The organism is Thauera sp. SWB20, from assembly GCF_000831325.1.
Lineage (GTDB): Bacteria > Pseudomonadota > Gammaproteobacteria > Burkholderiales > Rhodocyclaceae > Thauera > Thauera aminoaromatica.
Genome location: NZ_JTDM01000014.1, coordinates 1 through 112624 on the forward strand (window position 1 = coordinate 1; position 112624 = coordinate 112624).

Below are 112624 nucleotides of genomic sequence, written 5' to 3' on the forward strand. Positions count from 1 at the left end.
CTCATGCCAGCCGCTCGATGATGGTGGTATTGGCTGTGCCCGAAGCCTCGCAGATGGTCTGCAGGCCATAGCGGCCGCCTCGGCGCTCCAGTTCGCACAGCAGGTCTGTAAGGATGCGCGCACCGGTGGAGCCCAGCGGATGGCCGATGGCCACCGAGCCGCCGTTGACGTTGAGGCGATCATCCGGAATGCCGAATTCCTGCTGGAACATCAACGGCACGCCGCTAAAGGCCTCGTTGACTTCAAACAGGTCAATGTCGGCCAGGGTTAGGCCCGATTCCTTCAGCGCCTTGCGGGTGGCGTCGAGCACGGCAGTGAACTGGATCACCGGGTCGGCGGCAGCCACGGCAGTGCTGACGAAACGCGCACGCGGCTTCAGGCCATGCTGCTTAGCGTAGGCGCGGCTGGCGATCAGCAGCGCGGCGGCGCCGTCGCTGATCTGCGACGAGTTGGCAGCGGTGGTGGCACCGTCGGCAGCAAACACGGGCTTGAGCGTGGCCATCTTCTCGGGATTAGGGTCGGCACGCATGCCCTCGTCGGCAGTGACGAGCGGGCTGTCCGGGTCGGCCGGGTCCTCGTTCAGCCGCACCAGTTGGTCTTGGACTCTACCAGCCTGCGATGCCGCGATGGCGCGCTGATGGCTGCGCACGGCGAACGCGTCCAGGGCCTCGCGCGTGAGGCCGAAGCGCTTGTTCATCAACTCCGACGAAGTGCCTTGCGGTATCAGCGGGTTGTCCTGGTAGCGCGCCAGCTCACGCGGGCTGTATTGCGAGCCCAGCGGCGCGCCGGGCTTGAACGACGGCGGCATTGGGGCCTGCGACATCGACTCAACCCCGGCACCAATGACCAGTTGGTAAGCGCCCGCCTGGATGCCATGCACGGCAAAGCTCACCGCCTGCTGGCCGGAGCCGCATTGCCGGTCAACCGTCACCGCCGGGACGGATTCGGGCAGCCCCGCCGCCAATACGGCATGACGACCCAGGTTACCGTGCTGTTGCTCCCATTGCAGCACGCAGCCGACGATCACATCGTCCAGATCGGCGGGGTTGATGCCGGAGCGCTCGACCAACTGGCGCAGCGTCTCGCCCAACAGATCGACGGGGTGCCATTTCTGCAGGCGCCCCCCGCGCTTGCCCACGGGTGTACGCAACGCACCGACTATGACGGGTTCATGGTTATTCATGTTCTTCTCCTGGTGCAAAAAGGTTGGCTCACTCAGCGTAGCGGCCCGCATGCTCGATGCGGATGCGCTTCTTGTCGAGCTTGCCAACGCTGGTCTTGGGGATGGCTTCGACAAACAGAATCTGGTCTGGCAACTGCCACTTGGCGAAGGCGCTGGTTAGGTGTTCCTGCAATTGCTCCTGGGTCGCCTGCTGGCCCGGCCTCAGCACCACCAGGGCCAGCGGCCGTTCCTGCCACTTCGCATGGGGAATGCCGACCACCGCGGCGTCGCGTACGGCCGGGTGGCTCATGAGCAGGTTTTCCATGTCGATGGAAGAAATCCATTCGCCACCGCTCTTGATCACGTCCTTGATGCGGTCGGTGACTTTGAGGTAGCCGTTCTCGTCCACCGTGCCAACATCGCCCGAGCGCCACCATCCGCCCTCAAGGAAGCGGTCTCCGGAATCGGGCATGTCGTGGTAGCTGACCGTTATCCAGGGGCCGCGCAGACAGATCTCGCCTGCCGACTGTCCGTCGTGTGGCAAGTCCTTGTCGTCGGCATCGAGGATGCGGATGTCCACCCCGGTCAGAACCAGGCCTTGCTTGCGCTTGAGGTTCCACCGCTCGTCCTTGGTCAGGCGCTTCTTGAGCGTGGACTTGAGGCGGTTCATCGTCACCAGCGTTGTGGCTTCTGTGGCGCCGTAGGCATGCACCACCTCGGCACCCGTGAGGTCGTAGAAACCGATCATCATCGACAGCGGCGGCTCTGTGGCGCCGGACAGCATGCGCATGCGACTGAAGTCCGGCTTGACCGGCAGCGTCTCGATGTAATGCAGCATGGGCTGGAAGATGGCCGGTGCGCCGTTGGTGACCGTCACGTCCTCGGCGATCATGGCATCGACCAGCGGCTTCGTGTCTTCGGCAACGTAGCGGCCCGGCAGCACGATCTTGTCGGCGAGCAGCGTGGCGGCCTGCGGCAGGCCCCAGCATTGCCCGTGGAACATGGGCGTGATGAGCATGACGCAGTCGTTCAGCGTCATTCCCAGATTGGTGGCCATGGCCGTGGAGTGCAGGTAGATGCCGCGGTGCGAGTAGTACACACCCTTGGGCTTGCCCGTGGTGCCGGTGGTGTAGCAGGCGCTGTAGGCCGACGTTTCGTCGATTTCGGGCCAGTCGATCTTCGTGTCGGCGGCGGCCAGCAGGTCTTCGTAGTGCAGCAGCGGTTTCAGCGTGGTCTTGATCTGGTCCAGTGGCTTGTCAGTCATGACGATCCAGCCCTTGATCTGGGGCGAATTCGCCGCGACGGATTCGGCAATGGGCAGTAATGTTTCGTCCACGCAAACGTAGGACACCTCGCTGTGGTCGACCACGTAGCCCAGATCCTCGGCGCCCAGGCGCAAGTTCATCTGCAGCATGACCGCGCCCAGGCCGGGGATGGACCAGTACAACTCGAAGTGGCGCCGACTGTTCCAATCCAGGATACCGACCCGATCGCCCGGTGCAACGCCGAGCGCGCGCAGCGCATTGGCGCTTCGGCAGACGCGCGCGTAGCAATCGGCATAGGTGTAGCGATCCCAGCCGCCATCGGGTGTGCGGTAGACGATCTCCTGGTCCCCGTGGGTGCGCGCAGCGTGCCGGATGAGCGTGGTGGTGTTGAGCTGGCGCTCGTTGCCCGTGGTGGACGGGCAGCCGCGAATGGGCTTTGTGGACTGGACGGTGCTGGTCATTTGCTTGTCTCCTAGGTGGTTGCATCGAGTGCTTGGAACCGCGGGGCCGGGCCTGCGTCGATAGCGCCCGAGGGGCTCAATTGGTAGATGCCCCTTGCAGCGTTGTGCGGATGCCGCACCGCCTCGGCCAGACTGAGCACGGGCGCAAAGCAGGCGTCGCTGCCTTCAAGCAGCGCGCACCAGTGCGCCTGGGGCTGGGTGCGGATGAGGGCCGCGATGCGCTCCTTCAGCGCTGGCCACGCCGCCGTGTCGTACTGGTCTGCAGGGTTCACGTCCGCCAGGCCCAACTTGGACAGCAGCAATGCGTAGAACGGCGGCTCGATCGCGCCGAGGCTGATGAAGCCGCCGTCGGCGCAGACGTACACGTCATAGAACGGCGAATCGTGGAACGGGCTCGGCTGTGCGCCGTCGATCTGCCCGTTGGCGCGAATCCAGTGCACCAGCGTGCCTAGCATGGCCACGATGTCGACGATGGCTGCGTCCACAACCCGGCCACGGCCGGTGGCCCGTGCATCGACCAGCGCGCAGGCGATGCCAAAAGCCATGCCCAGCGCCCCGGCACCGTCCCCGAGTACCGAGGGCGGCACGATGGGCGCCTGCCCCCTGTGCGCCGACAGCGACAGCAGGCCCGTCAGGGCGACGTAGTTCAGGTCGTGGCCCGCGGTCTGGGCGAGCGGGCCGTCCTGGCCCCAGCCCGTCATCCGGCCGTAAACCAGGCGGGGGTTGCGCGCCGCGCATGCGGCGGGGCCGAAGCCCAGTCGTTCCATCACACCGGGGCGAAAGCCTTCGATCAGGGCGTCGGCCTGGGCAATCAGTTCCAGTGCGCGCGCCTTGCCACCGGGCGACTTCAGGTCGATGACCTCGACCGTCTTGCCGCGGTGCAGCGGGTTCTCCACCGCCCCGCCCAGCCGCTGCGCTCCAGCAGCCTGCTCGGCCCGTGCCAGCGCGATCACCTCGGCGCCCATGTCGACCAGCATCCTGGCGGCCAGAGGGCCTGGACCGATGCCCTCGAACTCCACCACACGGACGCCGTGCAGCGGCAACTGCAGCGTGTGCGACGTGTGCGGCGTGTTCACAGCTTCCTCGAAACCAGGTCTTTCAGGACCTCGTTGGCGCCGCCGTAGATCTTCTGCACTCGCGAAGCGGCATACATCCGCGCGATCGGGTACTCGGCCATGTAGCCGTAGCCGCCGAACAATTGGAGACACTCGTCCACCACGCGGCACTGCTGTTCGGTGCACCACCACTTGGCCATGTAGGCGGCCTCGTTGTCGAGTGTGCCGTCCAGCAGGCGCTGGGTGCAGTCATTGACGAAGCTGCGCACCACGTGGGCGATGGTGGCCACCTCGGCTAGCTTCTGACGCGTGAGCTGCATGTCGAACAGTGGGGCGCCGAAGGCCTTGCGCTGCTTGGTGTAGTCCAAAGTGACGGCCAGTGCCTGCTCGATGGTGGCCGCCGCCGGCACCGCAATGAGCATGCGCTCGTAAGGCAATGCACCCATCAGTTGCCCGAAACCCAGGCCTTCGACGCCGCCGAGCAACTGGTCGGCCGGCACGCGCACGCTGTCGAAGAAAAGCTCCGCCGTGTCCGAGGCCTGCATGCCGATCTTTTCAAGCAGGCGGCCCACACTAAAGCCTGGCAGGTTCTCGGTCTCCAGTACGAACAGCGACACCCCTTTGCTGCCCGCGCCACTGGTGCGCGCCGCGACGATCAGCAGGTTTCCGGTGAAGCCGTTGGTGATGAAGGTCTTGGCGCCGTCGATCACGTAGTGGTCGCCGTCGCGCCGGGCCCGGGTGGAGATGGCCTTCAGATCCGAGCCGCAGCCCGGCTCGGTCATCGCGATTGCGGCCAGCATCTCGCCGTTCGTCACCTTGGGCAGCCAGCGCTGCTTTTGCGCTTCGGTGCCGAAGTCCAGGATGTAATGCGAAGCGATGGTGTGCACCGCGATATTGACCGGCATCTCGGCCTTGGCCAGTTCGTCCTGCACCACCAGCTGGTAGGCGAGGCTGGCGCCGGCACCACCATAGGTCTCGGGCATCTCGGGCAGCAGAAAGCTCATCTCGCCGAACGGACGCCAGACTTCGCGCGGGATGTAGCCCTGGCGGCGCCATTCGTCGAGCCGGGGAGTAAATTCGGCGGCAACGTAGCGGCGCACCTGCTCGCGAAAGGCGTCGATCTCGCCGTCCATCCAGGCGTGGCGATACAGCTGTGGCAGCATGAGCGTGTCTCCTTGTATGTTGGCTTCTGACCCCGCACCGGGCGTTCCGCACAGCGCCATTGCCGAAGTGTTTTGGGGGATGCGAAAATGGTAATAATTGGCCCCTGCAAGGGCGATGGCGGATTGCCTCAATCAACTGACAAATAACTTCTTTCGGCCCGTGCGACCGGCGTTGGCCCCTTCGATCACACGCCATGCTGCAACCCGTCTTCACCGCTCCTATCTTTGCCGTGCATGGCCTACTGGACGGTGCGCGCGGCAAGGGGCTTGCCACGCCAGAATGGCTGGCGGGCGTGCTGGGGCGCGCGGGCATCAGCGAATCGCTGCTGGAGCTGGAGGAGTCGCGCGTGACCGTGGAGCAGTTCAACGCGCTGTTCATCGCCGTCAAGGACAGCCTGAACGATGAGTGCCTGGGCTACCTGCACGGGCGACCGATGCGCCCGGGCAGCTTCGCACTGATGGTGCGCAGTGCGTTCAGCGCCCACTCATTGGCGTTCGCCCTGCGACGCCTGGGCGAATCTTTTGCCCTGCTGCAGGACGACGTGGCGCTGGTGCCCGTGAATGAGGGCGCGCTGGCGGGTTTCGCGCTCGATATGCGTGGCGGTTCGGGCGCGCATGCCGACTTCTTGCACTCACATCTGCTGCGCGTGTTCTGGCGACTGCTGGTATGGCTGCACGGCGGCCGACTGGTGCCGCAGCGCTTCGACTTCAACTTTCCGCTGCCGCCTCATGCGCTGAATTACCAGCGCATCTTTTCTGGTACGCTGTGTTTCGGACAGCCGCGCACGGCCGCCTGGTTCGACGCCGATGTCTTCAATCAGCCGGTGCGGCGCGATCGGGACGCGCTGGAGTCCTTCCTGCGCGCTACGCCGGGCAACGTGGTGGGGCCGTACCTAAACGAGCGTAGCGCCAGCGCGCGGGTCCGCATGGTGCTGCAGCGGGCCTGCCCAGAATGGCCCGACCTGGCCTTAACTGCGCAGCGCCTGCATATGTCGGTGAGCGCGTTGCAGCGGCACTTGGCCTCAGAGAGCACTTCCTTCCAGGCGCTAAAGGACCAGTTGCGGCGCGACATGGCGATCGTGCGCCTGACCAGCAGCGAAGCCTCACTCGTCGCCATCGCCGCTGACCTGGGCTTCACCGACAGCACCGCATTCCAACGCGCCTTCAAGGTATGGACCGGCAGCGCGCCGGGAGCCTACCGTGCCCGCTCGCGCAGCAGGCAGCACCCTACATAGAGGCATTCGACCAATTTCGGCTCGGCCACGTGGCTGTAGTCGGCCACCGAGGAGATCGGCGCCTTCATACCTGCCGGGCGCTGGCCTACATCGAGCGAGGCTCTCCTGTGCTCAAGAGGCCGTGTGCCGCCGTTGGGGGCAGTTGCGCAGACGGCAGGCTGCGCCAGGAAGCAGCCGTTTTCCATCAGCTTATCGAGGTCATTCGTCATTGCCACCTATCGAGGCTGACTCTAAGCTAAAACTGAACTCGCACAGCATAAGCATAAGAGTGATGACCGTGCGCCCTTTGAAGCAGCATTGCCAGAATGTAAGCCAAGCATCATGACCGACGCAGCCCCGGAACTCTCGTATCCGTTCTCGGATCTCCCGCTCCCTGGCCAGGCCACGGAAATCAAGCCAGGTGTGCTGTGGCTGCGCATGCCGCTGCCGTTTTCCATGGATCACATCAACCTCTGGGCATTGAGCGACGGTCCTGGTTGGGCGGTCGTGGACACGGGAATTCGTAGCGTGGACGTAATGAACGCGTGGCTCGCCCTCCTCGCTCCGCGGGGGGCGCTAGCCGGCCGTCCTGTCTCCCGTGTGATGGCGACGCACATGCACCCGGATCATGTGGGCATGGCGGGATGGTTGACACGTCGCTTTGAATGCGCGCTGTGGATGACACGAGACGAGTATTTGAGCTGTCGGGTGATGCTTGCCGATACGGGAGGGGAAGCGCCAGTCGATGGCATTCGCTTCTATCGGAAGGCCGGATGGAGCGACACTGAGGTGCATGAGTACCGCACCCTGCTCGGTGACTTCGGCAATATGACCCATCCTTTGCCTGATAGCTTTGTGCGGCTCACGGATGGCCAGATGTTGCGGATCGGGGACCAGGAATGGGAAGTCATCGTCGGCACAGGACATTCCCCCGAGCACGCGTGCTTCTACTCGCGCGAACTGGATCTGCTGATATCAGGGGATCAGGTTCTTCCCAGGATCAGTTCCAATACCTCCGTGTAGGCCACCGAGCCGCATGCGAATCCTCTGCAGGGCTGGCTCGATTCCATCGACCGGTTGATGCAACGCGTACCTGGGAGCGCCCTGATTCTGCCTGCCCACAACGAACCTTTCCATGGCCTGCACCAACGGTTGGAGCAACTGCGTGCGAGCACCGTCAGAGGCACCGACCGCGTCAGGCAACAACTTGCGCAGCCTCTGAGGGTCATCGACCTGGTTCGCGCCCTGTACCGTTCGTCCATTGTTGCGGAGCAAATGCACCTCAACCTCGCGACCGGAGAGACGCTCGCCCACCTGAACTATCTCGACCAGCGTGGGGAAATCGTGTCTGCAGAGGACGAAGACGGTGCAATGCGCTATCGGCTCGCCTGATGCACTAATTTGCCCTCAAGGATATAGAAGTAACCCAATCAAGCCTGTCATTGACTGGGTTCTTTGCTGATGTGTTTCGAGAGCAATGAGTCCTTGCACCAGCGCGTCGTGTACGGCCTCCAGTTCTTTGAACACCTTGTTGGCAAACCAGTCTTGGCACGGCACCTTCCACAGATGCTCGACCGGGTTCAGCTCAAGGCTGTAGGGTGGCGGAAATTCTAGGCGCATATTCTGTGGCATATCCAAGTGAGCCGCGATGTGCCAACCCGCCTGATCCATGACCATCATGATGAACTCGACGGCATGGCGTCGCGCCATCTCGGCCAGAAACACCGGCATCGTCTCAGCGTTAGCCCAGGGCAGCACCAGAGAGTCCATCACGCCATCGTGCGTGCTGACGGCGGCGAAGGCGAACAGGTACTGGCGTTGCAGGCGTGCGCCGACGATGGTGCGTGAGTCCCTGGGCGCCCAACACTGCCGGGGTGTTCCCAGCAGGCAGAAGCGCCCTTCGTGCTGGAACATCAGCCGCACGCGGCGACCATATTCAGCTTGACGCTTGACCTCTTGGCGCACTTGAACAGTGCTCTCAGAAAGGGGCCGTTTGTCATTCGATCGGGGCGCTTCGTCATCGCGGCTCGCAGCACCGGCACCTACGATTCCTTGTGTGCGCTGGACGACATGTAGCGGAGCGGCGATGACCGCCACCCGACGATCCAGAGCCTAACTCAAAGGAGACAAACACGTGTGCCAAATCGACATGCAGAAGCTCGCCGACGACGCTCGCTTCAACCGCTTTCATGCCAAGGTGCTTCTGTGGTGCCTGTTGATTCTCATCATCGACGGCTATGACATCGCCGTGGCGGGCATCGCCCTGCCGTCCATCATGCAGCAGATGGGCGTAAACGCATCGACTGCCGGTTTCATGGCCAGTTCGGCCCTGTTCGGCATGATGTTCGGCGCCATGGTTCTGGGCACGCTGTCCGACCTGATTGGTCGGCGCTGGGCCCTCTCCATTGGCGTCATGCTGTTCAGCGTGTTCACCGCGGCCGCCGGATTCACCAAGGACCCCATCAGCTTCAGCGTGGTGCGCTTCATCGCGGGCCTGGGGATTGGCGGTGTGCTGCCGATCATCGTGGCACAGATGGTCGAGTACTCGCCCAAGAAGATCCGCAGCCTGATGACGGCGCTGATGACTTCGGGCTACGCACTGGGCGGCATCCTGGCCGCGGTGCTCGGCAAGCAGCTGATCGGCGAGTACGGCTGGCAGGTCGTTTTCATCGCAGCGGGTGTGCCGGTCCTGCTGATTCCGTTCATCCTGAAGCTGGTGCCGGAATCAATGACCTACCTGATCTCGCGCCGCCGCAACGGCGAACTGGCCGAAGTGGCCCGTAATCTCCAGCCGGGAGTCAAGCACCCGGCGGACGCCCAGTTCGTCGTGCCCACCGCCGACCGCGTGGCGGGTGCGCCGGTCTCCCGGCTGTTCCAGGACGGGCGAGGCCCGAGCACGGTGCTGTTCTGGATCGCCTTCTTCTCGGGCCTGTTCATGGTCTATGCGCTCAGCAGCTGGCTGACCAAGCTGATGGCTATGGCTGGCTACAGCCTGGGGTCTGCCCTCAGCTTCGTGATCGCGCTGAACGTTGGCGCCATCATCGGTGCCGTGGGCGGCGGGTGGCTCGCCGACAAGTTCAACATCAAGTGGGTGCTGGTGGGGATGTATGCGCTGGGCGGCGTGCTGCTGTACCTGATGACGTTCCAGACCTCGACCGAGCTGCGTTATCTGATCATCGGCGCGGTCGGCGCCTGCACCACCGGCGCGCAACTGGTGGCCTATGCCTACTGCGGGCAGTTCTACCCGATGTCCATCCGCTCGACCGGCATCGGCATGGCCTCCGGCGTGGGGCGCCTGGGCGCGATCGCGGCGCCGCTGCTGATCGGCCAGATCATTGCGCTTGAGCTGCCGCTGGAGCAGAACTTCCTGGTGATCGGGGCTTTCGGAATCATCGGCTCGATCGCCCTGGCGTTCATCAAGCATGGCGGCCCGGCGTCGGTGGGCCAGCAAGAGGCTGCACGCGAGCTGCGCCCGTCGCAACAGACGCCGCAAAACGCCTGATCGTCACCATCAAGGAAATTCGCCATGTCTGTCTACATACCCCCCCTGCGCGAAATGCTGTTCGCCATGAAGGAGGTCGGCGGCCTGTGTCACCGACCGGCTGTTGCTGCGCGTTGCAGATTACCCAGGCTGCGCGAATACCCTTACCCATCTTTTCCTGACCCAGCTGCTTGGTAGCTACATGAATGAAGGCGAAAATCAGGTGGGTAGTCGGGCGCGCGCAGGCTGGGTAAATCCAGCTGCGCAACGACACACGGGGGCCTTCTGTGAGTTTCGCTGCCACGAAGCTGCCGTTCGTGACCTCACAACTCCGGCCACAAGCCGTCACTGGCCACCCAATCCGGATAGCGGTCATCCGGGTGGGGCGGTATGCTAGCGGCGTGTATGTCAGATCGGTTGCATCAACCTGCAAAGCTGTCGGCTGCCGCTTTTCCTGCCTTGTTATTCTGTGTTTCGCGTAATTTCTTCTTCTAAACAGTAACTTGCAGAACACGTTATCAGGCATTCCGATGTTACGCGGCAGAACTCTCGCCAGAAAACAAAGTTGGGCCTAGCAAACCATGGGGATCGAACTTGTTTGGGAGGAAGAAAACGGCACTGAGCTGGCACGCCTCAGTGATTCACAGTCCCTTCTGCAGGGTTTTCTGCCATCCGAATCCGCACTAGAGTTTTCCTGTCTGCGTTTCGTTGACCCTTACGGAGACACCATCTTCAACACTCTCCAAATACCCGTTCTCCTGCACGAGCTAAATAGCCTTGCTTCAAATCCGCTGGAGCCCCGTGTCGCGGAGCATCTGCACAAAGCCATCTCCTTGGTGGCGAATGCCCAGGGCCACATTCATACGTACATAAGGTTTGTCGGTGACTAATCACGGCCTAGGCCCAACCCATCATTCCACCGGACCTGCGCAAAAAGCCGCGCAGTCCGGTGAATTCAGACGTTGGGCCGCATGAAGGACATGCACAAATTTCAGGTGTTTGCGGATTATCACCAGTTCTATCTGATGGATGCGAGCATCAAGCCGAATATCCCGGAAGAGGTGACTGAGCAAGACATGTTGAGGCGTCTGCGAGCTGCACCGCACATCGTCGTTTTTCATACGGAGTCCGCTGCGCATGTGCCCGTAGAGGTGGTTTTCGTTTCCGAGCCAACCGAGGCCGAAGGTGCGTGGGAGCACCAAGCAGCGTTCAGTCTTTCGCTCCCGTCGGGAACGGCGGCTCTCTGCGGTTGTACGGATTTCGTTCCCGATTGCCCCCGCATAACCACGGCGCCCGGAAGCTACAGCGGGCACGCCTACTTCGCTGGCTCAACAAGCGGTGACGAGCGTTACTGCCTCGTGCTTTGGCCTGCTACTACCCAACAAGTCATTCCATCGGGCCTGTCGCGGGAAGCCGCGCCAGTTCGGTGACTTCAAACGTTATGGCTCAGATTGACACCGAGTTTTTCGTGCGAGCGCTGAAGTCTGAGTGCCGCGACGCTGCCGTGACTGACTGCATTGCAAGCTTTCGTTCTCCGCCAGGAAGAACACCGCGGCCGGAACTTGTGCAGATTGCAAAATGGTTCATCGGTCTCAGTGACTCTGAAAGAACAATGGTCGAGTCAGCGATGGCTGAAGCGGCAGATGCAACGCTGTTCGGCGTTCTGTGCGTCCTTGATGGCGTCCGTGCCATAGAGGCTGAAGAGGAGAAAGCCGAGTATGTTATTTCTGCTGTACGAGCGGGCGAAACAACTCAAATCTCGCCCACCGAGACGTTCCTGCATGACATCTACCGATCAGAGCGATAACAGGCTGCTGCAGCCTACCGCCTTGAGGCCGGCTGAGCGGCAGCATTGAATGACAGCTTCCCTGAGAGCTCAACGGCGGCAACGGGTCGACTACGGAAATTCGCAAGTCCTGTAAGCCGTCATCCTTCTCGGATAAATTCGTCGAGTCTTGGATGACCGGAGTGGCCGAGCTGCTGCCAGACGTTTGGCTTGACGTAAACGTCCTCGAAGTCGATCAGGACGTGCTTGGTGCGCAAGGCCGGCCTCCGGAGTGGCGGTCAGACGGCTGATCCGCGCATCTGCAGCGTTCCGCGGCATTTCGGGAAATGGACACAGCCCCAGAAGCGGCCACGCTTGCTGTCGCGCGCGGCCATCTTCACGCCGCAGGACGGGCAGGTGGGCGTCGTCCAGTCGCCTGCGGTCGCAAAGTCGAGCAGTTGCTGACGCAAGACCTCGGGCAAGCGCTCGAGCATGGCGAGGAACAGCTTGCCGTCGAGCAGGGTGATCCGGTTCTCGGCGGCGAAGGCGCGGGCTTCGTCGGTGAAACCGTTCGGTGCCATGAAGAAGGCCTTCTCGACGCGCTCGTGGGCCATCACGCCCCGCAGTTCCCGGACCGGCTTGATGCCGACGGCCTGGTTCCAGGCCTTGCATTGGACGACTGCGGTGCAGCGTTGGGGGGCGGCATCGTCCTGGAACAGGCGGATGTCCACGCCGCCGTCCGCGCCGAGCCGAGTGGTTTCGGCGCGGATGCCTTTGACGCGATAGAACTCGCAGCACAGATCTTCGAAGCGCTTCCACTCGATGCGGTCGATGAGTTCGCGCGACCACGCGGTCGGGCGGGCCTCGGGCGCAGCGGCGCTGGTCGGGCTGGCGAATGACTCCGCAAGCGGCGCCTTGTCGAGCTCCGACGACGAGGTTTCGGTTGCGCGAACCGCCGGTTGTATTGGGCGGGGGGCAGGCGAACGCTGCGGGGTTGGAGAGGCTTGCGGGCGCTGCCGCAAGAAGCGGATCAGTGAAATGCTGCCGAAGACGACGGCCATCAGCCAGGTCAGCGGCACGAATACCATCACCAGACCGCCGAGCATGCGACTGCTGCCGAGCAGGGCAGGGATGATTACGGTGGCGGCCAGGACACACACGGCCGCCATGGCGGCAGAGACCTTCCAGTCGGACGTGGTGGCGATCTCGATCAGGCCCGGATCGCGGCGGGACTTGCGGTAAGGGCGGGACATGCCCGGATTATGCATGCCGCGCATCGCCGCGGCATGGACGGAGCCATGACGCCCGCGCACTACGTCGCGGATTCTGCCAAAGCGTCCGGTGGATCTTTGCAGGAGGCGATGACCGCGGCTGCCGCCTCACTCGACGATCGGCGTCCCCTTCTGCGACGACACGAAGATGATCGCATCCGTCAGCGCCAGCACGTCGTGCTCCTCGCCCGCCTCGGTGAACAGGTAATCCCCCGCCAGCAGATCCTGCTCCGCGATCCTCACGCTGCCGACGAGCACCAGCACTTCCTCGGTGCCCTGGTGGTTGTGGCGCGGGAAGCGGCTGCCGGCCGCGAGGCGGACCACCGACGAGCGTCCGCCGGTTTCGTTGTTGCGGAACAGGCTGCGGTCGATGCCCGGGAAACCGGACGGCGTCCATTCGCGTTCGCTGCCTTTCTTGACCAGCATGGCGGCCTCCTCGCGCTTGAAGTGCTGACTCGGCACCTGCCACAGGGGCAGTGCCGAGCCATCACACCTTAGCAGTTCGGCGATCCTGCCGCCGCCGGCAGCCCCTCAGCGCATCTCGAACGCCTCGCGCCGGAAGCTCAGCCGCCGTCCCCACAGCCTTCCGAGTCCGGCCTTGAGCTGGTCGCCGAAGCCACGCGGGCCGCAGAACCAGACTTCCGCGCGCTGGCCGTCGGTGGCCGTGGTGGCGAGGCGCTCGGGTGTGAGGTCGTCGCCGGCGGCGCGGTCGTGGATGTGCAGCGTCACACTCGGCAGCCCGGCGCACAGGCTGCGCAGGCGCTCGACGAAGGGATCCTGCGCCGCACCGCGGGTGCTGTAGTGCAACTCGACTGCCGGGGCCGCGGCGGGGTCGGCGCGCAGGGCGTCGAGCCAGGCCAGGAAGGGGGTGACGCCGATGCCGCCGGCGACCCAGATCTGGCGCGCCTTGTGGTCCTGGCGGCCGAGCACGAAGCGGCCGTAAGGGCCTTCGACGGTGACCGCCTGGCCGACTGCGACGCGGCTGGCGAGCTGGCGGGTGTAGTCGCCCAGGGCCTTGATCTGGAAGCTGAGGCTGCGGTCGCCGTGGTCGGCGCTGGCGATGGTGAAGGGGTGCGAGCCCTCGAAGCGCTCGAGGCCGACGAAGGCGAACTGCCCGGCCTGGTGGCCGCGCCAGGCGCCGTCGAGCCTGCACACGATCTCGGTGACGTCGGGGGCGGGCGAGGACACGGCGGTGACCACGCCCTGCACCTTGCGATCATGGCCGATGCGGCCCGTCAGCGCCATGACCGAGGCGACCGTGCCCGCAGCGAGCAGCAGCGCGAGCAGCACGCCGACCGGCTGCGTCCAGTAGTCGGGCGGCGCCAGCACGGCGGCGTGGAAGGCAAGCAGCAGGTAGAACACCGGCATCGCGCGGTGGAGGTGGCGCCAGAACTTGTAGGGGAAGCGCTTCCACAGGCTGAGCACGACCATCGCCAGCACCAGGTAGATGGCGAACTCGCCGAGCTCCTCGCCGGCGTCGCGCAGCATCTCGTAGAGGCCGCCGAACTCGTCGTGCGCTGGCTTCCCGGCCTTGCCGTAGAGCGACTTGATGACGTCGTCGGACATCTCGATCAGCCAGTGCAGCGCGGCGAACACCGCGGCCAGGATGCCGGCCCACTTGTGCAGGCGGAAGATGCGATCCATGCCGCCGAGCGGGCGCTCGAGCACGGTGGGGCGAGTGGCGAGCACCATCGCCAGCGACATCAGGCCGATGGCGAGCAGGCCGCTGAGGTACAGGCCCTGTTCGCGGATCAGCCAGGGCAGGGAGGCGGTGCCGCCGTCGAGGGCGGCGACGTTGAGGCCCCAGGCCGCGGCGACAAGGGCGACGAAGGCGGCGAGGGCGGGGAGGGTTGAAAGCGTGGGGATCATGGCGCGAGCTCCCGGCGGTAGGTCGGACAGCGTGGGGTCGGACAGCGTGGGGTCGGACAGCGTGGGGTTGGGCGCGGCGTGCGCGAGTGGCGGGCGCGCGGTGCACGCGCGTGGCTGCGACGCGGCGATCGCGCACCGAAAGGGGGCGCCGGTCGAGCCGGCCCCCCCTGGGGTGGCGCTTACTTGCTGCGCTTGACCTCGGTCTTGAGGACGTCGCCGGTGACCGGATCGACGTCCAGCTCCACGCGCTGGCCCTGCGGGTCGGTGGCCTTGACCTCGTACTTGTTCTTGTCGCGCTCGATCTCGCGGAAATCGGTGTAGCCGGCGGCTTCGAGCTTGGTCTGCACGTCCTTCAGGCTCATCCAGCTGGACTGGGCGGCGGGCGTCGTAGCCGCGGCCGGGCTGGCAGCCGGGGTAACGCTTTGGGCGAACGCGGGGGCGATGGCGGCGCCGGCGCCGATGAGTCCGCCGGTGAGGGCCAGGGTGGCGATGAGAGTGGTGGCACGCATGATGGCATCTCCTGTGTCGGTTGGGCGGTCCTGTTGCGACCGTGATGCCATGCTGCGCCGCGCTGGCTGAATCGATGCTGAAGATGCCGTTCATCCGCCGTTCATGTCGAGCGGGCGCTGCAGGTGCGGATTGTCTTGCCCGGTTCGGCTTCAGCCGGGCTGGCGGCGGTAGCGCGCCAGGCGCACGTCCACCGTCATCGTCAGCGTGACGAGCGCCGCCGCGCGGGCGCGGCCTTCGGCGCTGGCGCGGTAGAGGTGGGGCGTCATCGCCAGCAGGTCGGCGATGGGTGCGGCGCCGTCGACGTGGATCTGGAAGCGCAGGGTGTCGCTGGCGAGGTGCTCGAAGCCCGGGGGCGCCGCGCGGCTGGCCGGGCGCTCGGGCTTGAGTGCGGGGTAGATGACTTCGCGCAGCTCGCGCAGGTGGTCCGGGCCGGCGTCGACCTGCAGCAGTTCGCCGCCGGGGCGCAGCACGCGCGCGAACTCGGGGTAGACCGGGAATCCGAACATGCACAGCACGCGGTCGAGCGTGGCCGGCAGCACCGGCAGGCCGGCGTTGCTGCCGACGATCCAGGCGGTGGACGGATCGGCGCCGGCCCGGCTGCGGGCGTCCTGCAGATCGCGCTTCGCCGCCGCCTGCACCGCCCACTTCGAGATGTCCAGACCGGCGAGCGCGAGCGTGCGTGCTTCCACCACCGCCGCGGCGGAGAGCTGGCGCAGGTAGTAGCCCTCGCCGCAGCCGGCGTCGAGGCAGGCGAGCGTCTGGCCGGGGGCCGCGCCCTCGAACACGGTGCGCGCCACCGCGGCGGCGATCGGCGCGTAATGCCCGGCCTCGAGGAAGCGCCGGCGCGCGGCGACCATCTCCTTGCTGTCGCCGGGGTCGCGCGAGCGCTTGTTCTGCACCGGCAGCAGGTTCGCGTAGCCTTGAGCGGCGAGGTCGAAGCAGTGCCCGTCCGGGCAGCGCAGGCTGCCGCCCCGGCGTTGCAGCGGCGCGCCGTCGAGCGGGCAGGCGAGGGCGGTGAAGGGCGTGGCGGGCATGGTCGGCGGTCGTCGATGGAGGCGGACGCGATGATAGGGGAGACCGTGGAGCGGCGGCGAGCGGCCCGGCTGCGCGCGTCCCGGGCTACCATCGGGCGGATGACCGAGGAGGCCTCCCGATGCATGCATCCGAAACCCTGCTGAACACGCTGCGCCGGCCCGGCGTGCTGCCCGGCTCGGAGGGCGGAGTCGAGCTGATCGAGACCCACATCTCCTGGGTGCTGCTCGCCGGCGAGCACGCCTGGAAGTTGAAGAAGCCGCTCGACCTCGGCTTCCTGGACTTTTCCACGCCGGCGCGCCGGCGCGAGGCCTGCGAGGCGGAGCTGCGGCTCAACCGCCGCACGGTGCCGGAGATCTACGAGGCGGTGGTGGCGGTGCGCGGCAGCCCCGAGGCGCCCCGCTTCGACGGTGGCGGCGAGCCCTTCGACTGGCTGCTGCGCATGCGCCGCTTCGACCAGTCCGGGCTGTTCTCGCGCCTGCTCGACGATGGCAGGCTGGCGCCCGCGCTCTTCGATCGCCTCGCCCGCCATGTCGCCGCGTTCCACGCCGCCGCCGCGGTGGCGTTGCCGGGCGGGGCGTTCGGCGATGCGGCCGCGGTGCATGCGCCGGTGCGGCAGAACTTCGCGCAGATGCGCGAGCGCCTCGATCCCGCTGTCCATGCCGACCTGCTCGCGACGCTGGCCCGGGTGGAGGCCTGGGCCGAGGGGCAATACGCCGCGCTCGCGCCGGTGTTCGCGGCGCGCCTCGCCGAGGGGCGGGTGCGCGAATGCCATGGCGACCTGCACCTGGGCAACCTGGTCGTGCTCGACGGCGAGCCGCGCCTCTTCGATGCGATCGAGTTCAGCGCCGAGCTGCGCTGGACCGATGTCGTCGCCGACGTCGCCTTCCTGGTCATGGACCTGCAGGCGCGCGGGCGGGCCGCGCTGGGCTGGCGCTTCCTCAATGCCTGGCTGGAGCGCTGCGGCGACTACGCCGGCCTGCGCGTGCTGCCTTACTACCTCAGCTATCGCGCGATGGTGCGCGCCAAGATCGCCGCGATCCGCGCCAGCCAGCTCGACGGCGCCGCACGCAGCGAGAGCGTGGATGAATGCCGGCGCTATCTCGCGCTCGCCGAGGCGCAGAGGGTGCCGGGCGCGCCGGCCTTGCTGGTGGCCTGCGGCGTCGCGGGCGCGGGCAAGACCAGCCAGTCGCAGGCCCTGGTGGAGGCGGGCGGGGTGATCCGCGTGCGCGCCGACGTCGAGCGCAAGCGCCTCGCCGGCCTGGCGGCGGAGGCGACGAGCGGCTCGGGCCTCGGCGGTGGGCTATATACCCCGGAGGCCACCGCGCGCACCTATGCGCGCCTGGCCGTGCTGGCGCGCGCGGTGCTCGAGGCCGGGCGCCCGGTGCTGGTCGACGCCACCTTCCTGAAACGCGCCCGGCGCGCGGCCTTCGCCGGGCTCGCGCAGGAGCTCGGCGTGCCCTTCGCGATCCTCGCCTTCGATGCGCCGGAGGACGTCCTGCGCGCGCGCGTGCGCGCCCGCCTGGCCGCCGGCGGCGACGCCTCGGAGGCCGACGAGGCGGTGCTCGAGGCGCAACTGCGCAGCCGCGAGGGCTTCGCTGCCGAGGAACTCGCGCGCGTCCTGCCGATCGATACCCGGTCAGTGCCGGATTGGCGCAGCCTGCTGCCGGCGCTGTCGAGGCTGTGGCCGGGCGCGCCCCGGATGGACAGCCGGCCCTCCACCCACTGAACGCGCCCCAGCCGCGCGACCGGCCCGCCTTGGCACGGCAGCCGGACAAGGCAACCCAGAGAACCTCTGTACCCGATGGATACCCTTACCCACGCCCTCTCCGGTGCCCTCGTCGGCCGCATGCTGGCCTCGCGTCGGCCTGCTGCCGGCACCCGGGCGGCGAACGCAGCGCCGGTGCCGGTCTGGCAGATGGTGGTCGCCGGCACCGCGGCGGCGATCTTCCCCGATCTGGACTTCGTGCTCGGCTGGATCTCCGAGCTCACCTACCTGCGCGGCCACCGCGGCGTCACCCACTCGCTCATCCTGCTGCCGCTGTGGGGCGTGCTGATCGCCTGGCTGCTGGCGCGCTTCTGGCAGCGCGGCGGACGGGTGGCGGCGGGCTGGCGAAGCTTCTACCCGGTGGTGTGCGCGGCGATCTTCGTGCACATCCTCGGCGACCTCATCACCCAGTTCGGCACCATGATCCTGGCGCCCTTCTCCGACCACCGCTTCGGCTGGGGTACGAGCTTCATCATCGACCTGCCCTTCACCGGCATCCTCCTCGCCGGCCTGCTCGCGAGCGCGCTATGGCGCAGCAGCCGCGTGCCGGCGACGGCGGCGCTGGTGCTGCTCGCCGGCTGGGTGGGCGTGCAGGCGATGGGGCGCGCCGAGGCGATCGACGCCGCGCGCGCCTACGCCGCGGCCAAGGGCATCGCCGCGGTCGAGGTGGACGCCGCGCCGCGCCCGGCCTCGCCCTTCAACTGGACCGCGATCGTGTTCGACGGCGAGCGCTACCACTACGCCCACCTCAACACCCGGCGCAGCGAACCGCTCCTCGCCACCGCGGAAGACAACTTCATCCGCCGCTTCTCCGCGCCCTACCTGCCGGTGGCGATGGCGCAGTGGGAGGTGCGCGAGCGCTTCGGCACCGGCAGCACGCGCGCGCTCGCCGAGCAGGTATGGAACGCGGAGGACTTCGCCTTCTACCGCTGGTTTGCGATGTTCCCGGTGCTCGACCACGCCGGCGAGGCGGGCGACGGCCAGGCATGCGCCAGCTTCAAGGACCTGCGCTTCCTCACCCCCGGGCGCGATGCGCAGCCCTTCATCTACGGCCTGTGCAACGCCGCTGGCGGCTGGCGCCTGTTCGAGCGCGAGGCCGGCGGGCTGCGCTGGATCGATCCGCGATGACGAAGCCGACCGACGACATGGGAGATTCACGACCTGCGCCGGCGCCGCATGCGGAAGCGGAGGGCGCCGGCGCACGCTCGCCCGCGAACGCCGAGTGCGAAACGGCCGAGCCCGTCCGCAAGCCACCGCGCTGGCGGCGTTGGGGCGTGGAGATCGGCATCTTCGTCGTCATCTTTTTCGCGGTGCAGGCCTGGATGGCGCGCGACGTCCCGGCCGGCCTCGCGCCGGATTTCGCCACCGTCGCCGCCGACGGCCGCGGGCTCAGCCTCGCCGAATGGCGCGCCGCGCATCCGGGCAAGGCGGTCGGGGTGTATTTCTGGGCCGACTGGTGCCCGATCTGCACTGCACAGCAGGGCACGATCGATGGCGTGCAGGCGGACCACCCGGTGCTCACCGTCGCCATGCAGTCGGGCGGCGCGGCGGAGGTGACAGGCGTGCTCGCCGAGCGCGGCCTGGCCTGGACCACCGCCATCGACGCCGACGGCCGCATTGCCGAGGCCTACGGCCTGCGCGGCGTGCCGGCCTTCGTCATCGTCGACCCGGCGGGCAAGATCCGCTCGGTGTCGCTCGGCTACGCCACCGGCTGGGGCCTGCGCGCGCGGCTGTGGTGGGCGGGTCTCCAGAGCTGAATGTTGTTGTCTTTGACAACATTCTTAGATGTTGTCAATATGTCCAACATGAAAGCGATTCCCTTGATCCGCCGTCGGGTCGTGCTCGCGCCGGATGCTTTTGCAGAGATCGCCGTGTGGCGGGTTTCGGAGCCGGTGCTGCCTTCCGGGCATCCGTTCAAGTACCGCCTGGCCTACGTGGTCGGTGGCGAGTGTGTTCTGCGCTACGACAACGAGCGCGGCAAGGGCGATCACCGGCATTGCGGCGACACGGAAGCGGAATACGTCTTTTCCGATCCGGATCAACTCACCCGTGACTTCGGAGCGGACATTGCGAGGTGGAACCATGAACACGGTCGTTCTTGAAGTGCGCAGCCTGACGGACACGCTGGCGGACGCCGCGCGGGCAATGAAAACCGGGCGGGGTGACGCTCAGGTGCGGATCGCCTTCGCGACACCCGAACTGCTCTGGAAAGTCTTGAGCGCCAAGCGCTGGGAGTTGCTGAAGGCCTTGTGTGCGGCGGGTCCGGTGTCGATCCGCGAGGCCGCGCGCCGGGTCGGGCGCGACGTCAAGGCGGTGCATGGTGACGTCACCGCCCTGCTCGATGCCGGCGTGCTGTTGCGCACTGAAGATGGGCGGATCGAGTTTCCGTTCGATGCCGTGAAGGTCGAGTTTCTGCTGCAGGCGGCCTGAGGAGCAAACGGCATGGGCGCACCCGGACTGATCGCAGCCTTCACTGCCGGCGCCGCCACGCTCGCCGGCGGGCGGGCGCTGGTGCATTGGGGGATCCGCAAGGGCCTGGCGGCGCCGCGGGTGCCGCATCACACCGATCCGGGCGCGCTCGGGCTGGCGTTCGAGACGCTGCGCATCGGCACCGAGCATGGGAAGTCGCTGCATGCGTGGTTCATTCCGGCGCCGGGGAGCGCCTGTGATGGATCGGATCACGCTGCAAGCCCGGGCGCGGACCTTGCGGACGGCGAGCGCGATGACGCTCGTGCCGAGTTCGAATCCGCACCGGCCGTGGTGGTGATGCACGGCTGGGGCGGCAATGCGGCGCTGATGCTGCCGCTCGCCCGCCCGCTGCACGAGGCCGGCTACGCGATGCTGTTCGTCGACGCGCGCTGCCACGGCGCAAGCGACGACGACAGCTTCGCCTCGCTGCCGCGCTTTGCCGAGGACGCCGAGCACGCCTTCGCGTGGCTGGCGGCGCAGCCCGGGGTGGATCCGGCGCGCATCGCGCTGCTCGGCCATTCGGTCGGGGCGGGCGCGGTGCTGTTCGCGGCCTCGCGCAGGCCGCAGGTGGCGGCGGTGGTGAGCGTGGCGGCGTTCTCGCATCCGGCGGCGATGATGCGGCGCTGGCTGGCGGGCAAGCGCATCCCCGAGAAGCCGTTGGGGCGCTACATCCTCGACTACGTGCAGAAGACGATCGGCCACCGCTTCGACGACATCGCGCCGGTGAACACCATCGCCCGCATTCGCCGCCCGGTGCTGCTGGTGCATGGCGCGGACGACGAGGTGGTGCCGATCGACGAGGCCATGCAGATCTACGCGATGCGTGGCGATACGCCGGTCGAGCTGATGACGTTGTCGGGCGACCACGAATCCTTCGTCGACCTCGAGCACCACGTCGGGCGGCTGGTGGAGTTCCTCGGGCGGGTGCTCGCGCAGGGCGGTGCGCGGGAATAGCGGCACGCGCGGGTTTCGAGCGCTGCGATCGCGACTTGCGTCGCTCCTACAGGGGAGCCCTGGGCGTGGCGGTTTTTGTAGGAGCGACGCAAGTCGCGATCGCGGCGGTCAATGAACCGCCGCGCGCATGGCGAGTGCCCGACGCCCCCTCCCGACGCCCATCCGACGCCGCTCCCCCGACGCCCCTGGCTGCGCCACGCAAGTCGCAATTGTGGCCTTGAAACGAAGCGCCGCCCCCGGCCGCGTCCCGCGCCCGAAGCCCACGCTCGATCGGCCCGCCGTCTCCGCGCTGGCCGTGGGGGCCTCCGGTTTGTAGAATCGACCCTCCTTCCCATCCTCCGGAGGCCCGCACCGTGTGCCGCGCAGCCGGAAAAACAAGCACAACACGGAGACGCCTCATGCAGAAACGCCGCTTCACCGCCCTCATCGCCGGCCTGTTCGCCTCGACCGCGCTTGGTTTCTCGATGCCGGCCACGGCCCAGCAGTACAAGGACGAGTACAAGCTCTCCACGGTGCTCGGCGAGGCCTTCCCGTGGGGCTGGGGCGCCAAGCGCTGGGCCGACCTGGTCGCAGAGAAGACCGAAGGCCGCATCAAGATCAAGGTGTATCCGGGCACTTCGCTGGTGTCGGGCGACCAGACCAAGGAATTCACCGCGCTGCGCCAGGGCATCATCGACATGGCGGTCGGTTCCACGATCAACTGGTCGCCGCAGGTCAAGGAGCTCAACCTGTTCGCGCTGCCCTTCCTGATGCCCGACCACAAGGCGATCGACGCGCTCACCCAGGGCCGCGTCGGCAAGAAGATGTTCGACATCCTCGCCGAGCGCGACGTGGTGCCGCTGGCCTGGGGCGAGAACGGTTTCCGCGAGGTCTCCAACTCGAAGAAGCCGATCCGCACGCCCGAGGACGTCAAGGGCATGAAGATGCGCGTGGTCGGTTCCCCGCTCTTCCTCGCCACCTTCAACGCGCTCGGCGCCAACCCGACGCAGATGAGCTGGGCCGACGCCCAGCCGGCGATGGCGACCGGCGCGGTCGACGGCCAGGAGAACCCGCTCGCGGTGTTCAACGCCGCCAAGCTGCACACCGTGGGGCAGAAGAACCTGACCCTGTGGGGCTACGTCGCCGACCCGCTGATCTTCGTGGTGAACAAGTCCGTGTGGAACTCGTGGTCCGAGGCCGACCGCAAGGCCGTGTCCGAGGCCGCGCAGCAGGCTGCGAAGGAAGAGATCGCGCGCGCGCGCGCCGGCATCTCGGCGGCCGACGACGCGCTGCTGAAGGAGATCGAGGCCAACGGCGTGGCCGTGGTGCGCCTGACCGATGCCGAGCGCGACGCCTTCCGCCAGGCCACCGCGGGCGTGTACAAGGAGTGGGCCGAGAAGATCGGCGCCGACCTCGTCAAGCAGGCCGAGGAAGACATCGCCAAGCGCTGATCCGCACCCGCAGTGCGCGGGCCGGACAGTACCGAAGTCGGGCTGTCCGGCCTTTTTCCATTGAAGGCACCCTGAACCCATGAATATCGAATCACCCCCGCACGACGCCGAATCCCCCGCCTCCTACACGATCGAGCAGATCCTCTCCGGCACCGTCATGGGGCTGATCGTGCTGATCACCTTCGGCAACGTGCTGGCGCGCTACTTCACCTCGCAGTCCTTCGCCGCGACCGAGGAGTTCTCGATCGCGCTGCTGATCGTGCTGTCCTTCCTGGGTTCCTCGGCCGCCTTCGCCTTCGATCGCCACATCCGCGTCGATTTCTTCGTCCGCAAGCTGCCACCGGGCTTGCGCGCGTTCGCCGACTGGCTGTCGTTCGCGGTCACCGCCAGCCTGTTCGCCTTCATCGCCTTCTACGCCGGCAAGCTCACCTGGGACCAGTACCGGTTTGAAGAAACCTCGCCCGCGCTGGGCGTGCCGCAGTGGTGGTACACGGTGTGGATGCCGGTGCTGGCGGCGGCGCTGGTGCTGCGCCTGGTGCTGACCCGGGTGCGGGGGCGGGCATGATCGGCAGCGTGCTCATCGGCCTTTTCCTGCTCGCCCTGCTCGCGGGCATGCCGCTTGCCACCGGCCTGGGCGTGGCCAGCATCGCCGTGCTCGCGATGGCCGGCTTCGACCAGCTCGCGGTGCCGACCAACATCTACGCCGGCATCGCCAAGTACCCGCTGCTGGCGATCCCGATGTTCATCCTCGCCGGCATGATCTTCGAGCGCTCCGGCGTGGCCATCCGCCTGGTGCGCTTCGTCACCGCGATCGTGGGCGAATGGACCGGCTCGCTGGCGGTGGTGGCGGTGCTGGTGTCGATGCTGCTCGGCGGCATCTCCGGTTCGGGCCCGGCCGATGCGGCCGCCGTGGCGGCGGTGATGCTGCCGTCGATGATCGCGCGCGGCTATCCGAAGGGCTTCTCGGCGGGCCTGATCGCCGCCTCGGGTTCGACCGCGATCGTGATCCCGCCCTCGGTGGCCTTCATCGTCTACAGCGTGATGGTGCCCGCGGCGACCGTGCCGGCGCTGTTCGCCGCCGGCCTGTTCCCCGGCATCGTCGCCGCACTGTGCCTGCTCGTGCCGGCGATCGTGATCAGCCGCAAGTACGGCTTCGGCCGCGACTACAAGGCCGCGCGCCCGCCGCTCGGCAAGAGCTTCATCGAGGCGATCTGGGGCCTGCTGGCGCCGGTGATCATCCTCGGCGGCCTGCGCACCGGCATCTTCACGCCCACCGAGGCGGCGGTGGTGGCGGTGGCCTACGGCATCTTCGTCGGCATGGTGGTGTATCGCAGCATCAGCTTCAGGGGCCTGTTCCGCGTGCTGGTCGAGGCCGGCGAGCTGTCGGCGGTGGTGCTGATGATCATCGGCATCGCCTCGGTATTCGCCTGGGCGGGCAACACGCTGGGCATCTTCGACGCCGCGGCGAAGGCGCTGGTCGGCCTGCACTCCAGTGAATGGCTGATGCTGCTGTCGATCAACCTGCTGCTGCTCGCGGCGGGGATGTTCCTCGACGCGATCTCGATCTTCCTGATCCTGCTGCCGCTGCTGGTGCCGATCGCGGTGGCGATGGGCTGGGACCTGGTGTGGTTCGGGGTGATGATGACGATCAACCTCGCCATCGGCCAGTTCACCCCGCCGATGGCGATCTCCCTGATGATCACCTCGCGCATCGCCGGGATCGGCATGGAGGAGACCTTCAAGTGGGTGATCTGGCTGGTGCTGGCGATGGGTGCCGGGCTGACGCTGATGATCGTGTTCCCGCAGCTCGCGCTGTGGCTGCCGGGGAAGCTCGGCTACCTGTAAGGCCCGGATTCAGTGGGGTTGGATTCGATCGGTCGCCGACCGGGACGATCATCGAGTCCGACCCCATTGATTCTCAGAGCTTGTAGGGATTGCCCTGCTCGATCTTGAAGCGGCCAGCGTAGTTGCCGCCGTCGAAATAGCGGATTTCGCCGTCCGCCTCGTACAGCCGCGCGCAGCGCCGCTCGCCGCCGCGCCAGGAGGTCCAATGGTTGCAGTGCTGGCCGTCGGCGGTGACGTCCCACTTGCCGGTGTCGCTGCTGTTGCCGCTCTTGCCGCGCGTGGTGCCGTCGGGGGCGTTGTAGATCATGAAGCCGCTGCCGGACGCGGTGGTGCCGGTTGCAGTGTTGCCGGACAGCAGGGTGCGGACCTTCGCCGCGTCGAGCGGCTTCATGCCCTTGTCGGCAAGTTCTTTCTCGGTGGATGCGCAGGCACTCAGCAGCAGTGCCGCCGCCGCGCAGGCGAGCAGTCTGTTCATTTGGGTCTCCGTCGGGACGTTGTTGTGGTCCTTTGCCGTTGCGCGGCGCGAGAGCAGTGCGCCGCTATGACTGGTCTAGGACTTGGTCATGCGTTCGTCAAGCCGAGGGGATGCCTGGTGCCGGAAGCTCAGCCCGGCTGGTCGAGCAGATCGTTGATGGCGAGCTGGATGCGCTGCGCCACGTGCTTGCGGTCGAGCTCGGGGTTGCGGATCGTGCGCAGCAGCAGGCCTTCGAACAGGGCTGCGAGCACTTCGACCATGTCGGCAGTTGCTTCCGGCGTGTCGTCGTGGCCGGCGGCGCTGCGGATGGCGCGGATGGTGACCATCAGTTCGCGCCGACAGGTGGCGTCGGCCTCGCGGACGATCTGCGCCACGTGTGAGTTGCGCGCGGCCTCGGCGACGATCTCCACCTTCAGCGCTGCGCTGTCGGGGTCGAGCTGATCCAGCACGCCTTCGGCGGCGCGTTCGATCAAGGCATGGCGTACGTTGCAGGCGGCGCGCAGCTCGGCGGTCAGGGTCAGCAGGGTTTCAAGATCCTGCGCCACGATCGCGGCGATGATCGCCTCCTTGTTCTCGAAGTAGTGGTAGATATGGCCGGCGCTCATGCCCGCGATCTTCGAGATCCGTGCGATGCTGGCGCCATGAAAGCCGTGCTCGCGGAAGCACTGCGCGGCGGCGGCGAGGATCTGCTGGCGACGGGCGGTGGCGCGCGAGGCTTCGGTAGTGTGGGGCGTGGGGTCCGTGATCTGCATGCTGCTCCGGTCAGCCCTTCGCTCCCGCCGGCGATGAACCACCGGGGCGGGACGATGTCCTTAAAAATCTTGCGATGCAGCAAACCATAACATAGAATGAGCGTTCGATCTAGAATAACCATTCTAATGAGCGGGATGTCGGCCAGCGATCAACAGTCGCACGCCGGTGTCGTCGTTTCTCGCGTTCACGAGGCTCCAATGAAGACAAGCTCCCAACCCCTTTTCAGGTCCGCGGCTGCGGTGGCGCTGAGCGCCCTGGTCCTGGCCGCCTGCAGCGGAGGCAAGGAACAACAGGGCGGCGCGCCGGGCGCCGGGGCGCCGCCGCAGGCGCCGGCGGTGACCGTGATGACGGTCGCCAGCGGCAGCGTGCCGATGGTGACCGAGCTGCCCGGCCGCACCACGCCCTATCTGATCGCCGAGCTGCGCCCGCAAGTCACCGGCATCCTCACCCAGCGCGCCTTCGACGAGGGCAGCGAGGTCAAGGCCGGGCAGGTGCTCTACCGCATCGACGACGCCCCCTACCAGGCTGCCCACGACAGCGCCAAGGCGGCGCTCGCCCGTGCCGAGGCCAATGCCCAGGTCGCGCGCATCAAGGCCGAACGCCACGCCGGGCTGGTCAAGATCGACGCTGTCAGCAAGCAGGCCAACGACGACACCCAGGCCGCGCTGAAGCAGGCCCAGGCCGAGGTCGCCGCGGCGAAGGCGGCGCTCGACAAGGCGCGCATCGACCTCGACTACACCCGCCTCAAGTCGCCGATCTCCGGGCGCATCGGACGCTCGGCGGTGACGCCGGGCGCGCTGGTCACCGCCAACCAGACGCAGGCGCTCGCCACCGTGCAGCAGCTCGACCCGATCTACGTCGACCTCACCCAGTCCAGCGCCGACATGCTGCGCATGCGCGCGGAGATCGCCGCCGGCCGCATGCAGACGGGCGCCAAGGGCGAGGTGCCGGTGAAGCTGATCCTCGAGGATGGCAGCGAATACGCCGTCGAGGGCCGCCTGGCCTTGTCGGAGGTGACGGTGGACGAAGGCACCGGCAGCGTCACCCTGCGTGCGAAGTTCTCCAACGCGGACGGCGTGCTGCTGCCGGGCATGTACGTGCGCGCCCGCCTGCCGCAGGGTACGCGCAGCGACGCGATCCTGGTGCCGCACAAGGCGCTCAGCCGCGACCCGCTCGGCAACGCGCTGGTGATGGTGGTGAACGCCGAGAGCAAGGTCGAGGCGCGCCCGGTGAAGGTGGCGCAATCGCTCGGTTCGGACTGGGTGGTGACCGGCGGCCTGACGGCCGGCGAGCGCATCATCGTCGAAGGCCTGCAGAAGGCCCGCCCGGGCACGCCGGTGCAGGCGCAGGAAGCCGGGGCAGGTGCGCCGCCGGCCGCCGCGCCCAAGGCCAGCTGAGGTAGCCGACCATGGCCCGTTTCTTCATCGACCGACCCATCTTCGCGTGGGTCATCGCCATCGTCATCATGCTGGCGGGCGCCCTGTCCATCCAGCAGCTGCCGGTGTCCCAGTACCCGTCGATCGCGCCGCCGGCGATCGTCATCAACGCCAAGTACCCCGGCGCCTCCGCCAAGGCGGTGGAAGACTCGGTGACGCAGATCATCGAGCAGAAGCTCACCGGCCTCGACGGCCTGCTGTACATGCAGTCGACCAGCGACGCCTACGGCAACGCCTCGACCACGCTCACCTTCTCCGCCGACACCGACCCGGACATCGCCCAGGTGCAGGTGCAGAACAAGATGCAGACCTCGCTGCCGCTGCTGCCGCAGGCCGTGCAGCAGCAGGGGGTGACGGTCGCCAAGTCGGCGATGAACTTCCTGATGGTGGTCGGCTTCGTGTCGGCGGACAACTCGATGACCGGCACCGACCTGTCCGACTTCCTGGTGTCCTCGGTGCAGGACCCGCTGTCGCGCGTGGATGGCGTGGGCGAGGTGCAGGTCTTCGGCGCGCAGTACGCGATGCGCGTGTGGATCGACCCCGCCAGGCTCACCAACTACCGCCTCACCCCGGGTGACGTGCGCGCCGCGCTGATGGCGCAGAACACCCAGGTCTCGGCCGGCCAGCTCGGCGGCACGCCGGCGCTGCCAGGCCAGGGCTTCACTGCCACCATCACCGCGCAGAGCCGCCTGCAGACCGTGCAGGAGTTCGAGGACATCCTGCTGCGCAGCAGCACCCAGGGCGGCGAGGTGCGCCTGAAGGACGTCGCCCGCGTCGAGATCGGCGCCGAGAACTACGGCACCGTCGCGCGCTTCAACGGCCAGCCCGCAGCCGGCGTAGGCATCCGCCTCGCCTCGGGCGCGAATGCGCTCGACACGGCGACCGCGGTGCGCACCCGGCTCGACGAGATGAAGCGCTACTTCCCCGAAGGCGTCGAGTACGTCGTGCCGTACGACACCACGCCCTTCGTCAAGATCTCGATCGAGTCGGTGGTGATGACGCTGATCGAGGCGGTGGTGCTGGTCTTCCTGGTGATGTACCTGTTCCTGCAGAACTTCCGCGCCACGCTGATCCCCACCATGGCGATCCCGGTGGTGCTGCTCGGCACCTTCGGCCTGATGGCGGCCTTCGGCTTCTCGATCAACACGCTCACCATGTTCGGCATGGTGCTGGCGATCGGCCTGCTGGTGGACGACGCCATCGTGGTGGTCGAGAACGTCGAGCGCGTGATGAGCGAGGAGGGCCTGCCGCCCAAGGAGGCCACCAAGCGCTCGATGGACCAGATCACCAGCGCGCTGGTCGGCATCGGCCTGGTGCTGTCGGCGGTGTTCGTGCCGATGGCCTTCTTCGGCGGCTCGACCGGCGTGATCTACCGCCAGTTCTCGATCACCATCGTGTCGGCGATGGGCCTGTCGGTGCTGGTGGCCATCGTGTTCACCCCGGCGCTGTGCGCCACCATGCTCAAGCCGGTGCAAAAGGGCCACGAGCATGGCGAAGGTGGCCTGTTCGGCCGGTTCTTCCACTGGTTCAACCTCAAGTTCCACAACGGCACCCAGCGCTACGAGCGCAGCGTGGGCGGCATCCTCAAGCGCAGCGTGCGCTTCCTCGCCATCTACCTCGCCATCGTCGCGGTGCTCGGCCTGCTCTTCGTGCGCATGCCGACCTCCTTCCTGCCCGAGGAAGACCAGGGCGTGATGTTCAACCAGGTCATGCTGCCCGCCGGCGCCACCCAGGAGCGCACGCTCGAGGTGCTGAAGAAGGTCGAGGACCACTTCCTCGAGAACGAGAAGGACACCGTGCGCGCCATCTTCACCGTCGCCGGCTTCTCCTTCGGCGGCAGCGGCCAGCACATGGGCATCGGCTTCGTGAACCTGAAGCACTGGGACGAGCGCAGCGCGCCCGGCCAGGACGTCAAGTCGATCGCCGGGCGCGCGATGGGCGCGTTCGCGCAGATCCGCGAGGCCATGGTGTTCGCCTTCGTGCCGCCGGCGGTGATCGAACTCGGCACCTCGGGTGGCTTCACCGTGCAGATGCAGGACCGCTCCGGCCTCGGCCACGAGGCCCTGCTGGCCGCGCGCAACCAGTTCCTCGGCATGGCGGCGCAGGACAAGCGCCTGGTCGGCGTGCGTCCGAACGGCCAGGAAGACATGCCCGAGCTGCAGCTCGACATCGACCACGCCAAGGCCGGCGCGCTCGGGCTGTCGGTCGCCGACATCAACGACACCTTGTCGACCGCCTGGGGTGGCAGCTACATCAACGACTTCCTCGATCGCGGCCGCATCAAGAAGGTCTACCTGCAGGGCGACGATCACGCGCGCATGACGCCCGAGGACCTCGACAAGTGGTACGTGCGCAACAGGACGGGCGACATGGTGCCGTTCTCGGCCTTCGCCACCGCACGGTGGACCTACGGCTCGCCGCGCCTGGAGCGCTTCAACGGCCAGCCGTCGATGGAGTTGCTCGGCCAGGCCGCGCCCGGGCTGTCGTCCGGCGAGGCGATGCAGGCGGTCGAGGACATCATGGCGAAGATGCCGCCGGGCATCGGCTACGACTGGTCGGGCACCTCGTATGAGGAGCGCCGCAGCGGCTCGCAGGCGCCGGCGCTGTACGCGCTGTCGCTGCTGGTGGTGTTCCTGTGCCTGGCGGCGCTGTACGAGAGCTGGTCGGTGCCGTTCGCGGTGATGCTGGTGGTGCCGCTCGGCGTGCTCGGCGCGCTGCTCGCCGCCACCGGGCGCGGGCTGTCGAACGACGTGTATTTCCAGGTCGGCCTGCTCGCCACCATCGGCCTGTCGTCGAAGAACGCGATCCTGATCGTGGAGTTCGCCAAGGCGCAGATGGAAGAGGAGGGCAAGGACCTGATCGCGGCCACGCTGACCGCGGTGCGCATGCGTCTGCGCCCGATCATCATGACCTCGCTCGCCTTTGGCTTCGGCGTGCTGCCGCTGGCGATCGCCACCGGCGCCGGCGCCGGCAGCCAGAACGCGATCGGCACCGGCGTGCTCGGCGGCACCATCGCCGCGACGCTGCTCGGCCTGTTCTTCGTGCCGCTGTTTTATGTCGCGATCAAGCGCGTTTTCCCGGACAAGCCCAAGGGTGAGGCCGTGGCGCCGATCGCCCAGGAGGGACGTTGAGATGAAGACCCACGCAAAAGCCCTGCTCGTGCCGGATTCGGTGCCGGTGTCGAGCGTCCGTCGCGCGCGTGCAGCCACGACGCTGCGCAGCCTGGTAGTGGCGCTCGCCGCCGCCACGCTCGGCGCCTGCTCGATGATCCCGGTGTTCGAGCGCCCCGCGGCGCCGGTGCCGGCGACCTTCCCGCAGGCGACGCCGACCGCGGCCCCGGTGGTGGCGCCCCTGGCCGACACCATCGCCTGGCGCGACTACTTCGCCGATCAGCGCCTGCGCGAGGTGATCGCGCTCGCACTCGAGAACAACCGCGACCTGCGCGTCGCCGCGCTCAACATCGAGCGCGCGCGCGCGCAGTACGGCATCCAGCAGGCGGACCTGTTCCCGTCGATCGCGGTCAGCGGCGGGCAGAGTGCGCAGCGCGTGCCGGGCGACCTGAGCATGACGGGTGACTCCAACGTCAGCCGCCAGTACTCGGCCAACCTCGGCTTCGCCAGCTACGAGCTCGATTTCTTCGGCCGCGTGCGCAGCCTCGAGGAGCAGGCGCTGCAGAACTACCTCGCGACCGAGGAGGCTCGCCGCAGCGCGCAGATCAGCCTGGTGGCCGAAGTCGCCAATGCCTGGCTTCGCCTGGCTGCAGACCGCGAACGCCTGGCGCTGGCGCACAACACCCGGCAGACCCGCCAGGCGTCGTTCGATCTCGTGCGGCGCAGCTTGGAGCTGGGGGCGGTGTCGGCGCTCGACGTGCATCAGGCCGAGACCCTGCTGCAGAGCGCGCGTGCCGATGCGGCACGTTTCGAGACGGTGGTTGCGCAGGACCGCAACGTGCTCGCGCAACTGGTCGGCGGCGGTGTCCCGGACACGCTGTTGCCGGACGGGCTCGAGCAGGCGGTTGCGACGGTGGCGGAGCTCCCCGCCGGGGTGCCCTCCGAGGTGCTCACGCGCCGTCCCGACATCGTGCAGGCCGAACGTGCCCTGCTCGCGGCCAATGCCAGCATCGGCGCTGCGCGTGCAGCCTTCTTCCCGCGCATCACGCTCACCGCCAGCGCCGGCACCGCGAGCAGCACGCTCGATGGCCTGTTCGACGGCGGCTCGGGGGCGTGGAGTTTCGTGCCGCAGTTGCGCCTGCCGATCTTCGAGGCCGGCCGCCTCCAGGCCAGCCTGGATCTCGCCGAGATCCAGCGCGACATCAACGTCGCCCAGTACGAGAAGGCGATCCAGTCGGCGTTCAGGGAAGTGGCCGACGCCCTCGCCGAGCGCGCGACCGTCGCCGAGCGCATCGACGCCCGGCGCAAGCAGGTGGCGGCGACGCAGAACAGCTTCAAGCTGTCCGACGCCCGCTACCGCGGTGGCGTCGACAGCTACCTGAGCCTGCTCGACGCCCAGCGCAGCCTCTACGCAGCCGAACTGGAGCTGATCGGCGTGCGCCTCATCGAGGCGACCAACCGCGTCGAACTCTACAAGGCGCTCGGCGGCGGCTGGCAGTGACCGCCCCTTCCCACCCACCGCGATCCGGCCGCCCGTAGGCGCGACGAGAGTCTCGACGCAGCGCCCATGTACTCGGCGGCGTCGGTTGCCATCTGCAGCGCCGTATCGCGACTCGCGTCGCTCCTACAAGAAACACCGCGCTTGCAGTGGCGCCTGTAGGAGCGACGCAAGTCGCGATCGGCGCTCGGGTTCGCGGCAGGCTTCTGATCGTCGGGTGCGCCGGCTACACTGCGGCGCCATGAACATTCCCGCGCAATCCGCCGACGTCGACCGCCGCATTCCGGTGACCCTCCTCACCGGCTTCCTCGGTGCCGGCAAGACCACCCTGCTCAACCACCTGCTGCGCCAGCCGCAGATGGAGGGCAGCGCGGTGCTGATCAACGAGTTCGGCGCCGTCGGGGTCGACCACCATCTGGTGGAGAAGGTGGACGAGAGCCTGGTCGTGCTCGACTCGGGCTGCATCTGCTGCAGCGTGCAGGGCGACCTGGTGCGCGCGCTCAAGAGCCTCTTCATGCGTGCGCTGCGGCGCGAGCTGAAGGGCTTGCGCCGGGTGCTGATCGAGACCACCGGGCTCGCCGACCCCGCGCCGGTGATCCACACCCTGATGGCCGAGCCCTTCCTGTCCGAGCGCTACCGGCTCGACGGCGTGGTGACCGCGGTCGACCTCACCCATGCGCGCGAACAGCTCGCCCACCACAACGAGGCGGTGCGCCAGGTCGCGATGGCCGACCGGGTGCTGCTGACCAAGGGCGATCTGGCCGCCGACGCGATGCGCGCCGAGGTGGGTGCGCTGGTGGCCGCGCTCAACCCCGGCGCGCGCCAGATCGAGGTGGCGGGCGGGGAGGTGGGGCCGGAGGCGGTGTTCGGCTGCGGTCTGTACGACCCCGCGGGCAAGACCCCCGACGTGGCCGCCTGGCTGGGCGAGGAGGCAGTGCGCGCCGCGCATCGTGCACCCGTTGCGCCACTGTGGCGCAGGCCGGGCCGGAGCGGGGCCGGCGTTCACTCTCTCACGGCCGCGGAGCAGGAGAACTCGCGCCACACCCCCGGCGTGAGCGCCTTCGTGCTCGTCTTCGACGAGCCGCTCGACTGGTTCGGCTTCTCCGACGGGCTCGCCTTGCTGCTGCAGGTCTACGGCGGACGCATCCTGCGCATCAAGGGCCTGCTCAACGTCGCCGGCGACCCGCTGCCGCGGGTGCTGCAGTGCGTGCAGCACAGCGTCTATCCGGCGAGCAGCCTGCCGGCCTGGCCGGATTCGGCGCCCTACGACGACCGCCGCAGCCGGCTGGTGTTCATCGTGCGCGAGCTCGCCGAGGACGAGGTGATCTCCATCCTGGGCAGCTTCACCGGGCAGCTGCCGCGCCGCACGGACTGAAGGGACGAATCCGCCGCCGCCCGCGTTCGAGCTCCGGCCCCGCCGCCTGCGTCGCGGTCCCGCGGCCGGCTCGGCTTACTCAGTCGCAGCGCGCCTTGCACTCGGCGCCGCTGCAGTCCGCGGCCTCCACCACGCACTCCGACTTGGTGCGATGCACGAGGCGGTGGTCGTTCTCGTAGTCGCAGATCACGCGGGTGAGCGTCTTGACGCGCTCGATGCTCAGCTTCTGTGCCTTCGAGGCCTTGATCGAGGCCGCGTCGACGTTGCAGGACAGGTAGCCGTCGAACTTGCCGCCCTCGGCCTCCCACAGTGCGACGTTCTTCACTTCCTTGTAGTTCTCGAAGCTCGCGCAGGTGAGCACGTCGCGGCCGTACAGGCGGGCGTTGTCGCTGCAGTAGCCGGTGTAGGTGTACTTGAGTTCGTCCTCGGTCGGGCAGGGCTGGACCTGGGTCGCCGTGGACAGCGTGGGGCAGGCGAGCGCTTCGGCGTGTGCGGCGGTGGCGCCGAGGCTGCCGGCGAGGACGAGGGCGAGGAGGGCGAGTCGGACCGTGGAAGTGTGCTGCATCGTCGTGTTTCCGGAAGGGTGAGTCGGGTTGCCTGTGGAGGAGTCTGAGGCCTGGCCTGCCGTTCTTACCAGAACTTCCACCACCACTTGCGCTTCTTCATCGCCTGCTCGACGTGATCGGACCACTTGCTGGCTCCGCCGGCCTCGACGAAATACGCGCCGAAGCGCTTGTCCGCCTCGTTGATGTGGCGCGTGAGCCATACCTTGAGGAAGTGCAGGAGTTCGAAGGTGATGGTCGCCTGGCCGGAGTCGAGCTTGTCCTGCAGGGCCTGCACCTGGGCGATCAGGTCCTCGTGGTTCTGCTTGTGGGTGGCGAATTCGGGGTAATTCGACACCCGCATCAGGCTCTCCTCGACCGCAAAATGGGTGCGGGTGTAGTCGGCGAGCTTGTCGAGGATCTGGCGCGAGGTGGTCGAGCCGTGGTGTTCCTTGATCGCGACGTGGAGCTGGTTGAGCAGCTCGACGAGCTCCTTGTGCTGCTCGTCGATCTCCTGCAGGCCGATGCTGAACTCGTCGGTCCAATGGAACAGGTCGGTACTCATGGGCGCGTCCGGTGGTGGGCGGAAGCCACAAGGCTAACGATTTTGGCTGGGTGTTTATTGATTGAGATCAATTCTCGCCCGGCTCAACCCATTTGCCATGGCGGATCGGCGCCGGATCCGTGCACAGGCGGTCGAGTCCATGCGCTTCGCCGGCGAGGTTGCTATCCTTCCGCTTCCCGACTTCGCCGACCTTTCGTCCGGACCCCGCGTGCCCACGTCATTCCCGCCGAACTCCCTGTCCCTGCGCTGGCTGGCCGAGCTCGTCCGCCGCCATGAAGAACGCCATCCGCCGCTCGACGAGGCGCGCGCGCACGCCGAGGCGCGTGCGGTCGCGGGCGATCTCGAGGCCCGCGTGCTGCGCCGCGCGGCCGTGCTCGAAGCCGCCGGTGGCTGGCGCGAGGCGATCCGGCGCTGGCAGGGGCGCGCGCGCGTGCTGCTGGTGCTCGCCTGCGTGCTCGCCTTCGTGTTCGGCTTCGGCGCCGCCGCGGGTGCGCTCGGCGACGGCACGCGGCCGGTGAATGTGGTGTGGACCCTCGGCGGTCTGCTCGGCGTGCATCTGCTGAGCCTGCTCCTGTGGCTCGCCAGCCTGATGCTGCAGGGGCGCGTACAAGGCGGTGCCTTGCAGCACGGCGGCCTGCTCGGTCGTGCCTGGCTGGCCCTGACCGGCTGGCTCGACCGCAGCCGCGAAGCCGCCGACCTGCCGCTCGCGCTCGGCGGCCTGCTCGGCAGTGGCCGTAGTGCCGCGTGGGGCGTGGGCGCGGCCAACCACGCGCTGTGGTTCGGTGCCCTGTCGGGTGCGACCCTGGGCGTGCTGGCGCTGCTCGCCACGCGGCGCTACGGCTTCGTGTGGGAGACCACCATCCTGCCCGCAGACACCTTCGTCGCGCTGAGCGCGGCGCTTGGCGCGCTGCCCGGCATGCTCGGCTTTCCGGTGCCCGACGCCGCCACGGTACTGGCGAGCGGCGACGCCCCGATGCTGGACGAGGCCGGCCGGCGCGCCTGGGCCGGCTGGCTGGTGGGGGCGATGACGATCTACGGCGTGCTGCCGCGGCTGGCGCTCGCGCTGCTCTGCTTCGGGCTGTGGCGGCGCGCGACGCGTGCGCTTGCGCTCGACCTCGGCCGCCCAGGCTACGCCCGCCTGCGCCCGCTGCTGATGCCCGACAGCGAACGCATCGGCGTGCGCGACCCCGAGCCGGCGGCGATGCCCCACCCGCAGCGCCACGCCGCGGTCGCCCATGGCGACGGCGGAGCGGTGGCCGTGGCGCTCGAACTCGGCGACGACCTGGCGTGGCCGCATGCGCTCGCTGGCGCACACGACGCTGCGGTCGCGCTCGCCTGGCAGGACGGCGGCCGACTCGACAGCCGCGAGCAGCGCCGCAGCGTGCGCGCGCGCTTCGCCGCCCACCCGCCGGTGCGCCTGGTGGTCGCCGTCGATGCCCGCCAGACCCCGGATCGCGGCAGCCTCGGCCTCATCGCCGAACTTGCCGATCACGCGCAGGCGACCCGCATCTGGCTGGCCGGCGTCGATGCCGCGGCGGAGCAGGCCGGGCGGCTGCGCCAGTGGCGCGAGGGCCTGGCCGGGATCGGCCTGGGCGAGGCGGCGGCGCTGGCGGACGCGGGCGCCGCGTGCGGCTGGCTGGAACGGGGAGACGAGGCCCGATGAACGACATCCTGCGCGTGGCCGTGGTCGGCCACACCAACACCGGCAAGACCTCGCTGTTGCGCACGCTCGCGCGCGACGTGGGCTTCGGCGAGGTCTCCGATTCCGCCGGCACCACCCGCCACGTCGAGGGCCTGCGCCTGATGGCCGACGGGGTGCCGGCGGCGGAGCTCTTCGACACCCCGGGCATGGAGGACGCGATCGCACTGCTCGAGTTCATCGACGATCTGGTCGACCCCGGCGAGCGTGTCGACGGCCCCGAGCGCGTGGCGCGCTTCCTCGCCCGCGACGAGGCCGCCGGCCGCTTCGAGCAGGAGGCCAAGGTGCTGCGCCAGATGCTGGCGAGCGACGCTGCGCTCTATGTGGTGGATGCGCGCGATCCGGTGCTGCCCAAGCACCGTGACGAACTCGAGCTGCTCGCCGCGTGCGCGCGACCGCTGCTGCCGGTACTCAACTTCATCGCCGATCCGGTGGCGCGGGCGGACGACTGGCGCGGCGCGCTCGCCCGCCTCGGTCTGCATGCGGTGGTCAGCTTCGACACCGTGGCGCCGCCGCTCGACGGCGAGCGCGAACTCTTCGACACCCTGGCGACGCTGATCCACAGCCACCGCGGCCGCCTGCAGGCCCTGATCGAGGCGCGTGCGCGCGAGGCCGCGGCGCGTCGCGAAGCCGCCCGCCGCCTGGTCGCCGAGCTGCTGGTCGAGCTCGCCGCACGCCGTGACCGCCTCGCCGATTCCGAGGACGACGAGGCTGCGCTGCAGCGCGCGGTCGAGCGCCTGCGCGCGGACGTGCGCAGTCGCGAGCAGGCCTGCGTGGACGCGCTGCTGCGCCTGTACCGCTTCCGCGCCGACGACGCGCGCATGGCCGAGTTGCCGCTCGCCGACGGACGCTGGGACGACGACCTCTTCAACCCCGAGACCCTGCGCCAGATGGGCGTGCGCCTCGGCACCGGGGCCGCCGCGGGCGCGGCAGCCGGCGTCGGCATCGACCTGATGACCGGCGGCCTCACGCTGGGCGCCGCCGCCGCCCTCGGCGCTATCGCTGGCGGCCTGTGGCAGACCTTCGGCCACTACGGCGAGCGCCTCGCCGCCAAGCTGCGCGGCCACCGCGAACTCACCGTGGACGACGCCATCCTGCGCATCGTCGCGCTGCGCCAGCGCAGCCTGCTGGTCGCGCTGGACGGGCGCGGCCACGCCGCGGTGAAGCCCATCGAGTTCGATGCCGGGCGCGCAGGCATGCCGATGATCGCCGACCCGGTGAGCGTGCGCTGGCGCAAGGATGCATTGCCCGAGGCGATCGGCCGCGCCCGCGCCCACCCCGAGTGGGCGGAGGCGGACGGCGGCCACAAGGACGAGGCGATCGCGGAGCTCGCGCGCTCGCTCGCCTGAGCGACGCCCGTCGAGGACGCGCGCGGCCTGCCGGCTGGAGCGCCCGGATTCCTGCGTCGCACGCCTCCGGGCGCGTGGCGCGGCGGCGAAGCCCCGCGACCGCGATGCGGTCGGGCGCGCTGCGTCAGCCCGTGCCGTCCTGGTAGCTCGACGGCGACACGCCGGCGCTGGCGAGGAATTCGCGCAGGTCCTTCACCGCCTGCTTGCCGAAGTCGCTGCCGTGGTGCGGGTGGTGCAGGTAGAACTCGCGCCGGTTCAGCACGACGCGGAAGCGCGCGCCGTGGCCGCTTTCGACCTCGGCGCCGAGGTGGCTCAGCAGCGACTCGACCTCGCGCCAGTGCAGGTTGCCGGCCGGCGGATCGCGGAAGATCGCTTCCAGGGTGTGGCGATGCTTGTTGCTCATGGCGGACTCCGGGCGAAGCGGGAATCCGCTCATGCTAGCGCAGCGAGCCTCCGGCGCGGCAACTGCGTCGCAGTCCTCCGAGCGCCAGCACCGCCAGGGCCAGCAGCGCGAGCGAGGACGGTTCCGGCACGGGAGTGAAATTGGTGGTGATCGGGGTCATGCGACCGGTAAACCGGCCATTCCCGGTGAAACCGATCTCGGTCACGAAAGCCTGCACATCGGTCGGATCCAGTCCTGCCGACGGCTCGATGCCGAGCACGCGGAACCGATCCACGCCGCCGCCCGTGAAGTCGAAGCGCTCTCCTGCGTCCAGAAAGGTTTCGAACACGAAGTCGGCGAGGTTCAGGTCGTAAAGCCAGAGTTCGAAGATTCCGTCACCGACGTTCGGCAGGGTGACGCTTGCGAACAGTGGATCCCCGCTGCCGATCTGATAGTCATAGCCGACCGCGACCACCGGATCGATCAGGATGGTCTCGCCGGCCCTCACCTCGATGTCGAAGTTGAAGTTTCCCGCACTGTCCACGCTCGGCAGGTAGATCGTCCTGTCGCCGGCGTCGTCCGTGAGCGGGGTGAACTCGAAGAAGGTGCGTGCGCGGCCCTTGATCAGGCCGGGTTCGGCGGATTCGAGGATCACCGCCACTTCGTACTTGCTCCCCTGCTCCAGGCCGCTCGGCAGCCCGGGAAGCCCGCCGTTGCTGAAGGCCTGATCCAGGGTGTAGCCGTTGCTGCCCAGCGGCAGGACGGCCTCGTGCACGAGCGTCGCCGCGGTGATGCGCCCGGGCTCCTCGGCGTCGATGCGCCGAAGCTGGATACGGATGTTGGTGATCGGCGCGGTGGTGTGCGGGACGGTCCACGACAGGGTGGGGGCGAGGCCGCCGCCGGTGATCGCGACATCTTGCAGGAAGGGCAGGTTGACGCTGCTGTCGTAGTCCGGGGCTGTGACCCACTTCGTGGTTTCGCCGCCGGGGGCGGACGGGTTCTCGATTCGCAACGCGAACGGGGTCGCGTCCCAGGCGGCGAGCTGCCCCTGTACGAAGGGATTGGCGAGATTGAAGGTCGTCGTGTAGTCGTTCTTGCCGCCGCCGCCGCCGGATTGGAGGCCGACGAACTGCAGGCGGGTATCGAGCCCAGGAGTGGAGGGGTGCGTGACGAAGATCGCGGTCTCGCCGCCGTTCGAGCTCTGATCGTAGAAGTCCGTATCCGGCGAGGGGGTCACCCTTGCGCTCACGCGCAGGCGGTCCGTACCCGCACCGGCAAAGAAGCGGCCAGCGCCGAGCCGGTCGTTGAATACCTGGACCATGTCGACACCGATGTCGAAGGGTTGCGAGGCGATGGCTGCTGCGTGGCTGCTGGAGACGGTCGCCGCGGCGGCGAGGGCGAGCAGAAATCGATAGGCTCTTGGGGCGGACATTCGTGATCTCCCGAGCTGGATGTCATCGAGGAATGCGAGGGATGTCGGTGCGTGGGCTGCAATCGAGCGCATATTCAATATAGAACGTGTTCATGAATGCTCAACGAGTTTCTGATGCACCTCGAATACCTTCGCCCGTCGACGGCGCGGCGCGGGCGTCGGTCCCCGCAGATGGACTTCGAGGCGGCCGATCGCGGTCAAGGAACGTGACGGGATGTCGTTAGGTGTACCGGTCAGTCACCTTTGCGAGGCCTTAGACATGAAAGTCACCGCGTCCAGTGTCGAGCTCCAGTCCTCGCACCGTTTCGCCCAGTCGCTGGAGACCCGTGAGCGCCTCGAAGTCTGGCGAGGCACGCGCGATGCCGGCTCCGCAGCGGCGAGCACGCAGCCCCCGGTGGTGGCGCTCTCCGCCGCGGGCCAGAACGCCCTGGCGGCCGAGAGCGCGACTGCGGCGGTGGACGCGGTCGCCGAGGAGGCGGTCGAAGACGATCCGCGCCTCGCCATGCTGATCCGCATGATCGAGTTCCTCACCGGCGAGCCGGTGCGGCGCTTCAGCATGCGCGACCTGCAGTCTGCCGACGCCGCCGAGCCTGGCTATGAGACCGGCGCAAACCCGGGTACGAGCGGCCAGGCTGGTGCACGGCGCGCCGGCTTCGGGCTCGAATACGACTTCAGCAGCCGCTTCAGCGAGACCGAGACGATTTCCTTCGGCGCCGCCGGCGTGGTGCGCACCGCGGACGGTGCCGAGATCCGTTTCGAGCTCGGCTTCGAGATGTCGCGCAGCTACACCGAGTCGGTGGCGGTCAGTGTGCGCGCCGGCGACCAGCGCCTGAAGGATCCACTGGTGCTCGACTTCGGCGGCCCCGCGGCGGCGCTCTCGGAGGTGCGCTTCGACTTCGATCTGGATAGCGACGGCACCAGGGAGAAGCTTCCGCTGGTGAGCGGCAGCGGCGTCCTCGCCTTCGACCGTAACGCCAATGGCCGCATCGACGATGGCCGCGAGCTCTTCGGACCCGCCAGCGGCGACGGCTTTTCCGAACTCGCCCGCCTCGACGACGATGCCAACGGCTGGATCGACGAGGCCGATGCCGCCTGGTCGCAGTTGCGCGTGTGGCGGCCGGATGCGGCGGGCAAGGGCAGCGTGCGGTCGCTGAGCGAGGCGGGCGTCGGCGCCCTCCACCTCGGCCGCGTGGCGACACCGTTCAGCCTGAAGGGCGCTGCGCACGACACCCAGGGTGTGATGCGCGCGAGCGGCGTCTATCTGCGCGAGGACGGTGGGGTCGGCACGCTGAGCCAGGTCGACCTGAAGGTCTGAGCGCGCAGCGGCGCGGCATCCTGCGTCGCAGCCCGACGGCCGCTCGCGACTCGCGTCGTTCCTGCAGCGCGGCTCCAGGAACGTGGTGTTCTTCGCAGGAGCGACGCGAGTCGCGATGGCGGCGGTTGGGTAGCGCTACGTTTCCCGGAGACCCGCCGCGTTCGGGGGGCGGCGCCTCAGCCCGCTTCCGCGACCGGCGCGAGCGCGGCCGCCGCACGCTCCGACGCCACCAGGATCAACTTCATCGTCGCCCGCGTGGCGCCGACGAAGAGCTTGCGCATGGTGAGCTCGTCCATTCGCCCGCCCGTCGTCTCGAAGTCGATCTCGGTAAACAGGATGCAGGGCGCCGACTGGCCCTTGAAGCGATACACCGAATCGATCAGCAGTTCGCCCTGCGAGTGCTCCGGCTCGCCGAGCAGGTCGTAGCGGCCGGTGAAGGCGCGCAGGCGGTGGGGGCCGAGGTGGTCGAGCGGGGTGAAGCGCGAATGCTCGCGGCCGCGGAAGGTCAGCAGCACGATCGCGTCGCGGCGGAAGCCCAGGCCGAGGGCGCGCGTGATCGCGCGTTTGGTGGCATCCATCAGCCCGGCTTCGTCGCGCCAGGCGAAGAGCTCCGGTTCGCTGTCGGTCACCGGGCTGCCGGCGCGCACCGGGGCGGGCAGTGGCAGGCGGGCGTTGAGGAGTGCGAGCACGTCGGCCGGGGTGCGGTAGTTGGTGTCGGCGCTCAGCCCCACCCAGCCGGGCAGCGCCACCGGCGGACGGTCGTAGAGGTTCTGCAGCGGGTCTTCCAGCCACCAGGCGCGCCCCGCCGGCTTCAGCAGCGCGAGCAGGGCATCGCGCCAGGGCTCGGTGAAGTCCTGGCCCTCGTCGATGATGAGCTCGTCGAACTGCCAGGCGGGATCGGGCTGCTCGCGCACCAGGGTGGCGAAGTCCGCCTCCATGCGGCGAAAGGCGCCGGGCGCGCCGAAGGCCGGCTTGCGGCCGGCGTCGCGCACGCGGCGGTCGCAGAGCTGGTGGTAGGTGGCGATCTCGCCGCCGGCAGGCGCGATACGCGCGAAGTGGTCGGCGAGCGGACGGTTGTAGCACACGTAGAGCGGGCGCCGGCCGGCGGCGAGCGCGTCGGTGTAGGCGGCGAGCGCGAGCTGGGTCTTGCCGCTGCCGGCGGTGGCGGTCACGCGCAGGCGGTGCGGCTCGACCACGATGCGGCGCGCCCACTCGGTGAGCCCGCCCGACAGCCGGGTGGTGAGGTCTTCGACCTGGCCGATGTGCGACTGCACGTCCGGCACCAGCTCGAGCAGGTCGGCGAAGAAGCGGTGGAGGGCCTGGCGGTGCGCGGCGTCGAGCGCCGGGTCGCCCTCCTGCGGCCGCGTCAGCGCGGCGACGATCGCGGGGAGCTGGTCGCGCCGGCCGGCGTCGACGATGCGCTCGGGGTCGAGTCCGGCGGTGCCGGGCTGGCGCACGCTGTGGTCGGGGCAGTGCAGCAGCACGTCGAGCACGGGCTCGGTGCCGTCGAGCAGCGGGCGCAGGCGGGCGCGCAGGGCGTCGGCGTTGCGCGCGAGCTCGACGCTGAGCTGCGCCGCGCGGCGCCTGCCGGGGCGCAGCAGGCCGGCAGGCGTCTCGTCGAGGAAGCCGGCCTGCTGTTCGACCAGCAGCACCCGCCCGCCCGGGCCGACCACGGCGAAATCGACCTCGCCGAACACCGCCGTGCGACCCTCGGCGCGCGTCCAGTGCAGGCCGTGGTAGATCGTGGTGTCCTCGGGCAACGCGGCGGCGAGGCGGGCGAGGGTGGCGAGCTCGCGCCCGCGCGCGCCCTCCGCGGGGAGCAGGCGCCAGCCTTCGGGGTGGGTGCGGGCCATGGTGGGCCTCAGTCGATGGGCTCGAACAGGCGGGCGACGATGCGCTGGCAAGACGGGAGCTCGAAGGCCTCGGGGTTCAGATCCGCGCAGGCCTCGGCGAAAGGACGCATCCCCTGCTGCAGATGGGCGAGCAGGGCGGGGAAGTCGTTCGTCTTTTGGATCACGCCGACGCCGCCTTCGAAGGCGCGGGTCATCAGCTCGAGCGGGGCGGAGTCCTGCGGGATGGGCGCGTCGGCGGGGTTCATGTCGAGAATGTAATGGCGTTCATCCGCTTTCACGGTTGCGGGGCGAAGTGGCCGGATCGCTTCACCCATCGGAGACCGGCGGGGTTGCGGCGGTTTGCGCACGCCGCTCACCCCCGTCCAGCGTGAGCCCGTGCTTCAGTTCCCCGCGAACACCTCGTCGATCGTCCGCGCCTCGAGCACGCGCTCGGCCCAGATTTCGAGCTGCTCGGGCGTGGACTGGGAGAGACGCCGGATGATGTCGGGGGAGAGCGGGCCGAAGCGCCGGTTCAGCAGGCGCAGGAGGACGCTTGCACTGCCTTGGGCACGACCCTTCTCGATCCCCTGCTCGATCCCCTTCTCGATACCGATTTCGAGCCCTTGCTCCATGCCCTTCTGCAGCCCGCGCTCGATCGCGAGTCGTTCGACGCTGGTGACGTACTTCACTTTGCGTTCTCCTTCAATACTTTCAATATCTTGCCACAGTCTCTGCTCGAACTCCCTGGGTAGTCGCATCATCCAGTCGAGCACCGAAAAGAAGTCGAGGATGCGTTGTCGCGTCCAGTCGCGTTCATAGAGTAGTCGCACCAGGCGGCGCTTGGCGTCGAAGCGGGCGATCGGGCTGCGGCGGGTGCGACGGGTGTAGAGGTGCGCGGCGGTGACGAGTGCGAAGGGGTTCGGGTTGCACAGCAGCGCGGCTTCGTCCGCTGCGTGGTCGACCAGCTTGGCGACCGGAAATTGCAGATTGTGCCGGCAGCCGAGGCGCTCGTAGCCGAAGCGGTCGGGGCGCCAGGCCGGGTCGTCATCGGCGAGCACGGCCAGGCTGGCGACCGGACGGTCGTAGCTGTCGTAGATGCGGTAGTTATAGACGAACATCCGGCGTGCGAAGTCGGGGTCCATGCTTCCCTGGACCTCGATGTGCACACACAGCAAGTCCTCCTCGCCGGCGTGCGTGGTGACGCTGGCGAGCTTGTCCACATGGCGCCGGCCGAGCGCGGCGTCGCGTACGATCTGCTGCAGCTCCTTGTCGAGGAAGCGGTGGCCGCGCGCCCAGTCGATCTGGCGGCCGGCATCGGGGAAGTAGAAGTCGATGAACTCCGGGAAGGCGTGCTCGACGGCCTCCTTCCACGGACTGTCGTAATCGTCCTGCGCGGCGCTGGCGGGCATTGCGAGCTCCTGGGTGAGGGAGCTGGAATGCTATTTGGAAATATGACAAAAGGGAATTGGGGGCATTGGGATGCGTCCCCGAATTTTCGGAGTATCCGCGATTTTCGGGGGCTGCACGCCATGGCAATGCCGGCTGGCCGCCGCCGTGCCGCCGCGCGAATCGGACTAGAATCCCCCCCATGCCGCTGACCCTCGCCGCTCCCGTCCACAGCGAACTGATCATCAAGAAGAGCCGCTTCATCGGCTGCGTGCAGCCGATGAGCGACCGCGCCGGCGCGCAGAAGGTCGTGGCCGCGTTGTGGGCGCAGCATCCGGGGGCGCGCCATGTGTGCTGGGCGCTGCTTGCGGGCGGGCAGTCGGCGGCGGTGGACGACGGCGAGCCGAGCGGCACCGCCGGGCGGCCGATGCTCGACGTGCTGCGCCACCAGGACCTGGAGGGCGTGCTCGCCACCGTGGTGCGCTACTTCGGCGGCGTGAAGCTGGGCGCCGGGGGTTTGGTGCGCGCCTACACGGACGCGGTGGCGCAGGCCTTGCTCGAGGCCGAGAAGGTGCCGATCGTGCGCCTGGCGACGCTGCGCTGCGTGGTGCCGTATGCGATGGAGGGGCTGCTGCGGCGCGAGCTCGACGCCGCCGGGGCGAGCCTGCTCGCGGTGGCGCACGGGCAGGCGGTGGAGCTGTGCTTCAGCCTGCCCGAGGATGCCGCCGCAGCCCTGCGCGCGCGCCTTGCGGAGGCGGGGCAGGGCCGGATCGAGTGGATCGCGGAGGTCGAGTGAGCGTTGGGCGCCAAGGGGCGGCAGCGTCCGGGTTTGCGCGGGGGCGAGGATCGCGACTTGCGTCGCTCCTACAGGGCGCCTGGGGCGTAGGGTGTGGTCGTAGGAGCGACGCAAGTCGCGATCGAATCATCCGGAGTCCTCCCCCCGGCGTATCCGGCGCATGCGCAGATCAAGCGCCGAAATCGCGACTTGCGTCGCTCCTGCCTGATCCGCCGGCGGGTCGGCCTCAGGAGAGCTGTGGCAGGGGGGCGATGGTCCAGCCGCGCGCTTCGAGTTCCGTGCGCAGATGTCGCGCGCTCTCCACTGCGCCCAGGGTGTCGCCGTGCACGCAGATGCTGTCCATCGAAGTCGGCAGCACCTTGCCGCTCTGGCTGACCACGCCGCCGGCCTCCAGCATGCGCAGCACGTGGGTGACGAGTTCGTCGTGGTCGTGGATGACCGCGCCGGGCTGGCCGCGCGGCACCAGCGTGCCTTTGTCGGTGTAGGCGCGGTCGGCGAAGACCTCGCCGGCGACCCTCAGCCCGGCGCGCGCGCCGGCCGCATGGAGTTCCGACAGCACCGGGGCGAGCAGGATCAGCCCGGGGTCGATGGCCTTGACCGCGCGCGCGACCGCGTCGGCGAGCGCCGCATCCTCGCAGGCCTGGTTGTTGAGTGCGCCGTGCGGCTTGACGTGGGTGACGCGGCCGCCTTCGGCCGCGGCCATGCCGGCGAGCGCGCCGACCTGGTAGATGATCATCGCCTCGAGCTCGGCCGGCGCCATCTTCATCGGCCGGCGACCGAAGCCCTGCAGGTCGGGGTAGGCCGGGTGGGCGCCGAGGCTCACCCCCGCCGCGAGCGCCGTGCGCACGGTGTGGCGCATCACCAACGGGTCGCCGGCGTGGAAGCCGCAGGCGATGTTGGCCGAGCGCACCACCTGCAGAAGGGCCTCGTCCTCGCCCATGGTCCAGGGGCCGAAGGATTCGCCGAGGTCGGCGTTGAGGTTGATCGTCTTGTTCATGGGCGGGGCTCCTTGGGGTGGGGAGATCGGGGCGTGCTGGCTGGGGGCCGGGATTGCGACTTGCGTCGCGCCAGGGCGGGCGGCGCTTGCGCGATCAATACAGCGGTCGGTATTCGGTGCCGAGGGCATGCACGACCCCGTCGACCAGGTTCCCGGTGTACAGCGCCATCAGGTCGATGCCATCGGGCGGCAGGGCGCGGATCGAGGCGATCAACGCCCGGGTCTCGGTCTCTGCGGCGCGCGCGATGCACGCGCCCTCGGCGGCGCTCACGGCGGCGAAGCGCAGGCTCTGGCCGGGGCGCAGCGCGGCGAGACGGCCGAGGTCGGCGCCGATCACGGTGGCGATCTTGGGATAGCCGCCGGCGGTCTGCGCGTCGGCGAGCAGCACGATGGGCTGGCCGGCACCGGGCACCTGGATGGAGCCGGGCACGGTGGCGTCGGAGACGATCTCGGCGGCGCCGGCGTGCTCCAGCTGCGCGCCCTCGAGGCGGATGCCCATGCGGTCGGCCTCGGTGGTGACGCGATACTCGCCGCCCACCAGGGCGTCGAGCGCGGTGGGGCTGAAGTGGTCGGCCTGCGGACCGGGCACCAGGCGGATCGGACCGGTGTCGGCCGCGGGCGACTGGGCGAGCACGCGGTCGCTGTCCCAGGGGTCGGCGTCGGCGGAGAGCGCCAGGCGCGTGCCGGCGCCGAGCGCACGGCCATCCACGCCGCCGATGCCGGCGCGCGCATAGGTCGAGGCGCTGCCCATCACCGCCGCCGGCTCGAGGCCGACGATCGCGACCATGGCGATGCGTCCGCCCTCCATCTTGCGGATGCGCAGCTGCTCGCCGTCGGCCAGCGTCACCGAGCGCCACGGCGCGAGCTGGCGCCGGCCCTCGGTGCCTTCGACCTCGACCACCGCGTCGCCGGCCACCGCGAGCTTCACCGCGCCGCCGCTCGCGGCGACGTGCAGGCCGCCGTCGAAGCATTCGATCACCGCGGCGTCCTCGGCGCGACCGGCGAGCGCATTGGCGATGCGCATCAGGCGGCGGTCGAGCACGCCCGCCCAAGGCACGCCGATGCGGCGGTGGCCGCGGCGGCCGCCGTCCTGGATGGAGGCGAAGGCGCCGGGGGAGAGGATTTCCACTTCGGTCCGGGTGCTCATGCTGCGTTCTCCGCGGGGGTCGGGGCGCTTTCCAGCCATTGCATGGGGTCGATTTCGGCGCTGGCGAGGCCGGCCTCGATGGCGCGGCATTCCTGGGCGCTCACCGGGACGAAGCGCACGCGGTCTCCGGCCGCGAGCAGCGAGGGCGAGGTGCGGCGGGCGTCGAACAACGGCACCGGGCAGCGCCCGAGCAGGTGCCATCCGCCGGGGCTCTCCCAGGGGTAGATCGCGGTCAGGCCAGTGGCGATCGCCACGCTTCCGGCGGGCACGCGCACGCGCGGCTGGGCACGGCGTGGCAGGCGCAGCGGCGCGGGCAGGTCGCCCATGAAGGGGAAGCCGGGCAGGAAGCCGATCATGTAGACCAGGTATTCCGCTCCGCTGTGCAGCGCGACGACCTCGTCCTCGCCGATGCCGATCGCGCCCGCCACCTCGGCGAGGTCGGGGGCGGCCTCGCCCTCGTAGCACACCGGCAGGCGCCAGTGGCGGCCGTCGGTGGTGCTGCCGTGCTCGGCGGCGGCGATCAGCGGCTGCAGCGCGGCGAGCACTGCATCGCGGTCGGTGACGAGCGGGTCGAAGAACACGGTCAGCGAGCGGAAGGTGGGCATGGTCTCGATCACGCCCGGCAGTCCGCCCGCCTGTTTCAGGCGCAGCACGGCGGCGTCGAGCGCATCGACCTCGGCCAGCAGGGCGGGATCGATGATGCTGCCGAATTCGATGGTGAGCGCGGCGTCGCCGGCGTCGAGGATGCGAAAGCTCACGGGAGGGCTCCCTGGTGATGTGCAGCGGATTTACAGCGATGAAGTGGAGGCCGCGCGCGCGGCCTGGTCGTAGCGGCCGGACAGGGTGCGCAGCAGGCGGGCGAGTTCGCCGATCTGGGCGTTGTCCTCGGGGCTGCCGGTGAAGCCGGGCATCAGGCAGGCCTCGCGTACGTCGCGGTACGCCAGGCAGATCTCGCGGCCCCGCTCGGTGACGGAGAAGAACGCCTCCTTGCCCTTCTTGACGCTCTGCACCAGGCCGAGGCCGGCGAGCTTGCGCAGCGAGTAGGAGACGACGTGGGTGTCCTCGACGTTGAGCACGAAGCAGATGTCCGCAAGGCGCTTCTCGGAGTCGCGGTGCGACACGTGGTGCAGCACCAGCACGTCGATCGGCGTCATGTCCTTGACGCCGGCGGTGGTCATGCAGCGCATCATCCAGCGTGCGAAGGCATGCCAGGCGATGATGAGACCGAACTCCATCTCGGAGAGTTCGGGCGATTTCGGCGAGATCAGGTGCTGGGAGGACACGATGCGGGTGGCTTCTCTCATGGCTGCCTCCAGTGTGGAAGACAAGGTTTTGCAGAGGTTTTGCAAAAAAAACGTGTACGTTTTGTTGACAAGATACCCACAAAATCTCTATTGTGCAATAACGGTGACTTATCGAAGACCCGTCGCCGCCCGCCAATCCGCGTTCCGGGCTTCTCGCCCTCCTCTATCAGGAGTAATCGCCATGCGCTTCCCGCGTCCCCTCGTCAAGGTGATCGCCACTTCGCTCGTCGGTCTGGGCCTGGCCGCTGCCGCCCACGCCCAGACCGCGTGGGACATGCCCACGCCCTATCCGGCCAGCAACTTCCACACCGAGAACATCCAGCAGTTCGCCAAGGAGGTCGACGAGGCCACCGGCGGCAAGCTCAAGATCACCGTCCATGCCAACGGCTCGCTGTTCAAGGCCAACGAGATCAAGCGTGCCGTGCAGTCCGGGCAGGCGCAGATCGGCGAGCTGATCATCTCGGGCCTCGCCAACGAGGATGCGCTCTACGCGCTCGACACCGTGCCCTTCCTCGCCACCGGCTACGCCGACTCGAAGAAATTGTGGCAGGCCTCCAAGACGGCGGTGGAGGCGCGCCTGGCCAAGAACGGTCTCAAGATCCTCTATTCGGTGGCCTGGCCGCCCCAGGGTCTGTACTCCATGACCGAGCTCAAGACCATCGGCGACCTCAAGGGCATGAAGATCCGCTCCTACAGCCCGACGGTGGCGCGCATGATCGAGCTGATGGGGGGGCAGCCGGTGACCGTGCAGGCCGCCGACCTCACCCAGGCGCTGTCGACCGGCGTGGTGTCGGCCAACCTGACCTCCTCGGCCACCGGCTACGACACCAAGAGCTGGGAGCAGCTCAGCCACTACTACGACATCCAGGCCTGGCTGCCGAAGAACATCGTGTTCGTGTCGAAGAAGGCCTTCGACGCCCTCGATCAGCCCGCGCGCGACGCGCTGCTGAAGGCCGCCGCCGCCGCCGAGGAACGCGGCTGGAAGGTATCGGAGGAGAAGACGGCCTATTACATCGAGCAACTCAAGAGCCACGGCATGAAGGTGCAGCCGGCCCCCGCGGCGCTGCAGGCCGAGCTGCTCAAGGTCGGCGAGAGGATGACTGCCGAGTGGGTCGAGAAGGCCGGCCCGGATGGCCAGGCCATCCTCGACGCCTATCGCAAGCTCAAGTAATCGGCCGATGCACCGGCCCCGCCGTGGCGGGGCCTTCTTGTTCAGGAGATCGCCCATGAGAGCGTTCCTCGATTCCTTGTACCGCCTGTCCGGGGCGCTCGCCGCGGTCGGCATGGTGGCCACGCTGGTGCTGGTCGCGACCGGCGTCTTCACGCGCCCGCTCGGCATCTACCTGCCCGGCACCGACGACTACGCCGGCTACGCGATGGCGGCCTGCGGCTTCCTCGCGCTGGCCTACACCTTCAAGCACGGCGAGCACATCCGCGTGAGTCTGGTGCTCGAGCGCGTCGGCCCGCGCCTGCGCGCGGCGCTGGAGTGGTTCTCGCTCGCCGCGGGCACCGCGGTGGCGGCGATGCTGGCCTTCTACGCCGTGCGCATGGTGCTGCAGTCGCACGAATTCGAGGAGATCTCGCAGGGCGTGGACGCCACGCCACTGTGGATTCCGCAACTGTCGATGGCCTTCGGCTCGGTCGTGCTGCTGATCGCGCTGATCGACGACTTGGTGATGACCACCCTGGGGCGCGCACCGGCGCGACTCGCCACCCACAGCGGCGAAGCCGCGCGCATGGAATAAGAGGAGCGCGCCATGGAAGTCATGATTGCGGCCGTACTGATCGGCCTGATGCTGGCGCTGCTCGCCGGCGGCGTATGGATCGGCCTTGCGCTGATGGCGATCGGCATCCTCGGCATGCTCGGCTTCACGCCGCGCGCGCCGGGCGACGGCATGGCGGTGGCGATCTGGAGCCACGGTTCGAGCTGGACCCTGACCGCGCTGCCGCTGTTCCTGTGGATGGGCGAGATCCTCTTCCGCACCAAGCTGTCGGAAGACATGTTCAAGGGCCTGTCGCCCTGGCTGGAACGCCTGCCGGGCCGCCTGCTCCACACCAACATCATCGGCTGCACCTTGTTCGCCGCGGTGTCGGGCTCGTCGGCGGCGACCTGCGCCACCATCGGCAAGATCGCGCTGCCCGAGCTGCAGCGCCGCGGCTACCCCGAGTCGATGGCGCTGGGCACCCTGGCCGGTGCCGGCACGCTGGGCCTGCTGATCCCGCCCTCGATCATCATGATCGTGTACGGCGTGGCGGCGGACGTGTCGATCTCCAAGCTCTTCATCGGTGGTGTGCTGCCCGGCATCCTGCTGGCGAGCCTGTTCATGGGTTGGGTGGTGGTGTGGTCGCTGATGAACCCGGGCAAGATCCCCGCCGCCGACCTCAAGACCGACTTCATGGGCAAGCTGCGCGCCTCGAAGAACCTGATCCCGGTGATCCTGCTGATCGGCGGCGTGCTCGGCTCGATCTACAGCGGCATCGCCACCGCGACCGAGGCCGCCGCGATCGGCGTGATCGGCAGCCTGATCATCGCCGCCAGCCAGCGCACGCTCAATCGCAAGAGCTTCTTCGGTGCGCTGATGGGCGCCACCCGGCTGTACTGCATGATCGCGCTGATCCTCGCCGGCTCGGCCTTCCTGACCCTCGCGATGGGCTACATCGGCCTGCCCCGCCATCTCGCCGAGTGGATCGGCGGGCTCGGCCTCACCCCGGGCATGCTGCTGGTGGCGCTGGCGATCTTCTACATCCTGCTCGGCTGCTTCCTCGACGGCATTTCGATCGTGGTGCTGACGATGGCGGTGCTGATGCCGACGATCCAGGCCGCGGGCATCGATCCGCTGTGGTTCGGCATCTTCGTGGTGGTGGTGGTGGAGATGGCGCAGGTCACCCCGCCGGTCGGCTTCAACCTCTTCGTGCTGCAGGGCCTCACCGGGCGCGACATGACGGTGATCGCGCGCTACGCGCTGCCCTACTTCCTGCTGATGGTGCTGGCGGTGGTGCTGCTGTACACCTTCCCCGGCCTGGTGACCTGGCTGCCCGGGCACATGATCGGGTGACGGGCTCCGCGCCCGCGGCCGCTGGCGTTCAGTCGCCGGGCGCGGGCGCCGTATCTGCGCAAGGGCCGGCGGCGAGTTCCGCCGCACGCGCCTCGGCCGCCAGCCAGTCGTGCACCGTGGCCACGCGCGGATCGGCGAGCGCCCCGGCGGAATGGATCACGCAGTAGCGCTTGCCGGTGCGCACCGACTGCGCGAAGGGCGCCACCAGGCGGCCGCTGTCGAGCTCGTCGGTGATCAGGGTGCGGCGCGCGATCGCCACCCCCATGCCGGCGATCGCGCACTGCATGGTGATGTGGTTGCGGTTGAACATGTAGCCGCGCCGTACCTCCACCTGGGGTGCGCCGATGGCCTTCAGGTAGCGCTCCCACTCGGCGTAGGGCGGGCTCCCGCGCCAGGCGGTCATGTCGTGCAGCAGCGGGTAGTGGCGCAGGTCCTCGGCGCCGAGCAGCGGTGGACGGCCTTCGAGCAGGCGTGGCGAGCACACCGGGAAGATCTCCTCTTCCAGCAGCACGGTGCTCTGGAAGCCGGGGTAGCTGCCGTCGTTGAGGTCGATCGCGAGGTCGAACTCGCCGTCGCGCAGCGAGTACGTGCTGTCCTCGGCCTCGACCTGCAGCTCGATCTGCGGAAAGCGCGCCATCAGGCGCGGCAGACGCGGGACCAGCCAGGTGGCGAGGAAGGAGGGCAGGGTGCGCACCCGTACCACGCCGCTGAGCGCGCCGCCACGCAGGCGGCCGATGGCGAGCTCGACCGCGGCGTAGGCCGGATCGACCGCGGCGAGCAGGCGCTTGCCCGCGTCGGTGAGCTCCAGCCGGCGGGGCAGGCGGCGGAACAGGCGCTGGGCGAGCCAGTCCTCGAGCAGCTTGATCTGCTGGCTCACCGCGCCGGTGGTGATGTTGAGCTCCTCGCCGGCGCGGGTGAAGGACAGGTGACGCGCGACGGCGAGGAAGACGCGTAGCCGGGTATGGATCTGGGAGGGTGCGCTCGTAGCCATGGTTTAGTTTTGCTAAAGAAAAGATCAATAACTATCGATTGAGCACCCGCCCATCCAGCTGGAGAATGCCGCTCATGCACTGATAAGTATTTTCGTGCTTAGCAGAATTAAATCAACAAGCCGTTTCCCCTCGGAGTCTCCCATGTCCATCAGCGTACTCGACCTGTTCAAGATCGGCGTCGGTCCGTCCAGCTCGCACACGGTCGGGCCGATGCGGGCCGCGCACGATTTCGTCGCCGAGCTGCAGCGCCGCGGCCTGCTCGACCAGGTGCGCCGCATCGAGGCGAAGCTCTACGGCTCGCTGTCGGCGACCGGCGTTGGCCACGGCACCGACCGCGCGGTGGTGGCCGGCCTGATGGGCGCGCGCCCGGACGAGGTTGATCCCGACTTCCTGGTGGGCGCGGTCGATGCGGTGCGCATCGATGCCAGCCTGCCGCTAGGCGGCACGACGGCGGTGCCCTTCGAGTGGACGCGCGACCTGCGCCTGCTGCCGGTGAGCCTGCCCTACCATCCCAACGCGATGCGCCTGGCCGCGCACGGCGAGGCTGGCGTGCTGTACGAGAACACCTACTACTCGGTGGGTGGCGGCTTCGTGGTCGACGAGGCGCAGGCGCAGTCGGGCGCGCCGGCCGAGGCCGCGGTCGCCGTGCCCTATCCCTTCGACACCGGCGCAGAGCTGCTCGCCCAGTGCCGCCGCCACGGCCTGCGCATCAGCGAGCTGATGCTGGCCAACGAGTCGGCCTGGCGCAGCGAGGCGGAGACGCGCGCCGCGCTGCTGCGCATCTGGGACGTGATGCGCGCCTGCGTGACGCGCGGCGTGGGCCACGAGGGCGTGCTGCCCGGCGGGCTCAACGTGCGCCGGCGCGCGCCGGGGCTGTATCGCAAGCTCAGCGAGCAGGCGAGCGGGCGCAACATGATCAGCGACTCGATGAGCGCGCTCGACTGGGTCAACCTCTACGCGCTCGCGGTCAATGAAGAGAACGCCGGCGGCGGCCGCGTCGTCACGGCGCCCACCAATGGTGCGGCCGGTATCATCCCGGCGGTGATGCACTACTACATGAAGTTCATGCCCGGCAGCGACGAGCGCGACGTGGAGAACTTCCTCCTCGCCGCCGCCGCGGTCGGCGTGCTGTGCAAGAAGAACGCCTCCATCTCCGGCGCCGAGGTCGGCTGCCAGGGCGAGGTCGGCTCGGCCTGCGCGATGGCCGCCGCGGGCCTGGCCGAAGTGCTCGGCGGCACGCCCGAGCAGGTCGAGAACGCCGCCGAGATCGGCCTCGAGCACAACCTCGGCCTGACCTGCGACCCGGTCGGCGGCCTGGTGCAGGTGCCCTGCATCGAGCGCAACGCGATGGCCTCGATCAAGGCCATCAACGCCGCCCAGCTCGCCCTGCGCGGCGACGGCGCGCACACGGTCTCGCTCGACCAGGTGATCCGGACCATGCGCGACACGGGCCGCGACATGCTCGACAAGTACAAGGAGACCTCCCGCGGCGGCCTCGCCGTCAGCTTTCCGGAGTGCTGAGCGCCGCCACACCGGATCTCCAGCCGAATGTCCACCCGTTCCACCCCCGACCCGGCACAGCCCATCCCGCACGTGCCCGGGTCCAGCCTCACCCGGCTTCCCTAACCACAACGTCATCCACGAGGAGACACTCAATGACCACCGCAAACCCCACGGCTCTGCAGCGCGTGATGCGCATGAGCCTCATCTCCCAGATCGCCATCGGTCTGGTCCTCGGCATCGCACTGGCGCTGATCGCGCCGGGCGCCACCAAGTCGGTCGCGCTGCTCGGCGACCTCTTCATCGCCGCGCTGAAGGCGGTCGCGCCGATCCTGGTCTTCGTGCTGGTGGCGGCGGCGATCGCCAACCACAGGCACGGCCAGCCGACGCACATGCGCCCGATCCTCGTCCTCTACCTGCTCGGCACCTTCGCCGCCGCGGTGGTGGCGGTGATCGCCAGCTTCGCCTTCCCGACCACGCTGGTGCTCGACACCGCGGCCGCGACCGGCAACCCGCCGGGCGGCATCCTCGGGGTGCTCAAGAACCTGCTGCTGAGCGTCGTCTCCAATCCGGTGCGCGCGCTCATGGAAGCCAATTTCATCGGCATCCTGGCGTGGGCGATCGGCCTCGGCGTCGCGCTGCGCCATGCCGCGGAGAGCACCCGCAAGATGGTCAATGACGTCGCGGATGCGGTGTCCTCGATCGTGCAGGTGGTGATCCGCTTCGCCCCGCTCGGCATCTTCGGCCTGGTCGCCGCCACCATGGGCGAGTCCGGCTTCGACGCGCTGCTCGGCTACGGCAAGCTGCTGATGGTGATCGTGGGCTGCATGGTCTTCGTCGCCCTGGTGGTCAACCCGCTGTTCGTGTTCTGGAAGCTGCGCACCAACCCCTATCCGCTGGTGTTCACCTGCCTGCGCGAGAGCGGCGTCACCGCCTTCTTCACCCGCAGCTCGGCCGCCAACATCCCCATCAACCTCGAGCTGTGCAAGCGCATGGGCCTGCACGAGGACACCTATTCGATCTCGATCCCGCTCGGCGCCACGATCAACATGGCTGGCGCGGCGATCACGATCTCGGTGATGGCGCTCGCCGCGGCGCACACCCTCGGCATCGCGACCGACTTCCCGACCGCGCTGCTGCTGTGCCTGGTGTCCGCGCTCGCCGCATGCGGCGCCTCGGGCGTGGCGGGGGGCTCGCTGCTGCTGATCCCGATGGCCACCAGCCTGCTGGGCGTCCAGGCCGACGTGGCGATGCAGGTGGTGGCGATCGGCTTCGTCATCAGCGTGGTGCAGGACTCGTGCGAGACCGCGCTGAACTCCTCGACCGACGTCCTCTTCACCGCCGCCGCCTGCGCGGCGGAGAGCGGCGAGCCGCTCCAGCTGGATCGCACCTGATTCCGGCATGACCGTGCGCCTGCGCCACGGCGCAGGTGTCCGTGCGGCGGCCGTCGCGGCCTCCGCGCGTGGCGGGGCTCCGGCCCCGCGCCTTCCCTGAATCAAGCCCTGCCCGGGGGGCTTCCAATCCCCGGGCACTGCAACGGAGTCGTCATGAACAAGAATCCCGCAACTGCCGTCGAACAGAGCGGCAAGCCCCAATCCCCGGCGCGCGAGCGCTTCCTCGCCCACCTGCACGGTGTCGTCGATCAGATCCGCGCCGACGGCTTCTACAAGGCCGAGCGCGTCATCGACAGCCCTCAGGGTGCCCAGGTCCACCTCGGCACCGGTGCGGATGTCCTCAACTTCTGCGCCAACAACTACCTCGGGCTCGCCAACGACCCGCGCCTGGTCAAGGCCGCCCAGGACGGCCTGGCCGAGGACGGCTTCGGCATGGCGTCGGTGCGCTTCATCTGCGGCACGCAGTCGGTGCACAAGCAGCTCGAGGCGAGCATCTCGAAGTTTCTCGGCACCGAGGACACCATCCTGTACGGCAGCTGCTTCGACGCCAACGGCGGCCTGTTCGAGACCCTGCTCACCGAAGAGGACGCGGTCATCTCCGACGAGCTCAACCACGCCTCCATCATCGACGGCGTGCGCCTGTGCAAGGCCAGGCGCTACCGCTACCGCAACAACGACATGGCCGACCTCGAGGCGCAGCTGCAGGCCGCGGACGCCGCCGGCGTGCGCTTCAAGCTGATCGCCACCGACGGCGTGTTCTCCATGGACGGCGTGATCGCCGACCTGAAGTCGGTCTGCGACCTGGCCGACAAATATGGCGCGCTGGTGATGGTCGACGACTCCCATGCCGTCGGCTTCGTCGGCACGCACGGCCGTGGAACGGCGGAATACTGCGGCGTGGAAGGCCGCGTGGACATCATCACCGGCACGCTCGGCAAGGCGCTGGGGGGCTCCTCGGGAGGCTATACCTCGGGGCACAAGGAGATCATCGAACTGCTGCGCCAGCGCTCGCGGCCCTATCTGTTCTCCAACACGCTCGCGCCCTCCATCGCCGCGGCCTCGATCAAGGTGATGGAGCTGCTCGCGAGTGACGAAGGTCTTGAACTGTGCCGTCGCGTCAAGGAAAACGGCGAACATTTCCGCCGCGAGATGACCAGGCTCGGCTTCACGCTGGCGGGCAAGGATCACCCCATCGTCCCGGTCATGCTCGGCGATGCGCAACTGGCCGGTCGCATGGCCGAAGAGCTGCTGAAGGAAGGCATCTACGTGATCGGCTTCTCCTTCCCGGTCGTGCCCAAGGGCAAGGCCCGCATCCGCACGCAGATGAGCGCCGCGCACACCACGGCGCAGATCGACCGCGCGGTGGCGGCCTTTGCCAAGGTGGGCAAGGCACTCGGCGCGATTGCGTGAGCACGACCACTGATATCGATTGAGAGGAATCCCATGAAGGCCTTGGCCAAATTGACCCCGTCGGTGGGGCTCACGCTGACCAGCGTGGAAAAGCCGGAAGTCGGACCCAACGACGTCCTCATCAAGATCAAGAAGACCGCGATCTGCGGCACGGACATCCATATCTGGAAGTGGGACGAGTGGGCGCAGAAGACCATTCCCGTCCCCATGCACGTCGGCCACGAGTACGTCGGCGTGATCGCCGAGATGGGCCAGGAGGTGCGCGGCTTCAAGATCGGCGACCGCGTGTCGGGCGAGGGGCACATCACCTGCGGTTTCTGCCGCAACTGCCGCGCCGGCCGTCGCCACCTCTGCCGCAACACCGTGGGCGTCGGCGTGAACCGCGCGGGCGCGTTCGCCGAGTACCTGGCGATCCCGGCGGTCAATGCGTTCAAGATCCCCGACGACATCTCCGACGACCTCGCGGCGATCTTCGACCCCTTCGGCAACGCCACCCATACCGCGCTGTCCTTCAACCTGGTCGGCGAGGACGTGCTCATCACCGGCGCCGGCCCGATCGGCATCATGGCGGTGGCGATCGCGCGTCACGTCGGCGCGCGCCATGTCGTCATCACGGACGTCAACGATCACCGCCTGGAGCTCGCCCGCAAGATGGGCGCGACGCGCGCGGTGAATGTGAGCCGCGAGAACCTCGCCGACGTGAAGACCGAGTTGCACATGGTCGAAGGCTTCGACGTCGGCCTCGAGATGTCGGGCGTGCCGTCGGCGTTCACCTCGATGCTCGAGCACATGAACCACGGCGGCAAGATCGCGCTGCTGGGCATTCCGCCGTCCAACACCGCGATCGACTGGAACCAGGTCATCTTCAAGGGCCTGGAGATCAAGGGCATCTACGGCCGCGAGATGTTCGAGACCTGGTACAAGATGGTCGCCATGCTGCAGAGCGGGCTGGACCTGAGCCCGATCATCACCCACCACTACCCGGTCGAGGAGTTCAAGACCGGCTTCGAGACCATGCTCTCGGGCAACAGCGGCAAGGTGATCCTGGACTGGGAAGCGCTGGCCGCCTGATCCTTGTGCTGTGGCAAACAGGACAGAGCCCGCGCAGGCCCGGGCTCTGTCCGTTGGCGGGCCCGCGCAGGCCCGGGCTCTGTCCGTTGGCGGGCCCGCTCAGAGTTCGTCCAGCCGCGCCAGCCAGTGCGCGGCCTGCGCCAGCGTGGCGGCGCGCTCGCCCGCGTCCATCTTCGCCCACGCCTTGTACGGCATCGCCATGCGCGGGTTGCGTGCGAAGCGCGCCTCGTGGCGCAGCAGGAAATCCCAGTACAGGCTGTTGAAGGGGCAGGCCGGCTTGCCGCTGGCGCCGTGGCGGCGCCTGGGGTCGTAGGCGCAGCCCTTGCAATAGTCCGACTGCTTGCCGATGTAGCTCGCCGCGCCGGCGTAGGGCTTGCTCGCGATCACGCCGCCGTCGGCGAACTGGCTCATGCCGCGGGTGTTGGGCATCTCCACCCACTCGAAGGCGTCGATGTAGATGCCCAGGTACCAGGCGTCCACCGCGTCCGGGTCGCAGCCCGCCAGCAGCGCGAAGTTGCCGGTGATCATCAGGCGCTGGATGTGGTGGGCGTAGGCGGTGTCGAGCGATTGCGCGATGGCGTGGCGCAGGCAGGCCATCTTCGTGTCGCCGCTCCAGTACCACTCCGGCAGCGGGCGCCGGGCGTCGAGCGCATTGGCCTGCGCATAGCCCGGCATGCGCGCCCAATACACGCCGCGCACGAACTCCCTCCAGCCCAGGATCTGGCGCACGAACCCCTCGCAGCTCGCCAGCTCCACCTTGCCCGCCTGCCAGGCGGCGAGCGCGGCGTCGATGACCTCGCGCGGGTGCAGCAGCTTGACGTTGAGCGCGAACGACAGCCCGGAGTGGAACAGCGTGGTCGAGCGCGTGCTCATCGCGTCCTGGTAGGGGCCGAACCAGGGCAGGGCGTGCTCGATGAAGTGCGCCAGCCCGGCACGCGCCTCGCGCCGGGTGATCGGCCAGCGCAGCTGGTCGGCATGGGGCGCACCGATGGTTCGCACGCCCGCCGCGACGATCTCGTCCCACAGCGCGCAGAGGTCGTGGCCGCGCCAGGGCCATGCCGGCGCGGGCGGGTCGCCCGGCCATTTCTCGCGGTTCTGCGCGTCGAAGTTCCACACCCCGCCCACGGGGACGTCGTCGGCGTCGACCAGGATGCGGTGGCGGCGGCGCAGGTCGCGGTAGAAGAACTCCATGCGCGGCACCTTGGCGGCAAAGCGCTGCGCGAGTTCGGCACGCTCGGCGAGGAAGTGCTCGCTGCCGACCACCGCCTGCGGCAGGCCGAGCGTCTGCGCGGCCTCGTCCAGCAGGCGCTCCACCCGCCACTCGTCGGCCTCCATGCGCTCGAAGCGGGTCGCGCCGCACTCGGCCGCCACCTGCGCCAGGTTGGCGGCGAAGGACTGGCGGTTGTCGGCGTCGCCGATCTTCAGGTAGCGCACGCGATGACCGGCGGCCTGCAGCGCGGCGGCGAAGGCGCGCATCGCGGCGAAGATCGCCAGCACCTTCTGCGCATGGTGGCGGACGTAGTCGGTCTCGCTGCGCACCTCCATCATGAGGTACAGCGCGTCGGCGCGCGGGGCGCGGAACCAGGAGTGGGCGGCGTGGAGCTGGTCGCCGAGGATCAGGCGGAGAGTGGTCATCGTGACGAAGGGCGGGCGAGCTTGTGGTGTCGGCGTGCGTCGGTTCGGCGCGCCGTCATTCTAGGGCGAGGGGCCGCGACCGTGCCCGCTGCCCTGCCCGCGGGGGAAGTCCGTATGCATTTTGTGGTTGCAGTCGGTGCGCTTGATCCGGACACTGTTGTGCCCGAGTCGGGCTGCTCGACCGGCCGCGATCATCAAGGACAACAGGGCTGCACATGAACGACGACAACGCTCGCCTGAGGGCGGCCATCGACACGCTGCGCGTCCCGATCTACATGAAGGATGCGGACGGGCGCTATGTCTACGCCAACGATCTCGCGTGCTCGCTGCTGAAACGCTCGCGTGACGATGTCGTCGGCCGCTGCGACCAGGATCTTTTTCCGCCGGATCAGGCCGAGGTCCTGCGCCGCAACGACCTGCAGGTCATCGCGACCGCCAGGGCGGTGGTCATCGAGGAATATCTGAGCTTTCCCGACGCGCCCGTGCCGCGCTGCTGCATGAACATCAAGCAGCCGGTCGTCGACGCCGGCGGCCGCCCGGTCGGCGTGATCGGCCTTGCCATCGACATCGAGGCGCGCAAGCAGCAGGAGCGGGAGCTGGTCGGCCTCAAGAACGACTATGCCGCGATCCTCCAGGCCCTGCCCGATCCCTTGTTCGAGTTCGACATCGAAGGCCGCTGCCACGGCTACCGCACTCCCGACGAGGATCTGCTCGCCGCGCCGCCCGAAGTGTTCCTGGGGCGCACCGTGCGCGAGGTGCTGCCGCCGGAAGAGGCCGAGGTCTGTCTCGAGGCCCTGCGCGAGGCGGCGGCGAAGGGGCGCTCCACGGGCAAGGTGTTCAAGGTGGAGGCGCCCCAGGGCACGCGCTGGTTCGAGCTCTCGGTGGCGCCGATGGCCAGCGCGGCGGGCCGGACGCAGCGCTTCAACGTGCTTTCGCGCGAGGTGACCGCCCGCGAGCGCATGGAGCGCGCGCTGCAGGAGCAGGAGTCGCTGCTGCGCGCCGTGGTGGACAACACCCCGGTGGAATACTGGGCGCGCGACCTCGACGGGCGCTGCACCCTGCAGAACGCGATGACGGTGGCGCACTGGGGCGACCTGCTCGGCCAGCGTCCGGAAGAGAGCGCGAAGGAACCCGCGGCACGGACCGAGTGGCTGGAGACCAACCGCCGTGCCTACGCCGGCGAGACCGTCCATCGCGAGGTCGAGTACGAGGTCGACGGCGAGACGCGCATCTTCCAGTGCCTGGTCGCGCCGATCCGCGTGGGCGGCGAGGTGGTGGGCATCTTCGGTTTCAACCAGGACATCACCGAGCGCAAGCGCCAGGAGCACCAGATCCACGAGCTCGCCTTCTTCGATCCGCTGACCCGGCTGCCCAACCGGCGTCTGATGTTCGACCGCCTGGAGCGGGCCTTGGGCAGCAGTGCGCGTCGCCGGCACCAGGGCGCGCTGCTGCTGATCGACCTCGACCACTTCAAGGAGCTCAACGATTCCCACGGCCACGAGGCCGGAGACCAGCTGCTGATGAAGGTCGCCGCGCGCCTCGGGCTGAGCATCCGCGAGGGCGACACGGCCGCGCGCCTGGGGGGCGACGAGTTCGTGGTGATCCTGGAGGACCTCGAGGACGTCGCCGACGAGCTCCTGCACATCAAGGCGGTCGCGGACCGCATCGGCCGGGAGCTCGGCCGACCCTTCCAGCTGCAGCGCGGCACGGCGGGCGAGACGATCTCCTACCAGTGCTCGGCCAGCATCGGCATCAGCGCCTTCGGCGAACCGGGCGTCGGCGCGGCCGAGCTGCTGCGTCGTGCCGATACCGCGCTCTACCAGGCCAAGGCCGCGGGGCGCAACGCGGTCAGCTTCTTCGACCCGATCATGCAGGCCGCGGTCACCGCGCGCGCGCGCCTGCATTCCGACCTGCGCCAGGCGATCCGCGGAGGCCAGTTCGAGCTGCATTACCAGGTCCAGGTGGATGCGCAGCGACGGCCCGCGGGCGCCGAGGCGCTGGTGCGCTGGCGTCATCCCGAGAAGGGGCTGATCCACCCGGGCGGATTCATCGACCTCGCCGAGGAAACCGGGCTGATCGTGCCGCTCGGCCACTGGGTGCTGGCGACGGGGTGCCGGCAGCTCGCGCTGTGGGCCCGCCACCCCGCGACCGCGCACCTGCGGCTTGCGGTCAACGTGAGCGCGCGTCAGTTCCGTCAGCCGTCCTTCGCCGACGAGGTGCGTGCGCTGCTCGAACAGACCGGCGCGCCGGCGGACCGCCTCAAGCTCGAGCTGACCGAGAGCAGCCTGATCGAGGACACCGAGGCGGTGATCGAGCGCATGGAGACGCTGCGTGCGCTCGGCATCCGTTTCGCGCTCGACGACTTCGGCACCGGTTACTCCTCGCTCGCCTATCTCAAGCGCCTGCCGCTGGCGCAGTTGAAGATCGACCAGTCTTTCGTGCGCGACCTGATGTCCGATCCCAACGATGCCAGCATCGTGCGCACCATCCTCGCCCTCGGCGACAGCCTCGGCCTCGCCGTGATCGCCGAAGGGGTCGAGACCGAGGCGCAGTATGCCTTCCTGGCGGCGCACGGCTGCCGCGCCTACCAGGGCTACCTGTTCGGGCAGCCGGTCGCGCTGGACGTGTTCGAGGCCGGGCTGGCGGCGTCGGACGGCTGATCAGCTGCCGCGCAGCACGTCGAGGTCGGCGCGGTTGCGCTCGTCGGTGTAGGGCAGGGCGGGTTCCTGCGCCGCGTGCGCCGTGGACGGGGCGGAGCAGATCACCAGCACGTTGCCCTGCGGGCGGTCGCGGAACAGCACCTCGACCGCGCACGCGCCGTACTCGGCCTGGATGCTCGCCAGCAGGCTGCGCGCGTAGGGGCTGGCGAGCTCGCGGTCGAGGATCAGGTTGGCGGCGAGGACGCCGCCCGGCTTCAGCACGGCACGGGTGGCGCGCCAGAACTCGCGCGTGACCAGGTGGGCGGGGATGCTGGTGAGCGCGCTGTAGACGTCGACCACCACCGCGTCGTGGCGCGCGGCGGTCTCGCGCAGGTGGGCACGCGCGTCGGCGGCGACGAACTCGCCGCGCACCGGCTCGCGCAGGAAGTCGCGCTCGGCGATCTCCTTCACCGCGGGGTCGATATCGACATAGACGTAACGATTGAGCGGCTCGCGGTGCGAGAGCGTGAAGCCGCCGGCGCCCAGCACCAGCACGCTGCGCCCGCGGAAGCCGAGCTCGTCGAGCAGCAGGTCGCGCAGGCGGCGGATGTAGCGCGCGTAGCGCGGCGGCTCGCCGGCGTCGAGGATGGAGGCCGGCGAGTTGTTGATGCGCAGGACCTCGGGTGCCACGTAGCCGGGGATCGCCACCGCCTCGACGCGGTAGGTGGCGTAGGCGGTCTCGATCTGCTGCGGCAGCACCAGGTTGGCCACCAGCGCCATGCCCGCGATCGCGAGCGCCGCCGCGGCCGACGGCAGGCGCGCACCAGCCGCGCGGCCGAGCGCCGGTACCGCTGTGAGCAACAGGCCGGCGCACACCAGCACCGCCGCGCCCACGCCCAGCCACTGCATCACCCCCATCGACAGCGTCAGCGCGCCCAGGAAGGAGCCCAGCGTTGACCAGTACAGCGCCGCCCCGCTGCGCGCGCCGACGCGCTCGTGGCGCAGCAGGTTGGTGAGGATGGGCACGGTCTGGCCGAGCAGCCAGGCCACCGGGCACAGCACGCCGCACACCACCACCGCCCAGGCCACCGGTGCCGGCTGCAGCCGGGCGAAGGCCAGCTCCACCACCGGACCCGCCAGCCCGAGCGCGATCAGCGCCGCGGCGAGCAGGAAGTTGCGCCGCACGCGCGCGAGGTAGTCGCCAGCCACCTGCCCGCCGGCCTGGTAGCCGAGCGCCAGCGCGAGCAGGAAGAAGGCGATCGTCGGCGCGGTGACCGTGATCGCGCTGCCCACGTGCGGCACCAGCCGGCGCAGCGCGAGGATCTCGGCGCCGAGCGAGACGAAGCCCTCGACGAAGACGAGCAGGAAGAGCAGGGCGGGCGACAGCGACAGGGCGGGGGAGGGCACGGCGGGCGCCGTCCCGGGGCTGCCGGAGACCGGAGCGTGCATCGCGGAGGTCCTCGCGTGGTGAAGGGGGCGCCTTGGAGGCGACCGATTATCCGGCGCGTTGCCGCCGTAGGCCAGCACGCCTGTGCGCAGTGTTGCGCTGCGCTCCCCCGGCCGATGCCGGCAAGGCCGGAATCGGCTACCCTGCCGCCTGTCTCCTTGTCCCGCCCCGTCTACCCATGGCCCAGCCCACCCTCAAGCAGCGCAAGACCTTCGCCCTCATCCGCATCTTCGGCGGCATGGTCGCCGCGCTCTACCTGAGCTTCGTCGTCGTCACCAACATGCTCGCCGGCCATGCGCTTGAAGGCGAGCTGCTTTATTCCGCCCTGGTCGCGCTCGCCGGCTACGGCTACGCGGCCTGGTACCTGCGCGAGCTCGCCGCGGTGGCGCGCGAGGAGCGCGGCGGCCGATGAGGGCGGCGCGAACGGACCTCGCCGCGGCTGGGTCCGCCAATCCGCTGTCGGCCAACTCGCCCTCCGCTGCACGAACGCGCAACGCGGCGCCCTGCGACGATCGTCTGGCGTGAGCAGGTCTGCACGGCTGCCCGAAGGCTGGCGCTCTCCTCTCTCGGGGAGGGGGTGGCGCAGCGACAGGAGGGTAGTGTGGTGAGCCGCCGCGTCCGCCCTTCGCCCCTGTTGCGTGCCATCGAGCGCGCCACCACCGCGATGACCCGGCGCGCGCTCCGCGCCGGCGCGGATGCCGCCGGCAAGGCCGCAGCGCGCGGGGTCGAGGCGATGTCCGCGCCCTACCGCCTGCCGGTGTCGGCCGGCGACTGGATCACCGGACAGGCGATCGGGCCGGCGGGCCTGCGCCGCTTCCGGCTTTTTCGTCCGGCAGGCGTGCGCAGCAGCGAACGCCTGCCGCTGCTGGTGATGCTGCACGGCTGCGGCCAGAACGCCGCGGCCTTCGCGCGCAGCACGCGCATGGACCGGCTCGCCGCGCGCGAGCGCTTCCTGGTGCTCTACCCGGAGCAGGACCTGGCCGCCAACCCGCAGGGCTGCTGGAACTGGTACGACACGCGCAGCCATCGCGCCGAGGCCGAGGCGGCGACCCTGATCGCGGCGATCGACCAGGCCTGCCTGCTCTACCCGGTCGACCGCGAGGCGGTGGCAGTGGCCGGCCTGTCGGCGGGGGCGAGCATGGCGGGCCTGCTCGCGGTGCGCTGGCCGGAGCGCTTCTGCGCGGTCGCGATGCACGCCGGCGTCGCCCCGGGCGCGGCGCGCTCGGCGGCCGGGGCGCTGGCAGCGATGCGCGGCCGCAGCCTGCCCTCGATCGCGGTCGAGCGCGGGAACCGACCGCCGCTGCTGGTGATCCACGGCAGCGACGACCACGTGGTGTCGGTACGCAACGCCCACGCCGCTGCCGAGCAGTGGGCCGCCGCGCTCGGCGTGCGCGCCGCCGATCCCCGCCGGGTGCAACGCGGGGCGCGCCGCGCGATGATGGTGACCGACTGGCGCGCGCGCCGCCGGGTATGCGTCCGCCTGTGCGAGGTCGAGCGCCTCGGCCATGCCTGGAGCGGCGGCGCCGCCGGCGAGCACTTCAGCGACCCGCAGGGGCCGGATGCATCGACGCTGATCTGGCGCTTCGTGCAGGGGAGCCTGCTTGGGCGTGAGGCGTGAGGCGTGAGGCGTGAGGCGTGAGGCGTGAGGCGCCCGCGAAGAGCGGCGACGAGGATTCTCGTAGGAGCGACGCGAGTCGCGATTGCAGCGGCGAAGCGAGCGCAAGCGCATGACGGCGCCGCCCGCTCGCGACTTGCGTCGCTCCCACGAAAGCCGCCGCGGCTGCGTGAATTCCCGTCTCGTACGATCGAGCTGCACTGTAGGAGCGACGCGAGTCGCGATTGCAGCGGCGAAGCGAGCGCAAGCGCATGACGGCGCCGCCCGCTCGCGACTTGCGTCGCTCCCACGAAAGCCGCCGCGGCTGCGTGAATTCCCGTCTCGTACGATCGAGCTGCACTGTAGGAGCGACGCGAGTCGCGATTGCAGCGGCGAAGCGAGCGCAAGCGCATGACGGCGCCGCCCGCTCGCGACTTGCGTCGCTCCCACGAAAGCCGCCGCGGCTGCGTGAATTCCCGTCTCGTACGATCGAGCTGCACTGTAGGAGCGACGCGAGTCGCGATTGCAGCGGCGAAGCGAGCGCAAGCGCATGACGGCGCCGCCCGCTCGCGACTTGCGTCGCTCCCACGAAAACCGCCGCGGCTGCGTGAATTCCCGTCTCGTACGATCGAGCTGCACTGTAGGAGCGACGCGAGTCGCGATTGCAGCGGCGAAGCGAACGCAAGCGCATGACGGCGCCGCCCGCTCGCGACTTGCGTCGCTCCGACGAAAACCGCCGCGGCTGTGTGAATTCCCGTCTCGTACGATCGAGCTGCACTGTAGGAGCGACGCAAGTCGCGATTGCAGCGGCGAAGCGAACGCAAACGCATGACGGCGCCGCCCGCTCGCGACTTGCGTCGCTCCGACGAAAGCCGCCGCGGCTGCGTGAATTCCCGTCTCGTACGATCGAGCTGCACTGTAGGAGCGACGCAAGTCGCGATTGCAGCGGCGAAGCGAGCGCAAGCGCATGACGGCGCCGCCCGCTCGCGACTTGCGTCGCTCCCACAAAAACCGCCGCGTCTCCAGCCTCCGGTGTGCCGGGGGGCTTGCAGGCGCGACGCAAGTCGCGGTCTCATGTGGCCGCGGTGCCGGCCTGCCGTGTCGGCTGTGCTGGCGTAACGCTGCAGGCCAAGTGCTCAACTGGAGGAGAACGATCGATGTGCCTGTCCAACTTGCCCCTGCGCCGTCGTGTGCTGGGCGCCCTGCTCGCCCTGGCCGCAGGCGTATTCGGACCCCACGCCGCGGCGGGCGAGCGCATCACGGTGGCGGCGGCCTCCGACCTCAAGTTCGCGCTCGACGAGATCGTGGCCGAGTTCGGCCGCACGCATCCGGGCGACACTGTCGAAGTCGTCTACGGCTCCTCGGGCAAGTTCGCCACGCAGATCCGCCAGGGCGCGCCCTTCGATCTCTATTTCTCCGCCGACATCACCTACCCGCGCACGCTCGAGGCCGAGGGCCTCGCCCACGGCACGACCCGGCCCTACGCGCTCGGTCGCATCGTGCTGTGGAGCGCGACGCGCGACGCGCGCATGCTCGAACTGAAGGATCTCGCTGACCCGGCGATCGGCCGCATCGCCATCGCCAACCCGCGCCACGCCCCCTACGGCAAGCGCGCCGAGGAGGCCTTGCGCGCCGCCGGCGTGTGGGAAGCGGTGCAGCCGAGGCTGGTGCAGGGCGAGAACATCGCCCAGACCGCGCAGTTCGTGCAGACCGGCAACGCCGCGGTGGGCATCATCGCGCTGTCGCTGGCGCTCAACCCGGTGCTGGCTGCGCAGGGGGGCTACACGCTGATCGACGCCGGCCTGCACGAGCCGCTGGAGCAGGGCTTCATGCTCACCCGCGCTGCCGCCGGCAAGCCGCTCGCCACGGCTTTTGCCGAGTTCATCGGCAGCGAGTCGGCGCGCGCGGTGCTGCGGCGCTATGGCTTCGAGCTGCCGGCCGTGTCCGCGGGGCGGTGAGCGGGGGCTGCGGAGCGGCGCTGCCGGATCGCGACTTGCGTCGCTCCCACGAAAACCGTCGCGCCTCGGGACGCATGGGATCGCGACTTGCGTCGCTCCCACCAAAACCGTCGCGTCTCGGGACGCATGGGATCGCGACTTGCGTCGCTCCCACGAAAGCCGTCGCGTCTCGGGACGCGTGGGATCGCGATTTGCGTCGCGCCTACACGAGTGCTCTCCGGCGCGGCACAATGGGGCCCGCCGCCGCATGGGCGCGCCGTCCTGACGATCCTGCCCCCTTCATTCGCCCTCCATGCCGAACCTGACCGGCGCCGACTGGTCCGCCATCCGCCTCACCCTCGAGCTCGCCGCGGTCAGCACCATGCTGCTGCTGCTGCTCGGCACGCCGCTGGCGTGGTGGCTGGCGTGCACCCGCTCGCGCTGGAAGGGCGTGGTCGGCGCGGTCGTGGCGCTGCCGCTGGTGCTGCCGCCGACGGTGATCGGCTTCTACCTGCTGGTGGCGATGGGCCCGAACGGGCCGCTCGGCCGGCTCACCGAGGCGCTCGGCCTCGGCCTCTTGCCGTTCAGTTTTTCAGGACTGGTGGTGGGCTCGGTGGTCTACTCGCTGCCCTTCGTCGTGCAGCCGCTCGCCAACGCCTTCGAGGCCATCGGCCGCCGCCCGCTGGAGGTCGCCGCCACGCTGCGCGCCGGGCCCTGGGACCGCTTCTTCAACGTCGCGCTGCCGCTGGCTCGGCCGGGCTTCGTCACCGCCACCATCCTCGGCTTCGCCCACACTGTGGGCGAGTTCGGCGTGGTGCTGATGATCGGCGGCAACCTCCCCGACAGGACGCGGGTGGTCTCGGTGGCGATCTACGACCACGTCGAGGCGCTGGAGTACGCCCAGGCGCACTGGCTGTCGGGCGGCATGCTGGCGTTCAGCTTCGTGGTGCTGCTGGTGCTCTATGGACGGCGGCGCGGCAATGCGGGTGGAGGGGTGGGCTGATGGCCGACCATCCGCTGGCAACCGCTGCAACCGCTGCAACCGCTGCAACCGGCGCAACCGGCGCAACCGGCGCAACCGGCGCAACCGGCGCAACCGGCGGCGCCCAAGGCGCGACCGCGCCGGCCGCCGGCATCGAGGCGCGCTTCGCGGTGGACTACGCCGGCTTCCGCCTCGACGTCGACCTGCGCCTGCCCGGGCGCGGCGTCACCGCGCTGTTCGGTCACTCCGGCTCGGGCAAGACCACGCTGTTGCGCTGCGTCGCCGGGCTGGAGCCGGCGGCGCGCGGCCGCCTGGTGGTCAACGGCGAAGGCTGGCAGGACGACGCGCACGGCATCCGGGTGCCCACTCACCGCCGCGAGCTCGGCTACGTCTTCCAGGAGACGAGCCTGTTCCCCCACCTGTCGGTGCGGCGCAACCTCGAGTTCGGCCTGCGTCGCATCCCGGCGGCGGCGCGCCGCGTGCAGCTCGACCAAGCGGTGGCCCTGCTCGGCATCGAGGCCTTGCTCGTACGCATGCCCGATCGCCTCTCCGGCGGCGAGCGCCAGCGCGTCGGCATGGCGCGCGCGCTGCTCACCAGCCCGCGCATCCTGCTCATGGACGAGCCGCTCGCCGCGCTCGACCACAAGCGCAAGCAGGAGATCCTGCCCTACCTCGAGCGCCTGCACGATGAACTCGACATCCCGGTGCTGTATGTCAGCCATTCGCCCGACGAGGTCGTGCGGCTTGCGGACCACGTGGTCATGCTCGGTGCGGGCAAGGTGATGGCCGCCGGCGAACTGCACGCCACCATGGCGCGGCTCGACCTGCCCACCGCCTTCACCGAGGATGCCGGGGTGGTGGTCGACGGCACGGTGGCCGAACATGACGACCACGACCACCTCACCCGGCTGGATTTCCCCGGCGGCGCGGTGTGGGTGCAGCGCCAGCCCGTGGCCCTCGGCCGCCGCCTGCGCTTCCGCATCCACGCCCGCGACGTCAGCCTCGCCGACCACAAGGTGGAGGGCACCAGCATCCAGAACCTGCTGCCGGCGACGGTGACCGAAGTGGTCGGCGCCGACTCGCCGGCCCATGTGCTGGTGGGGCTGGATGCAGGCGGCACGGCGCTGATCGCCCGCATCACCCGACGCGCCGCCGAGCAACTGGTGCTGCGCCCCGGGCGGCGGATGTGGGCGCAGATCAAGTCGGTGGCGCTGCTGGGGTAAGCTTTCGCCAGCGTTCAGCCTCCTCGCCCGTCCGCCGTGGTCGGCTTGCGCTGCAATGTTCCGGAGCGCAATGCCGATGACGATCACCCTCTATCACTGCATCAACGCACGATCCTTCCGCGCCTTATGGATGCTGGAAGAGCTCGGGCTGCCTTATGAGCTGAAGGTGCTGCCCTTTCCGCCCCGCAGCCGGGACGAGCAGTACCTCGCGGTGAATCCGCTCGGCACCATACCGGCCTTCCTGGAGGACGACGTGTGGATGAGCGAGTCGGCGGCGATCTGCCAGTACCTGGCGGTACGCCATTCCCCGCACGCGCTCGACGTCGGCGCAGACGAGGCCGACTTTGGCGCTTATCTCAACTTCCTGCATTTCGGCGAGGCGACGCTGACCTTTCCGCAGACGCTGATCCTGCGCTACGGCCGCTTCGAGCCGCCCGAGCGCCGCCTGCCGCAGGCGGCCGAGGACTACACGCGCTGGTTCCTGTCGCGCCTGCGCACGCTCGAACCGCGGCTCGAAAAGTCCGAGTTCCTGTGCGCGGGGCGCTTCACCGCGGCCGATGTCGCGGTCGGCTACGCGCTGATGCTGGCCGAGGACATCGGTCTGCAGGACCGCTTCAAGCCGGCGACCCTGGCCTACTGGCGGCGGCTGCAGGCGCGGCCGGGCTTTCTGAGTGCCTTGGCCGCACAGGCACGTGCGGCGCGCGAGCAGGGCGTATCGACCGAGTCGGTCGCGCGTTGGGACGGGCGCTGATTCGTGGTCATGCGGGCATTTGGGTGGCGAGCAGATGTAGGCAGACCGAGATCGTCACCACCGACCCCACCGTGGTGAGCAGGATCACGCGCGCGACCAGGGCGGCGTCGCGGCCGTAGTAGCTCGCCAGCATGAACGGGCCGGTGCCGGTCGGCAGTGCGCTCAGCAGCAGGGCCGCGCCTGCCCACAGCGCCGGCAGCTCGAACACGCGGAAGGCGAGAAAGGCGGTGATCGCAGGCTGCAACAGCAGCTTGGCGAGCACCAGCCCGGTTGCGCCGTCGTGCTGCCCCTCGTGCTTCTGGGCGAGGAAGAGGCCGATCGACACCAGCGCGCACGGCGTCGCCGCTGCGCCGAGCAGGGACAGGAAGCGCGCGGCGGAGGCGGGCAGCTCGGCACCGAAGGCCGCCCAGGTGCAGCCGAGCACCGGCGCGACCAGCAGCGGGTTGGCGGCGAGCGCACGCGCCACCTTAAGCAGCGCGCGCAGCGGATGCTTCTCCTTCTGCAGGCCGATCTCGACCAGCACGATGCCGACTGCGAACAGCAGGCAGGCCACGATCAGGGTGGCGACGATCGCCGGCATCAGCCCGGCGTCGCCGAACACCAGCGCGCACAGCGGGATGCCGAGAAAGCCGGTGTTGGCGTAGGCCGCGCTCAGGCCGTCGATGCTGGCGTCGACCAGCCGGCCCGACTTGCGCACGCGCAACGCCACCGTTGCCGCGAACACCAGCGCGCAGCCGGCACACACCGACGCGATGAAGCCCGGCTGCCAGAGCTGTTCCCAGCTCGCGGTGGCGGTTACATTGAACAGCAGCGCCGGCAGCGCCAGCCAGACCACGAAACGGCTGAGCTCGTTCGACGCCGTCTCGCCCAGGCGGCCGCTGCGCCGACAGACGTAGCCGGCCAGGATGAGGCCGAAGATGGGCAGGACGACGTTGACGATGGCGGACATGCGCGTGACTCCCGAGGTGTTGAGTCAAGCGTAAGGGTGTCGATCGATACCGTCCAATTCCATATTTGGCTTTAATTGATACTCAAGGCGTATCGATGACGATCGAGCTTCGCCAGTTGCGCTACTTCGTGGCGCTGGCCGACACGCTGCATTTCGGCCGTGCCGCCACCCAACTGCACATCACCCAGCCGCCGCTCAGCCGGCAGATCGCCGCGCTCGAGGACACGCTCGGTGTCGCGCTGTTTGTGCGCAGCTCGCGCCAGGTCGAGCTGACCGCGGCCGGGCGGCATTTTCACGAGCACGCGGTGCGCGTCCTCGCTGCGCTCGATGGCGCGGTGCGCAGCACCCAGGCCACCGCGCGCGGCGAGCGCGGCGTGCTGCGCGTGGGCTTCACCATGAGCGCGGCGTGGAACGTGCTGCCGGCGCTGATCCGGCGCTATGGCGACGCCTTCCCCGCCGCCGAGATCCAGTTGAGCGAGGTGGTGCCGCGCGAACTCGACGAGGCCCTGCTCTCCGGCCGCGCCGATGTCGGCATCGCCTTTCCGTGGCAGCGCCCCGACGGGCTGGAGTACCTGAGGGTGCATGCGGAGCCGTTGTGGGCGGTGCTCCCGGCAGGCCATCGCTTGGCCGCAAGCGCGGTGGTGGCGGTGGGCGAGCTGGCCGACGAACCCTTCATCACCTTTCCCGCCGCCACCGCGCCGGCGCTGCACGCGCTGGTGGCCGGGTGCTGCCGCGAGCATGGTTTCGAGCCGCGTATCCGCCTCGAGACTCACCTCCAGCAGACCATCGTCAACCTGGTGGCGGAGGGCCTCGGCGTGTCGCTGGTGCCGCGCTCGATGAGCCGGATGCAACTGCCGGGCGCGGTGTTCCGGCCGATCTCGTCGCCGCGCGTGATCGAGCAGGGCGTGATCTGGGCCGCGAACAATGCCAATCCCTGCCTGGCGCGCTTCCTCGACTGCGCGCGCGCCTTCGGCGAGGAAGTGGCGGGCGGGGATTGATCGTGCGCCCGGCGCGGCGGGGGCTCGCGTCCTGTCACGCACGGATGCGATGATGCGGGTCCCCGAACCGGATGGATTTTCCGATGAGCAAGAACACCCCCCTGCGCGCCCGCAACTTCCCCTCCGCCGAAGACGAGGCCAAGGCCGCCCAGCCCCACGGCCGCTATGACGGCCCCGGCAGTTCCTTCCGCATGGCCTTCACCGACACCGACTTCCTGCTGCGCGAGGAGTTGCGCCCGGTGCGCCTGCAGCTCGAACTGCTCAAGGCCGAGCTGGTGCAGCAGGAACAGGGGGTGGAATCGACCGTGGTCGTGTTCGGCAGCGCGCGCTTCAAGGCGCCGGAGGTGGCCGCGCAGATGGTGGACGACGCGGTGGCGAGCGGCGACGAGGCCGCGATCCGGCGCGCGCAGCAGATGGTGAAGAACGCGCGCTGGTACGACGAGGCGCGCCGCTTCGGCGAATTGGTGACGCGCGAGGCGGACGCGCTCGGCGAGCCGGTGATCGTCGCCACCGGCGGCGGGCCGGGGATCATGGAAGCGGGCAACCGCGGCGCCTTCGACGCCGGCGGGCGCAGCATGGGGATGAGCATCTTCCTGCCCTTCGAGGAGGCGCCCAACCCCTACATCACGCCCGAGCTGTGCTTCCAGTTCCACTACTTCGCGATCCGCAAGATGCACTTCCTGATGCGCGCGGTGGCGCTGGTGAGCTTCCCGGGCGGGCTGGGCACGCTGGATGAGCTGTTCGAGGTGCTGACGCTGACCCAGACGCGCAAGATCCGCCGCCGCCCGATCGTGCTCATCGGGCGCGACTTCTGGCAGCGCCTGATCGACTTCGACGTGTTGGTCGAGCACGGCGTGATCAGCCCGGAGGACAAGAACCTGTTCCACTACGCCGAGACCGCCGAGGAGGCCTGGGACGCGATCAAGGCCGCCTACAGCGGCGACAATCCGGCGCTGACGGCACGGCAGCTCAAGGGCAACTGAGGGGCAACTGAGAAAGGGCAAACGAGCGCGGGCGCCGGCGAGGCGCCGCGCGAAGCTTCAGCCCATCGAACCGAGACGCCGCCGCATGAACGACATCAAGCCCCGCGCCACCAGCCCCGACGCCCCCAAGAAGGGCCAGACCATGTTGCGTGGACTCGACATCCTCGAGGCGATCGCAAGCGGCGCCCGTACCGTCGCCGAGATCGCCACGGTCACCGGCCTCAGTCTCAGCACCACGCATCGCCTGGCGTCGTCGCTCGCCGAGCGCAATTACCTCAGGTTCGAGCCGCGCAAGGGTTACGCCCTCGGGCAGAAGTTCATGGAGCTGGGCTTCATCGCCTATCGCGAGGCCGACATCCGCAAGCTCGCGCGGCCCCACATGGAGGAACTCGCCAGCCGGACGCACGACACCATCCACCTTGCCGCGCTGGTGCACGACGAAGTCACCTACCTCGACAAGATCCCCGGCCGGCGCGCGGTGGAGATCAGCTCCAGCATCGGCGCGCGCAAGCCGGTGTGTTCGACCGGGGTCGGCAAGGCCCTGATCCTCGACCGCAGCGAGGACTTCTGGCGGCATTGTTTCCGCAAGGATTTCGCCCACGTGGTCGCGCCCTACACCCAGGATGAATGGCTGGCCACGATGCGCAGCTACGTCGGCCTCGATTGCGCCGAGGACGTCGGCGAGAACGACACCTCGGTGCGCTGCGTCGCCGCGCCGATCAGGGACGGCAGCATGCGCATCATTGCCGCGGTCAGCGTGTCGTCGGCACGTCAGTACATGGACCCCCAGCGCATGCAATCGCTCGCCAGCGAGGTCCGCAACACGGCGCGCGCCATCAGCGCGGAACTCGGGGCCCGCGCTGAAGGCTGAGCGGCGCGCCTGCGCTCACAGCATCTTGCCCGGATTGAGGATGTTCTTCGGATCCAGGGATTGCTTCAGCGTGCGCATCAGCGCGAGTTCGGACTCGCTGCGCGAGTAGTGCAGCCAGTCGCGCTTGAGCGTGCCGATGCCGTGCTCGGCCGAGATCGAGCCGCCGTAGCTGCGCACCACCGAATACACCGCGTCCTCGATGCGCATCTGGCTGTCGTGGTCGCTCGGCACCTTGCACACCACCACATGCAGGTTGCCGTCGCCGACGTGGCCGAAGAACAGCGCCTTGAGCGCCGGCCAGTCGCGGTCGAGCTCGGCGCGGATGCGCGCTGCGCACTCGCCGATCTGCGCGATCGGCACCGAGACGTCGAAGTTGAGCGTCGGCGCATAGTCGCGCAGCACTTCGGCGACGCCATCGCGGATCGCCCAGAAGGCTTCGGCCTCGGCCACCGACTGCGCCACCGCGCCGTCGAGGATCCAGCCCGCCTCGATGGCCTGTTCCAGCATCGCCTCGAAGCGCCCGGCGTCGGTCTCCGGCTGGCCGCAGTGCATGTCGATCAGCACGTACACCGGATAGTTCGTGTCGAGCGGCGCGCGCAGCTTGCCGGCAGCGACCGCGGTGACCAGGTAGTCGTTCCACATGATCTCGAAGGCGCTGACCTGTCCGGACAGGCTCTGCTGCGCATGGCGCAGGAAGCGCAGCGCGGCGGGGTAGTCGTGCAGCGCGACCACCGCGGTGCTCACGCCCTTGGGCAGCGGCTGCAGCTTGAACACCACCCTGGTGACGATGCCGAGCACGCCCTCGCTGCCGATGAAGAGATGCTTGAGGTCCATGCCGGCGTTGTTCTTGACCATCTGGTTGAGCATGCTCAACACCGTGCCGTCGGCGAGCACCACCTCGAGCCCGAGCACCAGGTCGCGGGTGTTGCCGTAGCGGATCACCCGGTTGCCGCCCGCGTTGGTCGACACGTTGCCGCCCACCTGGCAGGAGCCGCGCGCGCCGAGGTCGACCGCGAGCAGCGCGCCGGCGTCGCGGCAGGCTTCCTGCACCGTCTGCAGGATCGCCCCGGCCTCGACGATGACGGTGCCCGAATCGATGTCGATGCGCTCGATGCGGTTCATGCGCTCGAGCGACACCACCACCTCGCCGCCGGCCGGCACCGCGCCGCCACACAGGCCGGTGAGGCCGCCCTGCGGCACCACCGCCTGGCCGTGGGCGTGGCAGATCGCCAGCATGCGCGACAGTTCGTCGGTGCTGCGCGGGCGCAGGATCGCCAGCGGCTGGCCGCCGGCGCAGCCGCTCCAGTCCTGCAGGTACTTCGGACTGGCATCGCCGGGGAGCACGTCGGCGCCGAAAACGGCGGTCAGGGCTTCCAGCGCGGCAGCGGAAGAGGCATTCAGTGCGGTCATCGGCTCGGCTCTCTCGACAGCGTTGCGATCACTTCATCAGGTTGGGCAGCCACAGGGTGATCTGCGGCACGTAGGTCAATACCAGCAGCACCACGATCATCGACAGCAGGAAGGGCGTCGCGCCACGAATGACGCCTTCCAGTTGGGCGTTGCCGACCCGCGAGCCGACGAACAGGTTGATGCCCATCGGCGGGGTGACCATCCCGATCGCCAGGTTGACGATCATCAGGATGCCGAAATGCACCGGATCGACGCCCACCTTCAGCACCACCGGGAGCAGGATCGGGGTCAGGATGATGATCGCCGCCAGCGTCTCCATGAAGCAGCCGACCACCAGGAACAGCACGTTGATCAGCAGCAGGATCATGATCGGATCGCTGGTCAGGGCCACGATCTCGTTGGCCAGCTTGACCGGGATGCCTTCGATCGCCAGCACGCGGCCGAACACCGTCGCCGTGCCGACGATCACCATCACCGTCGCGGAGGTCAGGGCGGAGTGTGCCAGCACTTTGTAGACCTCGGCGAGCTTGAGGTCCTTGTAGACGAAAACGCCGACGAAGAAGCCGTAGGCCACCGCCACCGCCGCGGCTTCGGTCGGGGTGAAGATGCCGCCGTAGATGCCGCCGAGGATGATCACCGGCACCAGCAGCGCCCACTTGGCGTCCCACAGGATGCGGAAGATCTCGGCGCCGGTGTAGCTGCGCTCGATGCCGTGGTAACCGGCCTTGCGCGCGATGAACCAGCTCATCAGCATCAGCACCACGCCGATCAGCACACCCGGGACGACCCCCGCGAGGAAGAGGCTGGACACCGAGGCGCCGGAGGAGGTCGCGTAGATCACCATCGGGATGCTGGGCGGAATCACCACGCCGATGCAGCCTGCGGACGCGACCAGGCCGACCGAGAAGTTGCGGTCGTAGCCGCGCTTGAGCATGGCCGGGAACAGGATGCCGCCGATCGCCGCCACCGTCGCCGGGCCCGAGCCCGAGATCGCGGCGAAGAACATGCAGGTGGCCACGGCGACCAGGCCGAGGCCGCCGGTGTAACGGCCGAACAGGATCTCGCCGACTTCGAGCAGGCGGCGCGAGATGCCGCCGTGGCCCATGAGGTCGCCGGCGAGGATGAAGAAGGGCACCGCCATCAGCGGGAAGGAGTCGATCGAGGTCACCAGGCTCTGCGCCAGATAGCTGCTGTCGACCACGCCGCCGTAGCCGAGCGCCGCCATCGCCGCGATGCCGAGCGAGATGCCGATCGGCACGCCCACGATCATCAGCAGGGCGAACAGCCCGAACAGGATCAGGGAGATCATGCTGCCACCCCCAAGGTGCGCAGGCGCTTGAATCCCGCGACGATGTTTTGAACGAGGCGGATGAACACGAGCGCGAAACCGACCGTCGGCGCCAGGTAGATCACCCCCATCGGCATGCCGAGCGCCGCCGACGATTGGCCGAACTTGAAGATCTTCATGCTCAGCACGAAGCCTTCCTTGACCACCAGCGCAGCGAACAGCAGGAACACCACCTGGGCCACGATGTAGGTGATCTCCCTGATGCGGGCGGGCAGGTAGCCGGTCACCGCCTCCACGCAGATGTGGGCATTCTTCTTCACGCCGTAGGCCACCCCGAGGTAGGTCGCCCACACGAAGATATAGCGGGCCAGTTCTTCGGACCAGGTCAGGGATTCCTGGACGACGTAGCGCATGAAGATCTGCACGACGATGAGGACGGTCATCGCTGCCATCAGCAGGACGATCAGTGCCTCCTCGAAGTGATCATCGAGTTTCTTGAGCATGGGGTCTCTCGGGGTCGCGGGCCGCGCCGGACGAACGCCGGGGCCGAAAGGACGGCGCCCCGGCTGCGTGCGGCCGGGGCGTCGCAGGCTTAGTTGGTGGCCTGCAGCACCTTTTTGACGATTTCCTCGCCGGCCTTCTTCTTCACCAGGTCGTACACCGGCCCCATCTTGGCGCGGAAGGCTTCCTTCTCGGCGTCGCTCAATTCGGTGAAGGTGATGCCGGTCATCTGCGCTTCGGCCTCGGCGTCGCTCTTCTGCGCGAGGTCGCGCTGGTACGCCTTGGCGGCTTCGAAGGCTTCGGCCATGGCCTGCTTGTCGGCCTCGCTCAGACCGTCGTAGAGCGGCTTGCTCATCAGGATGACGAAGGGCGAGTAGAGGTGGCCGGTCTTGGTGATGAACTTCTGCACCTCGAAGAACTTCATGTCGCGGAACAGGTTGATCGGGGTTTCCTGGGCATCGAAGGTGCCCTGCTGCAGCGCGGTGAACAGCTCGCCGAAGGCCAGCGGCGCCGGGTTGGCACCCAGCTCCTTCCAGGCGGCGAGGTGGACCTCGTTCTCCATCGTGCGCATCTTGATGCCCTTCAGGTCATCCGGCGTCTTCACCGCCACCTTGCTGTTGCTGAGCTGGCGGAAACCGTTCTCCCAGAAGCCGAGGCCCTGGATGTTGATGTCCTGGAGGCTCTTCAGCAGGTACTGGCCGGGTTCGCCGTCGAGCACCTTGTAGACGGTGGGACGATCCTTGAACACGAAGGGCAGGTCGAGGGCGAAGAACTCCTTCTTGAAGCCGCCCAGCGGGGCCGAGGACACGAAGGTCATGCCGACGCTGCCCAGTTGCACCGCTTCGATCAGCTCGCGTTCGCTGCCGAGCTGCGAGTTGGGGTAGATCTCCAGGCTGATGCGGCCGCCCGTCTTTTCGCCCAGCAGGCGGTTGAACTCGACCAGCCCCTTGTGGCCGGTGTTGGACTCCGTGGCGGCGTGGCCGACCGTGATCACCAGCTTCTGGTTCGTCGCTGTGGTCGCGGGTTGCGTGCCTTTCTGTTCGCCCGAGCATCCGGCGAGTGCGAAAGCGGCGAGGGCGAGGCCTGTCGCGAGGATGCGGCGGCGGAGGGGGGTTGCGAGCTGGTTGGACATGGAGTGTAGTTCCTTCATTGGGTACCGACAGGCTGCCTGCGGCTCTCGAGGACTCGCATTTGTCCGGTACGCGGCTGGGTGGAATCCAAACTGGATAATCGATTAAAGCGATGAATGCTGGGGTTTGAGGAAAGCCATGTCAATATGTGAATATAAATCTCAAATATTGAGATTTTTCCGGTGTGTCGAGCTGCAGGATTTGCATGAAGTGCGCGCAAGGAGAGGGATACCCCCTTTCCTGCAGGGTGCCCCTGCCTGTCTTGTGCGTGGAACGCGGGGGCGCTTGTGGTAGCCGGCGCGGAGTCCGTGATCCTCTTCGTCCACGGCCTGTGGATGCACGGCGTGGTGTTTTCCGCGCACCGTCGCGAGCTGCGCCGCATGGGGCGCGAGAGCCGGGTGTTCTCATGGCATTCGCTGCTCGGCTCGCTCGACGGCGCAGCAGATGATCTTGCGGCGCACATCGCCGCGCTCGGCCGCCGGCCGCTGCATCTGGTCGGGCACAGCCTGGGCGGCTGTGTCGTGCTGAACATGCTCGCCCGCCATCATCCGGAAGGCATCGGCCGCGTGGTCCTGCTCGGTTCGCCGTGCTGCGGGTCCCATGCGGGCGAGCGCATCCTGCGCGTCCCGCTCCTGCGCGGCGCGCTCGGCCGCGTGCTGCCGCAGTGGCTGGCGCGGCCGCTGCCCGAGGTGCCGCCCGGCTACGAGATCGGCGTGGTCGCCGGCAACCGCCCGGTCGGCATGGGGCGCATCGTGCCCGGCATGGAGAAGCCCAACGACGGCATGGTGACGGTGGCCGAGACGCGCTGGCCGGGCGCGCGCGACCACACCGTGCTGCCGGTCACCCACATGCAGATGCTGTGGTCGCGCGCCTGCCTGATCCAGACCCTGCACTTCCTCGACACCGGGCGCTTCCTGCGCGGGGGCGTGCGCGGCTGATCGCGCGCAGCGCGCCCCCGGTCGGGGGCGGGGGCTCAGATCGCGTCGCGGATCCGCCGCAGGCGATCTCCCAGGCGTGGCCGCCGTCGCGGTCATGAGGGGTCTGCGCTGGACCTTCGGATTGCGGGCCTGCCGCGCCCGGCTCGATTCAGCCTAGTCCGGCAGCGGGGGGCTGCCAGCCGGATCGTGCGGTCGCAGCTCGCGGGTGTCGATGTGGAGGACGTGGCCGCGGTGGCGGCTTACCTCCTCGACCATATGCGCGGTGCCCCCGGCGCCGTCGCCGCGGCGCCCGTCCCACAGGCACAGCAGCCAGACGCGTTCGCCGCCGCAGGCGAGCGCGGTGTCGAGCAGCCAGCGGTTGCAGCGCTCGAAGGGGTTGTCGGCCGCGGCCGCGGGGGCGGGCGGCATGGCGTGCGGCGGGCTGGCGAGGCGGGCGGCCACCGCGCGGTAGCGCGCCACCCACTGCTCGCCCGCGCTCACCGGGCGTACCGAGCGCGCGATGAACTCGTCCTCGCCGAAGGGCTGCAGGAAGAGCAGCGGCAGCGCGCGCGCCTGCGCCGCCTCGGCGAAGAGCAGGTCGCCGCCCGCCGCGCCCTGGGTGAGGCCGAGGTCGAGCGGGCCGGCCTCCAGGCGATCGAGCGCTTCGGCGATGCGCGCCGCCGCCGCGGGCGCGAGTGCGGGCGGGAAGCGCGGTTCGGCACGGCCGGGCGCATCGATCATGTGGCCGCTGAAGAGGATCACGCGGCGTGGCTGCAGGCTGCTCGGCAGAAGTGGTTCGGGGGCGGGCATCGCGGATCTCCGGTGGTCGGTCGGTGCTGTGCACATTCTGGAGCGATCGCCTCTGCCGCGGCTATCTGCGCGCGCCGAGGCTGAATATACTTACAGCCATGTCGCCCCCTATCGAGACCCTTCCCGGGCCGAACTTCGAGCCTCGCTCCAAGACCTCCTCCCCGCGGCCGCCGGCCGCCGATCCGCTCGCGGCGCTCGACCCCGCCCAGCGCGCCGCGGTCGGGCACGGCATCGGCGCCGATGGCCGCATCGACGCCGGGCCGCTGCTGGTGATCGCCGGCGCCGGCTCGGGCAAGACCGGCACGCTCGCGCACCGCGTGGCGCGCCTCGTGGCGGCCGGGGCCGATCCCGCGCGCATCCTGCTGCTGACCTTCTCGCGCCGCGCCGCGGACGAGATGGGCCGGCGCGTGCGTCGCATCCTCGCGCAGGCCGCCGCCGACCGTCCCGGCCTGGCGCGCGCCGAGCTGCAGTGGGCGGGCACCTTCCACGCCATCGGCGCGCGCCTGCTGCGCGACCACGCCGGCCGCATCGGGCTCGACCCCGGCTTCAGCATCCACGACCGCGAGGACTCCGCCGACCTGATGAACCTGGTGCGCCACGAGCTCGGGCTGTCGGCGACGAAGCAGCGCTTCCCGCAGAAGGGCACCTGCCTGGCGATCTATTCGGCGGTGGTCAACACGCGCGCCGCGCTCGCCGAGGTGCTGCAGGCGAGCTTCCCGTGGTGCGCGCAGTGGGAGGACGAGCTCAAGCGCCTGTTCCGCGCCTACGTCGAGGCCAAGCAGGCGCAGCAGGTGCTCGACTACGACGACCTGCTGCTGTACTGGGCGCAGATGGTGGGCGAGGCGGAGCTCGGTGCCGAAATCGGCGGCCTCTTCGACCACGTGCTGGTCGACGAATACCAGGACACCAACGCGCTGCAGGCGGCGATCCTGCTCGCGATGAAGCCGGACGGCCGCGGCCTGACCGTGGTCGGCGACGACGCGCAGTCGATCTACGCCTTCCGCGGCGCCACGGTGCGCAACATCCTCGACTTCCCGGCGGCCTTCGCGCCGCCGGCGCGGGTGGTGACGCTGGAGCGCAACTACCGCTCCACCCAGCCCATCCTCGACGCCGCCAACGCGGTGATCGCGCTCGCCGCCGAGCGCTTCGCCAAGAACCTGTGGAGCGAGCGCGCCTCGGCGCAGCGCCCGCGCCTGGTGACGGTGAAGGACGAGGCGGCGCAGGCGGACTTCGTGGTCGACAGCGTGCTGGCGCGCCGCGAGGAAGGGCTGAAGCTCAAGCAGCAGGCGGTGCTGTTCCGCGCCTCGGCGCACAGCGCACGCCTGGAACTGGAGCTGACCCGGCGCAACATCCCCTTCGTGAAGTACGGCGGGCTCAGGTTCCTCGAGGCCGCCCACGTCAAGGACGTGCTCGCGCTCCTGCGCTGGGCGGAGAACCCGCGCGACCGCATCGCCGGCTTCCGTGCCATCCAGCTGCTCGCCGGCATCGGCCCCAGGACCGCCGGGCGCGTGCTCGACAACGTCTGCAGCGCGCCGCCGGGCTGCGTGCTGCTCGCCGAGCAGCCGGTGCCGGAGGCGGCGCGCCCGGGGTGGCTGGAGTTCGCCACGCTGGTCGACCGGCTTTCCGGGCGGGAGGAGGCCTCGACCGCCGCATTCGCGCCTGGCGGCGCTCCTGCACGAACCACCGCGCCTGTCCGTGCGGAGGGTCTTGCGGGCGGGGCGAGGGGCGGCCTGCCGTGGCCGACCGACTTCGAGCTCGCCTGCCGTTGGTACGAGGCGCAGATGCCGCGCCTGTACGACGATTTCCAGGTGCGCGTGCTCGACATCCAGCAGCTCGCGCGCATCGCCGCCACCAGCCCGAGCCGGCAGCGCTTTCTCACCGAACTCACGCTCGATCCGCCCAGCGCCACCAGCGCCGAGGCCGGCATGCCGCTGCTCGACGAGGACTACCTGATCCTGTCGACCATCCACTCGGCCAAGGGCCAGGAGTGGAACGCGGTGAGCGTGCTCAACGTGGTCGACGGCTGCATCCCTTCGGACGTCGCCACGCGCGACAGCGCCGAGATCGAGGAAGAGCGCCGCCTGCTCTATGTGGCGATGACGCGCGCGAAGGACGCCCTCGACCTGATCGTGCCGCAGCGCTTCCACGTCACCCAGCAGACGGGCCTGGGCGATCGCCATGTCTATGCCGGGCGCAGCCGCTTCATCCCCAACCGTCTGCTCGGGCACTTCGAGCAGATGAGCTGGCCGTTGCCTGCGCCCGAACTCCAGGGCTCGCCGGCCTCGCGCCAGGCGGCGATCGACCTCGCCGCGAAGATGCGCGACATGTGGCGATGACTGCGCGGTCGCGACCGCGGAGGGCTCGTGCCCTGGCGCTCGATCGCTCCGGATAGGGTAGTCTTTTCGTTCGTCGCGCTGGTGGTGGTGATCACCCGCCGAACACGGTCCGGCCGCTTCCCGGCGCGGCGCGAGGGAGATCCGCCATGGCAAGAAAAACGCATCCGATGGTGGCGTCGCTGCGCGCCGCCGACACCGGCAAGATCGTTTCGGCGCGCGAGGCGGTGCGCCTGATCCGCAGCGGCGACACGGTCGCCACCGGCGGCTTCGTCGGCATCGGCTTTGCCGAGAGCGTCGCGATCGCGCTCGAAAAACGCTTCCTCGAGGCGGAGGGCGGCCCGGGCAGCCCGCGCGACCTGACCCTGGTGTATGCGGCCGGGCAGGGCGACGGCAAGGCGCGCGGCCTCAACCACCTCGGCCACGAGGGCCTGGTGGCGCGCGTGATCGGCGGCCACTGGGGGCTGGTGCCGCGCCTGCAGGCGCTTGCGGTCGATAACCGCATCGAGGCCTGGAACCTGCCGCAGGGGGTGATCACGCACCTGTTCCGCGACATCGCCGCCGGCAAGCCGGGCACGCTGACCCGGGTCGGGCTGGGCACCTTCGTCGATCCGCGCTTCGGCGGTGGCAAGCTCAACGCGCGCACCACCGAGGATCTTGTGCGGCTGATGCCGATCGACGGCGAGGACTACCTGTTCTACAAGGCCTTTCCGATCCACGTCGGCATCATCCGCGGCACCACTGCCGACCCCGACGGCAACGTCACCATGGAGAAGGAGGCGCTGACCCTGGAGGCGCGCGCGATCGCCATGGCCGCGCGCAACTCCGGCGGTATCGTCATCGTGCAGGTCGAGCGCATCGCCGAGCGCGGCTCGCTCAATCCGCGCCAGGTGCAGGTGCCGGGCGTGCTGGTCGACTGCGTGGTGGTGGCGGATCGTCCCGAGCACCACATGCAGACCTACAGCGAGCAGTACAACCCGGCCTTCTCCGGCGAGATCCGCGTGCCGATGTCGGCGATCTGCGCGATGCCGATGAGCGCGCGCAAGATCATCGCCCGCCGGGCCGCGATGGAGCTGCAGTCGGCTGCGGTGGTGAACCTCGGCATCGGCATGCCGGAGGGGGTCGCGACCGTGGCCGCGGAGGAGAAGCTCATCGACCTGCTCACGCTCACCGCCGAGCCGGGCGTGGTCGGCGGCATTCCCGCCGGCGGGCTGAGCTTCGGCGCGGCGGTGAACACCCAGGCCATCATCGACCAGCCCAGCCAGTTCGACTTCTACGACGGCGGCGGGCTGGACATCGCCTTCCTCGGCCTCGCCCAGGCCGACCGCGAGGGCAACCTCAACGTGTCGAAGTTCGGCCCGCGGCTCGCGGGCGCGGGCGGCTTCATCAACATCTCGCAGAATGCCAAGAAGGTCGTCTTCGTCGGCACCTTCAGCGCGGGCGGGCTGGAGGTGGCGGTGGAGGATGGATGCCTGCGCATCGTCCGCGAGGGCGAGACGAGGAAGTTCGTCGACGCGGTCGAGCATCGCACCTTCAGCGGGACGCAGGCGGCGAAGTGGCGGCAGGACGTGCTCTACGTCACCGAGCGCTGCGTGTTCCGGCTGTGCGAGGACGGACTCGAGCTCATCGAGATCGCGCCGGGGATCGATCTGCAGCGCGACATCCTCGCTCGCATGGACTTCGTACCGGTGATGAAGGGCCCGCCCGTGCAGATGGACGCGCGCATCTTCGCCGACGCGCCGATGGGCTTGCGCCACGACCTGCTCGACGTTCCGCTCGGGCGTCGGCTGGCCTACGACGCGCAGCAGGACGTGTTCTTCGTCGACTTCGAGGGGCTGTCGGTGCGCACCCCGCAGGACATCGCCGCGATTCGCGACGCGGTGCGCGCCGCGCTCGCTCCACTCGGGCGCAAGGTGGATGCGGTGGTCAACTACGACCGCTTCTCGATCGTGCCGGAACTGGTGGACGACTACGTCGAGATGGTGAAGGGACTGATGGATGCCCATTACCACACCGTGACCCGCTACACCGCCAACGGCTTCCTGCGCATGAAGCTCGGCGAGGAGCTCGAGAAGCGGCGCATCCCCGCGCACTTCTACGCGAGTGCGAGCGAAGCCTGGCACGGGCTGGAAACCCCGTAGCGGGGCGCTGCGCCGCCGCGCTGCGCCCGCACGGGGCCGGTGTCGGGCATGCAGGCCTCACAGGAACAGGGCGCCGACATCGATCGTCTCGCGCCGGCCGACCTCGTGGGCATGCGCCTGCAGCCAGGTTTCGGCGCGTGCGCGGCCGAGTTCGCGCAGCCGGAGCAGGGCGCTGGCGGTGGCATCGAGCTTGCTCGCGCTGCCGGCGTCGCCGAGCTCGGGGGCATCGATCAGGTGGAAGCGCTCGCGCAGCAGCTTGCGCTCGAGGCGGCCGATCGGCGACCAGCGCGGACGCTCGGCGATGAACTGGCGGGCGTGGGCGATCATGCGCATCTCGCGCAGGAAGGTGGTGGAGAAGCCGAGCTCCATGCTGCGCGCCGCGATGTCTTCGGCGCTGCGGGGGGCCTGCTCGTGCTGCAGAGGGTTCAGCAGCACCATCAGCAGGTCCGGCGTGTCGCATTCGTAGAGCAGCGGGTAGATCGCCGGGTTGGCGGTGAAACCGCCGTCCCAGTAGTGCTCGCCGTCGATCTCCACCGCGTGATGCAGCGTGGGCAGGCAGGCCGAGGCCAGCAAGGCGGCTTCGCCGAGCTCGGCGGTGCGGAAGAGCCTGACCTTGCCGGTGCGCACCGCGGTGGCGGCGATGAAGAGCTTGAGCGGGCACGCGCGGCGGATGCGCTCGAAGTCGAACTGCGCGCGCACCACGTCGCGCAACGGATTGAGCTCGAAGGGGTTGAGCTGATAGGGCGAGAACACGCGGGCGAGCCCGAGCATCATGTTCATCGGCGAGGGGAGGCTGCCGTCACCCGAGGGGCTGAGGCTTTGCAGCAGCTCGAGGTGGAAGGGAACGCTGTCGCCGACGGCCGTCCAGAAGCGGTCGAGCGCGGCGCGCGCGCCCTCCGCCCCGCCCGTGGTCCAGCCCTCGGCGAGCGCCACGGCATTCATCGCGCCGGCGCTGGTGCCGCTGATGCCTTCGATCGGCACTCCCGCCTCGAGCAGGCGGTCGAGCACGCCCCAGGTGTACGCGCCATGCGCGCCACCGCCCTGCAGCGCGAGCGCGACGGGGGTGGAGGCATCCTTCCTGGTTGGCCACGGCAAGCGAAACATCGAAACCCCCTTCGGGTCCGGGCGGACGGCAGGGGAGTCCCTTGGCGCCTGTCCGGCAAGCTGCAGGTCTGCATTGTGCACTGCACAATGCAGATTATCACGCAGTCCGGATTACAGCCGTGCGTACCGGTAACAGGATGCGCGGGCGCGGGCGTCGTGCGCGCCGGCCCGCCGCCGGGTCAGGCATTGCCGGGTCGGGAAGCGGCTCCGCACGCCAGCCACAGGCGCAGCGCCTCGGCGTTGTTGTGCGTGGTGTCGCGCGCGGCGTGGAGCAGGGTGAGGACCGGATGCGCGGCGATCAGGCCGTGCAACTCGGCGAGTGCCGCGGCGGCCGCGGGGGCGCGCAGCTCGTCGGCGTAGCGGCGGCGGAATTCGTCCCAGCGCGCCGGGTCGTGGGCGAACCACTTGCGCAGCTCGCTCGAGGGCGCGAGCTCGCGCAGCCAGTGCTCGATCCGTGCGTTCTCGCGCGCGAGTCCGCGCGGCCACAGGCGATCGACCAGCACCCGGCAGCCGTCCCCGGCTGCGGGTGGGTCGTACGCGCGGCGCACGCGGATCGTCATGGTCTGGTCAGATCGCCATGCCCTTCTCGTCGAACAGGCCCTCGAATAGGATCGAGCTCAGGTAGCGCTCGCCCGAGTCGGGCAGGATCACCACGATGGTCTTGCCGGCGTTCTCGGGCTGCTTCGCGACGCGCGCCGCGGCGGCCACCGCCGCGCCGCAGGAGATGCCGGCGAGGATGCCCTCCTCGCGCGCCAGGCGGCGGGCGTAGAGCACCGCGTCTTCGTTGCTCACCTGCTCGACCGCGTCGATCAGCGAGAGGTCGAGCACTTTCGGCACGAAGCCCGCGCCCAGGCCCTGGATCTTGTGCGGCGCAGGGGTCAGCGGCTGGCCGGCGAGGGTCTGGCTGATCACCGGGCTGGCGGCGGGCTCGACCGCGATCGAGCGGATGTCCTTGCCGCGCACGCGCTTGATGTAGCGCGAGATGCCGGTGATGGTGCCGCCGGTGCCCACGCCCGACACCAGGATGTCGATGCCGCCGTCGGTGTCGTTCCAGATCTCCGGGCCGGTGGTGGTCTCGTGGATCGCCGGGTTGGCGGGGTTCTCGAACTGCTGCAGCAGCACGTAGCGGCCGGGGTCGCTGTCGACGATCTCCTTGGCCTTGGCGATGGCGCCGTTCATGCCCTTGGGGCCTTCGGTCAGCACCAGTCTGGCGCCATAGGCGACGAGCAGCTTGCGGCGCTCCACGCTCATGGTCTCGGGCATGGTCAGGGTCAGCGGGATGCCGCGCGCGGCGCACACGAAGGCGAGCGCGATGCCGGTGTTGCCGCTGGTGGGCTCGACGATCTCCTGGCCGGGGCCGAGGCGGCCGTGGGCGATCGCGTCCTTGACCATCGCCGCGCCGATGCGGCACTTGACCGAGTAGGCCGGGTTGCGGCCCTCGATCTTCGCCAGCACGGTGGCCTGCGCGCCGTCGAGCACGCGGTTCAGGCGCACGAGCGGGGTGCGGCCGATGGATTCTGCATTGTCGGGGTACCAGGTGGACATCGGTTCTCTTCTCCTCGTTGGGGGTGCTCCGGAAGTATAGGCAAAGCGCGCCGCACGGTCGCGCCGGATCGTCGCGCGTGGTGGCGGACGGCGCTTGACGGCGGCGCACGCAGGTGCAAGCTTCAATCCCTTGCGCGAGGTCCGGCACGCGGTCTGGCACGTGGGAGGGGGCGATGAAGGAAAAGGAACTGCGGCTCGCACTGGTGCTGTTCGGCGGCGTTTCGCTCGCGGTGTACCAGCACGGCATCAACCGCGAACTGCTCAACCTCGCGCGCGCCTCGCGCGCCTACCATCGCGTCGAAGGGCCCGCCGCCAAGCAGGCGCCCGGCCATGTGTATCCGGCGGGCGCGGGCGCCGACGCGTGGACCGCCGAGGTGTATTTCGACCTGCTCAAGCGCCTCGGGCGCGTGGTGGACCTGCGCGTGCTGGTCGACGTGATCTCGGGCGCGTCGGCGGGGGCCATCAACGGCATCGCGCTCGCGCGCGCGCTCGCGCACGATCTCAGCCTGGCGCCGGTGACGCGGCTGTGGCTGGAGCGCGCTGACATGCAGCGCCTGATCGCACCGGAGGCGCGCGCCGGGAAGTGGGACAAGTGGTACTTCCGCCCGCTGCTGCGGCCGCTGCTGGCGTGGGCCCGGCGCGAGGGAATGCTCGAGACCCAGCCCGACCCCGAGACGCTCGAGCGCGCGCTCGCCTTCGTGCGTTCGCGCTGGTTCAGCGCGCCGCTCGACGGGGCCTTGCTGAGCGCGGAGCTGCTCGACGGCCTGCTCGCGATGGAGACGGGTTCGGTGGCCGCCGGCTCGCTGCTGCCCTCGGGTACCTGCCTGTCGCTGGCGGTCACGGTGACCGACTTCCGCGGCATCGAGCGCGCGCTGTTCACCCACGACCCGCCGCTGCTGCGCGAGCGCGAGCATCGCCACCTGCTGCGCTTCGCCTGCGAGCATCGCAGGACCGGCGAGCTCGACAGCGACTTCGGTCTCGACAACGCGCCCTCGCTCGCCTTCGCGGCGCGCGCCTCGGCGTCCTATCCGGGCGCCTTCCCGCCCGCCCGGCTGGCCGAGATGGACGCCCTGCTGGCCGCGCGCGGGCTGACGTGGAGTACGCGCGAGCGCTTCCTGGCGCGCAACTTCGCGCACTACCGCGCGAGCGGCATGAACCCCGCCGAAGTGGTGTTGCTCGACGGCAGCGTGCTCGACAACAAGCCCATCCTCGCCGCGGTCGGCTACATCCGGGTCCATCGCGCCTTCCGCGAGGTGGACCGGCGGCTGATCTTCATCGATCCGCATGCCGAGGCGCGCGTCGGCCAGGGCGCCGGCAGCGATGGCGGGGAGGGCGAGCCGGGCTGGTTCGAGGTCCTGCGCAGTGCCCTGTCCGACCTGCCGCGCCACCAGCCGATCCACCAGGAGCTTGCCGAGATCAGCCGCTACAACCGCCAGATCCGCCGCCTCAAGGCGACCATCGTGCAGAGCCGGCCCGAGGTCGAGGCGCTCGTCGAGCGCGCCACCGGTGGTGCCCTGTCGGGGCCCTTCACGGCCGTCGAGTTGCGCCACTGGCGGTTGACCTCGACCAACATGCTGGGGGCGATGCCGCTGGTGTACGACCCGTGGTGGCGTGCGCTGGTGCTGGAAGCGCTCGATTTCCTCGCCGGCCTGCTCGGCAGCCTGTGCGGCTGCGCACGCGAATCGCCGGGCGCGCGCTGGCTGCAGCAGGTGGTGGAGGCGTGGGCGGCGCACGCCGGGATCCTGCGCGAGCACTACCGCATCGCGGACGATGTGGGCGAGGATGCCGACATGCCCGCGTTCGCGCGCGTCGTGATCCGTTTCGGCATCGAGTACAAGCGCCGCCGCATCAACTTCGTGCTGCACGAGCTCAACACCCTCTACCACGCCCTGCCGGGCGAGGGCCGCTGCACCACCGCCCCGGGCGTGCTCGACGTGGTGAAGACGCGCATCCACGAGTGCCTCGACGCATTGGCGATCTACGACGACTGCGCCTTCGTCGATGCACCCGCCGCCGCTGCGGTGCGTGCCCTGCTGCAGCCGGCGACCGTCGCCGCCGCTGCGCAGCCCGAGGCGGAGGCGGTGGCGTTCGCGATGCGCAACGCGGTCGCGCTCGACGCCTTGATCGAGCGCATCGGCGACGCCTGCCGGATCGGCGAGGCCAACGCGAACATGGACGCGGTGCTGGTCTCCGACGCGGTGCGGGCGATCGAGCCGCACTGCCGCCGCCAGTTGTTGACCGCCTATCTCGGCTACTTCTACTGGGACGTGATCCTGCGCCCCGCGCTGGGGGCACTCGCGCTCGGCAGCGGGCCGCTGGAGGAGGTGCTGATCGATCGCATCAGCCCACAGGATGCGACCGCGCTCGCCTCCGTGACGGAGGGGCGCCCGGCGCTCGCGGGCACCGCGTTCGCGGGCTTCGGCGGCTTCCTCAGCGCGGCCGCGCGCGAGAACGATTACCTGTGGGGGCGCCTGCATGCGGCCGAGCGGTTGGTCGGCATCGTCGCCAGCGCCGTCGGCGGACCCGGTGCACCCGACGCGTCGGAGCTGCGCGTGTTTCGCAAGCGTGCCTTCGAGGCCATTCTCGACGAGGAGGCGAGCCGGCTGCGCGCCGTGCCCGGGCTGATCGCCCGCCTGCGCGTCGCGATCGCCGCGCTCTGAGGGCAGCGCTCCGCGCAGCGCCGTGAATCCGGGCCCTCGCCGCGCGCGCGCTTGGTAAGATCGCGCCCCATGTCCTCTCCGATCGCCGCCTCTTCCTCCCTGCCCGCCCAGCTTCCCCTGGGCCTGCGCGACGTCGCCGCGCTCGGCCAGGTGTTCACCCCCGAGCCGGTGGTGCGCGCCATGGTCGCCCTGCGTCGCAACGCGGGCCGCGTGCTCGAGCCCTCGTGCGGCGACGGCGCCTTCCTGCGCCATCTGCCCGGCGCGGTCGGTCTCGAGCTCGATCCCGACCATTGTCCGCCCGGCGCGCAGGCGATCGACTTCTTCGCCTACCCCGAGCGCGAGCGCTTCGACACCATCATCGGCAACCCGCCCTACGTGCGCATCCAGGACATCGCCGAGAGCACGCGGGCGCTGATCGAGCGCGGCGCCTACGGGGACCTCCTCGATGGCCGCGCCAACCTCTACCTCTTCTTCATCGCCAAGTGCCTGCGCCACCTGCGCCCGGGCGGCGAGCTGATCTTCATCACCCCGCGCGACTTCCTCAAGGCCACCTCGGCGGTGAAGCTCAACCGCCTGCTGGTCGAGTCCGGCTCGATCACCGACGCGATCGAGCTCGGCGACGCGCGCGTGTTCGACGACGCGGTGCCGAACTGCCTGATCTGGCGCTTCGAGAAGGGGCGCAGCGCGCGCGCGATGCGCTACTGCGCGCTCGGCGTCGGTGACGACCTCGCCGCCGGGCTGGCGGCGCCGGCCTGGGAGGAGCGCCACTTGGTCGAGGCCGGCGGCCACCTGATGTTCGCGCGCGGCGACTACCCGCTGCGCCTGGCCGACGTGGCCTTCGTCAAGGTCGGCGCGGTGTCGGGCGCGGACGAGCTGTTCACCGACGCGGTAAATGGCAACCGCGACTTCGTGTGCTCGTCGACGGTCAGCACCGGGCAGACCCGGCGCATGATCTGGAGCGAGCCGGGCGATCCGCCGCCGGCGCTGCTGGCGCCGCACAAGGCGCGCCTGCTGCAGCGCAAGGTCACCCGCTTCGACGAGTCGAACTGGTGGATGTGGGGCCGCCTGCACCACCGCAGCGCGCAGCCGCGGGTGTATGTGAACGGCAAGACGCGGGTGCCGAAGCCCTTCTTCGTCCATCCCTGCACCGACTACGACGGCGCCGTGCTGGCAATCTTCCCGCGCCGCGCCGACGTGGACATCGAGGCCTTCCGCGACGCCCTCAACGCGGTGGACTGGGAGGACCTCGGCTTCGTCTGCGACGGCCGCTTCCTGTTCACCCAGCGCAGCCTGGAGCACGCGCCGCTCCCAGCGGACTTCGAGGCCTTCCTGCCCGCCTGAGTCGGGTGCGCCCCGAGCTTGCTCATCCCCGCGGCCCCGGTGGCCGCCGTGGTCCTGTCCATCCGGATGGAATTGGAGGAGAATGTGCAAGCTTCACGCAAGGATCTGTTAAGTATCTGTTGGAAAAGAAATTTTTATGCGCTCGTAAGCGGAGTGTAAGTCTCCGCCCCTAAGGTGCGCACAACCGGGCAGGCGTCCGGTCCTTTCACCGCAGAAGGAGGGAGATATGGAAAACGATATGGCGACCAAAATCGCCGCAAACCCCAAGTACCAGAAACTGGTACGCACGCGCTCCAGCTTCGGCTGGATCCTCACCGCGATCATGATGTTCGTGTACTACGGCTACATCGCGCTCATCGCCTTCAACAAGGAATCGCTCGCCGCCCGCCTGGGCGAGGGCGTGATGACGGTCGGCATTCCCGTCGGCTTCGGCGTCATCGTGTTCACCATCCTGATCACCGGCTTCTACGTGCGCCGCGCGAACTCCGAGTTCGATCAGCTCACCCGTGAAATCGTCGAGGAGGCGGGCAAATGATCGGTACCAACGCGAAACTCGCGGGCGGCCTCGTGCTCGCCCTGCTGTCCTCGGTGGCGCTTGCCGCGGGCGGCGATCTCGGCCAGGCCGAGAAGCAGGCCACCAACTGGACGGCGATCCTGATGTTCGCCGCCTTCGTGGCGGGTACCCTGTACATCACCAAGTGGGCGGCGGCCAAGACCAAGTCGGCGGCCGACTTCTACACCGGCGGTGGCGGCATCACCGGCTTCCAGAACGGCCTCGCGATCGCCGGCGACTACATGTCGGCGGCGTCCTTCCTCGGGATCTCCGCGGCGGTGATGGCGAGCGGCTATGACGGCCTGATCTACTCGATCGGCTTCCTGGTCGGCTGGCCGGTGATCACCTTCCTGATGGCGGAGCGCCTGCGCAACCTGGGCAAGTTCACCTTCGCCGACGTGGCGGCCTACCGCTTCCAGCAGACCCCGATCCGCGCCTTCGCGGCCTCGGGCACCCTGGTCGTGGTGGCCTTCTACCTGATCGCGCAGATGGTCGGCGCCGGCCAGCTCATCAAGCTGCTGTTCGGCCTCGAGTACTGGATGGCGGTGGTCATCGTCGGCGCGCTGATGATGATCTACGTGCTGTTCGGCGGCATGACGGCGACCACCTGGGTGCAGATCATCAAGGCCTGCCTGCTGCTTGCCGGCGCAAGCTTCATGGCCTTCATGGTGCTGCTGAACTACGGCTTCTCGCCCGAGGCGCTGTTCGCCGATGCGGTCCGCGTCAAGACCGAAGTGTCGGCTGCCACCGGGAAGACCGCTCTGGAAGCTTCCACCGTCGGCCAGGCGATCATGGGACCGGGCTCCTTCATCAAGGATCCGATCTCCGCGATCTCCTTCGGCATGGCGCTGATGTTCGGCACCGCCGGCCTGCCGCACATCCTGATGCGCTTCTTCACCGTGCCGGATGCCAAGGAAGCCCGCAAGTCGGTGTTCTGGGCGACCACCTGGATCGGTTACTTCTACGTCCTCACCTTCATCATCGGCTTCGGCGCGATCGTGCTGGTGTCCACCAATCCGACCTTCCTCGATGCCAAGGGCGGCCTGATCGGCGGCAGCAACATGGCGGCGATCCACCTCGCCAACGCGGTCGGCGGCAACGTCTTCCTCGGCTTCATCTCCGCGGTGGCGTTCGCGACCATCCTCGCGGTGGTGGCCGGCCTGACCCTGTCGGGTGCCTCGGCGGTGTCGCACGACTTGTACGCCACGGTGTTCAAGAAGGGCAAGGCCGACTCGGCTTCCGAGCTCAAGGTCTCGCGCATCACCACCCTGGTGCTGGGTGCGATCGCTGTCGTGCTGGGGATCGCGTTCGAGAAGCAGAACATCGCCTTCATGGTGTCGCTGGCCTTCGCGATCGCAGCCTCGGCCAACTTCCCGGTGCTGTTCATGTCGGTGCTGTGGAAGGATTGCACGACCCGCGGCGCGACGATCGGCGGCTTCCTCGGCCTGATCACCGCGGTGGTGCTGACCGTCGTGTCGCCGTCGGTGTGGGAAGTCACGCTCGGCAACCCGAAGGGTTCGGCGCTGTTCCCCTACGCTTCGCCGGCGCTGTTCTCGATGGCCGCGGGCTTCATCGGCATCTGGCTGTTCTCGATCCTCGACAACAGCGCGCGTGCCAAGGAAGACCGTGCCGGCTACATGGCGCAGAAGGTGCGCTCGGAGACCGGTATCGGCGCGGCGTCGGCCTCGGCGCACTAAGCAGCAAGCGCTCCGCCGGCATCCGCGAGGGTGCCGGCGGGCAGCACGCAAGACCGCGGGGCGGTGGGCGAAGGCTCACCGCCCCGCGGTTTTTCCGTGATGGCCGTCGATCGGCAGCGTTACGCGCACGCGGGTCCCGCGCCCGTCCGGGCCGTCGTCGATCGCGATGCTGCCGCCGTGGCCACGCACGATCTCGCGCGCGATCGACAGACCCAGGCCGCTGCCGCTGGCGCGGGTGCCGGCGTGGCGGTAGAAGCGCTCGAAGACCTGTTCGCGCACTTCGCGGGGGATGCCCGGACCGTCGTCGTCGACCTCGATGCACACCTGGCCCTCTTCGCGCGCGCAGCGCAGCGAGACCTTGCCGCCTTCGTCGCAGTACTTGAGGGCGTTGTCCATCAGGTTGGCGATCAGCTCCTGCAGAAGGGTGGGGTCGCCGACCATGCGCACCGCCTCGCGCTCGACGCCGAGATCGATCGCGCGGGCGTCGGCACGCTCGATCCAGTCCTCGACCAGGGGGTCGATCAGCGCGGTCAGCTCCACTTCCGACGCATCCGCGACCAGGCGGCCGCCTGCTTCTGCGCGGGCGAGCGCGAGCAACTGGTTGGCGAGCCGGATCACCCGCGCCACCGAGACGCGCAGGCGGTGCCGCGCGGCCTCGTCGAGCGGGCGCGACTCGAGCAGCTCGAGCTGCATCTGCAGGCCGGCGAGCGGGGTGCGCAGCTGGTGTGCGGCATCCTGCAGGAACTCGCGCTGGCGGGCGCTGGCATTGCGCTGGCGCTCGAGCAGGCCGTTGAGTGCGCGCACCACCTCGCGCACCTCGTCGGGAACGGCCTTGGGGTCGATCGGCGACAGGTCGGCGCCCGCGCGCCGGCGCAGCGACTCCTCCAGGCGCTCGAGCGGGGCGAGACCGCTCGGAATGCCCAGTCCGGCGGCGATGCCGGCGGCGAGCAGGAGCAGGGCGCCGGCGGAGACGAAGCCGAGGAGCAGTCGGTCCATCGCCGCCTCGCGCTTGACCAGGGTCTCGGCGACGGTGACGTAGTAGCCGCCCGCGGGTGTTTCGCGATACAGGCGCAAGGCGCGGATCGGCTCGCCCGCATGGACGAGATCGCGGAACAGCGGTCGCGTGGAGGGCGCGCGCGGCGGTTGCGGTGTCTCGCGGCCGACCGGGGAGTAGGGCACCGGCAAAGCGGATGCCGCATCGCTGTCGTCGAGCAGCGGCAGGGCCGCGTCGCCGCCGAGCAGGCGCCCGCCCAGGTCGCGTACGCGGAAGTAGATGCGGTCCTGGGTGTCGCTGCGCAGCACCGCCTCGACTTCGGACGACAGCCTCAGGTTGAGCCCGTCCGCTTCGGGGTGCACATGGGTGGCGATCGCGTGGGCGAGGTTGAGCAGGTTGTGGTCGTAGGCATCGCCGACCATGCCCTTGGCCGTGCCGTAGGCCACCGCGCCGGCGATCGCCAGCAGCAGGCCGGTGGGTGCGGCGAGGCTGCTGAGGAGCTTACGCCGGAGGCTGGTCTGCACCGTCGCGCTGCTCCTTGCTGCGTTCGAGGCGGTAGCCGAAGCCGCGTACGGTGCGGATCAGCAACCCTGCCGCCTCCACGCGCGGGCGCAGGCGCGAGATGCACACCTCGAGCGCGTTGCCGCTGCCGTCGCCTTGCAGGTTCTCGCGCGTCACCGTGCGCCCGTCGGCGCGCACCAGCGCCTCCAGCACCTCCCACTCGCGCCCGCTGAGCGTCATCGGCGCGCCGTCGAGCTCGGCGAGGCGGCCGTCGAGGTCGAGGGCCAGCGCCCCGAAGGCCAGCCTCGCCCCGGCGCCACCCCCGCGCCGCTGCACCGCGCGCATGCGCGCACTGAGCTCGGCGAGCTCGAAGGGCTTCACCAGGTAGTCGTCGGCGCCGAGGTCGAGCCCGTAGATGCGGTCGTCGAGCGCGTCGCGCGCGGTGATCACGATCACCGGCATGCGCTGGCCGCGCTTGCGGATGCGACGCACCAGCTCGTAGCCGCCGAGCCCGGGCAGGCCGACGTCGAGCAGGACGAAGTCGTAGCCGTTGTTCTGCAGCAGGCGGTCTGCACGCATGCCGTCGCCTTCCACCTCGACCTCGTCGCCCTGGCCGCGCAGGAATTCCGCGATGCCCTCCGCGAGCGCGGGGTCGTCCTCGACCAGCAAAAGTCTCATCTGTGCTTCTCCATGCCGCGCCGCGCGGGCGGACCCCGCGTCCATCGCGCAGCCGCGAGCGTCGTGTGGAGCGAATCGTATCCCGGCACGGGCGTGCTTGCATCGCCGCGCACGCCCCGGCGTATGATCGGGCTGTCGATCGCCCTCTGCCGGGGCCGCACCCGGCCCGCCGCCATGTCGGACATGCTGCCGCTCGATGCCGAACAGATCGAAGCCTTCCTGATCGCGACCGGAATCGGCCTGCTGATCGGCTTGGAGCGCGAGCGTGTGCCCTCGGCGCGTGCCGGGCTGCGCACCTTCGGCCTGGTCGGCATGCTCGGCGCGCTGGTGTCCATGCTCGGCGAACAGCTCGGCAGCCCCGCGCCCTTCGTCGCCGGCTTGGTGCTGGTGGGCCTCACCATCATCGCCGCCTACCTGCGCCACCCCGATTCTTCCGATCCCGGCACCACCTCGGTGGCGGCGCTGGTGCTGTGCTACTGCCTGGGCGCCGCGAGTTGGCTCGGCCACGCGCAGCTCGCGGTGATGCTTGCGGTGGGGGCCACCGTGCTGCTCTATTTCAAGGCACAACTCCGCGGCGTGGCGACGCGGCTGGAACAACGCGACTGGATCTCGATCCTGCAGTTCGGCGTGCTCTCGCTGGTCATCCTGCCGATGCTGCCGGACGAGGAGATGGGCCCCCACGGCGCGCTCAATCCGCGCCAGATCTGGTGGATGGTGGTGCTGATCGCCGGTGTCGGCCTGGCCGGCTATGCGGCGCTGAAAATCGCCGGCGTGCGCTACGGTGCCGCCTTCGTCGGTGTCTTCGGCGGCCTGGCATCGAGCACGGCGACCACGCTGCTGTACGCGCGTCAGGCGCGCGAGCTGCCCGCGGCGGGTGCGATGGCCGCGCTCGTGATCGTGATCGCCAACCTGGTGATGGTGTTGCGGGTATGGGGGATCGCCGCCGTGGTCGCACCCGGCGTCGCCGCGCCGCTGCTGAAGCTGATCGTGCCGGCGCTCGTGCTCGGCACCCTTGGTGCGCTGTGGCTGTGGCGCCGGCTCGCCGAACGTCACGAGACCGTGCTGCCCGCCACCGGCAACCCGACCGAACTGAAGACCGCGCTCGGTTTCGGTGCGGCCTATGCGCTGGTGCTGCTGGCCGCGGCCTGGCTGTCGGACTATGCGGGCAATCGCGGCTTGTACGTGCTGGCCTTCGTCTCCGGCCTCACCGACGTCGATGCGATCACCCTGTCCAGCCTGCGCCTGTACGCGCTCGAGCGCCTCGAACTGGTCGCCACGGTCACCGCGCTCGGCATCGCCATGCTCGCCAACCTCTGCTTCAAGCTCGGCCTCGCCAGCGTGATCGGGGGCCGCGCCCTCGCGCTACGTGCCGCCGCCGGCATGGCCAGCGTCGCGCTCGGCCTGCTCGCCGGCCTGGCCTGGGTGGGACTCGGGTAAGGCGCGTCCGGCTTTCGCGCCTTAGGCCTTACGCCTAACGTCCCGAGCAATGCCCCCCCGAGGCGGCCTGGCCGCTGCCGAGCGCGATCGGCGGCGGTTCCACGCGGATCCTGCTGCTGCTCATGGTGTCGAGCACCAGCAAGCCGAGGGCGATCAGCCAGAAGGCCGCGAAGCCGGTGCGGAAGAGTCTTTCCTTATCCATGTCTTCCTCCTCACGCACCGACGCGGCGGCGGATGCGCACACCGAGGATGGAGCCGGCAAAGGCGAGCGCGAACCACACCCAGCCGTGCAGGCTGGCCGAGGCGATGCCGCCCAGGTAGGCGCCGACATTGCATCCGAAGGCCATGCGTGCGCTGTAGCCCATCACCAGCCCGGCCACCGCGGCGGCGGCGAGGCGGCGCCCGGAGGGCGCGGAGAACTTCGGCGCGCCGTTCCAGCGCGAGGCGGCGATCGCGCCGTAGATCAGGCCGATGTTGGTCACCGAGGTGACGTCGGCGAGGATGGGCTCGACCAGGCGCTGCGCATGCGGCGCCACGCCCCAGAAGGCGTCGCCCGAGAGGTCCCAGCCGAGCGTGGAGACCGCCTTCGCGCCCCACACGCCCATGCCATACACGATGCCCCAGGGCTGGCCTGCGACGACCAGGTGGGCCAGGTAGAGCACCGCCAGCAGCAGCGCCCCCAGCCACCAGCGCGTCGCCCAGCGCGACTGCGCGGGCCCGGCCGCGGCGACGAAGCTCGCCGTGCCGGTGCGTACGAGCCGCTCGGCGATGGCCTGCGGCGAGGGCGGTGCGTCGCCACCCGCCCTGCGTGCGGCGCGCCCGGCCAGCCAGGCCACCAGGCCGCAGCCGGCCACGGTGAGCGCGAGTGCGGTCGGCCAGCCGAAGGCGAGCAGGTTCACCGCCGGCAGGCCGCCGAGCCCGATCCAGGCGGGCTGGTGCGAGGCGCCGAGGAAGCTGCCGAAGGTGAAGGTGGGCAGCACCACGAGGGACAGCGGCGAGCCGCCGCCGGCCTTGTAGAGCGTGCCCGAGCCGCAGCCGTCGGCGAGCTGCATCGCCGCACCGAACAGGAAGGCGCCGAGCACCAGGCTGATCGTCAGCGGCGCCACTGCGCCGACCAGCTCGCCGCCGCTGCCGGCGAGCAGCGGCAGGGTGAGCGCCGCTGCCAGCACCATCAGCAGCATCTGCGCCCACAGGCCCTGCGGGTCGCGGCGCTCGATCATGTCGCGCCAGCCGGTGGTGAAGCCGAAACGTGCGCCCTGCAGTACCGCGCCGAAGCCAACGCCCAGCAGCGCGAGCAGGCCCTGGCGCAGGCCAGCCGCCAGCGTCACCGCGAGCACGCCCGCGAGTGCGCCGAAGACCAGCAGGAATCGGAAGAACCAGCGCATCGTCGCGTCCGCCTTACTTGTCGAGCGCGCGCTTGGCGTCCTGCACCAGCGCGCTCAGGCGCGAGGGCTGGTTGTCCATCGGGAGCTCGGACTGGCTCCATTCCACCACCGAGGAGGGGTAGAGCTTGACCGCCTTGTTGCCGGCGATCTCCGACATCACGAACCAGATGGTGGCGGCCCAGTGGCCGGTGTTGCAGAAGGACACCGCGGGTGCGGCGGCGGCGCCGGACTGCGCGACCAGGGCCTTGAGCTCGCTCGCCGGCTTGAGCGTGGTGCCGCCCTGGGGGAAGAACTGCGCGTTGTCGAACGACTTCGCGCCCGGCAGCGTACCGTAGCGCGCGGCGGCGTCGGTGCGCGTCTCGCCGGCGAAGAACTTGGGCGGGCGAGCGTCGACCAGCAGCGGTGCGTTGCCGGCCTTGACCGCGGCGGCGAGCTCCTCGCTGGTGACGACCTGCTCCTGGTCGTAGCGGTAGCTGAACTGGCTGGGCGCGACCTGCGGCGCGGCGGTCTCGAGCGCGCCGCCGGCGGCCTGCCAGGCCTTGCTGCCGCCGTCGAGGATGGACAGGCGGGTGAGGCCGCCGACCTTGAGCGTCCAGTACACGCGCGCCGCGGCGCCAAAGTCGGTGTGGTCGCTGCCGGCATGCACGACGACCACATGGGTGTCGCGATCGACTCCGGCGGCCTGCAGGAGCTGGGTCAGTGCGGCCTCGGCGGGCAGCTGGCCGGGATTTTCCTTCGGGCCGCGATACTTGCCATAGGGGGTGTTCACCGCGCCGGGCACGTGGCCAGCGGCATAGTCCTTTTCGGCGCGGATGTCGAGCACGCGCACACCGGGCTGGCCGAGGAGGGTCTTCAGTTCGGCCGGCTGGAGCAGCGGGGCGGGGGCGGCGGTCGTCGCCACCGCGGCGGCGGGGCTTTGTCCAGTGGTGCTGGCGAAGGCGGGCGTGGCGAAGCCGAGGCTGGCGGCGAGCGCGATGGTCAGGGGCAGGGGGGCGAGTTTCTTCAGCATGGTCGTGTCGTCCGTCGGTTCCGTTTGCTGGGGGCCGGCGCGCCGGACTGGGCGGCGCTGCCATGATGCGCCGCAGAATACGGGAAAGCTGAAATACTCGAAACGTCTTTCAAAGAAAAAGTTTATAACTTTTCAGAATGAAAGCGACGGCTGCGCCGGCGTAGAACTCGATGCGCGAGCGGCGATCGAAACACAATTGGCCTTGCGGCCCCGCAACAGGAAAAACCGCTTGAACACCCTCTCGATCGGCTTGCGCATCCTTGCCGTCCTGCTGCTGCTTGCGGTGGGGCTCAGCTTCGCCAATGATCCGCGTCCCGCGGCGTCTGGCGCGGAGGGTGGCTGGCGCGGCGCGGCGCGCCACTCCGCCGGCATCGCACCCGACCCCGAGCGCTTCGCGGATACCGCGATCGTGCAGGTGTATGCCGCGGCCACCTACGGGTGGCGCGGCTACTTCGCGGTGCATCCGTGGATCATCTACAAGCGTGCCGGCGACACCGTCTACACCCGCTACGACGTCATCGGCTGGGGACGTGGAAACGTGGTGCGGCGCAACTACGCCTTGCCCGACGGGCTCTGGTTCGGGGCCGTGCCGAGGGTGCTGGTCGAGCACCGCGGCGAAGGCGTGGAGGCGATGATCGGGCAGATCGAGGCCGCGGTGGCGAGCTACCCGCACGCGGACGAGTACCGCAGCTATCCGGGCCCGAACAGCAACACCTTCCTCGCCCACATCGGCCGCGAGGTGCCGGCGCTGCGCCTCGACCTGCCGGCGAACGCGATCGGCAAGGACTATCGCCCCGTCACGCGTCCGCTGGGCGTGTCGCCCTCGGGGTCGGGCGTGCAGTTCTCGCTGCTCGGCTTGCTGGGCTTGAGCGTGGGCGTGCAGGAAGGCATCGAGCTGAACGTCCTCGGGCTCAGTTTCGGCCTCGATCTCAACCGTCCCGGCCTGCGTCTGCCCGCGATCGGCCGCCTCGGCCTCGACGACACGTCGGTGTCCGAGCGCGGCGCCGCCGGGCTGCAGTGACGCCGAGAGGCCGGCGCGCGGGCTTCGGCAGCGCCGCGCTCCTCGCCGCCGCTTCGGGATCGATGCGTTGCGGTCGCCTCGTCAATCGCTTCCCGCGCCCTTCTCGGCCCTCTCGCCCTTCGCCGCCAGGTAGATGCCCACCAGCAGCAGGCTGAAGCCCACGAACTGCAGCGGCGCGAAGCCTTCTCCGAAGACGAGGAAGGCCATCAGCGCGCTGCCCACCGGCTCGCCCAGCGTGACCACCGCGACGAAGGTGGCAGACACGTAGCGCAGCGACCAGTTGTAGGCGGTGTGGCCGAGCAGTTGTGGTCCGAGCGCCATCGCCAGCAGCACCAGCCAGGCGGTGTTCGACAGGCTGAACAGTTCCACGCCGCCCGCGCCGCTGGCGGCGAACAGGAACAGCGCCGCGGCGCCGTAGGCGAGCCAGATGTAGGCCGGCAGCCCGAGGCCGGCGCGCAGGCGGCGGCCGATCAGCAGGTAGGCGGAGAAGCACCAGCTGCCGACGAGCGCGAGGAGGTTGCCGAACATGGGGTTGCTGCCGGCGCCGGCGGTCTGGCTGTCGCTCCAGAAGATGAACAGGCTGCCGGCGAAGGACAGCGCGATGCCGCCGATCATCATCTTCGTCGGCGTCTCGCGGAAGATGAGAAAGGAGGCCAGGCCGATCCACAGCGGGTTGGTGGTGACGAGCGCGGTGCTCGAGGCGACCGAGGTGTATTCGAGCGAGCTGATCCAGGTGGCGAAGTGGAGCGCGAGGAAGAAGCCCGCGGCCAGCGCCATGCCGATCTGCCTGCGGGTGAGGCGGGCGAGCTCATGGCGCGATTGCAGGAAGGCGACCGGCGTGATGATGAGCGCGGCGAAGCCCAGCCGCCAGGTCGCGACCGCGAGCGAGCTCACCCCCTCGGCCTGGGCGAGGCGGGCGAAGATGGCGCCGAAGGAGATCGCGGCGAGGCCGATGCCGAGGACGACGAAGGGGAGCCAGCGGGCGGGTTGGGGGGTGTGGGACATCTGGAGAGGGGCGATTGGTGGGTGAGGTGGGTCGAGAGCACCCTGAGGGGCTTCGACCGGTGGCGATGCGTGTTCGAACCGTTCGCGGGGACGGCACATGTGTGCCGGCACTCGGGTGCTTCCGGAGGCGTGGCGGTTTTCCGTAGGAGCGACGCAAGTCGCGATCGGGCAGTGCCGCAGCGCCGTCGCGATTTCCGCCCGCTGCAATCGCGACCTGCGTCGCTCCTACCCGACGCATTGCGGCGCGATTGTGCCGCATCGCGTCGAAACCGCGGCGTTTCGTCTGATCGCGGAGCGGCCCCGGTTGGCGCCATTCCTCTCGCGTCGCACGCCTCACGCGCCTCTCAGGCGTGGCCGCCCTCCAGATACGCCGCCCGCACCTCCGGACTCGTCAGCAGTTCCGCCCCGGTCCCGGCGAGGGTGATCTCGCCGTGCTGCAGCACATAGCCGCGGTCGGCCACGCGCAGGGCCTGGTTGGCGTTCTGCTCGACCAGCAGGATGGTCATGCCGTGGTCGCGGTTGAGCTCCCTGACGATCTGGAAGATCTTGCGGATGTAGATCGGCGCCAGGCCGAGCGAGGGCTCGTCGAGCAGCAGCAGCTTGGGGCGGCTCATCAGCGCGCGGCCGATCGCCAGCATCTGCTGCTCGCCGCCCGACAGGGTGCCGGCGCGCTGCGCCTGGCGTTCCTGCAGGATCGGGAACATCGCGAACACGCGCGCGGTGTCGGCGGCGTAGTTGGCCGGGTCGGCGTGCGCGGTGCCCATCTGCAGGTTCTCGATCACCGTCATGCGCGGGAAGATGCGCCGGCCTTCGGGCACCAGGGCGATGCCACGGCGGGCGATCTCGTGCGTGTGCACGCGGGTGATGTCCTCGCCGTCGAAGACGATGCGCCCGGCGCTGGCCTTGGGGTTGCCGAACAGGCTCATCATCAGCGTCGATTTGCCGGCGCCGTTGGCGCCGATCAAGGTGACGATCTCGCCCACCTGGACCTCGACGTCGATGCCGCGCAGCGCGTGGATGTGGCCGTAATGGGCGTGCACGCCCTCCATCTTGAGCATCATGCCGCGGCCCCTCCAGTCACTTCTTCTTCCTCGTCCTCGCCCAGGTAGGCCTTGATCACCTGCGGGTCGTGCTTGACCTGCGCCGGCGTGCCCTCGGCGATCTTGCGCCCGTAGCTGATCACGCCGATGTGGTCGGACACGTTCATCACCACGCTCATGTCGTGCTCGATGAGCAGGATCGCGATGCCCATCTCGCCGCACAGGTAGAGCAGGAGTTCGTTCAGCTCCGCCGACTCGCGCGGGTTGAGGCCGGCGGCCGGCTCGTCCAGGCACAGCAGCACCGGATCGACGCACAGCGCGCGTGCGATCTCGATGCGGCGCTGGATGCCGTAGGGCAGGTCGCCGGCGGCGTCGTCGGCGAGGTGGGTGAGCTTGAGGCGCTCGAGCCACATCGCCGCGCGTTCGATCGCCTGCCGCTCCGCCTGGCGGTAGCCGGGGAGCTTGAAGATACCGGCGATGGAGAACTTCGAGGCGCGCTGCAGCACGTTGTGCTGGGCGACGATCAGGTTCTCCAGCACCGTCATCTTGGGGAACAGGCGGATGTTCTGGAAGGTGCGCACCACCTGGGCGTCGCGTGCGACGCGGTGGCTGGGCAGGGACTCCAGGCGCATCTCGCCGCGCGTGGGGTGGGCCAGGCGCAGCGTGCCGGTGGTGGGCTTGTAGAAGCCGGTGAGGCAGTTGAACAGCGTCGTCTTGCCGGCGCCGTTGGGGCCGATGATGCCGGTGATCTTGCCGGCCGGCACTTCCAGCGAGAGGTCGTCGATGGCGGTCAGGCCGCCGAAGCGCATGGTCAGGTTGCGCACCGACAGCAGGGTTGCGGGCGTGTTCATCGCGCAGCCTCCTTCGTCGCGGCAGTCTTGCCCGACGCGTTCAGGTGCACCGTCGGTTCGCGGTGCGACAGCAGGCCGCCCGGGCGCCACACCATGATCAGCACCATCGCCAGGCCGAACAGCAACATGCGGTACTCGGCGAAGTTGCGTCCGAACTCGGGGATCAGCACCAGCAGCGTGGCCGCCAGCACCACGCCCATCTGCGAGCCCATGCCACCGAGCACGACGATGGCGAGGATGATCGCCGACTCGGTGAAGGTGAAGCTCTCGGGCGAGATGAAGCCCTGGCGCGCGGCGAAGAACACCCCGGCGAAGCCGCCCAGCATGGCACCGATGGCGAAGGCCGAGAGCTTGATGTTGGTGGTGTTCATGCCCATCGCCTGGCAGGCGATCTCGTCCTCGCGCAGCGCCTCCCAGGCGCGCCCCACCGGCAGCTTGCGCAGGCGCGACACGAAGGCGTGGGTGAGCAGGGCCAGCACCAGGATCAGGTAGTAGAGGAAGATCAGGCGGTGCATAGGCGAGAATTCGAGGCCGAAGAAGCCGGCGAAGGTCTGCCCGCCTTCCGGTGCGCTGCGCGTGAAATCGAGGCCGAAGAAGCTCGGGCGCGGGATCGAGCTGATGCCGTTGGGGCCGTTGGAGAATTCGGTCCAATTCACCAGGATGATGCGGATGATCTCGCCGAAGCCCAGCGTGACGATCGCCAGGTAGTCGCCGCGCAGGCGCAGGATCGGGTAGCCGAGCAGGATCCCGAAGCTGGCGGCGAGCGTGCCCGATACCGGCAGCGCCTCCCAGAAGCTCCAGCCGAACTGGGTCGACAGCAGCGCGTAGGAATAGGCGCCCACCGCGTAGAAGGCGACGTAGCCGAGGTCGAGCAGGCCGGCGAGGCCGACGACCACGTTGAGGCCCCAACCCAGCATCACGTAGATCAGCACCGTGGTGGCGGTGTCGACCACGTAGCGGTTGTCGGAGAACACGATCGGCAGCGCGATCGAGGCGCCGAGCGCCACCCAGCCGAGCACGTTCACCACGCGCTGCGCGCCATGGGCGCGGTCGGCGGCGGTGGCGGTGCTGGCGCGGTCGCGTTCCTGCTTGCGGTTGCGCGCCTGGTCGATCGCCCAGCGCAGCAGCAGGCGGCCGGCGAACACCGCGGCCACGGCTGCGGCGAGCAGGCCGAAGCGGGTCTCCACGCCCAGCCGGCCGCCCACGTCCACCGTGGTGAGGCCGACCAGCGGGATGCCCAGGATGAGGCCGACGAAGGCCACCCAGCCGGCGTCGCGCAGACGCTCGGCCGGCGTCATCGCGTGACGCGCAAAGACGACGGCGCTCATCAGACCTTCTCCACTTCAGGCCGGCCGAGCAGGCCGGAGGGGCGCAGCATCAGCACCAGGCACAGGATGCCGAAGGTGGCGACGTCCTTGTATTCCGCCCACAGGTAGGCGGCCCAGAAGGATTCGATCAAGCCGATCAGCAGGCCCCCGAGCATTGCCCCCGGCAGCGAGCCGATGCCGCCCAGCACCGCCGCGGTGAAGGCCTTGATGCCGGCGAGGAAGCCGATGAAGAAGTCCACCACGCCGTAATACACCGTGACCATCACCCCGGCGACCGCGGCGAGCGCCGCGCCGAGCATGAAGGTGTAGGAGATGGTGCGGTCGACGTTGACCCCGAGCAGCGCGGCCATGGTGCGGTCCTGCTCGCAGGCGCGCTGCTGGCGACCGAAGGGGGTCTGCGTGATCATCCAGGTGAAGGCGCTCATCAGGATCACCGTGGTGACGATGATCAGCATCTGGCTCCAGCCGATCTGAACCGTGAAGCCCGGCGCCTCCCACAGCACGATGCCGCCTTCGAGCACCGGCGGGATCGGCTTCACGCGTGCGCCCTGGGTGAGCTGCACGCTGTTCTGCAGGAAGATCGACATGCCGATCGCGGAAATGAGCGGCGCCAGCCGGGTCGAGCCGCGCAGCGGGCGATAGGCGGTGCGCTCGACCGCCCAGCCGTAGGCCGAAGTGAAGAAGATCGACACGATCAGCACGAAGGTGAGCGCGAGCGGGATCGAGGTGACGTCGGCCGCGGCGAGGATGGTGAAGGCGGTGACCGCGATGAAGGCGCTCACCATGAAGATGTCGCCATGGGCGAAGTTGATCATGCCGATGATGCCGTACACCATCGTGTAGCCGATGGCGATCAGGCCGTACATGGCGCCGAGCGTGAGCCCGTTGATCAGTTGCTGGAGTGCATAGGCCACGATGTCTCCTGCTGTGGCGGTGCGGATGGCGCGGATCCCGCTCGGGGCCGCGTCCCTGTAGGCGCGGCGCAAGCCGCGATCAAGCGCTGGATCGGAAGTCGTCGCTCGCAACCCGTCGCCGGCCCCCTGTCTCCTTGTTGGCCGACGGGGGCACGGACACCGGCGCCGCGATTGCGGCGCCGAAGACTCGGGTGGGACGGGCTTGCGACTTACTTCGCGTAGTCGTACTTGCCGCCCTGCCAGCGATAGACCACGAAGCCCGGCGCCTTCTGGTCGCCCTTGGCGTCGAAGGCGAGATCTCCGATCACGGTCTTGAAGCTGCCGCCGCGCATCGCCTTCTCGAGGTCGGCGTACTTGGTGCTCTTGGCCGTGGTGGCGGCCTGCTCGAAGAGCTGCATCGCGGCGTAGGCGTAGAGCACGTAGCCTTCGGGCTCGGTCTTGGCGGCGCGGAACTTCTCCACCACCGGCGCGGCGTCCGGGTTCTTGCGCGCGTCGGGCGAGAACGTGAACATCACGTTGTCGGCGGCCGGGCCGGCGGCGGTGACGAGCTCGGAGTTGGTCATCGTGTCGCCGCCCATCACGGTGAGCTGCAGGCCGGCGGCCTGGGCCTGGCGCAGGATCAGCGCGACCTCGGTGTGGTAGCCGCCGTAGGCCATGACCTCGACGCCGGCCTGCTTGAGCTTGGTGACGATGCCAGAGTAGTCCTTCTCGCCGGCGGTGATGGATTCGCGCAGCGCGGGCTTCAGGCCCTTGCCTTCCATCGCCTTGGCCATCTCGTCGGCGAGCCCCTTGCCGTAGGCGCTCTTGTCGTCGACCACGGCGACCTTCTTGCCCTTGAAGTGGTCGGCGATGTAGCCGCCGGCCACCAGGCCCTGCTGGTCGTCGCGACCCATGATGCGGAAGATGTTCTTCAGGCCGCGCTCGGTCACCTGCGGATTGGTCGACACCGTGGCCATCGGGATGTCGGCCTCGACATAGACCTCGGAGGCCGGGATCGTCGAGCTCGAGCACCAGTGGCCGTGCATGAACACGATGCCCTTGTTGACCATGGTGTTGGCGACCGACACCGCCTGCTTCGGGTCGCAGGCGTCGTCGCCGACCTCGAGCTTCAGTTTCTGGCCGAGCACGCCGCCGCGGGCGTTGATGTCGGCGATGGCCATCTCCGCGCCCTTGCGGATCTGGTCGCCGGCGGAGGCGTACTGGCCGGTCATCGGACCGGCGATGGCGACCGCGAGGTCGGCCAGGGCGGCATTCGAAAAGCCGCCGAGTGCGAGGACGGCGGTGGCGAGCAGGGTCTTTTTCATGAAACGTCTCCTTCGTGGTTGTGGTTTTGGGCCTTGGACGGGGCAGACGGCGCCAAATGGGGCCATCTGCGTCCGGCAAAGGTAAGCGAATTTTTCAAAATTGCCATCCGTGATGGCCCTAGCTGCGACTACCGCGCAGGTTCGTTGTCATCCAGCACCCCTCCGGGGGCATCCGGAAGTGCGTTGGTTTTCCGTAGGAGCGACACAAGTCGCGAATGCAGCGGCTCCGATGGCGCCGCGCCGGATTCCGTGCGCTGAAGATCGCGACTTGCGTCGCTCCTGCGGGCAGGTCCACTCCTCGCCGGGTTGCCAGCGCTGCCGCGGTGCGGGCGCGAATCGCGCACACTCATGCCCCCATCGCCATCAGGCTGGCGTTGCCACCCGCGGCGGCGGTGTTGATCGACAGGGTGCGTTCGTGCACCAGGCGGCCGAGGTCGTAGTCGGGGCAGGGCTGCAGCAGCTGCAGGATCGGGCCGCTGCGCCCGGCGACGCGCACCTGCAGCGCGTCGGCCTCGGCGTCGCTGCCGTCGAACAGCACCGCGCCGAGCGCCTTGTCGAACCAGGCGGCATCCACCGCGACGTATGCGCGCAGCGCCTCGGGGAGCGCGGCCTGCACCGTGCGTGCGGCGGCGCGGTCGGCGAGCAGCAGGCGATTGCCGCTGGCGAGCGCCGCCATCACCTGATGCAGCACGGCGGCCGCGCTGTCCGCCACGCCGGCGATGGTGCCGCGCGCGGTGAAGCGCAGGCTGTCGTCCTCGCCGGTGGGGCCGGGCAGCGCCAGGCGCAGGCCAGCAATACGGCGCGCACGGCAGGCGTCGGCGCGGTCGCGTAGCGCGGCGAGCTCGTCGCCCTCGAGCAGGCCGCGGCCGGCGCCGTCCAGCCATTCCAGGAAGCCGGAGAACGCGGCATCCGCGGCGCGGGTTTCGTCGCTGTCGGTCACCGCGAGCGCGCCATCGGCCAGCACCGGGCCGGGCGTACGCGCAAGCAGCCGGTGCAGGTAGAGCGGTCCGCCCGCCTTCGGGCCGGTGCCGGACAGGCCCTCGCCGCCGAAGGGCTGCACGCCCACCACCGCGCCGATGATGTTGCGGTTCACATACAGGTTGCCGACGTGCGCGCGCGCGGCGACGCGCTCCACGGTCTCGTCGATGCGGGTGTGCACCCCCATGGTGAGGCCGTAGCCGCTGGCGTCGATCGCGTCGATCAGGCTGTCCAATTCGGACGCGCGGTAGCGCAGCACGTGCAGGATGGGGCCGAACTGCTCGCGGCCCAGTTCGCTCAGGGCACCGATCTCGATGATCGACGGCGCGACGAAGGTGCCGTGCGCGCATGCGGCGGGCAGCGGCAGGCGGGTGATGCGGGCGCCCTTGGCAAGCATCGCGGCGACGTGGGCCTCGAGACCGTCGCGCGCCCCGGCGTCGATGACCGGGCCGATGTCCACGCGCACGTCCGCCGGATTGCCCAGGCGCAGTTCGGCGAGCGCGCCCTGCAGCATGTGGAGGACGTCGTCGGCGATGTCCTGCTGCAGGCACAGCACGCGCAGCGCCGAGCAGCGCTGGCCGGCGGAGTCGAAGGCGGAGGCGAGGACGTCCGTCACCACCTGCTCGGGGAGTGCGGTGGAGTCCACGATCATCGCGTTCTGGCCGCCGGTCTCGGCGATCAGCGGCACCTTGCCGCCACGCGCGGCGAGGCTGCGGTTGATCAGCGCGGCGACCTCGGTGGAGCCGGTGAACATCACCCCACGCACGCGCGCATCGGCCACCAGCGCGGCGCCGACGGTCTCGCCGCGGCCGGGCAGCAACTGCAGCGCTGCAGCCGGGATGCCGGCCTCGTGCAGCAGGCGCACTGCATGGGCGGCGATCAGCGGGGTCTGCTCGGCCGGCTTGGCGAGCACCGGATTGCCGGCGGCGAGCGCGGCGGCGACCTGGCCGCCGAAAATCGCCAGCGGGAAGTTCCACGGGCTGATGCACAGCACCGGACCGAGCGCCACGTGGCTGGCAGGGTCGAAGCCACGCGCCTGCTGGGCGTAGTAGCGCAGGAAGTCGACCGCCTCGCGCAGCTCGGCCACCGCGTTGGCCCACGACTTGCCGGCTTCGCGCACTGCAAGCGCGAGCAGGGTGTCGGCCTCGCGTTCGAACAGCGCCGCGGCGCGCTCCAGGCGTTCGCTGCGCGCCGCAGCCGGGGTGGCGGCCCAGTCGGCTGCGGCCGCACTGGCGGCGGCGAGCGCGTGTTCGAGGTCGTCGGTCGTCGCTTCGGCGACGCCGCCGACGACCTCGCCGCGGTCGGCCGGGTTGGAGACCGGGGTCACGTCCGCGGGCACCGCGCTGCGGCCGGCGACGATCGGACCGGCCGCGAAGGGCGTGGTGCGCGAGTTGGCCAGCGCCGCGGCGATGCGGGCGCGCACCGGCTCGCTGGCGAGGTCGATGCCGGCGGAGTTGGTGCGCAGGCCACCGAACAGCTCGGCGGGCAGTGCAATCTTCGGATGCGGCGCGCCGGCGAGCGGGGCGGCCTGCTCGACCGGGTCGGCGATCAGCTCTTCCACCGGCACGCGCTCGTCGACGATGCGGTTCACGAAGCTGGTGTTGGCGCCGTTCTCGAGCAGGCGGCGCACCAGGTAGGCGAGCAGGGTCTCGTGGCTGCCCACCGGCGCGTAGATGCGCACCAGGCGGTGGCGGTCGGCGCGGCCGACGATCTGGTCGTAGAGCGGCTCGCCCATGCCGTGCAGGCACTGGAACTCGTAGTCGCCCGGCTGCCAGGCGCGGCCGTCGGCGGCGGCGAGGTGGAAGATCGCCGCCAGCGAGTGCGCGTTGTGGGTGGCGAACTGCGGGTAGATGACGTCGCGTGCGGCGAGCAGCTTCTTCGCGCAGGCGAGGTAGGACACATCGGTGTACACCTTGCGCGAGTACACCGGGTAGCCGGCCAGCCCGTCGATCTGCGCGCGCTTGATCTCGGCGTCCCAGTACGCGCCCTTGACCAGGCGCACCATCATGCGCTGGCCGCTGCGGCGCGCGAGGTCGATGACGAAGTCGAGCACGTGGGGGGCGCGCTTCTGGTAGGCCTGGACCACGAAGCCCAGTCCCGTCCAGCCGGCGAGCGCGTCGTCGGTGGCGAGCGCCTCGAGCAGGTCGAGCGAGAGGTCGAGGCGGTCGGCCTCCTCGGCGTCGATGTTCAGCCCGATGTCGTGGCGCCTGGCCTGCAGGCACAGGGTCTTCAACTTCGGCAGCAGCTCGGCCAGCACGCGCTCGCGCTGCGACCAGGTGTAGCGCGGATGCAGGGCCGAGAGCTTGACCGAGATGCCGTTGCCGTCGACCACGCCGCGGCCCCGGGAGGCGACGCCGATGGCCTGGATGGCGCGCTCGTAGTCGCGGAAATAGCGCTCTGCGTCGCTTGCCGTCATCGCCGCCTCGCCGAGCATGTCGAAGGAGTAGCGGTAACCCTTGTTCTCGTGCTCGCGGCCGCGCTCGAGGGCCTCGTCGATGTCGCGCCCGGTGACGAACTGCTCGCCGAGCATGCGCATCGCGAGGTCCATGCCCTTGCGGATCAGCGGCTCGCCGCCGCGCGCCACCAGGCGGGTGAGCGCGGAGGACAGGCCTTGTTCGCTGCTGGTCGACACCAGCCGGCCGGTGATCAGCAGGCCCCAGGTGGCAGCGTTGACGAACAGCGAGGGGCTGTTGCCGATGTGTGCGCGCCAGTCGCCGTCGGCGAGCTTGTCGCGGATCAGGCGGTCGGCGGTGGCCTTGTCGGGCACGCGCAGCAGGGCCTCGGCCAGGCACATCAGCGCCACGCCTTCCTGGCTGGAGAGCGAGAACTCCTTCATCAGGGCGTCGACGCCGGACGAGCGCGTGCGCGTGGCGCGCAGGCCGACGACGAGGTCGTGGGCGAGGGCGCGCACGGGTTCGCGCAGGGCCGCGGGGAGGCGGGCGGCCTCGACGAGTGCGGGCACGCACTCCGGCTCGGGCGTGCGCCAAGCGGAGTCGATGGCGTGGCGGACGGTGCTGCGCGCGGTCGGCGGAAGGGCGGCGGCGGCATCGAGGGCCGCTGCGGCGCGGGCGCTGGAGGGGATGTTGTCGGTCACGGCCGGGCACTCCTGGCATTGCGCACGCTGCGTCGGGCGGGCGTGCTGCAAGCGGTTGCGGGGGCGGCGGAAGACCCGCCGGAATGGCCGAATTCTTCGCCAAAAACCGTAGTTAATGGCTCCAAAATTTGCATTTATATGGTCATAATGACCAAAGTGAGATCACTTCACAGGCCAATCGCCTGCTGCACCGCAATGGACCGCATCGACCAGAAGATCCTCCAGGAATTGCAGGCCGACGCCCGCCTGTCGATCGTCGAGCTGTCGCGCCGGGTCGGCCTGACCAAGACCCCCTGCGCCGAGCGTATCCGCCGCCTCGAGAAGTCCGGGGTGATCCGCGGCTACCACGCCGCGCTCGACCCCGACGCGGTCGGCGCCGGCCACATCGTCGTCGTCCAGGTCCTGCTCACCAGCACTACCGAGCAGGACCTGCGCCGCTTCAACGAGGCCGTGCGGCGCATCCCCGAGATCGAGTCCTGCCTGATGATCGCGGGCGACTTCGATTACCTGCTCAAGGTGCGCACGCGCGACATCAACGAATACCGCCGCGTGATGGGCGAGCAGATCTCCGGCCTGCCGTGCGTCAAGCAGACCCATACCTACGTGGTGATGGAGGTGGTCAAGGACGAGCGCAAGCTGCCGCTGCGCGGCAGCGCGTGAGGCGCCCGGGGGGGGGGGGGCGACGCGGACTCTTGAGCACGGTCAACACGGGCGCGAAGTTGCGTCGCACAATCGCGCATGGTCCCGGACGATCGACGCTGCGGGCATGTCGTGCGCGGATGGTGGCGCGGAGCTGGCCTCGATGGCGCAACAAAGGTGCAAGTGATGGACTCGAAGCGTGCAATGCCCTCCCTCACCATCGGTGCCATCGGCGTCGTGTTCGGCGACATCGGCACCAGCCCCCTGTACGCCCTGCGGGAGATCTTCAACGGCCACCATCCGATACCGGTCACGCCGGGGAACATCCTCGGCATCCTGTCGCTCGTGCTGTGGGCGATCATGGTGCTGGTCACGCTCAAGTACGTGCTCATCCTGATGCGCGCGGACAACCGCGGCGAGGGCGGCTCGCTCGCCCTGCTGTCGCTGGTGGTGACGCATGCGCGCAGCGCACGCCTGGCCTGGGTGGTGTCGATGCTCGGCATCTTCGCCGCCGCCTTGTTCTTCGGCGACAGCATGATCACGCCGGCGATCTCGGTGCTGTCGGCGGTGGAGGGAATCGGCATCGTGGCGCCGGGGCTCGAGGCCTGGGTGGTGCCGGTGACGGTGCTCATCCTCACCGTGCTGTTCGCGATCCAGCGCCGCGGCACCGGGGTGGTGGGGCTCTTCTTCGGCCCGGTCATGGTGGTCTGGTTTGCCGTGCTGGGTGCGCTCGGCATGGTCGAGATCGTGCGTTATCCGGAGATCCTCGCGGCCCTCAGTCCGCTCCATGCGGTCGCCTTCGTCGTCGATCATCCGGCGCTCGCCTTCCTCGCGCTGGGCGCGGTCGTGCTCGCGGTGACCGGCGGGGAGGCGCTCTACACCGACATGGGACATTTCGGCCCGGCCCCGATCCGGCTGGGGTGGTTCGGCTTCGTGTTGCCGGCCCTGGTGGTGAACTACTTCGGCCAGGGGGCGCTGCTGCTGCACGAGCCGGCGGCGATCGAAAGCCCGTTCTACCACCTCGGGCCGTCGTGGGCGATGATCCCGCTGCTGGTGCTCGCCACCCTGGCCACGGTCATCGCCTCGCAGGCGGTGATCTCGGGCGCCTTCTCGGTGGCCCGCCAGGCGGTGCAGATGGGGCTGCTTCCGCGCATGCTGATCGTCCATACCTCGGGGCATGAGCAGGGGCAGATCTACGTCCCCTTCACCAACTGGACGCTTTACCTGGCGGTGGTCGCACTCGTGGTCGGCTTCCAGAACTCGTCGAACCTCGCTGCGGCATACGGCATCGCAGTGACCGGCACGATGCTGATCGACACGGTGCTGCTCGGCTTCGTGATGGTGCTGATCTGGCGCTGGCGTCCGCTGCTGGCCGGACTGTGCGCGGGGACGCTGCTGCTGGTGGACCTCGCCTTCTTCAGCGCCAACGCGATCAAGATTCCCCAGGGCGGCTGGTTCCCGATCGCCATGGCGCTGG

General features: G+C 69.3%; 99 protein-coding genes (1 of these 99 cut by a window edge). 51 read left to right on the plus strand and 48 right to left on the minus strand.

Annotated elements, in window-relative coordinates:
- Position 1: 1 nt before the first annotated feature.
- The 4 genes from PO78_RS05015 to PO78_RS05030 are packed head-to-tail and all read right to left on the minus strand — an operon-like array spanning position 2 to position 5106.
- A complete protein-coding gene (locus PO78_RS05015) occupies positions 2–1183 on the minus strand; it encodes a thiolase family protein (protein WP_043742486.1) in 1182 nt (393 codons plus the stop codon).
- Positions 1184–1211: 28 nt separating this feature from the next.
- Positions 1212–2888, minus strand: a complete 1677-nt coding sequence (locus PO78_RS05020; RefSeq protein ID WP_043742488.1) for a long-chain fatty acid--CoA ligase — start codon at positions 2886–2888, stop codon at positions 1212–1214.
- An 11-nt stretch (positions 2889–2899) separates the two neighbouring features.
- Positions 2900–3964, minus strand: coding sequence for a CaiB/BaiF CoA transferase family protein (locus PO78_RS05025; RefSeq protein WP_043742490.1), 1065 nt, complete (start codon positions 3962–3964; stop codon positions 2900–2902).
- Positions 3961–5106: an acyl-CoA dehydrogenase family protein gene (locus PO78_RS05030; RefSeq protein WP_043742493.1), complete on the minus strand. Its 1146-nt coding sequence runs from the start codon at positions 5104–5106 to the stop codon at positions 3961–3963. Before PO78_RS05030 ends, PO78_RS05025 begins: the two co-directional genes overlap by 4 nt.
- A 194-nt stretch (positions 5107–5300) precedes the next feature.
- Between PO78_RS05030 and PO78_RS05035 the strand changes: the two genes are divergently transcribed.
- A complete protein-coding gene (locus tag PO78_RS05035; protein ID WP_043742495.1) occupies positions 5301–6341 on the plus strand; it encodes an AraC family transcriptional regulator in 1041 nt (346 codons plus the stop codon).
- On the opposite strand, the gene PO78_RS22770 is transcribed toward PO78_RS05035, so the two are convergent.
- On the minus strand, positions 6302–6550 hold the full coding sequence (locus tag PO78_RS22770; RefSeq protein ID WP_156147769.1) for a hypothetical protein: 249 nt from the start codon (positions 6548–6550) through the stop codon (positions 6302–6304). The genes PO78_RS05035 and PO78_RS22770 overlap by 40 nt on opposite strands.
- A gap of 112 nt (positions 6551–6662) precedes the next feature.
- On the opposite strand from PO78_RS22770, the gene PO78_RS23320 reads away from it, so the two are divergent.
- Both PO78_RS23320 and PO78_RS23590 read left to right on the plus strand, forming a co-directional pair.
- A complete protein-coding gene (locus PO78_RS23320; RefSeq protein WP_231570623.1) occupies positions 6663–7343 on the plus strand; it encodes an MBL fold metallo-hydrolase in 681 nt (226 codons plus the stop codon).
- Between the two features lie 57 nt (positions 7344–7400).
- Positions 7401–7712: a hypothetical protein gene (locus PO78_RS23590; protein ID WP_331454273.1), complete on the plus strand. Its 312-nt coding sequence runs from the start codon at positions 7401–7403 to the stop codon at positions 7710–7712.
- Between the two features lie 15 nt (positions 7713–7727).
- Here the strand turns inward: PO78_RS23590 and PO78_RS05045 are convergent, their stop codons facing one another.
- Complete coding sequence (locus PO78_RS05045; RefSeq protein ID WP_156147770.1) at positions 7728–8417, minus strand: transposase; 690 nt, start codon at positions 8415–8417, stop codon at positions 7728–7730.
- Positions 8418–8454: 37 nt separating this feature from the next.
- On the opposite strand from PO78_RS05045, the gene PO78_RS05050 reads away from it, so the two are divergent.
- The 3 genes from PO78_RS05050 to PO78_RS22780 all read left to right on the plus strand — a co-directional run bounded on the left by PO78_RS05050 (position 8455) and on the right by PO78_RS22780 (position 11608).
- Positions 8455–9822 (plus strand): MFS transporter, encoded by a 1368-nt coding sequence (locus PO78_RS05050; RefSeq protein ID WP_043742500.1) that lies wholly within the window; start codon positions 8455–8457, stop codon positions 9820–9822.
- A gap of 950 nt (positions 9823–10772) precedes the next feature.
- Positions 10773–11231: a hypothetical protein gene (locus PO78_RS22775; RefSeq protein WP_156147771.1), complete on the plus strand. Its 459-nt coding sequence runs from the start codon at positions 10773–10775 to the stop codon at positions 11229–11231.
- Positions 11232–11242: 11 nt separating this feature from the next.
- Positions 11243–11608, plus strand: a complete 366-nt coding sequence (locus PO78_RS22780) for a hypothetical protein (protein WP_156147772.1) — start codon at positions 11243–11245, stop codon at positions 11606–11608.
- A gap of 257 nt (positions 11609–11865) precedes the next feature.
- Here the strand turns inward: PO78_RS22780 and PO78_RS05055 are convergent, their stop codons facing one another.
- From PO78_RS05055 to PO78_RS05075, 5 genes are all read right to left on the minus strand, one after another.
- Positions 11866–12819, minus strand: a complete 954-nt coding sequence (locus tag PO78_RS05055; RefSeq protein ID WP_043742744.1) for a restriction endonuclease — start codon at positions 12817–12819, stop codon at positions 11866–11868.
- 126 nt (positions 12820–12945) lie between these two features.
- Positions 12946–13263: a cupin domain-containing protein gene (locus PO78_RS05060; protein ID WP_043742503.1), complete on the minus strand. Its 318-nt coding sequence runs from the start codon at positions 13261–13263 to the stop codon at positions 12946–12948.
- A gap of 105 nt (positions 13264–13368) precedes the next feature.
- On the minus strand, positions 13369–14706 hold the full coding sequence (locus tag PO78_RS05065) for a ferredoxin reductase family protein (RefSeq protein WP_043742505.1): 1338 nt from the start codon (positions 14704–14706) through the stop codon (positions 13369–13371).
- Positions 14707–14885: 179 nt separating this feature from the next.
- A complete protein-coding gene (locus PO78_RS05070; protein WP_004265721.1) occupies positions 14886–15215 on the minus strand; it encodes a PepSY domain-containing protein in 330 nt (109 codons plus the stop codon).
- A gap of 150 nt (positions 15216–15365) precedes the next feature.
- A complete protein-coding gene (locus PO78_RS05075; protein WP_043742507.1) occupies positions 15366–16250 on the minus strand; it encodes a putative RNA methyltransferase in 885 nt (294 codons plus the stop codon).
- Positions 16251–16369: 119 nt separating this feature from the next.
- Between PO78_RS05075 and PO78_RS05080 the strand changes: the two genes are divergently transcribed.
- The 9 genes from PO78_RS05080 to PO78_RS05120 all read left to right on the plus strand — a co-directional run bounded on the left by PO78_RS05080 (position 16370) and on the right by PO78_RS05120 (position 24714).
- Positions 16370–17977 (plus strand): bifunctional aminoglycoside phosphotransferase/ATP-binding protein, encoded by a 1608-nt coding sequence (locus tag PO78_RS05080; RefSeq protein WP_043742510.1) that lies wholly within the window; start codon positions 16370–16372, stop codon positions 17975–17977.
- 75 nt (positions 17978–18052) lie between these two features.
- Entirely contained in the window at positions 18053–19144 is a 1092-nt protein-coding gene (locus tag PO78_RS05085) for a metal-dependent hydrolase (protein WP_043742512.1), read from the plus strand.
- Positions 19141–19773: a redoxin family protein gene (locus PO78_RS05090; protein ID WP_004265725.1), complete on the plus strand. Its 633-nt coding sequence runs from the start codon at positions 19141–19143 to the stop codon at positions 19771–19773. Before PO78_RS05085 ends, PO78_RS05090 begins: the two co-directional genes overlap by 4 nt.
- Before the next feature lie 48 nt (positions 19774–19821).
- Positions 19822–20118 (plus strand): toxin-antitoxin system TumE family protein, encoded by a 297-nt coding sequence (locus PO78_RS05095; RefSeq protein WP_043742746.1) that lies wholly within the window; start codon positions 19822–19824, stop codon positions 20116–20118.
- Positions 20099–20446: an HVO_A0114 family putative DNA-binding protein gene (locus tag PO78_RS05100; protein WP_004265728.1), complete on the plus strand. Its 348-nt coding sequence runs from the start codon at positions 20099–20101 to the stop codon at positions 20444–20446. The genes PO78_RS05095 and PO78_RS05100 overlap by 20 nt, the downstream gene beginning before the upstream one ends.
- Before the next feature lie 12 nt (positions 20447–20458).
- Entirely contained in the window at positions 20459–21439 is a 981-nt protein-coding gene (locus tag PO78_RS05105) for an alpha/beta hydrolase (protein WP_004265730.1), read from the plus strand.
- A gap of 398 nt (positions 21440–21837) precedes the next feature.
- Positions 21838–22869 carry a DctP family TRAP transporter solute-binding subunit gene (locus PO78_RS05110; RefSeq protein WP_004265731.1) on the plus strand — a complete coding sequence of 344 codons (1032 nt, stop codon included), beginning with the start codon at positions 21838–21840 and terminating at the stop codon, positions 22867–22869.
- Between the two features lie 79 nt (positions 22870–22948).
- Entirely contained in the window at positions 22949–23434 is a 486-nt protein-coding gene (locus PO78_RS05115) for a TRAP transporter small permease (RefSeq protein WP_004265732.1), read from the plus strand.
- Complete coding sequence (locus tag PO78_RS05120; RefSeq protein ID WP_004265733.1) at positions 23431–24714, plus strand: TRAP transporter large permease; 1284 nt, start codon at positions 23431–23433, stop codon at positions 24712–24714. The genes PO78_RS05115 and PO78_RS05120 overlap by 4 nt, the downstream gene beginning before the upstream one ends.
- Before the next feature lie 73 nt (positions 24715–24787).
- On the opposite strand, the gene PO78_RS05125 is transcribed toward PO78_RS05120, so the two are convergent.
- Positions 24788–25189: a DUF995 domain-containing protein gene (locus tag PO78_RS05125; protein ID WP_004265734.1), complete on the minus strand. Its 402-nt coding sequence runs from the start codon at positions 25187–25189 to the stop codon at positions 24788–24790.
- Between the two features lie 128 nt (positions 25190–25317).
- On the minus strand, positions 25318–25941 hold the full coding sequence (locus PO78_RS05130; RefSeq protein ID WP_004265737.1) for a TetR/AcrR family transcriptional regulator: 624 nt from the start codon (positions 25939–25941) through the stop codon (positions 25318–25320).
- 198 nt (positions 25942–26139) lie between these two features.
- On the opposite strand from PO78_RS05130, the gene PO78_RS05135 reads away from it, so the two are divergent.
- The 4 genes from PO78_RS05135 to PO78_RS05150 all read left to right on the plus strand — a co-directional run bounded on the left by PO78_RS05135 (position 26140) and on the right by PO78_RS05150 (position 33361).
- Positions 26140–27339 carry an efflux RND transporter periplasmic adaptor subunit gene (locus tag PO78_RS05135; RefSeq protein WP_043742514.1) on the plus strand — a complete coding sequence of 400 codons (1200 nt, stop codon included), beginning with the start codon at positions 26140–26142 and terminating at the stop codon, positions 27337–27339.
- Positions 27340–27350: 11 nt separating this feature from the next.
- Positions 27351–30509, plus strand: coding sequence for an efflux RND transporter permease subunit (locus PO78_RS05140; protein WP_043742515.1), 3159 nt, complete (start codon positions 27351–27353; stop codon positions 30507–30509).
- 1 nt (position 30510) lies between these two features.
- The gene (adeC, locus tag PO78_RS05145) at positions 30511–31989 is read left to right on the plus strand and encodes an AdeC/AdeK/OprM family multidrug efflux complex outer membrane factor (RefSeq protein WP_043742517.1); all 1479 of its coding nucleotides are present in this window, start codon (positions 30511–30513) and stop codon (positions 31987–31989) included.
- Between the two features lie 238 nt (positions 31990–32227).
- Positions 32228–33361, plus strand: a complete 1134-nt coding sequence (locus PO78_RS05150) for a CobW family GTP-binding protein (protein WP_012584479.1) — start codon at positions 32228–32230, stop codon at positions 33359–33361.
- A 79-nt stretch (positions 33362–33440) separates the two neighbouring features.
- Here the strand turns inward: PO78_RS05150 and PO78_RS05155 are convergent, their stop codons facing one another.
- Positions 33441–33926: a hypothetical protein gene (locus tag PO78_RS05155; protein WP_043742519.1), complete on the minus strand. Its 486-nt coding sequence runs from the start codon at positions 33924–33926 to the stop codon at positions 33441–33443.
- Between the two features lie 65 nt (positions 33927–33991).
- Positions 33992–34468, minus strand: a complete 477-nt coding sequence (locus PO78_RS05160) for a bacteriohemerythrin (RefSeq protein WP_004265753.1) — start codon at positions 34466–34468, stop codon at positions 33992–33994.
- Positions 34469–34676: 208 nt separating this feature from the next.
- On the opposite strand from PO78_RS05160, the gene PO78_RS05165 reads away from it, so the two are divergent.
- Both PO78_RS05165 and PO78_RS05170 read left to right on the plus strand, forming a co-directional pair.
- Positions 34677–36131: a DUF2868 domain-containing protein gene (locus tag PO78_RS05165; RefSeq protein ID WP_231570624.1), complete on the plus strand. Its 1455-nt coding sequence runs from the start codon at positions 34677–34679 to the stop codon at positions 36129–36131.
- Positions 36128–37516, plus strand: coding sequence for a GTPase/DUF3482 domain-containing protein (locus PO78_RS05170; RefSeq protein WP_043742521.1), 1389 nt, complete (start codon positions 36128–36130; stop codon positions 37514–37516). Before PO78_RS05165 ends, PO78_RS05170 begins: the two co-directional genes overlap by 4 nt.
- Before the next feature lie 124 nt (positions 37517–37640).
- Here PO78_RS05170 and PO78_RS05175 read toward each other — a convergent pair whose 3' ends face one another.
- Together PO78_RS05175 and PO78_RS05180 are read right to left on the minus strand one after the other, a co-directional pair.
- Positions 37641–37919, minus strand: a complete 279-nt coding sequence (locus tag PO78_RS05175) for a type II toxin-antitoxin system HicA family toxin (protein WP_004325032.1) — start codon at positions 37917–37919, stop codon at positions 37641–37643.
- Between the two features lie 34 nt (positions 37920–37953).
- Positions 37954–39402, minus strand: coding sequence for a PEP-CTERM sorting domain-containing protein (locus PO78_RS05180; RefSeq protein ID WP_231570625.1), 1449 nt, complete (start codon positions 39400–39402; stop codon positions 37954–37956).
- 187 nt (positions 39403–39589) lie between these two features.
- Between PO78_RS05180 and PO78_RS05185 the strand changes: the two genes are divergently transcribed.
- A complete protein-coding gene (locus tag PO78_RS05185) occupies positions 39590–40645 on the plus strand; it encodes a hypothetical protein (protein WP_043742523.1) in 1056 nt (351 codons plus the stop codon).
- Positions 40646–40821: 176 nt separating this feature from the next.
- Here PO78_RS05185 and PO78_RS05190 read toward each other — a convergent pair whose 3' ends face one another.
- The 3 genes from PO78_RS05190 to PO78_RS05200 form a co-directional block, all read right to left on the minus strand.
- Complete coding sequence (locus PO78_RS05190) at positions 40822–42498, minus strand: ATP-binding domain-containing protein (RefSeq protein ID WP_043742525.1); 1677 nt, start codon at positions 42496–42498, stop codon at positions 40822–40824.
- A gap of 8 nt (positions 42499–42506) precedes the next feature.
- Positions 42507–42776: a hypothetical protein gene (locus tag PO78_RS05195; protein WP_156147773.1), complete on the minus strand. Its 270-nt coding sequence runs from the start codon at positions 42774–42776 to the stop codon at positions 42507–42509.
- A 102-nt stretch (positions 42777–42878) separates the two neighbouring features.
- The gene (locus PO78_RS05200) at positions 42879–43886 is read right to left on the minus strand and encodes a DUF4351 domain-containing protein (RefSeq protein ID WP_043742529.1); all 1008 of its coding nucleotides are present in this window, start codon (positions 43884–43886) and stop codon (positions 42879–42881) included.
- A gap of 179 nt (positions 43887–44065) precedes the next feature.
- Here PO78_RS05200 and PO78_RS05205 point away from each other — a divergent pair, with 179 nt between their 5' ends.
- Positions 44066–44659: an IMPACT family protein gene (locus tag PO78_RS05205; RefSeq protein ID WP_004309473.1), complete on the plus strand. Its 594-nt coding sequence runs from the start codon at positions 44066–44068 to the stop codon at positions 44657–44659.
- A gap of 226 nt (positions 44660–44885) precedes the next feature.
- Here the strand turns inward: PO78_RS05205 and PO78_RS05210 are convergent, their stop codons facing one another.
- The 4 genes from PO78_RS05210 to PO78_RS05225 form a co-directional block, all read right to left on the minus strand.
- Positions 44886–45656 carry a LamB/YcsF family protein gene (locus tag PO78_RS05210; RefSeq protein ID WP_004309476.1) on the minus strand — a complete coding sequence of 257 codons (771 nt, stop codon included), beginning with the start codon at positions 45654–45656 and terminating at the stop codon, positions 44886–44888.
- Positions 45657–45750: 94 nt separating this feature from the next.
- On the minus strand, positions 45751–46803 hold the full coding sequence (locus tag PO78_RS05215) for a biotin-dependent carboxyltransferase family protein (RefSeq protein ID WP_012584489.1): 1053 nt from the start codon (positions 46801–46803) through the stop codon (positions 45751–45753).
- A complete protein-coding gene (gene pxpB / locus PO78_RS05220) occupies positions 46800–47561 on the minus strand; it encodes a 5-oxoprolinase subunit PxpB (protein ID WP_043742532.1) in 762 nt (253 codons plus the stop codon). The genes PO78_RS05215 and pxpB overlap by 4 nt, the downstream gene beginning before the upstream one ends.
- A 30-nt stretch (positions 47562–47591) precedes the next feature.
- Positions 47592–48107, minus strand: a complete 516-nt coding sequence (locus tag PO78_RS05225; protein WP_043742534.1) for a winged helix DNA-binding protein — start codon at positions 48105–48107, stop codon at positions 47592–47594.
- 181 nt (positions 48108–48288) lie between these two features.
- Between PO78_RS05225 and PO78_RS05230 the strand changes: the two genes are divergently transcribed.
- From PO78_RS05230 to PO78_RS05240, 3 genes are read left to right on the plus strand one after another with little or no spacing between them, the layout of a single operon-like run.
- The gene (locus PO78_RS05230; protein ID WP_043742537.1) at positions 48289–49278 is read left to right on the plus strand and encodes a TRAP transporter substrate-binding protein; all 990 of its coding nucleotides are present in this window, start codon (positions 48289–48291) and stop codon (positions 49276–49278) included.
- A 55-nt stretch (positions 49279–49333) separates the two neighbouring features.
- Positions 49334–49852, plus strand: coding sequence for a TRAP transporter small permease (locus PO78_RS05235; protein ID WP_004309483.1), 519 nt, complete (start codon positions 49334–49336; stop codon positions 49850–49852).
- 12 nt (positions 49853–49864) lie between these two features.
- Positions 49865–51163 carry a TRAP transporter large permease gene (locus tag PO78_RS05240; protein WP_004309484.1) on the plus strand — a complete coding sequence of 433 codons (1299 nt, stop codon included), beginning with the start codon at positions 49865–49867 and terminating at the stop codon, positions 51161–51163.
- 28 nt (positions 51164–51191) lie between these two features.
- Here the strand turns inward: PO78_RS05240 and PO78_RS05245 are convergent, their stop codons facing one another.
- The gene (locus PO78_RS05245; RefSeq protein WP_043742539.1) at positions 51192–52154 is read right to left on the minus strand and encodes a LysR substrate-binding domain-containing protein; all 963 of its coding nucleotides are present in this window, start codon (positions 52152–52154) and stop codon (positions 51192–51194) included.
- 142 nt (positions 52155–52296) lie between these two features.
- On the opposite strand from PO78_RS05245, the gene PO78_RS05250 reads away from it, so the two are divergent.
- The 4 genes from PO78_RS05250 to tdh all read left to right on the plus strand — a co-directional run bounded on the left by PO78_RS05250 (position 52297) and on the right by tdh (position 57530).
- Positions 52297–53676, plus strand: coding sequence for an L-serine ammonia-lyase (locus PO78_RS05250; RefSeq protein ID WP_004309487.1), 1380 nt, complete (start codon positions 52297–52299; stop codon positions 53674–53676).
- Between the two features lie 134 nt (positions 53677–53810).
- Entirely contained in the window at positions 53811–55049 is a 1239-nt protein-coding gene (gene sstT / locus PO78_RS05255) for a serine/threonine transporter SstT (protein WP_004309489.1), read from the plus strand.
- A 153-nt stretch (positions 55050–55202) separates the two neighbouring features.
- Complete coding sequence (locus tag PO78_RS05260; protein ID WP_043742543.1) at positions 55203–56459, plus strand: glycine C-acetyltransferase; 1257 nt, start codon at positions 55203–55205, stop codon at positions 56457–56459.
- Positions 56460–56492: 33 nt separating this feature from the next.
- Positions 56493–57530, plus strand: coding sequence for an L-threonine 3-dehydrogenase (gene tdh, locus PO78_RS05265; protein ID WP_004309492.1), 1038 nt, complete (start codon positions 56493–56495; stop codon positions 57528–57530).
- A 99-nt stretch (positions 57531–57629) separates the two neighbouring features.
- Here tdh and PO78_RS05270 read toward each other — a convergent pair whose 3' ends face one another.
- A complete protein-coding gene (locus PO78_RS05270) occupies positions 57630–59165 on the minus strand; it encodes a cryptochrome/photolyase family protein (RefSeq protein WP_012584492.1) in 1536 nt (511 codons plus the stop codon).
- Positions 59166–59380: 215 nt separating this feature from the next.
- Between PO78_RS05270 and PO78_RS05275 the strand changes: the two genes are divergently transcribed.
- Positions 59381–61825 (plus strand): sensor domain-containing protein, encoded by a 2445-nt coding sequence (locus PO78_RS05275; protein WP_004309497.1) that lies wholly within the window; start codon positions 59381–59383, stop codon positions 61823–61825.
- On the opposite strand, the gene PO78_RS05280 is transcribed toward PO78_RS05275, so the two are convergent.
- Positions 61826–63211 (minus strand): fused MFS/spermidine synthase, encoded by a 1386-nt coding sequence (locus tag PO78_RS05280; protein ID WP_231570626.1) that lies wholly within the window; start codon positions 63209–63211, stop codon positions 61826–61828. It lies immediately after the preceding gene.
- Between the two features lie 218 nt (positions 63212–63429).
- On the opposite strand from PO78_RS05280, the gene PO78_RS05285 reads away from it, so the two are divergent.
- The 6 genes from PO78_RS05285 to PO78_RS05310 all read left to right on the plus strand — a co-directional run bounded on the left by PO78_RS05285 (position 63430) and on the right by PO78_RS05310 (position 69738).
- On the plus strand, positions 63430–63663 hold the full coding sequence (locus tag PO78_RS05285) for a hypothetical protein (RefSeq protein WP_004309500.1): 234 nt from the start codon (positions 63430–63432) through the stop codon (positions 63661–63663).
- A 192-nt stretch (positions 63664–63855) separates the two neighbouring features.
- The gene (locus PO78_RS05290; RefSeq protein ID WP_043742751.1) at positions 63856–64869 is read left to right on the plus strand and encodes an extracellular catalytic domain type 1 short-chain-length polyhydroxyalkanoate depolymerase; all 1014 of its coding nucleotides are present in this window, start codon (positions 63856–63858) and stop codon (positions 64867–64869) included.
- A gap of 1133 nt (positions 64870–66002) precedes the next feature.
- Positions 66003–66803, plus strand: a complete 801-nt coding sequence (gene modA, locus PO78_RS05295) for a molybdate ABC transporter substrate-binding protein (protein WP_043742547.1) — start codon at positions 66003–66005, stop codon at positions 66801–66803.
- Positions 66804–67095: 292 nt separating this feature from the next.
- Entirely contained in the window at positions 67096–67785 is a 690-nt protein-coding gene (modB, locus tag PO78_RS05300; RefSeq protein WP_043742550.1) for a molybdate ABC transporter permease subunit, read from the plus strand.
- Complete coding sequence (modC, locus tag PO78_RS05305) at positions 67785–68987, plus strand: molybdenum ABC transporter ATP-binding protein (RefSeq protein ID WP_197068736.1); 1203 nt, start codon at positions 67785–67787, stop codon at positions 68985–68987. Before modB ends, modC begins: the two co-directional genes overlap by 1 nt.
- Before the next feature lie 76 nt (positions 68988–69063).
- The gene (locus PO78_RS05310) at positions 69064–69738 is read left to right on the plus strand and encodes a glutathione S-transferase family protein (protein WP_043742755.1); all 675 of its coding nucleotides are present in this window, start codon (positions 69064–69066) and stop codon (positions 69736–69738) included.
- 7 nt (positions 69739–69745) lie between these two features.
- On the opposite strand, the gene PO78_RS05315 is transcribed toward PO78_RS05310, so the two are convergent.
- Positions 69746–70687, minus strand: a complete 942-nt coding sequence (locus tag PO78_RS05315; protein WP_043742552.1) for an AEC family transporter — start codon at positions 70685–70687, stop codon at positions 69746–69748.
- A gap of 95 nt (positions 70688–70782) precedes the next feature.
- Between PO78_RS05315 and PO78_RS05320 the strand changes: the two genes are divergently transcribed.
- The 3 genes from PO78_RS05320 to PO78_RS05330 all read left to right on the plus strand — a co-directional run bounded on the left by PO78_RS05320 (position 70783) and on the right by PO78_RS05330 (position 73539).
- A complete protein-coding gene (locus tag PO78_RS05320; RefSeq protein WP_043742554.1) occupies positions 70783–71685 on the plus strand; it encodes a LysR substrate-binding domain-containing protein in 903 nt (300 codons plus the stop codon).
- 83 nt (positions 71686–71768) lie between these two features.
- Entirely contained in the window at positions 71769–72668 is a 900-nt protein-coding gene (locus PO78_RS05325) for an LOG family protein (RefSeq protein ID WP_043742556.1), read from the plus strand.
- Between the two features lie 85 nt (positions 72669–72753).
- The gene (locus tag PO78_RS05330) at positions 72754–73539 is read left to right on the plus strand and encodes an IclR family transcriptional regulator (RefSeq protein ID WP_052484364.1); all 786 of its coding nucleotides are present in this window, start codon (positions 72754–72756) and stop codon (positions 73537–73539) included.
- A gap of 15 nt (positions 73540–73554) precedes the next feature.
- Here the strand turns inward: PO78_RS05330 and PO78_RS05335 are convergent, their stop codons facing one another.
- The 4 genes from PO78_RS05335 to PO78_RS05350 form a co-directional block, all read right to left on the minus strand.
- Positions 73555–74949: an FAD-binding oxidoreductase gene (locus PO78_RS05335; protein WP_043742559.1), complete on the minus strand. Its 1395-nt coding sequence runs from the start codon at positions 74947–74949 to the stop codon at positions 73555–73557.
- A 28-nt stretch (positions 74950–74977) separates the two neighbouring features.
- Positions 74978–76258, minus strand: a complete 1281-nt coding sequence (locus PO78_RS05340) for a TRAP transporter large permease (protein ID WP_043742560.1) — start codon at positions 76256–76258, stop codon at positions 74978–74980.
- Positions 76255–76740: a TRAP transporter small permease gene (locus PO78_RS05345; RefSeq protein ID WP_004318962.1), complete on the minus strand. Its 486-nt coding sequence runs from the start codon at positions 76738–76740 to the stop codon at positions 76255–76257. Before PO78_RS05345 ends, PO78_RS05340 begins: the two co-directional genes overlap by 4 nt.
- Positions 76741–76829: 89 nt before the next feature.
- Positions 76830–77870: a TRAP transporter substrate-binding protein gene (locus PO78_RS05350; RefSeq protein ID WP_043742564.1), complete on the minus strand. Its 1041-nt coding sequence runs from the start codon at positions 77868–77870 to the stop codon at positions 76830–76832.
- A 306-nt stretch (positions 77871–78176) separates the two neighbouring features.
- Between PO78_RS05350 and PO78_RS05355 the strand changes: the two genes are divergently transcribed.
- A complete protein-coding gene (locus tag PO78_RS05355; RefSeq protein ID WP_231570627.1) occupies positions 78177–78806 on the plus strand; it encodes an esterase/lipase family protein in 630 nt (209 codons plus the stop codon).
- 153 nt (positions 78807–78959) lie between these two features.
- Here PO78_RS05355 and PO78_RS05360 read toward each other — a convergent pair whose 3' ends face one another.
- Positions 78960–79595, minus strand: coding sequence for a hypothetical protein (locus tag PO78_RS05360; RefSeq protein WP_052484365.1), 636 nt, complete (start codon positions 79593–79595; stop codon positions 78960–78962).
- 98 nt (positions 79596–79693) lie between these two features.
- Between PO78_RS05360 and PO78_RS05365 the strand changes: the two genes are divergently transcribed.
- Positions 79694–81931: an ATP-dependent helicase gene (locus tag PO78_RS05365; protein WP_043742566.1), complete on the plus strand. Its 2238-nt coding sequence runs from the start codon at positions 79694–79696 to the stop codon at positions 81929–81931.
- 146 nt (positions 81932–82077) lie between these two features.
- On the plus strand, positions 82078–84069 hold the full coding sequence (locus PO78_RS05370) for an acyl CoA:acetate/3-ketoacid CoA transferase (protein ID WP_043742569.1): 1992 nt from the start codon (positions 82078–82080) through the stop codon (positions 84067–84069).
- 57 nt (positions 84070–84126) lie between these two features.
- On the opposite strand, the gene PO78_RS05375 is transcribed toward PO78_RS05370, so the two are convergent.
- From PO78_RS05375 to cysK, 3 genes are all read right to left on the minus strand, one after another.
- Positions 84127–85173, minus strand: coding sequence for a patatin-like phospholipase family protein (locus PO78_RS05375; RefSeq protein WP_012584503.1), 1047 nt, complete (start codon positions 85171–85173; stop codon positions 84127–84129).
- Positions 85174–85352: 179 nt separating this feature from the next.
- Positions 85353–85733 carry a DUF488 domain-containing protein gene (locus PO78_RS05380; RefSeq protein ID WP_004313065.1) on the minus strand — a complete coding sequence of 127 codons (381 nt, stop codon included), beginning with the start codon at positions 85731–85733 and terminating at the stop codon, positions 85353–85355.
- 7 nt (positions 85734–85740) lie between these two features.
- A complete protein-coding gene (cysK, locus tag PO78_RS05385) occupies positions 85741–86718 on the minus strand; it encodes a cysteine synthase A (protein WP_004313067.1) in 978 nt (325 codons plus the stop codon).
- Positions 86719–86891: 173 nt separating this feature from the next.
- Here cysK and PO78_RS05390 point away from each other — a divergent pair, with 173 nt between their 5' ends.
- The 4 genes from PO78_RS05390 (at position 86892) to PO78_RS05405 (ending at position 92969) form a co-directional block, all read left to right on the plus strand.
- On the plus strand, positions 86892–89378 hold the full coding sequence (locus PO78_RS05390) for a patatin-like protein (RefSeq protein WP_043742573.1): 2487 nt from the start codon (positions 86892–86894) through the stop codon (positions 89376–89378).
- Positions 89379–89447: 69 nt separating this feature from the next.
- Positions 89448–90719 (plus strand): Eco57I restriction-modification methylase domain-containing protein, encoded by a 1272-nt coding sequence (locus PO78_RS05395; protein WP_004313071.1) that lies wholly within the window; start codon positions 89448–89450, stop codon positions 90717–90719.
- Positions 90720–90945: 226 nt separating this feature from the next.
- Positions 90946–91254, plus strand: coding sequence for a DUF485 domain-containing protein (locus PO78_RS05400; RefSeq protein WP_004313076.1), 309 nt, complete (start codon positions 90946–90948; stop codon positions 91252–91254).
- Complete coding sequence (locus PO78_RS05405) at positions 91251–92969, plus strand: cation acetate symporter (RefSeq protein ID WP_004313077.1); 1719 nt, start codon at positions 91251–91253, stop codon at positions 92967–92969. Before PO78_RS05400 ends, PO78_RS05405 begins: the two co-directional genes overlap by 4 nt.
- Positions 92970–93044: 75 nt before the next feature.
- Here the strand turns inward: PO78_RS05405 and PO78_RS05410 are convergent, their stop codons facing one another.
- Both PO78_RS05410 and PO78_RS05415 read right to left on the minus strand, forming a co-directional pair.
- A complete protein-coding gene (locus PO78_RS05410) occupies positions 93045–94487 on the minus strand; it encodes a sensor histidine kinase (RefSeq protein WP_004313078.1) in 1443 nt (480 codons plus the stop codon).
- Positions 94465–95142 (minus strand): response regulator, encoded by a 678-nt coding sequence (locus PO78_RS05415; RefSeq protein WP_004313080.1) that lies wholly within the window; start codon positions 95140–95142, stop codon positions 94465–94467. The genes PO78_RS05410 and PO78_RS05415 overlap by 23 nt, the downstream gene beginning before the upstream one ends.
- A gap of 174 nt (positions 95143–95316) precedes the next feature.
- Here PO78_RS05415 and PO78_RS05420 point away from each other — a divergent pair, with 174 nt between their 5' ends.
- The gene (locus tag PO78_RS05420) at positions 95317–96579 is read left to right on the plus strand and encodes an MgtC/SapB family protein (RefSeq protein WP_012584505.1); all 1263 of its coding nucleotides are present in this window, start codon (positions 95317–95319) and stop codon (positions 96577–96579) included.
- Positions 96580–96613: 34 nt separating this feature from the next.
- Here PO78_RS05420 and PO78_RS23150 read toward each other — a convergent pair whose 3' ends face one another.
- From PO78_RS23150 to PO78_RS05430, 3 genes are read right to left on the minus strand one after another with little or no spacing between them, the layout of a single operon-like run.
- Positions 96614–96781 carry a hypothetical protein gene (locus tag PO78_RS23150; RefSeq protein ID WP_004313084.1) on the minus strand — a complete coding sequence of 56 codons (168 nt, stop codon included), beginning with the start codon at positions 96779–96781 and terminating at the stop codon, positions 96614–96616.
- Positions 96782–96791: 10 nt separating this feature from the next.
- Complete coding sequence (locus PO78_RS05425; protein WP_052484366.1) at positions 96792–97964, minus strand: YeeE/YedE family protein; 1173 nt, start codon at positions 97962–97964, stop codon at positions 96792–96794.
- A gap of 13 nt (positions 97965–97977) precedes the next feature.
- The gene (locus tag PO78_RS05430) at positions 97978–98973 is read right to left on the minus strand and encodes a sulfurtransferase (RefSeq protein ID WP_043742576.1); all 996 of its coding nucleotides are present in this window, start codon (positions 98971–98973) and stop codon (positions 97978–97980) included.
- 229 nt (positions 98974–99202) lie between these two features.
- Here PO78_RS05430 and PO78_RS05435 point away from each other — a divergent pair, with 229 nt between their 5' ends.
- Complete coding sequence (locus PO78_RS05435) at positions 99203–99994, plus strand: DUF3750 domain-containing protein (RefSeq protein ID WP_043742579.1); 792 nt, start codon at positions 99203–99205, stop codon at positions 99992–99994.
- Between the two features lie 81 nt (positions 99995–100075).
- On the opposite strand, the gene PO78_RS05440 is transcribed toward PO78_RS05435, so the two are convergent.
- The 7 genes from PO78_RS05440 to putA all read right to left on the minus strand — a co-directional run bounded on the left by PO78_RS05440 (position 100076) and on the right by putA (position 110508).
- Positions 100076–100999 carry a DMT family transporter gene (locus tag PO78_RS05440; RefSeq protein ID WP_004321577.1) on the minus strand — a complete coding sequence of 308 codons (924 nt, stop codon included), beginning with the start codon at positions 100997–100999 and terminating at the stop codon, positions 100076–100078.
- Between the two features lie 344 nt (positions 101000–101343).
- On the minus strand, positions 101344–102057 hold the full coding sequence (locus tag PO78_RS05445) for an ABC transporter ATP-binding protein (RefSeq protein WP_043742762.1): 714 nt from the start codon (positions 102055–102057) through the stop codon (positions 101344–101346).
- On the minus strand, positions 102057–102890 hold the full coding sequence (locus PO78_RS05450) for an ABC transporter ATP-binding protein (protein WP_004321581.1): 834 nt from the start codon (positions 102888–102890) through the stop codon (positions 102057–102059). The genes PO78_RS05445 and PO78_RS05450 overlap by 1 nt, the downstream gene beginning before the upstream one ends.
- Complete coding sequence (gene livM / locus PO78_RS05455; RefSeq protein WP_043742582.1) at positions 102887–104218, minus strand: high-affinity branched-chain amino acid ABC transporter permease LivM; 1332 nt, start codon at positions 104216–104218, stop codon at positions 102887–102889. The genes PO78_RS05450 and livM overlap by 4 nt, the downstream gene beginning before the upstream one ends.
- Entirely contained in the window at positions 104218–105132 is a 915-nt protein-coding gene (locus tag PO78_RS05460; protein WP_004321584.1) for an ABC transporter permease subunit, read from the minus strand. The genes livM and PO78_RS05460 overlap by 1 nt, the downstream gene beginning before the upstream one ends.
- A gap of 209 nt (positions 105133–105341) precedes the next feature.
- Entirely contained in the window at positions 105342–106436 is a 1095-nt protein-coding gene (locus PO78_RS05465; RefSeq protein WP_043742585.1) for a branched-chain amino acid ABC transporter substrate-binding protein, read from the minus strand.
- A 346-nt stretch (positions 106437–106782) separates the two neighbouring features.
- Positions 106783–110508, minus strand: coding sequence for a trifunctional transcriptional regulator/proline dehydrogenase/L-glutamate gamma-semialdehyde dehydrogenase (gene putA / locus PO78_RS05470; protein WP_043742588.1), 3726 nt, complete (start codon positions 110506–110508; stop codon positions 106783–106785).
- Between the two features lie 195 nt (positions 110509–110703).
- Between putA and PO78_RS05475 the strand changes: the two genes are divergently transcribed.
- Positions 110704–111168, plus strand: coding sequence for an Lrp/AsnC ligand binding domain-containing protein (locus PO78_RS05475; protein ID WP_004323527.1), 465 nt, complete (start codon positions 110704–110706; stop codon positions 111166–111168).
- Between the two features lie 165 nt (positions 111169–111333).
- Positions 111334–112624, plus strand: the 5' portion of a protein-coding gene (locus PO78_RS05480) for a potassium transporter Kup (protein ID WP_012584515.1). It continues 572 nt past the right edge of the window; only the first 1291 of its 1863 coding nucleotides appear in the window; it begins with the start codon at positions 111334–111336; its stop codon lies off the right edge, out of view.

Bases quoted from the DNA above. Each gene is read 5' to 3' on its own strand.
- PO78_RS05015 (WP_043742486.1), bottom strand. From the start codon at position 1,183: ATGAATAACCATGAACCCGTCATAGTCGGTGCGTTGCGTACACCCGTG.
- PO78_RS05020 (WP_043742488.1), bottom strand. From the start codon at position 2,888: ATGACCAGCACCGTCCAGTCCACAAAGCCCATTCGCGGCTGCCCGTCC.
- PO78_RS05030 (WP_043742493.1), bottom strand. From the start codon at position 5,106: ATGCTGCCACAGCTGTATCGCCACGCCTGGATGGACGGCGAGATCGAC.
- PO78_RS05035 (WP_043742495.1), top strand. From the start codon at position 5,301: ATGCTGCAACCCGTCTTCACCGCTCCTATCTTTGCCGTGCATGGCCTA.
- PO78_RS22770 (WP_156147769.1), bottom strand. From the start codon at position 6,550: ATGACGAATGACCTCGATAAGCTGATGGAAAACGGCTGCTTCCTGGCG.
- PO78_RS23320 (WP_231570623.1), top strand. From the start codon at position 6,663: ATGACCGACGCAGCCCCGGAACTCTCGTATCCGTTCTCGGATCTCCCG.
- PO78_RS23590 (WP_331454273.1), top strand. From the start codon at position 7,401: ATGCAACGCGTACCTGGGAGCGCCCTGATTCTGCCTGCCCACAACGAA.
- PO78_RS22775 (WP_156147771.1), top strand. From the start codon at position 10,773: ATGAAGGACATGCACAAATTTCAGGTGTTTGCGGATTATCACCAGTTC.
- PO78_RS22780 (WP_156147772.1), top strand. From the start codon at position 11,243: ATGGCTCAGATTGACACCGAGTTTTTCGTGCGAGCGCTGAAGTCTGAG.
- PO78_RS05055 (WP_043742744.1), bottom strand. From the start codon at position 12,819: ATGTCCCGCCCTTACCGCAAGTCCCGCCGCGATCCGGGCCTGATCGAG.
- PO78_RS05060 (WP_043742503.1), bottom strand. From the start codon at position 13,263: ATGCTGGTCAAGAAAGGCAGCGAACGCGAATGGACGCCGTCCGGTTTC.
- PO78_RS05065 (WP_043742505.1), bottom strand. From the start codon at position 14,706: ATGATCCCCACGCTTTCAACCCTCCCCGCCCTCGCCGCCTTCGTCGCC.
- PO78_RS05070 (WP_004265721.1), bottom strand. From the start codon at position 15,215: ATGCGTGCCACCACTCTCATCGCCACCCTGGCCCTCACCGGCGGACTC.
- PO78_RS05075 (WP_043742507.1), bottom strand. From the start codon at position 16,250: ATGCCCGCCACGCCCTTCACCGCCCTCGCCTGCCCGCTCGACGGCGCG.
- PO78_RS05080 (WP_043742510.1), top strand. From the start codon at position 16,370: ATGCATGCATCCGAAACCCTGCTGAACACGCTGCGCCGGCCCGGCGTG.
- PO78_RS05085 (WP_043742512.1), top strand. From the start codon at position 18,053: ATGGATACCCTTACCCACGCCCTCTCCGGTGCCCTCGTCGGCCGCATG.
- PO78_RS05090 (WP_004265725.1), top strand. From the start codon at position 19,141: ATGACGAAGCCGACCGACGACATGGGAGATTCACGACCTGCGCCGGCG.
- PO78_RS05095 (WP_043742746.1), top strand. From the start codon at position 19,822: ATGAAAGCGATTCCCTTGATCCGCCGTCGGGTCGTGCTCGCGCCGGAT.
- PO78_RS05100 (WP_004265728.1), top strand. From the start codon at position 20,099: ATGAACACGGTCGTTCTTGAAGTGCGCAGCCTGACGGACACGCTGGCG.
- PO78_RS05105 (WP_004265730.1), top strand. From the start codon at position 20,459: ATGGGCGCACCCGGACTGATCGCAGCCTTCACTGCCGGCGCCGCCACG.
- PO78_RS05110 (WP_004265731.1), top strand. From the start codon at position 21,838: ATGCAGAAACGCCGCTTCACCGCCCTCATCGCCGGCCTGTTCGCCTCG.
- PO78_RS05115 (WP_004265732.1), top strand. From the start codon at position 22,949: ATGAATATCGAATCACCCCCGCACGACGCCGAATCCCCCGCCTCCTAC.
- PO78_RS05120 (WP_004265733.1), top strand. From the start codon at position 23,431: ATGATCGGCAGCGTGCTCATCGGCCTTTTCCTGCTCGCCCTGCTCGCG.
- PO78_RS05125 (WP_004265734.1), bottom strand. From the start codon at position 25,189: ATGAACAGACTGCTCGCCTGCGCGGCGGCGGCACTGCTGCTGAGTGCC.
- PO78_RS05130 (WP_004265737.1), bottom strand. From the start codon at position 25,941: ATGCAGATCACGGACCCCACGCCCCACACTACCGAAGCCTCGCGCGCC.
- PO78_RS05135 (WP_043742514.1), top strand. From the start codon at position 26,140: ATGAAGACAAGCTCCCAACCCCTTTTCAGGTCCGCGGCTGCGGTGGCG.
- PO78_RS05140 (WP_043742515.1), top strand. From the start codon at position 27,351: ATGGCCCGTTTCTTCATCGACCGACCCATCTTCGCGTGGGTCATCGCC.
- adeC (WP_043742517.1), top strand. From the start codon at position 30,511: ATGAAGACCCACGCAAAAGCCCTGCTCGTGCCGGATTCGGTGCCGGTG.
- PO78_RS05150 (WP_012584479.1), top strand. From the start codon at position 32,228: ATGAACATTCCCGCGCAATCCGCCGACGTCGACCGCCGCATTCCGGTG.
- PO78_RS05155 (WP_043742519.1), bottom strand. From the start codon at position 33,926: ATGCAGCACACTTCCACGGTCCGACTCGCCCTCCTCGCCCTCGTCCTC.
- PO78_RS05160 (WP_004265753.1), bottom strand. From the start codon at position 34,468: ATGAGTACCGACCTGTTCCATTGGACCGACGAGTTCAGCATCGGCCTG.
- PO78_RS05170 (WP_043742521.1), top strand. From the start codon at position 36,128: ATGAACGACATCCTGCGCGTGGCCGTGGTCGGCCACACCAACACCGGC.
- PO78_RS05175 (WP_004325032.1), bottom strand. From the start codon at position 37,919: ATGAGCAACAAGCATCGCCACACCCTGGAAGCGATCTTCCGCGATCCG.
- PO78_RS05180 (WP_231570625.1), bottom strand. From the start codon at position 39,402: ATGCGCTCGATTGCAGCCCACGCACCGACATCCCTCGCATTCCTCGAT.
- PO78_RS05185 (WP_043742523.1), top strand. From the start codon at position 39,590: ATGAAAGTCACCGCGTCCAGTGTCGAGCTCCAGTCCTCGCACCGTTTC.
- PO78_RS05190 (WP_043742525.1), bottom strand. From the start codon at position 42,498: ATGGCCCGCACCCACCCCGAAGGCTGGCGCCTGCTCCCCGCGGAGGGC.
- PO78_RS05200 (WP_043742529.1), bottom strand. From the start codon at position 43,886: ATGCCCGCCAGCGCCGCGCAGGACGATTACGACAGTCCGTGGAAGGAG.
- PO78_RS05205 (WP_004309473.1), top strand. From the start codon at position 44,066: ATGCCGCTGACCCTCGCCGCTCCCGTCCACAGCGAACTGATCATCAAG.
- PO78_RS05210 (WP_004309476.1), bottom strand. From the start codon at position 45,656: ATGAACAAGACGATCAACCTCAACGCCGACCTCGGCGAATCCTTCGGC.
- PO78_RS05215 (WP_012584489.1), bottom strand. From the start codon at position 46,803: ATGAGCACCCGGACCGAAGTGGAAATCCTCTCCCCCGGCGCCTTCGCC.
- PO78_RS05225 (WP_043742534.1), bottom strand. From the start codon at position 48,107: ATGAGAGAAGCCACCCGCATCGTGTCCTCCCAGCACCTGATCTCGCCG.
- PO78_RS05230 (WP_043742537.1), top strand. From the start codon at position 48,289: ATGCGCTTCCCGCGTCCCCTCGTCAAGGTGATCGCCACTTCGCTCGTC.
- PO78_RS05235 (WP_004309483.1), top strand. From the start codon at position 49,334: ATGAGAGCGTTCCTCGATTCCTTGTACCGCCTGTCCGGGGCGCTCGCC.
- PO78_RS05240 (WP_004309484.1), top strand. From the start codon at position 49,865: ATGGAAGTCATGATTGCGGCCGTACTGATCGGCCTGATGCTGGCGCTG.
- PO78_RS05245 (WP_043742539.1), bottom strand. From the start codon at position 52,154: ATGGCTACGAGCGCACCCTCCCAGATCCATACCCGGCTACGCGTCTTC.
- PO78_RS05250 (WP_004309487.1), top strand. From the start codon at position 52,297: ATGTCCATCAGCGTACTCGACCTGTTCAAGATCGGCGTCGGTCCGTCC.
- sstT (WP_004309489.1), top strand. From the start codon at position 53,811: ATGACCACCGCAAACCCCACGGCTCTGCAGCGCGTGATGCGCATGAGC.
- PO78_RS05260 (WP_043742543.1), top strand. From the start codon at position 55,203: ATGAACAAGAATCCCGCAACTGCCGTCGAACAGAGCGGCAAGCCCCAA.
- tdh (WP_004309492.1), top strand. From the start codon at position 56,493: ATGAAGGCCTTGGCCAAATTGACCCCGTCGGTGGGGCTCACGCTGACC.
- PO78_RS05270 (WP_012584492.1), bottom strand. From the start codon at position 59,165: ATGACCACTCTCCGCCTGATCCTCGGCGACCAGCTCCACGCCGCCCAC.
- PO78_RS05275 (WP_004309497.1), top strand. From the start codon at position 59,381: ATGAACGACGACAACGCTCGCCTGAGGGCGGCCATCGACACGCTGCGC.
- PO78_RS05285 (WP_004309500.1), top strand. From the start codon at position 63,430: ATGGCCCAGCCCACCCTCAAGCAGCGCAAGACCTTCGCCCTCATCCGC.
- modA (WP_043742547.1), top strand. From the start codon at position 66,003: ATGTGCCTGTCCAACTTGCCCCTGCGCCGTCGTGTGCTGGGCGCCCTG.
- modB (WP_043742550.1), top strand. From the start codon at position 67,096: ATGCCGAACCTGACCGGCGCCGACTGGTCCGCCATCCGCCTCACCCTC.
- modC (WP_197068736.1), top strand. From the start codon at position 67,785: ATGGCCGACCATCCGCTGGCAACCGCTGCAACCGCTGCAACCGCTGCA.
- PO78_RS05310 (WP_043742755.1), top strand. From the start codon at position 69,064: ATGACGATCACCCTCTATCACTGCATCAACGCACGATCCTTCCGCGCC.
- PO78_RS05315 (WP_043742552.1), bottom strand. From the start codon at position 70,687: ATGTCCGCCATCGTCAACGTCGTCCTGCCCATCTTCGGCCTCATCCTG.
- PO78_RS05320 (WP_043742554.1), top strand. From the start codon at position 70,783: ATGACGATCGAGCTTCGCCAGTTGCGCTACTTCGTGGCGCTGGCCGAC.
- PO78_RS05325 (WP_043742556.1), top strand. From the start codon at position 71,769: ATGAGCAAGAACACCCCCCTGCGCGCCCGCAACTTCCCCTCCGCCGAA.
- PO78_RS05330 (WP_052484364.1), top strand. From the start codon at position 72,754: ATGAACGACATCAAGCCCCGCGCCACCAGCCCCGACGCCCCCAAGAAG.
- PO78_RS05335 (WP_043742559.1), bottom strand. From the start codon at position 74,949: ATGACCGCACTGAATGCCTCTTCCGCTGCCGCGCTGGAAGCCCTGACC.
- PO78_RS05340 (WP_043742560.1), bottom strand. From the start codon at position 76,258: ATGATCTCCCTGATCCTGTTCGGGCTGTTCGCCCTGCTGATGATCGTG.
- PO78_RS05345 (WP_004318962.1), bottom strand. From the start codon at position 76,740: ATGCTCAAGAAACTCGATGATCACTTCGAGGAGGCACTGATCGTCCTG.
- PO78_RS05350 (WP_043742564.1), bottom strand. From the start codon at position 77,870: ATGTCCAACCAGCTCGCAACCCCCCTCCGCCGCCGCATCCTCGCGACA.
- PO78_RS05360 (WP_052484365.1), bottom strand. From the start codon at position 79,595: ATGCCCGCCCCCGAACCACTTCTGCCGAGCAGCCTGCAGCCACGCCGC.
- PO78_RS05365 (WP_043742566.1), top strand. From the start codon at position 79,694: ATGTCGCCCCCTATCGAGACCCTTCCCGGGCCGAACTTCGAGCCTCGC.
- PO78_RS05370 (WP_043742569.1), top strand. From the start codon at position 82,078: ATGGCAAGAAAAACGCATCCGATGGTGGCGTCGCTGCGCGCCGCCGAC.
- PO78_RS05375 (WP_012584503.1), bottom strand. From the start codon at position 85,173: ATGTTTCGCTTGCCGTGGCCAACCAGGAAGGATGCCTCCACCCCCGTC.
- PO78_RS05380 (WP_004313065.1), bottom strand. From the start codon at position 85,733: ATGACGATCCGCGTGCGCCGCGCGTACGACCCACCCGCAGCCGGGGAC.
- cysK (WP_004313067.1), bottom strand. From the start codon at position 86,718: ATGTCCACCTGGTACCCCGACAATGCAGAATCCATCGGCCGCACCCCG.
- PO78_RS05390 (WP_043742573.1), top strand. From the start codon at position 86,892: ATGAAGGAAAAGGAACTGCGGCTCGCACTGGTGCTGTTCGGCGGCGTT.
- PO78_RS05395 (WP_004313071.1), top strand. From the start codon at position 89,448: ATGTCCTCTCCGATCGCCGCCTCTTCCTCCCTGCCCGCCCAGCTTCCC.
- PO78_RS05400 (WP_004313076.1), top strand. From the start codon at position 90,946: ATGGAAAACGATATGGCGACCAAAATCGCCGCAAACCCCAAGTACCAG.
- PO78_RS05405 (WP_004313077.1), top strand. From the start codon at position 91,251: ATGATCGGTACCAACGCGAAACTCGCGGGCGGCCTCGTGCTCGCCCTG.
- PO78_RS05415 (WP_004313080.1), bottom strand. From the start codon at position 95,142: ATGAGACTTTTGCTGGTCGAGGACGACCCCGCGCTCGCGGAGGGCATC.
- PO78_RS05420 (WP_012584505.1), top strand. From the start codon at position 95,317: ATGTCGGACATGCTGCCGCTCGATGCCGAACAGATCGAAGCCTTCCTG.
- PO78_RS23150 (WP_004313084.1), bottom strand. From the start codon at position 96,781: ATGGATAAGGAAAGACTCTTCCGCACCGGCTTCGCGGCCTTCTGGCTG.
- PO78_RS05425 (WP_052484366.1), bottom strand. From the start codon at position 97,964: ATGCGCTGGTTCTTCCGATTCCTGCTGGTCTTCGGCGCACTCGCGGGC.
- PO78_RS05430 (WP_043742576.1), bottom strand. From the start codon at position 98,973: ATGCTGAAGAAACTCGCCCCCCTGCCCCTGACCATCGCGCTCGCCGCC.
- PO78_RS05440 (WP_004321577.1), bottom strand. From the start codon at position 100,999: ATGTCCCACACCCCCCAACCCGCCCGCTGGCTCCCCTTCGTCGTCCTC.
- PO78_RS05445 (WP_043742762.1), bottom strand. From the start codon at position 102,057: ATGCTCAAGATGGAGGGCGTGCACGCCCATTACGGCCACATCCACGCG.
- PO78_RS05450 (WP_004321581.1), bottom strand. From the start codon at position 102,890: ATGAACACGCCCGCAACCCTGCTGTCGGTGCGCAACCTGACCATGCGC.
- livM (WP_043742582.1), bottom strand. From the start codon at position 104,218: ATGAGCGCCGTCGTCTTTGCGCGTCACGCGATGACGCCGGCCGAGCGT.
- PO78_RS05465 (WP_043742585.1), bottom strand. From the start codon at position 106,436: ATGAAAAAGACCCTGCTCGCCACCGCCGTCCTCGCACTCGGCGGCTTT.
- PO78_RS05475 (WP_004323527.1), top strand. From the start codon at position 110,704: ATGGACCGCATCGACCAGAAGATCCTCCAGGAATTGCAGGCCGACGCC.